The organism is Halosimplex rubrum (genome assembly GCF_013415885.1).
Lineage (GTDB): Archaea > Halobacteriota > Halobacteria > Halobacteriales > Haloarculaceae > Halosimplex > Halosimplex rubrum.
Genome location: NZ_CP058910.1, coordinates 2790113 through 2905455 on the forward strand (window position 1 = coordinate 2790113; position 115343 = coordinate 2905455).

Annotated in this window: 106 protein-coding genes and 8 pseudogenes (2 of these 114 running past the window's edge); 65 read left to right on the forward strand and 49 right to left on the reverse strand. The window is 58.2% G+C overall.

The window, feature by feature from the left end; all coding sequences use genetic code 11:
* The 3 genes in view from HZS55_RS13970 to HZS55_RS13980 are tightly spaced (at most 2 nt apart) and all read right to left on the reverse strand, a layout consistent with a single transcriptional unit that may run on beyond the window.
* A protein-coding gene (locus HZS55_RS13970) for a type B DNA-directed DNA polymerase (protein WP_179908243.1) crosses the window boundary here: on the reverse strand, positions 1-1570 show its 5' portion. It extends 581 nt beyond the left edge of the window; only the first 1570 of its 2151 coding nucleotides appear in the window; its start codon is at positions 1568-1570; its stop codon lies off the left edge, out of view.
* A 2-nt stretch (positions 1571-1572) separates the two neighbouring features.
* Positions 1573-1878: a hypothetical protein gene (locus tag HZS55_RS13975; protein ID WP_074878720.1), complete on the reverse strand. Its 306-nt coding sequence runs from the start codon at positions 1876-1878 to the stop codon at positions 1573-1575.
* Positions 1879-1880: 2 nt separating this feature from the next.
* Positions 1881-2720, reverse strand: coding sequence for a hypothetical protein (locus HZS55_RS13980; RefSeq protein ID WP_218927222.1), 840 nt, complete (start codon positions 2718-2720; stop codon positions 1881-1883).
* A 376-nt stretch (positions 2721-3096) separates the two neighbouring features.
* On the opposite strand from HZS55_RS13980, the gene HZS55_RS13985 reads away from it, so the two are divergent.
* Positions 3097-3687 carry a hypothetical protein gene (locus HZS55_RS13985; protein WP_179908245.1) on the forward strand — a complete coding sequence of 197 codons (591 nt, stop codon included), beginning with the start codon at positions 3097-3099 and terminating at the stop codon, positions 3685-3687.
* Between the two features lie 147 nt (positions 3688-3834).
* Here HZS55_RS13985 and HZS55_RS13990 read toward each other — a convergent pair whose 3' ends face one another.
* Positions 3835-4443 (reverse strand): hypothetical protein, encoded by a 609-nt coding sequence (locus tag HZS55_RS13990; RefSeq protein ID WP_179908246.1) that lies wholly within the window; start codon positions 4441-4443, stop codon positions 3835-3837.
* 151 nt (positions 4444-4594) lie between these two features.
* Between HZS55_RS13990 and HZS55_RS13995 the strand changes: the two are divergent.
* Positions 4595-5065: pseudogene (locus HZS55_RS13995) on the forward strand (SOS response-associated peptidase); the annotation flags it as partial.
* Positions 5066-5102: 37 nt separating this feature from the next.
* On the opposite strand, the gene HZS55_RS14000 reads toward HZS55_RS13995, so the two are convergent.
* Positions 5103-6332, reverse strand: a complete 1230-nt coding sequence (locus HZS55_RS14000) for an RNA-guided endonuclease InsQ/TnpB family protein (protein ID WP_135806809.1) — start codon at positions 6330-6332, stop codon at positions 5103-5105.
* A 141-nt stretch (positions 6333-6473) separates the two neighbouring features.
* Here HZS55_RS14000 and HZS55_RS14005 point away from each other — a divergent pair.
* Positions 6474-6701, forward strand: a pseudogene (locus tag HZS55_RS14005) (SOS response-associated peptidase family protein); the annotation flags it as partial.
* A gap of 188 nt (positions 6702-6889) precedes the next feature.
* On the opposite strand, the gene HZS55_RS14010 reads toward HZS55_RS14005, so the two are convergent.
* The 9 genes from HZS55_RS14010 to HZS55_RS14045 all read right to left on the reverse strand — a co-directional run bounded on the left by HZS55_RS14010 (position 6890) and on the right by HZS55_RS14045 (position 16417).
* Positions 6890-8290 carry a hypothetical protein gene (locus HZS55_RS14010; RefSeq protein WP_179908248.1) on the reverse strand — a complete coding sequence of 467 codons (1401 nt, stop codon included), beginning with the start codon at positions 8288-8290 and terminating at the stop codon, positions 6890-6892.
* Positions 8291-8312: 22 nt separating this feature from the next.
* Positions 8313-8435, reverse strand: coding sequence for a hypothetical protein (locus HZS55_RS22825; RefSeq protein ID WP_008528531.1), 123 nt, complete (start codon positions 8433-8435; stop codon positions 8313-8315).
* A gap of 153 nt (positions 8436-8588) precedes the next feature.
* A complete protein-coding gene (locus HZS55_RS14015) occupies positions 8589-9836 on the reverse strand; it encodes an SAVED domain-containing protein (RefSeq protein WP_179908249.1) in 1248 nt (415 codons plus the stop codon).
* Complete coding sequence (locus HZS55_RS14020) at positions 9833-11767, reverse strand: ThiF family adenylyltransferase (RefSeq protein ID WP_179908250.1); 1935 nt, start codon at positions 11765-11767, stop codon at positions 9833-9835. Before HZS55_RS14020 ends, HZS55_RS14015 begins: the two co-directional genes overlap by 4 nt.
* A 410-nt stretch (positions 11768-12177) precedes the next feature.
* Complete coding sequence (locus HZS55_RS14025; RefSeq protein ID WP_179908251.1) at positions 12178-13302, reverse strand: SMODS domain-containing nucleotidyltransferase; 1125 nt, start codon at positions 13300-13302, stop codon at positions 12178-12180.
* 24 nt (positions 13303-13326) lie between these two features.
* Positions 13327-14355, reverse strand: coding sequence for a Cdc6/Cdc18 family protein (locus HZS55_RS14030; RefSeq protein ID WP_179908252.1), 1029 nt, complete (start codon positions 14353-14355; stop codon positions 13327-13329).
* A 159-nt stretch (positions 14356-14514) separates the two neighbouring features.
* Positions 14515-14874, reverse strand: a complete 360-nt coding sequence (locus tag HZS55_RS14035; protein WP_103992933.1) for a hypothetical protein — start codon at positions 14872-14874, stop codon at positions 14515-14517.
* 46 nt (positions 14875-14920) lie between these two features.
* Positions 14921-15376 carry a hypothetical protein gene (locus HZS55_RS14040; protein ID WP_246308262.1) on the reverse strand — a complete coding sequence of 152 codons (456 nt, stop codon included), beginning with the start codon at positions 15374-15376 and terminating at the stop codon, positions 14921-14923.
* 132 nt (positions 15377-15508) lie between these two features.
* Positions 15509-16417, reverse strand: a complete 909-nt coding sequence (locus HZS55_RS14045) for a hypothetical protein (protein WP_246308263.1) — start codon at positions 16415-16417, stop codon at positions 15509-15511.
* A gap of 209 nt (positions 16418-16626) precedes the next feature.
* Between HZS55_RS14045 and HZS55_RS14050 the strand changes: the two genes are divergently transcribed.
* The 7 genes from HZS55_RS14050 to HZS55_RS14080 all read left to right on the forward strand — a co-directional run bounded on the left by HZS55_RS14050 (position 16627) and on the right by HZS55_RS14080 (position 28986).
* On the forward strand, positions 16627-16854 hold the full coding sequence (locus tag HZS55_RS14050; protein ID WP_004594467.1) for a hypothetical protein: 228 nt from the start codon (positions 16627-16629) through the stop codon (positions 16852-16854).
* Complete coding sequence (locus tag HZS55_RS14055; RefSeq protein ID WP_179908254.1) at positions 16847-20146, forward strand: ATP-binding protein; 3300 nt, start codon at positions 16847-16849, stop codon at positions 20144-20146. The genes HZS55_RS14050 and HZS55_RS14055 overlap by 8 nt, the downstream gene beginning before the upstream one ends.
* Entirely contained in the window at positions 20146-20784 is a 639-nt protein-coding gene (locus HZS55_RS14060) for a DUF7680 family protein (RefSeq protein WP_179908255.1), read from the forward strand. Before HZS55_RS14055 ends, HZS55_RS14060 begins: the two co-directional genes overlap by 1 nt.
* 6 nt (positions 20785-20790) lie before the next feature.
* Entirely contained in the window at positions 20791-23688 is a 2898-nt protein-coding gene (locus tag HZS55_RS14065) for a DUF1156 domain-containing protein (RefSeq protein ID WP_179908256.1), read from the forward strand.
* 12 nt (positions 23689-23700) lie between these two features.
* Positions 23701-27651 carry a helicase-related protein gene (locus HZS55_RS14070; RefSeq protein WP_179908257.1) on the forward strand — a complete coding sequence of 1317 codons (3951 nt, stop codon included), beginning with the start codon at positions 23701-23703 and terminating at the stop codon, positions 27649-27651.
* A gap of 260 nt (positions 27652-27911) precedes the next feature.
* The gene (locus tag HZS55_RS14075) at positions 27912-28487 is read left to right on the forward strand and encodes a hypothetical protein (protein ID WP_179908258.1); all 576 of its coding nucleotides are present in this window, start codon (positions 27912-27914) and stop codon (positions 28485-28487) included.
* 22 nt (positions 28488-28509) lie between these two features.
* Complete coding sequence (locus HZS55_RS14080; protein WP_179908259.1) at positions 28510-28986, forward strand: hypothetical protein; 477 nt, start codon at positions 28510-28512, stop codon at positions 28984-28986.
* Between the two features lie 42 nt (positions 28987-29028).
* Here HZS55_RS14080 and HZS55_RS14085 read toward each other — a convergent pair whose 3' ends face one another.
* Complete coding sequence (locus HZS55_RS14085; protein WP_179908260.1) at positions 29029-29934, reverse strand: hypothetical protein; 906 nt, start codon at positions 29932-29934, stop codon at positions 29029-29031.
* 108 nt (positions 29935-30042) lie between these two features.
* On the opposite strand from HZS55_RS14085, the gene HZS55_RS14090 reads away from it, so the two are divergent.
* The 14 genes from HZS55_RS14090 (at position 30043) to HZS55_RS14155 (ending at position 46340) form a co-directional block, all read left to right on the forward strand.
* Complete coding sequence (locus HZS55_RS14090) at positions 30043-31149, forward strand: competence protein CoiA family protein (protein WP_218927223.1); 1107 nt, start codon at positions 30043-30045, stop codon at positions 31147-31149.
* Positions 31150-31212: 63 nt separating this feature from the next.
* Positions 31213-33654 (forward strand): DUF262 domain-containing protein, encoded by a 2442-nt coding sequence (locus HZS55_RS14095; RefSeq protein ID WP_179908261.1) that lies wholly within the window; start codon positions 31213-31215, stop codon positions 33652-33654.
* Between the two features lie 384 nt (positions 33655-34038).
* The gene (locus HZS55_RS14100; RefSeq protein WP_179908262.1) at positions 34039-34857 is read left to right on the forward strand and encodes a ParA family protein; all 819 of its coding nucleotides are present in this window, start codon (positions 34039-34041) and stop codon (positions 34855-34857) included.
* The gene (locus HZS55_RS14105; protein WP_179908263.1) at positions 34854-35261 is read left to right on the forward strand and encodes a hypothetical protein; all 408 of its coding nucleotides are present in this window, start codon (positions 34854-34856) and stop codon (positions 35259-35261) included. Before HZS55_RS14100 ends, HZS55_RS14105 begins: the two co-directional genes overlap by 4 nt.
* Positions 35262-35478: 217 nt before the next feature.
* Complete coding sequence (locus tag HZS55_RS14110) at positions 35479-36156, forward strand: helix-turn-helix domain-containing protein (RefSeq protein ID WP_179908264.1); 678 nt, start codon at positions 35479-35481, stop codon at positions 36154-36156.
* Between the two features lie 127 nt (positions 36157-36283).
* The gene (locus HZS55_RS14115; protein ID WP_179908265.1) at positions 36284-37330 is read left to right on the forward strand and encodes a zinc-dependent alcohol dehydrogenase family protein; all 1047 of its coding nucleotides are present in this window, start codon (positions 36284-36286) and stop codon (positions 37328-37330) included.
* A gap of 129 nt (positions 37331-37459) precedes the next feature.
* Positions 37460-38323 carry an SDR family NAD(P)-dependent oxidoreductase gene (locus HZS55_RS14120; RefSeq protein WP_179908266.1) on the forward strand — a complete coding sequence of 288 codons (864 nt, stop codon included), beginning with the start codon at positions 37460-37462 and terminating at the stop codon, positions 38321-38323.
* Positions 38324-38407: 84 nt separating this feature from the next.
* Positions 38408-39613, forward strand: coding sequence for an MFS transporter (locus tag HZS55_RS14125; RefSeq protein ID WP_179908267.1), 1206 nt, complete (start codon positions 38408-38410; stop codon positions 39611-39613).
* An 85-nt stretch (positions 39614-39698) separates the two neighbouring features.
* On the forward strand, positions 39699-40079 hold the full coding sequence (locus tag HZS55_RS14130; RefSeq protein WP_179908268.1) for a cupin domain-containing protein: 381 nt from the start codon (positions 39699-39701) through the stop codon (positions 40077-40079).
* Complete coding sequence (locus HZS55_RS14135) at positions 40080-41051, forward strand: aldo/keto reductase (protein ID WP_179908269.1); 972 nt, start codon at positions 40080-40082, stop codon at positions 41049-41051. It begins immediately after the preceding gene.
* Between the two features lie 43 nt (positions 41052-41094).
* On the forward strand, positions 41095-41769 hold the full coding sequence (locus HZS55_RS14140) for a helix-turn-helix domain-containing protein (RefSeq protein WP_179908270.1): 675 nt from the start codon (positions 41095-41097) through the stop codon (positions 41767-41769).
* 108 nt (positions 41770-41877) lie between these two features.
* The gene (locus HZS55_RS14145; protein WP_179908271.1) at positions 41878-42870 is read left to right on the forward strand and encodes an aldo/keto reductase; all 993 of its coding nucleotides are present in this window, start codon (positions 41878-41880) and stop codon (positions 42868-42870) included.
* Positions 42871-42976: 106 nt separating this feature from the next.
* Positions 42977-44653, forward strand: a complete 1677-nt coding sequence (locus HZS55_RS14150) for a transposase (protein ID WP_179908272.1) — start codon at positions 42977-42979, stop codon at positions 44651-44653.
* A gap of 451 nt (positions 44654-45104) precedes the next feature.
* Positions 45105-46340 carry a phage integrase SAM-like domain-containing protein gene (locus tag HZS55_RS14155; protein ID WP_179908273.1) on the forward strand — a complete coding sequence of 412 codons (1236 nt, stop codon included), beginning with the start codon at positions 45105-45107 and terminating at the stop codon, positions 46338-46340.
* Between the two features lie 32 nt (positions 46341-46372).
* Here HZS55_RS14155 and HZS55_RS14160 read toward each other — a convergent pair whose 3' ends face one another.
* The 3 genes from HZS55_RS14160 to HZS55_RS14170 are packed head-to-tail and all read right to left on the reverse strand — an operon-like array spanning position 46373 to position 49194.
* The gene (locus HZS55_RS14160) at positions 46373-47026 is read right to left on the reverse strand and encodes a hypothetical protein (RefSeq protein WP_006183494.1); all 654 of its coding nucleotides are present in this window, start codon (positions 47024-47026) and stop codon (positions 46373-46375) included.
* 28 nt (positions 47027-47054) lie between these two features.
* Positions 47055-48974, reverse strand: a complete 1920-nt coding sequence (locus HZS55_RS14165) for a heavy metal translocating P-type ATPase (RefSeq protein WP_179908274.1) — start codon at positions 48972-48974, stop codon at positions 47055-47057.
* 4 nt (positions 48975-48978) lie between these two features.
* Positions 48979-49194, reverse strand: coding sequence for a heavy-metal-associated domain-containing protein (locus HZS55_RS14170; RefSeq protein ID WP_006183492.1), 216 nt, complete (start codon positions 49192-49194; stop codon positions 48979-48981).
* A 182-nt stretch (positions 49195-49376) separates the two neighbouring features.
* On the opposite strand from HZS55_RS14170, the gene HZS55_RS14175 reads away from it, so the two are divergent.
* Complete coding sequence (locus HZS55_RS14175) at positions 49377-49901, forward strand: ArsR/SmtB family transcription factor (protein WP_006183491.1); 525 nt, start codon at positions 49377-49379, stop codon at positions 49899-49901.
* A gap of 20 nt (positions 49902-49921) precedes the next feature.
* On the opposite strand, the gene HZS55_RS14180 is transcribed toward HZS55_RS14175, so the two are convergent.
* Together HZS55_RS14180 and HZS55_RS14185 are read right to left on the reverse strand one after the other, a co-directional pair.
* On the reverse strand, positions 49922-50578 hold the full coding sequence (locus HZS55_RS14180) for a hypothetical protein (RefSeq protein ID WP_015299307.1): 657 nt from the start codon (positions 50576-50578) through the stop codon (positions 49922-49924).
* Positions 50579-50604: 26 nt separating this feature from the next.
* Positions 50605-50976, reverse strand: a complete 372-nt coding sequence (locus HZS55_RS14185; RefSeq protein WP_179908275.1) for an SHOCT domain-containing protein — start codon at positions 50974-50976, stop codon at positions 50605-50607.
* Positions 50977-51158: 182 nt separating this feature from the next.
* On the opposite strand from HZS55_RS14185, the gene HZS55_RS14190 reads away from it, so the two are divergent.
* Positions 51159-52544: a permease gene (locus HZS55_RS14190; protein ID WP_179908276.1), complete on the forward strand. Its 1386-nt coding sequence runs from the start codon at positions 51159-51161 to the stop codon at positions 52542-52544.
* Between the two features lie 155 nt (positions 52545-52699).
* The gene (locus HZS55_RS14195) at positions 52700-53149 is read left to right on the forward strand and encodes a universal stress protein (protein WP_008364394.1); all 450 of its coding nucleotides are present in this window, start codon (positions 52700-52702) and stop codon (positions 53147-53149) included.
* A gap of 14 nt (positions 53150-53163) precedes the next feature.
* Here HZS55_RS14195 and HZS55_RS14200 read toward each other — a convergent pair whose 3' ends face one another.
* Positions 53164-53475 (reverse strand): SHOCT domain-containing protein, encoded by a 312-nt coding sequence (locus HZS55_RS14200; RefSeq protein WP_246308264.1) that lies wholly within the window; start codon positions 53473-53475, stop codon positions 53164-53166.
* Positions 53476-53587: 112 nt separating this feature from the next.
* A complete protein-coding gene (locus tag HZS55_RS14205) occupies positions 53588-54148 on the reverse strand; it encodes a DoxX family protein (protein ID WP_058365957.1) in 561 nt (186 codons plus the stop codon).
* A 114-nt stretch (positions 54149-54262) separates the two neighbouring features.
* Between HZS55_RS14205 and HZS55_RS14210 the strand changes: the two genes are divergently transcribed.
* The 3 genes from HZS55_RS14210 (at position 54263) to HZS55_RS14220 (ending at position 55425) form a co-directional block, all read left to right on the forward strand.
* The gene (locus HZS55_RS14210) at positions 54263-54613 is read left to right on the forward strand and encodes an ArsR/SmtB family transcription factor (protein ID WP_179908278.1); all 351 of its coding nucleotides are present in this window, start codon (positions 54263-54265) and stop codon (positions 54611-54613) included.
* A 3-nt stretch (positions 54614-54616) separates the two neighbouring features.
* Complete coding sequence (locus tag HZS55_RS14215) at positions 54617-54892, forward strand: DUF7521 family protein (protein WP_179908279.1); 276 nt, start codon at positions 54617-54619, stop codon at positions 54890-54892.
* 137 nt (positions 54893-55029) lie between these two features.
* Positions 55030-55425: a hypothetical protein gene (locus HZS55_RS14220; RefSeq protein ID WP_179908280.1), complete on the forward strand. Its 396-nt coding sequence runs from the start codon at positions 55030-55032 to the stop codon at positions 55423-55425.
* Positions 55426-55455: 30 nt separating this feature from the next.
* On the opposite strand, the gene HZS55_RS14225 is transcribed toward HZS55_RS14220, so the two are convergent.
* Positions 55456-56790 carry a permease gene (locus tag HZS55_RS14225; RefSeq protein ID WP_179908281.1) on the reverse strand — a complete coding sequence of 445 codons (1335 nt, stop codon included), beginning with the start codon at positions 56788-56790 and terminating at the stop codon, positions 55456-55458.
* Between the two features lie 372 nt (positions 56791-57162).
* On the opposite strand from HZS55_RS14225, the gene HZS55_RS14230 reads away from it, so the two are divergent.
* The 3 genes from HZS55_RS14230 to HZS55_RS14240 are packed head-to-tail and all read left to right on the forward strand — an operon-like array spanning position 57163 to position 59458.
* Positions 57163-57981, forward strand: coding sequence for an ABC transporter ATP-binding protein (locus HZS55_RS14230; protein ID WP_179908282.1), 819 nt, complete (start codon positions 57163-57165; stop codon positions 57979-57981).
* On the forward strand, positions 57978-58724 hold the full coding sequence (locus HZS55_RS14235) for a hypothetical protein (protein ID WP_157687659.1): 747 nt from the start codon (positions 57978-57980) through the stop codon (positions 58722-58724). The genes HZS55_RS14230 and HZS55_RS14235 overlap by 4 nt, the downstream gene beginning before the upstream one ends.
* Positions 58725-58753: 29 nt before the next feature.
* A complete protein-coding gene (locus tag HZS55_RS14240) occupies positions 58754-59458 on the forward strand; it encodes a hypothetical protein (protein ID WP_179908283.1) in 705 nt (234 codons plus the stop codon).
* Between the two features lie 57 nt (positions 59459-59515).
* On the opposite strand, the gene HZS55_RS14245 is transcribed toward HZS55_RS14240, so the two are convergent.
* Positions 59516-60115 (reverse strand): AsnC family transcriptional regulator, encoded by a 600-nt coding sequence (locus HZS55_RS14245; protein WP_179908284.1) that lies wholly within the window; start codon positions 60113-60115, stop codon positions 59516-59518.
* Between the two features lie 131 nt (positions 60116-60246).
* Here HZS55_RS14245 and HZS55_RS14250 point away from each other — a divergent pair, with 131 nt between their 5' ends.
* Complete coding sequence (locus HZS55_RS14250) at positions 60247-60444, forward strand: heavy-metal-associated domain-containing protein (protein WP_179908285.1); 198 nt, start codon at positions 60247-60249, stop codon at positions 60442-60444.
* A 149-nt stretch (positions 60445-60593) separates the two neighbouring features.
* Positions 60594-62876, forward strand: coding sequence for a copper-translocating P-type ATPase (locus HZS55_RS14255; protein WP_179908286.1), 2283 nt, complete (start codon positions 60594-60596; stop codon positions 62874-62876).
* A 405-nt stretch (positions 62877-63281) separates the two neighbouring features.
* On the opposite strand, the gene HZS55_RS14260 is transcribed toward HZS55_RS14255, so the two are convergent.
* The 3 genes from HZS55_RS14260 to HZS55_RS14270 all read right to left on the reverse strand — a co-directional run bounded on the left by HZS55_RS14260 (position 63282) and on the right by HZS55_RS14270 (position 65824).
* Positions 63282-64511, reverse strand: a complete 1230-nt coding sequence (locus HZS55_RS14260) for an RNA-guided endonuclease InsQ/TnpB family protein (RefSeq protein WP_058984784.1) — start codon at positions 64509-64511, stop codon at positions 63282-63284.
* A gap of 120 nt (positions 64512-64631) precedes the next feature.
* Positions 64632-65474 (reverse strand): hypothetical protein, encoded by an 843-nt coding sequence (locus HZS55_RS14265; RefSeq protein ID WP_179908287.1) that lies wholly within the window; start codon positions 65472-65474, stop codon positions 64632-64634.
* 53 nt (positions 65475-65527) lie between these two features.
* Entirely contained in the window at positions 65528-65824 is a 297-nt protein-coding gene (locus HZS55_RS14270) for a PadR family transcriptional regulator (RefSeq protein ID WP_179908288.1), read from the reverse strand.
* Positions 65825-65958: 134 nt separating this feature from the next.
* Here HZS55_RS14270 and HZS55_RS14275 point away from each other — a divergent pair, with 134 nt between their 5' ends.
* Positions 65959-66126, forward strand: a complete 168-nt coding sequence (locus tag HZS55_RS14275; RefSeq protein WP_004048632.1) for a DNA-binding protein — start codon at positions 65959-65961, stop codon at positions 66124-66126.
* A gap of 341 nt (positions 66127-66467) precedes the next feature.
* Here HZS55_RS14275 and HZS55_RS14280 read toward each other — a convergent pair whose 3' ends face one another.
* The 7 genes from HZS55_RS14280 to HZS55_RS22830 all read right to left on the reverse strand — a co-directional run bounded on the left by HZS55_RS14280 (position 66468) and on the right by HZS55_RS22830 (position 73524).
* Positions 66468-66923 carry a MarR family transcriptional regulator gene (locus tag HZS55_RS14280; protein ID WP_179908289.1) on the reverse strand — a complete coding sequence of 152 codons (456 nt, stop codon included), beginning with the start codon at positions 66921-66923 and terminating at the stop codon, positions 66468-66470.
* Between the two features lie 143 nt (positions 66924-67066).
* A complete protein-coding gene (locus HZS55_RS14285) occupies positions 67067-68113 on the reverse strand; it encodes a hypothetical protein (protein WP_179908290.1) in 1047 nt (348 codons plus the stop codon).
* On the reverse strand, positions 68100-68801 hold the full coding sequence (locus HZS55_RS14290; protein WP_179908291.1) for a hypothetical protein: 702 nt from the start codon (positions 68799-68801) through the stop codon (positions 68100-68102). Before HZS55_RS14290 ends, HZS55_RS14285 begins: the two co-directional genes overlap by 14 nt.
* Positions 68798-69184, reverse strand: a complete 387-nt coding sequence (locus HZS55_RS14295; protein WP_245851447.1) for a DUF7344 domain-containing protein — start codon at positions 69182-69184, stop codon at positions 68798-68800. Before HZS55_RS14295 ends, HZS55_RS14290 begins: the two co-directional genes overlap by 4 nt.
* 646 nt (positions 69185-69830) lie before the next feature.
* Positions 69831-70346 (reverse strand): winged helix-turn-helix domain-containing protein, encoded by a 516-nt coding sequence (locus HZS55_RS23030; protein ID WP_080505586.1) that lies wholly within the window; start codon positions 70344-70346, stop codon positions 69831-69833.
* Between the two features lie 2839 nt (positions 70347-73185).
* The gene (locus HZS55_RS22650) at positions 73186-73374 is read right to left on the reverse strand and encodes a hypothetical protein (protein WP_246308265.1); all 189 of its coding nucleotides are present in this window, start codon (positions 73372-73374) and stop codon (positions 73186-73188) included.
* Between the two features lie 27 nt (positions 73375-73401).
* Complete coding sequence (locus HZS55_RS22830) at positions 73402-73524, reverse strand: hypothetical protein (protein WP_281372712.1); 123 nt, start codon at positions 73522-73524, stop codon at positions 73402-73404.
* 1547 nt (positions 73525-75071) lie between these two features.
* Here HZS55_RS22830 and HZS55_RS23110 point away from each other — a divergent pair.
* The 8 genes and pseudogenes from HZS55_RS23110 (at position 75072) to HZS55_RS14335 (ending at position 78846) form a co-directional block, all read left to right on the forward strand.
* Complete coding sequence (locus HZS55_RS23110) at positions 75072-75224, forward strand: DUF7837 family putative zinc-binding protein (RefSeq protein ID WP_449405174.1); 153 nt, start codon at positions 75072-75074, stop codon at positions 75222-75224.
* Between the two features lie 465 nt (positions 75225-75689).
* A pseudogene (locus HZS55_RS23035) lies at positions 75690-75917 on the forward strand (hypothetical protein); the annotation flags it as partial.
* A gap of 273 nt (positions 75918-76190) precedes the next feature.
* A complete protein-coding gene (locus HZS55_RS14310; protein ID WP_179908292.1) occupies positions 76191-76481 on the forward strand; it encodes a hypothetical protein in 291 nt (96 codons plus the stop codon).
* The gene (locus tag HZS55_RS14315; RefSeq protein WP_179908293.1) at positions 76481-76816 is read left to right on the forward strand and encodes a DUF7558 family protein; all 336 of its coding nucleotides are present in this window, start codon (positions 76481-76483) and stop codon (positions 76814-76816) included. The genes HZS55_RS14310 and HZS55_RS14315 overlap by 1 nt, the downstream gene beginning before the upstream one ends.
* A 90-nt stretch (positions 76817-76906) precedes the next feature.
* Positions 76907-77266 carry a MarR family transcriptional regulator gene (locus HZS55_RS14320; protein WP_179908294.1) on the forward strand — a complete coding sequence of 120 codons (360 nt, stop codon included), beginning with the start codon at positions 76907-76909 and terminating at the stop codon, positions 77264-77266.
* Positions 77263-77604, forward strand: a complete 342-nt coding sequence (locus HZS55_RS14325; RefSeq protein ID WP_179908295.1) for a type II toxin-antitoxin system PemK/MazF family toxin — start codon at positions 77263-77265, stop codon at positions 77602-77604. The genes HZS55_RS14320 and HZS55_RS14325 overlap by 4 nt, the downstream gene beginning before the upstream one ends.
* A 139-nt stretch (positions 77605-77743) precedes the next feature.
* Positions 77744-78340 (forward strand): DUF7437 domain-containing protein, encoded by a 597-nt coding sequence (locus HZS55_RS14330; RefSeq protein WP_179908296.1) that lies wholly within the window; start codon positions 77744-77746, stop codon positions 78338-78340.
* A complete protein-coding gene (locus HZS55_RS14335; RefSeq protein ID WP_179908297.1) occupies positions 78337-78846 on the forward strand; it encodes a hypothetical protein in 510 nt (169 codons plus the stop codon). The genes HZS55_RS14330 and HZS55_RS14335 overlap by 4 nt, the downstream gene beginning before the upstream one ends.
* Here HZS55_RS14335 and HZS55_RS23040 read toward each other — a convergent pair.
* Positions 78843-79109 (reverse strand): MarR family transcriptional regulator, encoded by a 267-nt coding sequence (locus HZS55_RS23040; RefSeq protein WP_394353534.1) that lies wholly within the window; start codon positions 79107-79109, stop codon positions 78843-78845. The genes HZS55_RS14335 and HZS55_RS23040 overlap by 4 nt on opposite strands.
* 121 nt (positions 79110-79230) lie before the next feature.
* On the opposite strand from HZS55_RS23040, the gene HZS55_RS14345 reads away from it, so the two are divergent.
* The 5 genes and pseudogenes from HZS55_RS14345 (at position 79231) to HZS55_RS14365 (ending at position 82375) form a co-directional block, all read left to right on the forward strand.
* Complete coding sequence (locus HZS55_RS14345; protein ID WP_179908299.1) at positions 79231-79491, forward strand: HalOD1 output domain-containing protein; 261 nt, start codon at positions 79231-79233, stop codon at positions 79489-79491.
* 4 nt (positions 79492-79495) lie between these two features.
* Positions 79496-80599: pseudogene (locus HZS55_RS14350) on the forward strand (phage NrS-1 polymerase family protein); the annotation flags it as partial.
* A gap of 348 nt (positions 80600-80947) precedes the next feature.
* Complete coding sequence (locus tag HZS55_RS14355; RefSeq protein WP_218927225.1) at positions 80948-81241, forward strand: hypothetical protein; 294 nt, start codon at positions 80948-80950, stop codon at positions 81239-81241.
* Positions 81242-81398: 157 nt separating this feature from the next.
* Positions 81399-81932, forward strand: a complete 534-nt coding sequence (locus tag HZS55_RS14360; protein ID WP_179908301.1) for a DUF7342 family protein — start codon at positions 81399-81401, stop codon at positions 81930-81932.
* A gap of 8 nt (positions 81933-81940) precedes the next feature.
* Complete coding sequence (locus HZS55_RS14365) at positions 81941-82375, forward strand: hypothetical protein (RefSeq protein ID WP_179908302.1); 435 nt, start codon at positions 81941-81943, stop codon at positions 82373-82375.
* Positions 82376-82495: 120 nt separating this feature from the next.
* Here HZS55_RS14365 and HZS55_RS14370 read toward each other — a convergent pair whose 3' ends face one another.
* Positions 82496-84166 carry an MBL fold metallo-hydrolase gene (locus tag HZS55_RS14370; RefSeq protein WP_246308267.1) on the reverse strand — a complete coding sequence of 557 codons (1671 nt, stop codon included), beginning with the start codon at positions 84164-84166 and terminating at the stop codon, positions 82496-82498.
* A gap of 20 nt (positions 84167-84186) precedes the next feature.
* On the opposite strand from HZS55_RS14370, the pseudogene HZS55_RS14375 reads away from it, so the two are divergent.
* Positions 84187-84423, forward strand: a pseudogene (locus tag HZS55_RS14375) (DJ-1/PfpI family protein); the annotation flags it as partial.
* A 97-nt stretch (positions 84424-84520) separates the two neighbouring features.
* Here HZS55_RS14375 and HZS55_RS14380 read toward each other — a convergent pair.
* Both HZS55_RS14380 and HZS55_RS14385 read right to left on the reverse strand, forming a co-directional pair.
* Entirely contained in the window at positions 84521-84826 is a 306-nt protein-coding gene (locus HZS55_RS14380; RefSeq protein WP_004054295.1) for a putative quinol monooxygenase, read from the reverse strand.
* 115 nt (positions 84827-84941) lie between these two features.
* Entirely contained in the window at positions 84942-86267 is a 1326-nt protein-coding gene (locus HZS55_RS14385) for a hypothetical protein (protein WP_049987710.1), read from the reverse strand.
* Between the two features lie 212 nt (positions 86268-86479).
* Between HZS55_RS14385 and HZS55_RS14390 the strand changes: the two genes are divergently transcribed.
* The 3 genes from HZS55_RS14390 (at position 86480) to HZS55_RS14400 (ending at position 88774) form a co-directional block, all read left to right on the forward strand.
* Positions 86480-86827, forward strand: a complete 348-nt coding sequence (locus tag HZS55_RS14390) for a hypothetical protein (RefSeq protein WP_049987709.1) — start codon at positions 86480-86482, stop codon at positions 86825-86827.
* Positions 86828-86915: 88 nt separating this feature from the next.
* On the forward strand, positions 86916-87845 hold the full coding sequence (locus tag HZS55_RS14395) for a M78 family metallopeptidase domain-containing protein (protein ID WP_049987708.1): 930 nt from the start codon (positions 86916-86918) through the stop codon (positions 87843-87845).
* Positions 87846-87955: 110 nt separating this feature from the next.
* Positions 87956-88774, forward strand: a complete 819-nt coding sequence (locus HZS55_RS14400) for a hypothetical protein (protein WP_115864276.1) — start codon at positions 87956-87958, stop codon at positions 88772-88774.
* 15 nt (positions 88775-88789) lie between these two features.
* On the opposite strand, the gene HZS55_RS14405 is transcribed toward HZS55_RS14400, so the two are convergent.
* Both HZS55_RS14405 and HZS55_RS14410 read right to left on the reverse strand, forming a co-directional pair.
* Positions 88790-89593, reverse strand: a complete 804-nt coding sequence (locus HZS55_RS14405; protein ID WP_179908303.1) for a DUF6036 family nucleotidyltransferase — start codon at positions 89591-89593, stop codon at positions 88790-88792.
* Complete coding sequence (locus tag HZS55_RS14410) at positions 89590-90516, reverse strand: helix-turn-helix transcriptional regulator (RefSeq protein WP_179908304.1); 927 nt, start codon at positions 90514-90516, stop codon at positions 89590-89592. Before HZS55_RS14410 ends, HZS55_RS14405 begins: the two co-directional genes overlap by 4 nt.
* 138 nt (positions 90517-90654) lie before the next feature.
* Between HZS55_RS14410 and HZS55_RS14415 the strand changes: the two genes are divergently transcribed.
* Positions 90655-90978 (forward strand): hypothetical protein, encoded by a 324-nt coding sequence (locus HZS55_RS14415; RefSeq protein WP_092893735.1) that lies wholly within the window; start codon positions 90655-90657, stop codon positions 90976-90978.
* Positions 90979-91157: 179 nt separating this feature from the next.
* On the opposite strand, the gene HZS55_RS14420 is transcribed toward HZS55_RS14415, so the two are convergent.
* Positions 91158-92158, reverse strand: a protein-coding gene (locus HZS55_RS14420; RefSeq protein ID WP_179908206.1) for an IS630 family transposase whose coding sequence is annotated in 2 segments (ribosomal slippage) — positions 91158-91666 and positions 91666-92158 — 1002 coding nt in all. Because the reading frame shifts where the segments join, the coding sequence is not laid out codon by codon here.
* A 507-nt stretch (positions 92159-92665) separates the two neighbouring features.
* On the opposite strand from HZS55_RS14420, the gene orc4 reads away from it, so the two are divergent.
* The gene (gene orc4 / locus HZS55_RS14425) at positions 92666-93898 is read left to right on the forward strand and encodes a DNA replication protein Orc4 (protein WP_179908305.1); all 1233 of its coding nucleotides are present in this window, start codon (positions 92666-92668) and stop codon (positions 93896-93898) included.
* 139 nt (positions 93899-94037) lie between these two features.
* Here orc4 and HZS55_RS14430 read toward each other — a convergent pair whose 3' ends face one another.
* Positions 94038-96206: a type B DNA-directed DNA polymerase gene (locus HZS55_RS14430; RefSeq protein ID WP_179908306.1), complete on the reverse strand. Its 2169-nt coding sequence runs from the start codon at positions 96204-96206 to the stop codon at positions 94038-94040.
* Positions 96207-96542: 336 nt separating this feature from the next.
* Between HZS55_RS14430 and HZS55_RS14435 the strand changes: the two genes are divergently transcribed.
* Complete coding sequence (locus HZS55_RS14435) at positions 96543-97049, forward strand: hypothetical protein (RefSeq protein WP_179908307.1); 507 nt, start codon at positions 96543-96545, stop codon at positions 97047-97049.
* Between the two features lie 20 nt (positions 97050-97069).
* Here HZS55_RS14435 and HZS55_RS14440 read toward each other — a convergent pair whose 3' ends face one another.
* On the reverse strand, positions 97070-97903 hold the full coding sequence (locus HZS55_RS14440; protein WP_179908308.1) for an IS5 family transposase: 834 nt from the start codon (positions 97901-97903) through the stop codon (positions 97070-97072).
* Positions 97904-98058: 155 nt separating this feature from the next.
* On the opposite strand from HZS55_RS14440, the gene HZS55_RS14445 reads away from it, so the two are divergent.
* Positions 98059-98484 (forward strand): hypothetical protein, encoded by a 426-nt coding sequence (locus tag HZS55_RS14445; protein WP_179908309.1) that lies wholly within the window; start codon positions 98059-98061, stop codon positions 98482-98484.
* A gap of 2 nt (positions 98485-98486) precedes the next feature.
* On the opposite strand, the gene HZS55_RS14450 is transcribed toward HZS55_RS14445, so the two are convergent.
* Positions 98487-99347 (reverse strand): IS5 family transposase, encoded by an 861-nt coding sequence (locus HZS55_RS14450; RefSeq protein WP_179908310.1) that lies wholly within the window; start codon positions 99345-99347, stop codon positions 98487-98489.
* A gap of 273 nt (positions 99348-99620) precedes the next feature.
* On the opposite strand from HZS55_RS14450, the gene HZS55_RS14455 reads away from it, so the two are divergent.
* Positions 99621-100070, forward strand: a complete 450-nt coding sequence (locus HZS55_RS14455) for a universal stress protein (RefSeq protein WP_006825256.1) — start codon at positions 99621-99623, stop codon at positions 100068-100070.
* A gap of 127 nt (positions 100071-100197) precedes the next feature.
* On the opposite strand, the gene HZS55_RS14460 is transcribed toward HZS55_RS14455, so the two are convergent.
* Entirely contained in the window at positions 100198-100671 is a 474-nt protein-coding gene (locus tag HZS55_RS14460; protein WP_049915093.1) for a redoxin domain-containing protein, read from the reverse strand.
* Positions 100672-100843: 172 nt separating this feature from the next.
* Between HZS55_RS14460 and HZS55_RS14465 the strand changes: the two genes are divergently transcribed.
* Positions 100844-101665 carry an IS5 family transposase gene (locus tag HZS55_RS14465; protein ID WP_006825258.1) on the forward strand — a complete coding sequence of 274 codons (822 nt, stop codon included), beginning with the start codon at positions 100844-100846 and terminating at the stop codon, positions 101663-101665.
* A 50-nt stretch (positions 101666-101715) separates the two neighbouring features.
* On the opposite strand, the gene HZS55_RS14470 is transcribed toward HZS55_RS14465, so the two are convergent.
* Both HZS55_RS14470 and HZS55_RS14475 read right to left on the reverse strand, forming a co-directional pair.
* Positions 101716-102279, reverse strand: coding sequence for a maltose acetyltransferase domain-containing protein (locus tag HZS55_RS14470; protein WP_006825259.1), 564 nt, complete (start codon positions 102277-102279; stop codon positions 101716-101718).
* A gap of 133 nt (positions 102280-102412) precedes the next feature.
* Positions 102413-103207, reverse strand: a pseudogene (locus tag HZS55_RS14475) (tryptophan--tRNA ligase); the annotation flags it as partial.
* Positions 103208-103275: 68 nt separating this feature from the next.
* On the opposite strand from HZS55_RS14475, the pseudogene HZS55_RS14480 reads away from it, so the two are divergent.
* Positions 103276-103842: pseudogene (locus tag HZS55_RS14480) on the forward strand (IS5/IS1182 family transposase); the annotation flags it as partial.
* 26 nt (positions 103843-103868) lie between these two features.
* Positions 103869-106046: a hypothetical protein gene (locus HZS55_RS14485; protein ID WP_179908311.1), complete on the forward strand. Its 2178-nt coding sequence runs from the start codon at positions 103869-103871 to the stop codon at positions 106044-106046.
* A gap of 434 nt (positions 106047-106480) precedes the next feature.
* On the opposite strand, the gene HZS55_RS14490 is transcribed toward HZS55_RS14485, so the two are convergent.
* Positions 106481-108418, reverse strand: coding sequence for an archaea-specific SMC-related protein (locus tag HZS55_RS14490; RefSeq protein WP_179908312.1), 1938 nt, complete (start codon positions 108416-108418; stop codon positions 106481-106483).
* Positions 108419-108688: 270 nt separating this feature from the next.
* On the opposite strand from HZS55_RS14490, the pseudogene HZS55_RS22655 reads away from it, so the two are divergent.
* The 4 genes and pseudogenes from HZS55_RS22655 to HZS55_RS14505 all read left to right on the forward strand — a co-directional run.
* A pseudogene (locus HZS55_RS22655) lies at positions 108689-108816 on the forward strand (site-specific integrase); the annotation flags it as partial.
* A gap of 1252 nt (positions 108817-110068) precedes the next feature.
* Complete coding sequence (locus tag HZS55_RS14495) at positions 110069-110845, forward strand: IclR family transcriptional regulator (protein WP_179908313.1); 777 nt, start codon at positions 110069-110071, stop codon at positions 110843-110845.
* Positions 110846-110946: 101 nt separating this feature from the next.
* Positions 110947-111993, forward strand: coding sequence for a D-xylose 1-dehydrogenase Gfo6 (gene gfo6 / locus HZS55_RS14500; protein WP_246308268.1), 1047 nt, complete (start codon positions 110947-110949; stop codon positions 111991-111993).
* Positions 111994-112098: 105 nt separating this feature from the next.
* Complete coding sequence (locus tag HZS55_RS14505; protein ID WP_179908315.1) at positions 112099-113853, forward strand: glycoside hydrolase family 2 protein; 1755 nt, start codon at positions 112099-112101, stop codon at positions 113851-113853.
* A 107-nt stretch (positions 113854-113960) separates the two neighbouring features.
* Here the strand turns inward: HZS55_RS14505 and HZS55_RS14510 are convergent, their stop codons facing one another.
* Positions 113961-115343 carry the 3' portion of an alpha-L-arabinofuranosidase C-terminal domain-containing protein gene (locus tag HZS55_RS14510; protein WP_179908316.1) on the reverse strand. The gene runs 756 nt beyond the window's last position, so only the last 1383 of its 2139 coding nucleotides appear in the window; its start codon lies beyond the right edge, outside the window; it ends in the stop codon at positions 113961-113963.

Sequence of the window (115343 nt, forward strand, 5' to 3'; positions counted from 1 at the left end):
CGTAGTGGGCTTCGTGTTCAAGCCGAATCTCGACGCGCTCCGTGATCTCCGTCGCGAGCGTCTCGAGGTCCTCGCGGTCATCGTCGTCGACGTCGGGATCCGGGGTCACCCAAATGGAGTCGACGATGCCGTGGACGACGCGCCAGCCGCCAGCTTCCAGCCGCTGTTTCGCCGTCAGCAGAATCTCGCGAGCGAATGCGTTGATCGCCTCGTGGCACTCGATACGGCCGAATTTCGCGTTGCTGAACCCTTGATAGCCGAAGCAGGCGACGAGAATCCACTTCAGCGCACCCGACCGTCCCTCGAGCTCCGTCAGCCGGTCCTCGTCGGGGTCGTCTCGTTCCTTTTCGCGACGGATGGCCGCCTTGATCTCGTCGCGGGCGTCGATGATTGGCTGCAGCACGTCGACGAGGTAGCCCCGGTCGTCGCAGATCGAGTATCCGAGGCCGGGGACGTCGTCGCGGTCGCTGTGGCAGTCACACCGGATAACGTCCGGTGAGACGTTCCGGGTACAGATGATGTTCGGGTACAACGAGGAGAAGTCGAGTTCGTGGACGTTCTCGTGGAGGCCGACCTCGGGCGCGAAGATGAAGCCGCCGCGGTCGGCATCGTGGAGCGTCCCCATCGGCTTGTAGAACTCGTGGCGCCAGGAGTTCCACGGGACGAGGACACCGCGGTCGTGGGCCTCGCAGATCTGGATCGTCGTGAGCACGTTCCCGATCGACGCCCACGCAAGTTCCTGGACGGGCTTTTTCGAGCGCGACACGAGGTCGAAGACGCCGTCGAGGTTCGTCTCCCCGTAGAAGAACGTGTTCGACTCGTCGATGATCGCCCGCCCGGGGACGTTGTACCGCGCCGGGGAGTGACCGACGCGGCCGTAGCTCGAGTACGTCGACCGGCTCGCAAGCTGCTGGTAGTCGACGTCCGGCCACCGGCTCAGCGAGAAGTCGTCGATGCCGGCATCCGTCGCCATCTCGTACAGGGTCGGGACGATCTCGCTCGTCGAGCAGACCAGGACGTCCGGATCGTGTGCGTCGAGCGCCCCTTGGACGGCGGTCAGGATATCCGTCGGCGAGCCGGTGACGGTGTCGCCGGCGACGGACAGCTCCCCATAGACGTCGTTACTCATTTCGGTCACCGGGACGCTGAGCCGGAGCGTCGACAGCTCGCTCACCGGCGTCGGATCGACACCGGTCTCCAGACAGTATCGGAACTCTCGCGAGAAGTCCACGTTGAAACAGGCGAGATCCCCGACTGGATAGTCCGACAGCTGGCGTGCCTGCCGGGCGAGTGGAGTGACGCGATCGATGTGGGCGACGTCGACCGCGATAACTGCCTCCTCGTCTCGTCGAAAGCCGGGGCGTCGCGCAACCAGTTCGGTCGCGACGACGTCCGGGTGCTGGTCGTACACCGACTGGAGTGTCGTGAGGTCGAGGTCGGACGCTGGGTCGCGAGCGGCGACGTAGAAGCGTGGGGTGTAGTCATTGCGCTCGGTCGCGACGGCGCCGTCGGCGGTTGCCTCCCACTCCAGGACGCGGCCGTCGTCCAGAAAGTCGATACTGAACGGCATCGTCACGGGTTCGCGTCCGGTGGAGCGGCCTCCTGGTCATCGCTCGTTGCGACCGCGGCTTCGAGCTCTTCGAGGCGTTCCTCGTGGTCGTCGAGGCGGGCCTCCTGTTCGAGATCGATGCTGAGCAGCGCCGGCAGCAGCGGGTTCTGGTGGTTCAACAGCCCGCTCGCGTCGGCGTGCTCGCGGGCGTACTCGAACAGCCGGTCGAAGCGCGGCTGGTCGCGACGCCGCAGTGCCCGGCGGAACTCCGCCCACCGCTCTTCGATGGCCCGGAGCGCATCCCGGTAGGTTGGGTTCGTACGCCCCATCGCTATCGGCCTCCTGTCCCGGTCGCGGTCCACGCATCGAGCAAGGGGTCCGCAGTGGCCGCCACCGTCTCACCGTCAGCTGTGACGCCTGTCCCGACACCCTCCGGAGTCGGCGTCGACGGCGCCGGCGTCGTCGGTTCCACGCCGACCTGCGTGGCGCGTGCCGCGAGCAGCTGCCGCCAGTACGCGAACGTCGTCTGGTAGTACGCGCCGTCGTCGACGGGATAGACGAGCGTCTCGAAGTCCTCGCCGACGACCCGTGGCCCCATCCGCGTCTGCTCGCACTCGAGGTGATGGTCGGCGACCGTCGCGACTGGCTCGGTGAATTCGTTTCGTTCGTTTCGCGTAACGAGCACCGGGATGTCGTACCCATCGGCGTAGGTCGCCAACCGGGCGAGCGTTCGAGCCTGGAGGGTTTTCGCGTGGGACTCGCCGAGGGTATCGTCGGCGCGATACTGGGCGTCGACGGCCGGCGCGACGATGAGGGCGGGCGTGTGGGGCGACGTGTCCTCGTCACGACTTGGTACCCCTCGACCGGCCGCCCCGGCATCGACAGTGGACATCTGGATCGACTTGTTCACCGCTGACGGGAGACCACAGACGGCGCCGTAGTGCTGGTAGGCGGTAAATCCGCGTGCCACGTGGATTCGGTTGAGCAACCGTCGACTGGGCGCGATCTGAGCGAGTGTCGTCGTCGTTGCGTGTCCGTTTGCGTCGACCCAGAAGGCGGGCCCGTCGTGCAGGAGGAGATGGTCGAGTACGAGCGACTGCAGGATCGGGACGCCACGGCCTCCCTCGACATCGAGCAGCGTGATGCCGTCGTCGAGTTGCGGCAACAGCATCTCGTCCGCAGCCGGATCGGCCTGGTCAGCGAGAGACCGATTGCGGTCAGCTCCCCGTGTCGGCTGGTCCACCGCCAATCGATTCGACATTGAGTGTTCTCCCATACTCGATTAGTTGTCTACGTTCCCGATAAGCCGCGGCGTGTCGCTTCCGCGTTTCAGGGAACTCGACTTGGTCTCCTCCAATCCCGGTACAGTCCCCCGTAGTCTCTGTTTTGATCCTGTTTCCGAGATAAGTTCCTGAATCCAGTGTTCTCCGTGTTAACCAACATCCGCCGTATTGACGCCGGCGTGTTGGTTAAACCTTCACAGCTGCAGTCTCGGGCCTGACTGCTCGGAATGTTAATGCTCAACGCCACGTTGGAAGAGGTGCTCTATGAGCTACCCACGAACCCACGTCGACCACCGAAACCCCGATCACCACGAGTCAATGCACCCAACTCGAAATATCGTGAACGCCCACGTTGTTGCCGGGGAATTTCTCACTTCGCGGTACCACGAGGCGCTTCAAACTGCTCTCCATCCCCTCGGCGAGTCTTTGGACACCAAAGACCAACATGCGCTCAACGACCTTGGCATCGTCCATGCTAATGGTTCCTTGAACGAGCTTTCTCCTATCGTTCGCACATACGTCAAACTCGATGAGTATTGGACACGCACCCATCGTACTGCGCTCAACGAACTATTCGCTGATCGACGTGCTCACGTCCTGAGTTGCTGTACGCGGTTCCTTTCTGAGTTCCCTCGACACACTTTTGAAGCCGAATCTGGCCGTTCCGGAACTGCGCTGGATACCACCCTTGCTCCGCTTCTCGAGTGCGGATTTCTCTCGCACACAGATGATGAGAAAACCCCATACTCTGTTGATGAACACCACGCGCTATATCGACCGACTGAACGGCTCTTCGACGCACTTCTTGAACAAGCAGCTGTTCTCTGTGAGCTTCTGCCGCCGACCGAGCTCTAATCGAACGATTCAGACCCTTTTCCGCTCTGTAGAATTCCTCTTGGTCACATACTATCTACGCTGAAACAACCGGTAAATGGGCTTGCCTACCTAACCGCTGTTTCAGTGGGAAAATGTCGAACTAATGGTCTCCGCCGCGAAAGCGTATCACGCACTATTCCGGTCAGTGCGGGCGCTGGCGCGGATGCCGCCAAGGATGGCGATTCGACTGCCGACGTACGTAACTCCGAAGACGACGCCGGATAGCGGGTCGGAACCGAACAGGAGTACGGCATACGCAGTGACGAAGAGCCCGCCGTCCAGTTCGCTCGCCCACCGTCCGACGCTCAGCAGCGGAACGAGGTCCTGCCGTTGCATCAACGGTGGGTAGCCGGCTCCGAGCGCAAGCCCCAGAACAGCGCCGCCGAGGACCACCAGACTGTCCGTCGCGGGAACCCATTCCGAGACGGGTGCGACCAGGTCGAAGGTCAGAGCGACGTAGAGTGCGCAGCAGAATGCCACCGTGAACGCGACCGTCTGAGAGAGTGTGTAGGCGAACGCCGGTGGGCTCGCGTAATCGATTTGTGTCGCGTAGAACTGTTCGAGTTCCGTTTCGTACCGGCCGATACCGACGTAGAGCGTGACTCCCAGGAGCCCGGCCACCCCACCAAGAACAACTGCTATCCAGAGCCCTTCAAGTGCGCCAACAACTACCATGAAGACCGACGGTAGGACCAGGAATACTGAACCTATCCTCTGCTGTCTCGTCCGATTCACATTTAAGCCAACTATCGCAGACAAACATATGTTTTGTTGGCCGCCTGTACTTACCGATCATCCCCAAATCTACCATCAAACGAGGGAGCAACAGAACCAGCCGTTCACATTTCCGGATACGTTGAAGACTCTCCCGGTCGAATCCGGATGTATGTGTGGCCGGAACTCGCTCTTCATCGACCAAGCAGACCTCGAGGCCCGCTTCGATGCCGAGGTCGTCGCGGACGGCGGGTACACACCCCGATACAACATCGCGCCTGGCGACGACCTCCACATCATCACGAACGAGGCTCCAGACGAGATCGACGCCTACCACTGGGGGCTGATTCCGTTCTGGGCGGACGAACCCGAAGAGGGCATCATCAACGCCCGCTCCGAGACTGCCGACGAGAAACGCGTCTTCGAGCGGGCGTGGGAATCACGTCCCTGCCTTGTCCCCTCGTCAGGGTTCTACGAATGGAAATCGCCGAACGGCGGGTCGAAACAGCCCTACCGGATCTACCGCGAAGACGACCCCGCATTCGCGATGGCCGGGCTCTGGGACGTCTGGGAGGGCGACGACGAGAGGATCTCGTGCGTCACGATTATCACAACGGAGCCGAACGACCTGGTCAACTGCCTCGGGGTCAAGCCCCGAGGCTTGTCAGTGGGCTCCCGCTCTATCCGCGCAGGGCGGAAGGCGTGAAAGTGCCATTCGCGTTCAGCGTCCCTGACTTGAGGGCCAGTTGACTGGTGGCCCGTCCAGCACCAGACTTGAGCCAGTGCTGGACAAGCCGCCACCCGATATTCCGAGCGGCGTTATAATCGGCGTGGAGTTTCTTTCCACACTTCAGACACTCGAACTCATCACCATCACGGTTGTCCTCGTGGGTAAATCCGCACTCGTCGTGACTACACCGCTGTGACGTGTAGGCAGGGGCAACATCGTCTACGTCGATGCCGTACTCTTCGGCTTTGTATTCGACGTGGCGTTCGAGTTCGCGGAACGCCCACTGCTGGAACTTGCTGGCGTTCGAGATACGCTTCCGTATGTGGTTCAAATTCTCGAACGCAATCGCCGTGCAGTCATTCTCCACGGCCTCCTGCACAATCGCTTTCGAGACGCGGTGGAGGTAGTCCGCACTCCACCGAGAAAACCGTGAGCCGATGCTCTTGATGGTGAGGTGCGCGGAGCGAGTGCCTGTCTGTTGGAGGTTGCCGCGCCGACGTTCATACTCGTCGCGTTTGTGGTTGAGGTAGTCTGCATTACCGAGGAACGCTCCCGTGCTGGTGACGGCGAGGTATCCGTCCACGTTCAAATCGACGCCGAGAACCACTCCGTTCTCGGGTTGCTGGTCACCAGAATCAGCGGGTTCGACTTCTTTCTCGACTGCGACGTGGAGGTAGTACGTGCCGTCACGTTTGTGGAGCGTGGCTTCCTTGCGTTCCCAGTCGTCCGTCCAATACTCCGCAAACGGCGTCCCTTCCTCATCTTCGGGTGTGACAAACTCGGCGGTCACGCGGTCGTCCACGGTGGCGAGGGTAACGTGGTCGTCGTTGTACGTGATGGTGCGTCCGTTGTACACGACCACGCTTCCTCGGAACTCGGGCTTGCTGGCTTTCTTGCCGTCGTCAAGGATACGGTCTTTGCAGTTGCCGAGGGCGTCGGCGGCGAGGTTGCGGGCGGATTGGACGAGGCTGGCTTGCAGACCAGTCTGCTCCCGAACAGTAGTGTAGGTCTGTTCGTGGAGCGTGTTCTTCGTGTCCTTGATCTGTGTGGGGTCGTCACTCCATCCAGCGTCAGCGACGTGTTGGGCCGCTTGACGGAATTGCTCGAACGTCTCGTCGAGGACACTGTGAGCGTCCTCGGGAACGTCGAGCTTGAGCTGGATGTTGCGGACGACCTCCATACTTCATTAGTACGCTTAGAGATACTTGAAGGTATTTATAGATGCCGAGGGAGTCGGCCTTGGCACCGTGTTTAGTTTGTGTCATCGGGTGTCGGCTTCCTCCCTGCCCTCAAGGATCAGGGTATCCGCCTCACAATCACTATGAACTCAATCCACGACCGGATGCCGGTCGTCCTCCCGCAGGACGCTGAGTCCGACTGGCTCGCCGCAGATCCGGACACTCGCAAGGAACTGTGCCAGCCGTACCCGAAGAACGATCTGGACGCCTACGAAATATCGACGCGGGTCAACAACCCCGGCAACGACGATCCCCAGGTCATCGAGCCGCTGGACCACGAGCAATCGGACCTCGGCGAGTTCAGTTCCTGATCGGTGGCGGCGTCACGGTCACCCCATTGGCGACGCCGCTGCCAAATCGACGAGCGAGTACTCTCAATCTCGGATGGCATCTTCTGCCGTGAGGTGGTCTTCGAGATGCTTTCGCTCGGTCTTATCCAAGTGTGCTTTCCGCTGAGAGAGCATACGTACTATGCGACGATGACCCGTCTGTTATCAGGCTAGCACCCATCCTGATCATCTGATGCCGTGTCCGATGGCCATGTTGGGCCCTCTGGGCGGGGGATCTCCTCAACCAGATCCTTCTCGAACTGTGAAGCTCTCCAGGCTATCACGTTCTCCTTCCGCTGGACGTACTTTTCGTCGGTATCCAGCCAACGGGCAATCTCGTCGTACCTGTGACCAGCACAGAGCAACACCATCAACGCGAAATCGAAGCGATCGAGATTGCTCTCGTTTGCATCGCCATCAATCCGGTCGAGGAACGCCTGTGAGGCATCACCGACGAACTCCATCAGTATCTCATACAGCTCTTCGTCATCAAATCCATCAAACGTGAATCCCTCCGTGATGTTGTTCCCAGGGTCACTCTCTTCAGTATCCCAGCGAATCTCTTCGAGGGTTGCTCTTTCACAGTCGTGAAGTCTCGATAGGCGCTCTGGATTCTCCTGTTCCCAGGTCGTGATTGTGTCGGCTACTGCCTCAGATTGAGCGTGTTCGATATAGGGATCACACCCTCGCTGCGCGATGACTGACTCGATGTTCTTTCCCGAAATCGTCAGTAGGACGGACGCACATCGATCAGTCTGTTCGAGGATCTGTGCGACTTCACGACGCGATTCGAGTTCGTCAAGGCCTGCACGCTTCTGCGCGTCGTGGACGAGGTTGTTTCTGCGTTCTTTGACCTCGACAAGCGATCCATGGTCACCTCCGGTCAGTATTTGGATATCACAGAGTTTCTCTAATCGCTTCGCGTGCCCCATACTCCGAACGTGCTCTGTGATGCTGTCGAGACGAGCTTCCTCGCGAAAGAGTTCGTTGAGAACCGTTTCTGTCGTCAACTCTTCGATGAGTGCCGAGGCGAGGAGGAGATACGAAAAGAATGACCGCTCAACGTCGCTATCGATCTCGTCGGTGGACCGGAGTTTTTCAGCGATTTCAGCACGCTGTTCGAGATAATACTCGAGGACGTTGTCTGAGTGCCCGACGAGAGAGTTTTGGCGTTCTACGTAGGCAACTTGGAGGAGTAATTCCTTCTCGAAAGGGGTGCTCTCACTCAGCTTCTGGCACTTCTGGAGCGAACTTGTAGGGAGATGGCGGGTCAAATAATCGATGTCGTCGTAGACGAGCGGCGTATTCGTCGGGCAGTTGTCTACGATTGACTGAAAGTCGTCGTTGTCAGCGAGCTCGCTGAGTGCAGCACGTATCTCGTCGACGCTAAGTTCCCGGACATCTTCTGACGGGTCTGAGTCTTCACCGACCGGAACGACGCGGTACGACGCATCTCCAACGATGACGACCGGCCCTTCCAGATCGAGAACCTGATATTCCCCGATAGGGCTCAGAGAGACTGTCTCTGCATCTATTGCGAACGATACGTCGAGATCAGTGTCGTCGCCCACGCATCAAAAACAGCAAAGAGCTCTATTCGACTTGGGCTTCGTACTCGTCCCAAAGCGTGTCGATGTCCGTGCCGGTCTCCTCAGAGATATGGCGCAGCAACTGCGCCCTGTTCTCGAACCGACGGAGCTGGCCCTTTGCGCTCATAGTAGGACCTAATCGCTCCTGCAGTAATAAATCACGGGGGTGCATGCTCTCGGTCAACAAAACACGACCTACCAGTGCTATAATCACCTCGTAGACGACGCGCTGGTGCGACATGATCGAGTCGATGCTCTCCTGGCAATGGGCACTGATTTTCTATTGCTCTTCTGAGGCGGTGTCTGAGCCGTCTGAAAGTGACTGATTCTGTAATCGACCAGCAGGATAGTACCGACCCTCGTCTTTGCTGTAGAGATAGGTCTGGATCGGTCTAAGAGTGTTTGAGTTTCGCCCGAAGAGAAAGGCGAGCCCCATCGGGCCAGCTATGAAGAGATGAATAGTCGATGTTTTTGACAGTTCTTTGATTGCGTCTCGTACCTTGGTACGGAAAACACCTGCAGCATGGGCTGCCTGTGCCGGGGACAATTCCACACCAGGCCCATCTTCCGGTGTCAATCTGAGAACACCGTTGAAATCCGGAAGGTCGTTATGCATCTGGTCGATCTCCGGTTGCACATCGGCTGCGATGTTGACGAGCACCGCAAGCTCGGTTCCGTGATTCGGTTGTCGCTGGAGATCTCCTTCTAACCCGCTTTCCTCTTGGTCGATATCGAGTGTCCATTCTGTCATCCCAGCAGGGCCGGTGGGTTGCATCCACGTTGCTTGGATACGACGTGTGGTTGGGAGACAGTAGCCGGCCGCGAACGCAGCGGGAAGATGCGTTCGGCCACGGAATCGGAGGGGGCGGCCCGATGCGTTTTGAATGAGACTGTCCGTTACCGTGGTTAACGCCGGGAGTAGACGCTGGTTCCATTCTTCTTGGGATGGTGGACCATGTTCGAACGATCTTGACCAGTCGATAGCAATCGCTGGATCGATATCGTGAGCCGGCGATTCGTAGGTATCAAGTGAACATTCGAGAGGCTCACCGTCCGGTAAATAACCATCTATCCGCTCGATCCGCTCTGATAAGACGGTCTGGACGATCTCTGTAGCTTTGTCAGACGTGGTCTCCTCCAGAGGGAGCATTTTCCAGGCGGAGAAGTCGTGGAGGATCGGTGCCTCGTTGAGTATCGATTTGGCTTCTCCAACGCTGACATCGGGACATGGCACAACGACCACGAAAAACTCGTCATCCCCGTCCCAGCGCTTGTTGAATCCCGGCAACTCGTCGTTAAGAATGATGTCGGAGTCGGCTACGCCCTCACTGACGAGCGCAATACCACTGGCCGTTTCCGGGTTCTCCAACTGGTCGATGATTTCGTCTCTGAGTGGCTCCGGCTTCAAATCGAAGATATCCCGCCAAATCGGCACCCCGTGTCGCTCCAGTTCCGTTTGCAGGAAGTTGGCGACGTCCGTCTGTTCGTGCTTATAGCTGAGAAATACACGGCCAGTTGGATCAGTCATATATCGTCACCGACGTTGAGAGTTGAAGCAGCATCTGGGTTGTCAATCCGTTCTAACTGCTCGTATTCCTTACTATCGTGGAATAGATAGGCGTTAATCGAGAACTGACCCTCTTCGTCCTGACCGACGATGAAGAGGAGCGGATGCGGACAGTCGTAGCCGTCGTCGTTGGCGATTTCATTCATCGCAGTTCGATCGTCCCGGCTGAGATCGGGTGAAGCGCCGGGATGGTAGTGCCATTCACCGAGATAGTCGATGCCGATGCTCTCCCTGGCGTCTTTGAGCCACTCCTCGACTTTGTCGGTTCCGCGGAGGAATCGAGTTGGTTCTTGAATGGAGTCTCGCGGTGGGTCGCGGGCATTAACTACCAGTGCTGGTCCATTGAGACGGTCGGTTCCAGCCAGAATACCGCCCGTTTCACAGGGGTGTTCTTTCCGACAGCGATCATACATCGCTTCAAGACACGTGGCCGGAATCTGTACGTTGATTGGCGATTCCGGTGCTCGCCATATAGTTCCGTCCTGGAAGGGAGGTGTGGCCTGTGAAATGGTCGGCAGCTCGTCGCCACTACCGGTCTCGAGTACGGTGAAGTGATTCTCGCGCAGGCTCAATGACGTCGCCTGATCGAGAAGTCGTGTCACTGTCCCTGCCCACGTCATCACCCGGTCCGTTCGGATAACTGAAGCTGGGTGCCAGCAGCCGACTCGCTCGGGGATGGCATCCTCGTCTTCGTCCCATTCGATCTGTTCTTGCAACCGCCATGGATCGAACGCTTCGTTGTAATCGCTGTACGGAAAGGTATGTGAGTAAGCTGTGAAGCAGAACAACCGGCTCGCTCGCCGACCCATAGCCGCAGAGCAAAACACGACCGGGTGATTCCATCTAATCGCATCAAGAGCGCGACGAACTCCTCGTGACGCGGTACAGTCAATTACTACCTCCGCTTCTCTAATTGGCTCCGGCAGCTCACCGCTCGGTGGAAAGGCGCTATCCACATCAAGCACCTGAGCGTACGGTGCAATTGATTCAAGCCGGTCCGCGACTGCTGTCGCCTTGTTTCGTCCCACCTCATCGATTGTTAGTGTGTGGCGAGCCACGTTGCCGATCTCATACGTATCATTGTCGACGATGGTAAGCTGCTGACAGCCGGCTCGAACGAGATTCTCGGCAACCATACTGCCGAGCGCTCCCGCTCCGATGAGCACGATGTTGCGATCCAGAAACCACTCCGTCATATGTCCGCGTCTGGTGAGTTGCTCATGCGACCAGTTGTCCGAGTCCAGCCACCGAATCTGTTCCTCTCCAGCTTCCCGCCGTTCGGCTATCTCTGGCCCCCTTCCAGTATCTCGAAATCCGCCGGAAAGGTCATTCGGGTCCTTGAACTCCTGGATCTCGATTGGTTGCCAATAAATGATCTCGGGGTCGCCGTCGACCGAAGCTGGGATGGGGAACCCGATTAGAAGAATCTTGACCGGTTCATCGTCCAACACGGGCTTGATATTTGCCCGTAGTTCGTACGGGTCGGTCTCGGTGCCCTCGAAAAACCCTTCCAAATCTTCCCACGTCTCCGGGGCCTCCCACGGGGGTTCAATCGGCACCTCTTCTAACAATGCCCACGCTCCGGAAACAGAGTCATCCGGATTCGAATCGATGTATCCGCCCCATTGTGGCTGATAGACGACTTCATCGTCGCTATCTTTGAACGCACCAGTCGCGTATGTCTCTTCAGCAGTTGGCAACGAGCGGAGATTGACCGTCCCCCACTGTCCATACGTCGTCCTCCAGTCTGGGAACGACTCCTGCGTCTCATTGAATGCGATGGTCGTGGCCGAAGCCGAGTTCGTATCGAAGGCCGGGATTTCAAACGGTTCGTCTGGTTCCCGGAGTTCCCCTTTCGCAGCATTACTTAACCACCGCAGTGCTCGGTCCATATGCCAACAGAGTCGATCACGGCTTGTGCTGGGTTCGCCGGTGGCTCCCGTTTGACTGAGGGTGTGCCCATACCGAGCAACACAGATATCGCCTCTTCGCCATGGAGTATCGTTGCTCCCAGCCACGTTCAGCTTCTGGTGGGGGAATGTGGCGGTAATGGTGTTCTCTTCTTGATCCGCAGGGTAGATCCCAATTGAACCGGCGGGGTACGTATCCCGTAGATGGAGATACCAGTCCGTCTCGCGTGGCACGTCCGGATGGGGTTCTAAGTCGTCTGGAGAAAGCCTGATCTTGACGATCCACCGTCCGTTGCTATCGTGTCGATATGGCTCTTTGAGGACGGTGACTCCGTCCCGTTCGGCAATGGCTGCAACGGCTTCTGTAATTTCGTGGGGAGGCATTTGTTACGTCAGCTGTCCGACTCGGCGAACTGGTGGTCAGATGGATCCTCTACCTGTGAGGACGACCCTACTGACATGGCTTTCTTCCCTCCATCGTCAGAATCGTCGTCGCTTCCGAAGGGAGGGAATTTCTCACCGAAGAGCTGGTACCAGTAATCCCTCGATGTTTCTTTGTCCTCCTCATCCAGTGCTGTCCGCGCGAGCGCTGCGGCATCCTCTGCCTCATCGTAGAACGCCGCGAAATCTTTCCCGTCGATCTGTTTGAGGACGTCATTCTCGGGGGTTCTCGGGAGCCCGTGAGCCGGCAAGACGGGGGTTTCCTCAGCCAATGCGTCGGTCTTGAACTGCCGTGTGAGTTCTTCGAGCGTCCTTGTCACGCCTTCAGCGACGCTGTCGATATCATCAGGACAGCACTGGCCAACGATGTGCTCGAGGGGATAGCTTGTCGGTCCTTCGACGTCCGGTGTCTTCGTTCGCCGCCACCATTTGATGGCCTTGACGACGTTCACGTAGTGGCCATCCGTGATATCGTTCTTATTTACGGTGAAGGCGATAGTCGCGAGGGGATGGGTATTCTCCCACTCGTTCTCATCTCGATGCGGGATCTTGAGCGGTTCGTCCTTCCACTCGTCGTCACCATCTGCCGACATATTGAGGGCCTCCGCCACGGTCGAAAGGTCGTCTGGACTCAGGGCCGTGCCTACGTCCAGTGAACCCAGTGATTTGACGGCTTCTCGTGTTGCCTCGCTGGGTGCCGCTGTCAAGACGAGATCGATCTCCACCTCCTCTTCCTCGATTTTGTAGGAGTGCGCATTCGGTTCCCACTGCCCCTCATAGTGTTCATCCAGGAACGGCTCGCATTTTCTTAGCGCAACATCGGTATCGAGATCACTGCTGAGATCAGAGACAAAGACGACGTCAACGTCGGATTTTTCGTCTTCTTGCGGTCTGAGTGCTGTCCACCGACGGTAGCTCCCCTGTAGAAAGTCTGCAACGTAGAACTCGTCGATGTCATCGTCATTCTGCAAGTGGTCGCGGAGGGTTTCGTGGCCCTCCTTGTAGGCATCATTGTGCTCGTCCTGCGGGCGGATGTCTGACAGGAAGGTCTCGAATAGTGTGGGGAGTGTGGTCATAGTGTATCGATGTTCTGGAATGTTTTAAGTGGTTGTTGCAGCAGGTGGTGACTCAATGATTGCGTATTCTCGATCCCGGCTCGTGCCCTCGGCCTCAAGGAGGTTGTACTGGGCCATCTTCGAGAGATAGGACCGGACTGTCCGTTTCGTCCGGGGATCGTCTACCTCGTCCGTATAGTGGTCGTGAATCTCGCTCGGGCCGAGCGGGCCGTGCTCACGAACGACGTCGTAGACGACGCGCTGGTGTGGCGTGAGTGAATCGATGCTCTTCTGCTTGATCTGGGCCCGAGCGTCTTCGGCTGAGTCGAGAAGGATGCCGTCAGTAATTCGCTCGCGATTTTCGCGGTCGGCCTTGCTGGCGGCCGTCCGAAGAATACCGATTGCGAGGCGGGCGTCGCCGGCGGCCGCGTCGGCGATCCGGTAGAGCTGGTCGTCGGTGATGACGTCCTCGTCGAGGCCCCACTTCGCCCGCGCACTCAGGATGTCGTACAGCTGCTCGTCGTGGTACTTGTCCATCCGGACGTGTTCGCTGGAGCGCAGGCGGCTCACGAGGCGGTCGTCGACGCGGCTGAACAGCTCCTCTTCCTTGTTCGCGATACAGATGATTGCGAACTGCGGGAGGCTGTGGAGGTCGTAGATGACGCTGGGGTCTTCGAGCTGGTCGACCTCATCGAGGATGACGACGGTTCGAGGACCGTCGTGCTGCTGGAGGCGGTCGACGAGTTCGTCGTGCGGCGTCGACTGTCGGTGGATGTCGATGGTCGCGCCGAGGTCGTCGAGGATCTGGTAGAGCGTGCGGAACCGCGTGTAGTTGCGCCAGCAGTTGACGTAGGTGGTCTCGACGTCGAGGACCTCTTCCCGGAGTCGTTCGGTGACGAATTGTGAGATGCAGGTCTTGCCGGCGCCGCTGGGTCCAGTGACGATGGCCGTGTCGGCGGGTTCTCCGTTCGTGATGGGCTCAAGAACGCTGGAGAGGTGGTTGACTTCGGCGTCGCGATGCTCAACTTCCCGAGGGACGAACCCGGCGCGGAGAACGCGAGCATCGCGAATCATCGTTGCTTGATAGACTGGTTTTCTGGCTAGTACTAAAAACGTGACCGGGTTGCTTCCGGAAACACCCCATTTAGCCCCCTCGAACCTAACTAAATCCTCGCGCAGTAACGCGATTCCTGTTCGTGGAAACTCAAGATTTCCGGGATTTCCGGAATCAGGTCACGGGCGGGAACTCGTGACACCGGGATTTTGCCAGTCGTCGGCTTCGTGTTCACTCCAGGGGATGAGGTATACTCCGTTGTCAGCGCGACTTTGACAGTCCAGCTCATCCATCAAGTTATTCCACCGTTCTTCGATCGTATTGCCGGACTGCTCGAGGAGTGACTTATCGAGTTCGTCGATCAGCTGCTCTTGGAGTTTCTGGTGTCGTTCGCTTCCGTACTCGCCAAAGACACCCTCATATCCTTCCCCTCGGAGTAGTCGAACGAGTGTCGTGATACGGAGGGCTCGGTCCTCGCTTATGTCAAATTCCTCTTCTAGTCGCATACACATCCTGCCAGCCCAATCAGATGCGCCCATACTCCCCCCTCTTGTCGTCAGTATAATAGATGTTCGTGGGCCCAGACTAGAAGCAGTCAGGACATTCCCATACGTACCCCCGACTCTTGCGCCGGTCGCTTTTTGGCATTTGAAGAGACTCACAGAGGCCGCAGATCTTGAATTCGGATTCGGGAATTAGTTCTATGAGCTTCTCCTTCCAGATCCGAATTTCAGCCTTCTTGATGTTGTTTCGTTCGTTCTCTACCTTGGAACTGTTCCTGTTGAATTCCCACTCTCGATTTTCGTTTCGGCGCCATTCAGCCAATATTCGGAGAACCTCGTCTTGTTCGTCCACGCCATCAAGATCCTCTTGGCAGTCCTCAACGACATCTCGCCGAATTTTCGGTTCCACCTTGTCCCAGACCGCGTGGTTGCTTCCATCTCCTTCGTGCCGCTCTTCCTGGCGTTTTTGCTCGTCTTCCAGCTCCTCGATTCTGGCATCAAGAGACTCTCGTATCGGGGCGAGATCGGGTATACTCATACGAAGATACCACGACTGGAACGTCATAATATTCTGGTGCTGTACCGCTTCTGTCTGGTTTAAACAGGTATTGCGAATCGCCTGATTCTATCGTGTTCAGCTCTCACGATCAGCGATCAGCCCGAATCGACACTATTCTCTGGGAATCAGGTGTCGTTTGACTTCTCTAGAACAATGATTGCAGAGTGCCGCTGGCATCGGGAGCGTATCTGGGGAGAATTCCCGGGTGTCGCCTGAACGGGCTTCATGACCACAGACGGTCGTCCCAGTTTCATTCTGTACGAGGTGGTACTTCGCCTTCCCCGATTGGCGGAGCGAGAATGCAGATTCGTCTTCTGTGGGATAATCGTCGTCTACAATATCTTCGACCGTTGCCGAGGAGATCCAGTATCTGCTGAGATCCGTCCACCAGGTGTTCGAGCATCGAATTTGCTGGCGGAAGAGCTGCCGGTAATCAACCGTGAACCGTTGCGAATCCTGCTGAATGAGGTCATCGGTGTGGAACTCAAGTGTCCGTGGGGATCGCTCTTCTCTGTTTGATTCAGGCTCTAACTCGATGGTCCACTCCGTTTTGACGTACGCTCCACCGGTGTATTCGACAGTGTCTGCGCTTACAGACTTGGTACGGTCACGAAGCCAACGAACGGTCGGTGGACGGAGCTTCTCAGTAAGTTGCTCTGAGAAGATGTCGTGTAGCAGTTCATCCGTGACGAGTGCGTCTTGGAGGGCGGTTCCGAGCTCTCGAGGTGCCGTCTGGTTCGTATAGTTCTCTGCCTGTGCGATGAGTGTCTCTCGAGCTTCGGCAATCCCATCGACGGTCAACCAGAATCCGTACGGTTCGTGACCATCGGTGAGCACTTCGCCATCGGTGAGCCGAACCAGCATCGGCCGGATATGGTCAGGTGCCGGAAACAGATGTAACTGGTATTGGTCGGTGACCGGGACTACTGGATAGGGGAACTCCTCTCTAGAGGGTACTCCCCCCTCGTTACGGGGTATGGAGAAGCCTCCCAGGTCTGCTACCGGGACGTGCCTTGGCATACACTCCGGGATACGATTCCAGTACGTCCCATATCGGTGATCGCGAGGACCGCGATTAATTTGCATTGTGAGTAGACCGATTACCCCCAGTCACTTAGTATTCAGGGGGTGGTGGGGGGAGGGTCTATAGAAGAACTACCATACTACAAATCGGGAACTTAGACTAAGTAAAGGTTATAACATTCCCGCTAGGTGATGTGACTATCCAGATGACTCAGAAGACAATTGGACAGAACACCGGCCAATCGGGCCGGGTGAATCTGTCGGGACCCGAACTCGACCAATTCGATGCGGAGGTTGGGGACGCTATCAAGGTCGATGTCGCGGAGTCGAAGGGGATCGCCAAGGCGATCATCGAGAACAGCACGGAGTGTGAATTCGTAATCGTATCCAAACCAGAAGCTGATTCCTCACCCACGGAGGAAATCGATGAGTAGTGAGTACCCTTCTCTCTTCGAAAGCTGTCAGCCACGAGACGACGTCTTAGACGGCTCGCTCCAGGAGGAACAGTTCGCTGCGAAACTCTCGACTGTCGTCCACAACCCTGAGAAGGCAGCACCAGTCTATCGAGACCCCGACTCGTTCTACGATATGACCTATCCCACGGAGGGTCTCCGCACGCTGCTCTCCAATCTCACGGGGCGTTTCTTGGCGACCACAAAGTACGACCCCGGCTCGTATACTTCGAGCATTCTCTGTCTCGACACACGGTTCGGTGGTGGGAAAACGCACGACCTCATCGCCTCTTACCATCTTGCTGAGAACCCCGTAGATATTGACGACCTCTCACACTACCTGCTGGACGGCGACGAGGAGCTTGCGGCCGACTATCAAGATGCGGTGGCAGAGGGCCTCGATATTGCGACGGGGGTCTTCATCGGAACGAAGGCTGATAGCAAGGATGCCCGCCATGCCGACGACGATCCGGATGCTCCGAATACCCGGACAATGTGGGGTGAACTCGCGTACCAGCTCTATGGGCTCGATGGCTACGAGTACCTCAAGGACTACGACCAAGACCGGGACGCCCCCGGTGAGGGGACGCTCTCGAAACTCTTCGCTCAGCACGACCAGCCGGCCCTCATTCTGATCGACGAAATCGCCGACTACATGAACAAAGCCGCGGGCACGCCTGTCGGCGACAAGACGCTCGCCGATCAGACGCTTTCGTTCGTGATGGCGCTCCTCGAAGCGGCTGCCGAATCGGAGCACGTCACGGTCGTCTACTCTATCGCGGATACGGCCTTTGGTGAGCAGGCTGACCGGGTTCGTGATGGCGTCCGTGACCATATCGAGGAGGTCAATGAGATTGGCCGGCGGCAGCACAAGACGGTCACGCCGACCGACGAAAACGAGATCGGACAAGTCCTTCAGCACCGACTCTTCTCGGAAGTTCCAGAAAACGCCGCGCACGAAGCCGCCGACTCATACTTCCAATTCTATGACCAGGAAGACCGGCAGTATCCACAGGAAGCCACCGACGCTGGCTACGTGGATGTCCTCGCTCGCGAATACCCCTTCCATCCCTCCTTAATCGACGCTCTCACGGACAAGATCGATACGATACCTCGATTCCAGCGCACGCGTGATGCCCTCCGCTTACTTGCTCGAGCCGTCTACTACCTCTGGAATCACCAGCCCGACAGTTACGACCGCCACTGGATTCGGATCTACGACCTCACAGTCGCTGATGACGATCCTGGCGGCGGGATTCAGACGATCCTTCGTGAGCGTCTATTCGACTTCGTCGATCTCGGTCCCGCAGTGACCGCCGACATCTACGACGACGATGGTACCGCGCACGCCCAGCTTGAGGATCGGAAATGGACCGAAAACGGTCTCCCGCCCCTCGGAACCCATCTGACAACGACAGTTCTCTGGCACAGCCTCGCATACGGTGAACAGGCCGCCGGCCTAACTCACGCCGATCTGAACCTCGCCATCGGTCATCCCAATCTGAACTTCGACGACTACGATGCCGCCCTATCCGCACTCCGTGGCGACGATATGGACGTCGCGTGTTACTTCCTCTACGAGGAAGAGCGCCTCCGATTCAAGCAAGAACCAAACCTGATCCGAATTATCGACCAGCGGATCGAGTCTACCCCCGAAGCGAGCGCTCATTCGCGTTTCGAGAACCGTCTCACCTCGAAGGAAATCGGGGATGGTGGCTTCCAGCCGGTGGAGTTCCCTGAGTCGCCGGCGGACTTACCGGATACCCCGGATACCCCGAAGCTCGCGGTGATGCATCCGGATACCGCAGCTGTCGAAGACGGCGGCGATACGCCGCCGAACCGGGTGACTCAGCTCTACGAGCAGCAAGCCGCAAAACACGAGGGAGAGACTGAGACGCGAATCTACAAGAACTACGCTCTGTTCCTCGCCCCTGACGCAGATCGAATGGATGCGGCAATCGACGAGGCTCGGCGTCTCGAGGCTATAGAGGCCCTGCTTGATAGCCCTGAGCAGAAAGCCGACCTCTCCTCGGAACAAATCGAGGAGCTCCGAGAACGGAGCGACGAGGCACAGCTGATGCTCGGAGAGCTCGTTCGGAACGTCTACCGGCACCTCTACTACCCGGACCGGGACGGGCTCACCCACATCACCATCGGTGCGACCGAATCCAACGGCGGGACGACACTGGTCGATGCTGTCCAGACAACGCTCGAGGATAAGATCGTGAAACGCGACGCCGGCGCTCGTGGGTCCGCTCACGTCCAACAGAAACTCTGGCAGCAGACACAGGATGCTATGTCCACCGAAGCGCTGGTCAACCAATACGCGAAGAAGCCGGGACTGGACTACCTCTTCAGCACGAAACCGATTCGAGAGACTGTTTCCTCTCTCGTTAGCGACCACGGGTACGCATACTGGGATGGCGAGTCTGGGACAGCGTACTGGGTCGGAACAACGGAGCCTGAAACGTGGCCGCATCCGGAACCGTTCGCGAAATCTCCCGATGTCGAGACCTCGATTCGGGACAGCGATGTCCAAATCGGGAGTGCCTTCGTCGTTTATCGAGATATCGACGCGCTCGTCGACGACCACCTCGACGAAATCGACCGGCCAGAACAGACGGTTGCTACCTGTGTCGAGTGTGGGGCGGAGATTGAAAACCCAGAAGGCAGCGAACCCTACTACTGTGAGGAACACCAGTCCGATACGACCTGTAGTTCCTGCGGCAAAGAGGTCGCTAGCGAGCAGCTGCTGGACGCACGCGGACGCTGCGAGGAATGCCAGCCAGACGAATCCTGGGAGGCGAGCAAGAAGATGATGTCCGCTTCGCGGGCGTTCTCAGAGGTTCGTCGCGATGCGGAATCGAAGGCCGGAACTGACCGGACGCCGCTGCTTGAAGAGGTGACCATCCAGGTCGGTGGGGACGAACCTTTCCAAGCGGCCAAGTTCATCAGTCAGCGCCCCGGATTCAAAGCTCGCGAAGACTCGGTGACGGTTCGAATGCAGTACGAAACCCGGACTGACGACGGGACGTACAGCGCGGAGTTCACGGGGTCACCGAGCCGATTCCGGGACGTGATCGACCAGCCAGGCTCGTTCGGCGATGATCGAGAGACCATCCAGTTCCGCTTCCAGTTTGACGAGCCCGAACCGATTACTGACGAGGGTGACGACCTCCTCGCTGCCCTCGATAATGACCTCGATGCGGGCAACATCGACGTCCGGGTCGAAGGGCGTGGCCCGATTCAGGCGAGCTCGGAGGTGACGGTCTGATGGCGAGTCGCGGTTCGGAATTTGAGACCTCACCCGCTGAAGGAACAGAGGAGGATCGGCTGGTTCGCTACGGGACGAGTATGTTCGGTGGCCGCCCGACGTTCACGCTCGTCCGACGAGAGACAGACGGTGGCGGCGAGTGGACGCTCCACGAACTACTCCCTCGTGAACAGGCTGAAGCCCGCCGTGATCGCCTAGAGCGAGATGGTCGTTCGCTGAGTATCACACCAGTCGAGGATCTCGTCTCGGACATAGCTGGCGACGACCTCCTTTCCAAGCTCGATGGTTGGACGTGGGATGAATGGGCCGGCGCAAAGGTCGCACGGCTTGACCCGACCCGCGTCCGTGCGCTCCAGGACGTCGTCAGGGAAGCGATCGAGGGCACGCCAGGAGATTCCTCAGAAGTTCTTACTGGTGGGGCTGGATTCGTGTTTCTACCCGAGACGGCAGGCGTCCGGCTTGCTGTTGCCTTCCGTGGCGTGAAACCGATCCAGCGTATCGATCGGATGCGGTCGCTGGCTCGAGGCGTTGCACGGATGAGCGATGAGGAGTGTTACTACTGGTACGCAAAGTGTCGGTCTCCGTCGAGTCCGAACGGCGAAAAGGCCCTTCGAGTGCTGCTGACGGACCATATTTAAAACAAAATGACAGAAGAAGATAATTCGGAACGAAGTGAAGAGCGTAAGAGTGTCGCGATAGAGGGTAAACTTCCCCTAAAGGCGGTGGGAATTGAGAATCTAAAGGAGGCGAACCCACAACATATGCCTCCGCATCGTTATCTCCACCCTTGGTTTGCGAGACGTCCCACCCCGGGAGCAAGGCTTGCGGTTCTTGCTTCAGTCCTTCCAGCGGATGTTGAACCGGATCAGCTACTTAATTGGATGCAAATCGGCCCCTCCGAAGGAACAGGTGGAGAGAGCATAGTCGATTACGTTGCGAGAAAGAAAAGTCAAGAAGACGAACGAACTGGGACCCTACAGGATCATTATGGTTATCCACGCCCCTTCACACGCTCTCCAAGCAAAAACCAGCGCGAAGAGATTCATGACCTTCTCTTAGATCAGTGGGAAGGAGAACTCCCGACAATTCTTGACCCAACGGCTGGAGGTGGAGTTATTCCGTTTGAATCTCTCCGATATGATCTCCCAACTATTGCGAACGAATTGAATGCGGTTCCCTCTCTCATTCTCAAGACGATGAATGAGTACGCTCCAAAAGTTGGCTCATTAAAAAGTGACCTGAATAGGTGGAGCGACGAAATTGATAAAATCGCATCGGAACAGTTGAAGGAGTATTTCCCCAGTAAGAATGATCGGCAAACACCCTCTCACTATGCCTGTACTTATACGGTTACTTGTCCAGATTGTGGATTCGAGATACCGTTGGTGAAGAAGTGGTGGCTCCAGAAGCAGTCCGCAACGAAAGGTATCGCTGCTCGCCCGCAACTCAATCATGAAAATAAGAGTATTGAATATGATTGTGTTCGTCTCCCAGATGATATCGAAAAAAGCGAATTTGACCCTCAGAAGGGGCCATATTCACGAAGTGGGGCAGATTGTCTTAATTGTCCCGTAGTGTTGGAGTCTGATAATATACAAGAGGCATTCAAAGAGGGAGAATATCGGTCGACAATCTATGGCGTAAAATATGTCAGTGACTCTTCCAGCTCCGGATGGAGGGCACCAACGAAGATGGATCACGATGCCTGTAAAAAGGCTTCAAATCGGGTAGACACCGACTTTGCGCTTCAATCTCTCCTTTCTACTAAGAGATATGATGGAGACATTCATGAGCGTGCATTGATATATGGTGTTTCCGAATGGCGAGATGCCTTCACTGACCGCCAGCTGATCTCCCATTATCAGTATCTACAGGCATTTCGTGACGTGGAGGAACAAATCCGGCAGGAACACGACGAGATTGAAGCTAACGCTATCCTAACAATATTGTCATTAATATCAAGCAAGGCAATTGACCGGAATACACGTTTTGCACCTCTGGATACCGGAAAGGGCTACCCAGCGAATGCAGTTGGCGGAAAACAGTTTGGGTTGCAGTGGAGCTTTGTTGATAATAACCTGTGCGCTGGGAACCAGTCTTGGAAGGATAACTTCGAACGGGTACGTGACTCATATGAAGAAATGGTCACGTATCTTGAAGATATCGATAACCCAGACTCTACAGTATTGGTTGGGGACGCGGCAGAACTGGAGATTGAATCCGAGTCAATCCAAGCAGTGGTAATCGATCCGCCATATTATGATAGTATTATATATTCCGAAATGTCTGATATATTTTATGTGTGGTTGAAAGAATATCTCGGAGAATCCTTCCCGGAGATGTTCCCTGATGACCTCTCAAATAAAGAGGACGAGGCCGTTGCTAACGTTGCCGAGTATGATCATATTGCAGATGGTTCCAAATCCAAGAAGGATTTTGCAGCAGGCGATTATGAGGATAAAATGGCAGAAATATTTCAAGAACTGCATAGAGTATTGGAACCTGGCGGAGTTATGACTGTAATGTTTACTCACAAAGAGTCCAGTGCGTGGGATACTTTGACTAAGTCACTAATTCGATCTGGATTTACTGTCACCTCTACACACCCAATTACCAGTGAGATGCCACAAAGAACCGACACTCGTGGTGGAGGCTCTGCAGATAGTACGCTTTTGCTCACAGGGAGAAAGCCGATTGACTCATCTACTTCCACGGGCCAGAGGGCTCCTACCCTTTGGAGTGACGTTAGAGCTGATACAAGAACTGTTGCGAAGGAAGCAGCACGTGATCTACTCGATTCTGGCCTTTCACTCACTAAAACGGACGTAATTATCTCCGCTTTCGGACCGACTCTCAAAGTCTACGCCGATGCATACCCTGTTGTTGATGATCGAGATGAAGAAGTCCCTCCTCGTCGGGCTCTTGAAGAGGCGCGAGAGGCAGTAACTCGCGTCCTTGTTGAAGAGTATCTTGAGGGAGAAGGGCTCGGAGACTTGGACGACATTACAGAGTGGTATATCCTCTCTTGGCTGGTTCATGAATCCGACACCTTCCACTACGACGACGGCCACCAACTGGGTCTTGGCGTTGGTGTCGACATTGACGATATCAAGCGCTCTACGAAAATCTGGGGGAAGAAACGTGGCGACATACAGCTGAAAACCCACGAAGAGCGCGTCCAAGATATTACACTCCCACCCGAAGAGAGATCTAACAGGACGCCCGTTGATCCTGAAGCGCTGTCCTACACAATTGCCCTTGATGCAGTTCACGCCGCAATGCACGTTTACGAGAAACAGGGTGAGGACGTCGCAATTGATTGGCTCAAAGAACGCAACTTCGACACAGACGCGGGCTTCAAAGCAACGCTCAAAGCCCTCCTACAAGTTCTTCCGAAGAACAGTTCGGAATGGGAGGCTGCTCGCGACCTCGCATTAGGGAGAACCCATGACGCTCTTGGCCTCGAATTCACACCTACCGATTTCACTGCGGCCGCAGAAGATCGGCTTGAACAGAGCGAGCTTGGTGACCACGAATCTTGAAACTCCTCCAGCATGACTAATCTACGTGACCGCGAGTGGCAGTCCATCTACGAGAGCAAACCCGAGCAGGGACGCGCCCATCTCGTCAAGGACTTCTACGAGCCCGCATTGGAACGCAGCCAGCAATACGACCGGATCGCGGGCTACTTCTCCAGTACGGCACTCGCGGCTGCTGCCAACGGCATTCACGCCCTCGTCGAGAACGATGGTGAAATGCGCCTCATCGTCGGCACCGAACTCTACGAGTCTGACCGTCCGGTTCTAGAGACGCTCACCGACCGCCTCGAGGAAAACCTCGAGGACCTCGATGACGAACGCCTGGATGCGAACCTCCGTATTCTCGCGCGTCTCCTCCGCGAGGGCCGGATCCACATCAAGGTCGCCTATCCACGCTCTCCCTCTCACGACTGGGAGATCTTCCATCCGAAAGTTGGACTCTTCCACGATAGCGACGGAAACACGATTTCGTTCGAGGGCAGCGTCAATGAGACGGTCGGCGGCTGGGCTCGCAACTACGAGCGGTTCAAAGTCCACCGTTCGTGGGTTCCTGAACAGGCGGACTACGTCGCCGGCGACGAGGATACCTTCCAGCGACTGTGGAGTGATGAACACCCCTTCGTCGAAGTGTATGACCTCCCCGAGGCGATCGAAGAGGACATCATCGACTGGAAAGCCCCAGACACCGAGAGCGATCTCCAGGAAGCGATTCAGATCGCGAACGGTACAGCTCCGCCGACGGAGCGCGACAAAGCGAACATCATTCAGGATGGACCGCTCTCGCCCGGTGGGCTCGCACTGGCCGAGGAGGCGAGCACGATCACGCCGTGGCCGCATCAACGAGTCGTCTCGGACACACTCGTCAATACGTATCCACAGAGCTTCTTGCTGTGTGACGAGGTGGGACTCGGGAAGACGATCGAGGCCGGTCTTACACTCTCCCGGCTCGGACTCACCGGGGAGCTTGAAACCGGGTTGTTGCTGGTTCCGGCGAGTCTGCAGCGGCAGTGGCAGGAAGAGCTCTGGGAGAAGTTCAACATCAACGCCGTCCGATTCGACCGGGACACAGCGGGCGATCACGTATTCCGGGACGTCCGCGGTCGCGACCACTATCCACCATCGGCAACGGACCTCGACCTCACTGGGGAGCGCGAATGGGCGGACAGCCCCATCTGGCGGTTCCTCTACGAACAGCAGTCGACTGATGCCGATGCATCGTCGCCGCTGGATGGGCCGACGGTCGTCATTATGTCCTGGCACACGGCTCGTCTCGACGACCGGTGGGATCAGGTCGCTCCCTTAGACCGGGTATCCGACCGGTCTCGGAACGGCATCCCGGCAAGCTGTCGCGGACGCGACCACGATACGGAAGACCGGATGGGCGTGTGGGACGCCGTCATCGTCGACGAGGCGCACAACGCCCGGCGTGGCAGTAATTTCTACGCTCTTCTCGAACAGCTTCGCGATTATACGCACGCCTACTACCTCTTGACGGCTACCCCGATGCAATTGCACTCTGGCGAACTCTACGACCTGATGCAGTTGCTGGATCTTCCGGGTGGTTGGGATAACCGGGATACCTTCATGGAGTTCTTCGAAACCCGAGACGGGCTGTCGCGGGCCCTCAACGAGGTTCTCGACAACCCGAGTTCAGAGTCCGACAAAGCGGAGGCTTCCTGGGACACGCAAGCCACGCTCGATGGACTGGAACACCAAGATCGGCTCCCGACGGACCGACCATTCTCCTCAAAAGTCTTCCAGCACCTTGCAGACGAACTCGAGATCAATGAGGACGGACAGGACCGTGCCATCGCCAAAGAGCGTGTGCTGACCGCGTGCCGGCTCGCACGAGCCTATGGAGACGCCTACGACGGCTATCTCGACCATGTAGACGACGCGATGGCAGATTATGACATCGACCGCTTCGAGGCGAGCGAGGATACGAAACTCAAACGGCTCCTCTATCCTGAAGACGCCGACGAGTGGTTGATGGCGTCCCGCAGCGACCGACAGGACGCACTTGACGAACTTTCCCCAGGCGGTTGGCGAGTCATTCGCGATGTTCTCGCGGAGTCCACACCGGTCGACGCGCTCATCCACCGGAATACACGGGATACACTCCGGAAGTACGAGGCGGTCGGTCTCCTCGATACGACCGTTCCGAACCGGAATCCCGAACAACGGAAAATCGAACTCACCGAGGAGACACGGGCGGTCTACGACCAGATCGACGAGTACACACGTGAGTTCTACAAGCGAGCCCAGCAGACTGACGAAGCCCAAACACGCGCCATCGGGTTCGTGATGACCACGTATCGACAGCGACTCACGTCGAGTGTCTATGCGATCAGTCAGAGCCTGAAACACCGGCTTGAGACACTCCGGGCACAACGAACCGTGCTCGCCGGTCGGGAGCGCGCTCGTGACCGGGACTATGGTGATGCGGAGCAGGTTGTCCTCGAAACGCTACAAGACGCAGACCTCGACGACGGGGACGTTCTGGATGAACTCGACGCTAGTAGCGACGACCTGGACCTCTCTGAACTCATCCCGAGCGTGACTGAAGAGGGGAAACAGCTTATCGAGGAAGAAATCGAGGCCCTGGAAGCGTTCGTCAACGACTTAGACTTGGTTGATACAGACCCGAAAATTCAGCAGCTGTACAACGACCTCGACGAGCTGGACCGGGCTGGTCACAACCGGGTGATTGTCTTCACGCAGTACGCGGACACAATGGACTTCATCCGGGACAGTCTCGCGGACCTTCTTGGAGCAACAATCGCGACGTACTCCGGTCGTGGCGGCGAGCTGTACGACCCCGATTCTGAAACGTGGGAGCATGTCGGGAAAGAGCGCGTGAAGCGTGAATTCTCACGTGATGATGGGCAGGTCGATATCCTCGTCTGTACCGACTCCGCGAGTGAGGGGCTAAACCTCCAGGAGTGTGGGGCGCTCATCAACTACGACTTGCCGTGGAACCCGATGCGAGTTGAACAGCGTATCGGTCGGATCGACCGTATCGGCCAACGATTCGACGAGATTCGCATTCTCAACTACAGCTACGAGGATACGGTTGAGACGGACATCTACGATCGCCTTGACGACCGGATTGGCCTCTTCGAAAACGTCGTCGGTGAGATGCAACCCATACTCTCCGGCGTCAGCCAACAGATTCGGGATGCGACCTTGAACGCGGACAGCGCTGACGACCAGTCTGCGGTCGAATCAGCTGACCGCGAGTTCTCTGAAGAACTCGAAGAACGCGATCAGGGCGACCGCGTCGATGTCGGAGAGTCACTCGAGGACGTCGACGACCTCGTCGCTCAGGACGTCGTCGACGAAGCAAAACTTGATGCGTGGCAGTCCTACAGTCACCCAGATCTCGTCGATGTCGGCGAGGAGGAATACGAGTATCACCCCCCGTTCGAGACACCGAGTCTCCAGTCAGTGTTGGTCGATAACGATGCTCTTGCCGAGGCCGGTGTCGAATTCATCCCGGTTCACGAGATTGACTTCGAGTACGATGACGGGGACTTCGACTTTGCGGACAGTACATATCGCCTCTCAGTAGGTGACGCACCGATTGAGGTCCCAGCCGGGGATGGGGAACAGACGATTGCACAGGCTATTGCGACTGCTGATGATGAAGTCGCGGTGACGTTCTCGGCTGTGTGTGCTGACGAGTTCCCATCCGTTCAGCATCTTGCGCCAGGTCATCCACTTCTCGTGCAGCTCCTCACAGTACTGCAGGATGCGAGTGAGGATCCGTCGCGACTCCAACAGCGAATCGTAACTCGACCCGATCAAGACCAAGAGCCTGTCGTGTGTGCGTGGGGGCGGGACGGCGTGTTTACCCGGATTGCGGGCGATGGGACTGTGACTGAAAATGGATCGATGGATTCCCTCCCGACATGGTGTGATCAATTCCTCGATAACCGAGAGAAGTCAACAAAGCAGCCACAGTAGCTGGGTAGTTTTGTAAGCATGGACTTCCCAGATGAACCAATAGATGCCAAATACTGCTCTTGAAGCAAATCTCCGCGCTATCGGGGACGGTGCGAGACTGGAACAGTTAGCTGTTGACTTGCTTGATCGAGAAGGATACGACGTCGTTCAACCGCCGTGAGGGGTCCGGATGGTGGGAGAGATGCACTTTTTGAGAGTTCGGGGAAATCTGGCGTGCTCCATTAGCTATCTCTTTGTGGCTCCGATTAGATTCGGACAATATGCCGAAGCCGGATATTGAAGTCCTCGACGACGGCGACGCCTATCCATATTCGTCGCATATCAGCGTAGACGGTACAGAACTCCAGCTGGGCGATCTTCTTCTCGTGTTTGATTCTCCCGATGACAATAGTGTCAGTTTCTTCGAGCGTGTCTTTGGGTTCACTTGGCCGGGAATCATTACTCACGTCGTCGATGGGCCGGTTCCTGCTGAGTACCACAATTTCGAGGACTTTGCTGCGGATCTCGACAGCGGGAAGATCGCGGTCGCCAGCAAACGCGAACAAACGAGCTTCTTTGTCGACGAAGACACCGTCCGCACTATCACCCTCTACCGATACCAGTACCAGGGTGGGTGGCAGCCGATCCTGATTAATGAGCGACGAAATCCACTTGAGGACACTCCTCTCGCCCAATCTGTAGCTCTTTGCGATGACGGTGAGCAGGTGATCGAAGAACTACTCCTGACAAACTCTCCAGAGGGAGAGCAGGAGTTTGAGCACATTCAGGAGTTCCTTGTGTCTGCTGGCTATCGGTCTGAATTGATCCCAGCTGTTAATGAAGTCCTCGAAAACTGATGAATTCTTTTGGAATCAACAAATGGTCGGGATAGAAACGCTTGCTACCGTAGGCTTAGGCCTAGATGCTGCTGGTGCCCTAATGGTCGTCCTTCCTGAGTTCGAACAATTTCGGGCATACAAAACACCTGAGGATGAAATCCAACAAATCGAACAGGGCCGAGTAACTCTCCTGAGCGAAGGGAAACTGACCTCGGATGATTCTGGATTTGAGGCCGTATGTGAGGCACTCGACGGGCGAGTCGAGGTACATGGCCCAATAAAGGAGATCGTCGTCGTAAGCCTGGAGGACGAGCCCGACGCTGTCGAAGTTCGATATCACACCGATGGGGACGCGATTCACGCTCGCGACGGACGAATCTCTCGAACACTCGTCGATCGATATATCGAACGCCACGTTCACCAGCTTGAACAACGGGCCCGCGAGTGGTATCTTCGGGCTGGCAGTTCTCTCCTCTTATTCGGCTTCTTGCTCCAGATTGCTGCGTCTCTCTTGTGACATCTGCTCTCGATAGCGTCGGAAGTGTGCGCGGTGGTCGGGTTACCGTTCTAGTGCTTCTCTGAGGTCACTTCCAAGAGAGCCAAAGATTTCGTCGAACTCCTCAGGTTGGTCCTCTGCAAATGTTCGGAGTTCCTCTCGCGATGTGATCCCGTATTCGAGCGCGAGGTAATCCTTGGTCGCCGCCCCGATTCGAGGGAGTTCGGCGAGATCATCCTTGTATTCCAGCTGATGCGCTTTCAACCATTCGTGAGACTGTTCTAGGGCTTCCTCGGGGGTTAACGACTGATCAGGTCCCGCTTCGATTGAACGGCCTTTCCGATACCAGGCGTTCCGCTCTGCTTCTGGTGCGTTGCACGCGATCGTAGTACTCCCGTCCGGCGCCGGACTGATGGTAAGGTTGAATCGCCCGGCCGAAACCCACCGAATCCGGTTTGAGGACGCCTCTACGAGGTCCCATCCAGTGAACGAGTCCTTTGGATTCAGTTGCTGTAGCGGGCCTGTATCACCGAATGCACTCCCCGACGAGAAGCCATCGAGATGGTTCGTCGCGATACTGGAGACGACATCGCGGTCCACACCGGTATCTTTGGAGATATCGATCGGATCCGCTGTCCCCAGGAGGTCGTCGACCGTTGTGTATCCTGCGTCAGCAAACGCCACGAGCCGGTCACGATTCATTAGATCCTCGTGATGCAGCTGGTCATCAATCCCTGTTTCCTTGAGGTGGTGAAGATACTCTTGGGCGACCGAGTCCTCGAAGCGGACGTTCCCTGCTTCTATTCTGTTCGCTTTGAGCGCTTCAATGAGTGCTGAAAGGGAGTATGAGGATTTGAACAGCGGATTCCACTCTTCCTCGTCATCGTCAAATACCTCTATCTCGGTTTCTGGTTTGAAGTAGATGGGTCGATTGGCGTTGGCAAATTCAAGAAGTGAGACTGACACCATTCTTACTGATGGTTGACTGACTCTCGGATTAAATAGATGTACCTCTCAAGCGAGGGGCACAACAGGGGTATTATTCTATAGGTGGGCTGCTAAACTGCGACAACTAGTATGCCGTTCTTGGCCCTCCACGACGGTACCGAGGTCATCCCGAATCAGGTACAGAAAGGGGATCTCCTCGAGTGCCCGAAGTGCGGCGATCAATTGAAAATTCGCGACTCCCATCGCCGGAAGGGGTCGTTCGTCGCGCGGCATTTCTACCACGCTGCTGAAGAGGAGACGGACTGTGGCGGTGAATCTCCACCTCATTTGCGGATGAAGTCGATCGCGTATTCGAAGCTCACGACCGAGTATCCCGACGCTACAATAGGACTAGAACAGCAGCTGGGTGACCGGCGTGCCGATATTCTCGTTGAGTTTCCACAGCCTCGGTTCCCTGAGGGCCGTGGCATCGGCGTCGAAGTACAGCACAAACACGAGGACAAGGATGTCGACGCAGTAACCGCTGAGTATTTTGCTACAGAGTACAGCGTCCTCTGGTTGGGAGAAGAGGACTTCTCCGGATTCAACGTCGATCTCTCTGGCATTCTCCCGACCTGGCCTCACGCGGTCCAACACGACTTCAGCGACGGGTATCATGGCGTCATCCACTGGCTCCGACAATCAAAGCCAGCCAATCCCTCGATGGACATCGTCCTGCCGCGAGAATATCTAGCTGAACACAGCGAGGGACTTCGTCGAGCATGGGAGTACGGGAAGTTCGATCAGGGAGGGCAATCGGACTGGAACGATCTCGGATTCTGGTGGTTGAGTGCCTCGTATGACCCGTACCAGAAGTGGTTCAAACTCACCGAAACGCCTGACGGGCGGACGATGCTTCAGCTCGGGAAGCAGGTCCGCGGTACTGAACACGTGCTCGCTCCAGTTCAGACTGAACACTCTCGGAATCGGGGGAAGGTTCACAGCTTGGCTTACGAGGTTGATTCAGCAGATACCTCCGCTGGCGAATGGGCAGATATCGAAAAGGCATGGCTGGAAACCGGATTGCAGAGCACTTCGGTTATCTTCAAGCTCGTTGTAACTCCGAGCGGGGAGCTCGCTCTTTCGCTGGGAAAGTACAAGGAACACAGCGACGATGGCGAGTTCATTACCGTCTCTACCGAGTTCCAGCGTAATCTCAAAGAGAGCCTCCACGAACTGGCTAACCTTCTGGGGTGACCTGACTCGGCCCGGAAACCCGCCCACAACGGTAAATGGACGGACTACAAACAGCAGTCAATAATGTCGGACGAGGCTGACGATTTGTATGATAAGTACATCGACTACGATGGCAGAGATCTCGATACCCGGAATGTCGGTGATGGGAAGGTAGTTCGGCCGATTACGGCCGAGAATTTCGAGATGGAGAAACGGACTCTGGGAGAGGTCCTCACCGATCAGAAGTTCAACGTACCAGAGTACCAGCGACTGTACTCGTGGAAGAACATCCACCACGAACAGTATTGGTCGGACATCGAGCAGTTCGTGAATGCCGACCTGGTCGCTGACCGACGCGAAGTGTCGGACGTGTTCTTCAGCTCGATGTACTTCGCGGTCAACGACGACAAACAGGTGTACGAGGTCATCGACGGCCAACAGCGCCTGACGACGACACACCTGCTGTTGCGCGTCCTTATGGAGCATCTTGAGGACGTCGACCCAGCTTCTATCGAGGACGATACCCTGGCGGAGTTTCGGGACTACGGGATCGGACGAATCACCGATATCCTCTATGTGGAGGAGATGTTCGGCAAACGTGAGCCTCGGCTCACGCTGAACAAACACGACGCTGAATTTTTCAAAGCCCTCATGATGGGACCCTCCGCCCAGGTGGACTACCTCAAGAACGAGGCCGACTTCAGCATTCACGGGAACAACAGCGATGCAGTACAAGTCTCGGAATGTCTGGACCGGTTCGGTACCACGGACGATGAACTCGCGGACTTGGATACTGACTCGCTGTCCTCAGGGGCGTTCTTCAAACTGTACCGCTCACACCGGCGGTTGTTGAACGCTTACGAGTTCTACGACGAGAAGATTAGCGGCGTCGTCGCCGACGCCGAGACGCCGGACGAGACTGTGCGAGCGCTCGTGAATATCCTTAACTACGTCTACAACTCCTACCACGTCGGGGAGTACCTGATTCGAGAGGCGGAGTCGGACTTCCGGATGCAGATCTTCGAGATTTTGAACGACCGCGGCGTCGATCTGACGAAGATCGACCGTATCAGGGCAGCGGTCGTGAACGCGTTCTTCGATACCGACGTGAAAGACGAGTACGTCGACAAGTGGGAGGACATCGTGGTGGCGTTCGCAACCGATGGTGATGCCATCGACGACTACCTCTCGATCTATCTGAGTATCGTCGACGATGGCATCGACAGGATTGGTGACGCGAGCGCCGAACTGACCAACGCCTTCGACACGCGGAACATCGACTCGGATGTCGTCCCGCGGCTTCGGAATCTCGATGAAGCGAAGGCGTTCCTCGACTACGCGCACGACCTCGTCGACTACTATCAAGATATCACGACCACGGAGCTCGCCGCTGACGACCTTGAGTTAGCCAGTCACCGAGAGCAGTGTCGGGAAATCCTTGTTCGCCTCAATAACCAACAGATGGACCAGTGGCGGCCATTCGTCCTGGCGCTCTACTATCACACCAATCCTGAATCGGAACGGGATGCAGCACAGTTCCACCGCGTACTAGAGACCATCGAGAAACTCAACCTGCGACGCCTCCTCATCTCTGAACGACCGAGTATTTTCCGCGAGGTCTTCATCGAGGCCGTCGAGGAGTTCAATCTCGCACCAACTGCCGAAGCCACTCCAGATAGTGTATACGAGGCTTCTCGAGAGTACCTCATCACCGAGATGCGTTCCTCTACGCCGACGCTGTTCGGCGACCGGTTCGTCGATACGGTCGTCCAGACGCAGTCCTGGAGTACCGGAACGGCGCGACTGCTCTTCGGGAAGATCGCCCAGGATCACTTCGACGACAGTAGTCGTGCCGTCGAGCGAGATCTGAACATGGGGAACATCCATCTCGAACACGTCCTCCCGCAGACACCCGTCAGCGACCCGGAAGACCCGACGTGGCTTCGGGAGTTTTTCAAACTCGACTCGGAGCCGGACATCGAGATCGCGTCAGAGATCGAACGCTATATCGAGCTGGTGCAGCGCTCTGATCTCGACGAAGAGGAGGAGCGACTGAAAGACAATATCTCGGAGTTCATCACGCAGGGGTTCATCGACGATATCGGGAACTTCCTCCTGCTCCGTGACACCGATAATATCGGGGCGAGTAATCGGCCACTCGCCGAGAAGATGACGCAGTACTACTCCGAGATCGACGGTTTCGCCAGTATCTACCCCAATCGGTATTTCACGGCCGAATACGGCAACGTCGATCGCGACTCCCTCGACAAACTCCGTGAGCAGCACGATGGCGGTGACGTTTCGAATGTGGACGCCGATGTAGTGGCGTATTTCAACTCCTTCTGGACCTACGAGACTCTGCAGGATCGACGAATCGAGCTCCTCTTGGATATTCTGTCGACGCTTGGGTTCGATTCGTTTGAGGACGAGTTCGGGATTGAATCCGACCAAGATGAGGTACGCCACGAAATTCGAGAGAAGACGGACCAAGAGTTTGAGAAACGTCTGTCCGTCCGATCGCTTTAACCCCTCTGAGAAGTCGGTTTTGCGAGTTCCTGTCGAAGCCTTCTCAGCTGACTATCCTATCCAGCTTTGCCATCCGCACAGAAGGTACGACCTCCTTTGACGAAACGAAAGGAACGAATGAAACGAATGGAATGAAGTAAACGAGGTTGATGAATTGAATTATCCAAACGAACTGGTTTGTCTCTGGTTGGCCTTTAGCAGAAACGAACAAAACGAACAGAACGAATTGAGTGATAGAAATGAACGAAATTAGTTCAACGAGCGAAACGAACAGTTGGTTTTAACATCGTAGTAATCCTCTCACCGAGTGAAACACCCTCACCGAACGCACCGAACTAAACGACTAAAACGAACGAAACGAACACAACGAGAGAAACGAAGATAATGACCGACACCAATACCGCACGAATCACGGTGGCGAATCAGAAGGGAGGCGCGGGGAAGACAACCGACGTCATTCATACTGGCGGCGCACTCGCCGCCCGAGGTCACGACGTCCTCCTGGTCGACATCGACTACCACGGAGGACTCACGTGCTCGCTTGGCTACAACGATCTGTACTACGATACCGACCGTACGACGCTGTTCGACGTCCTCGACTTCGACCAGATGGAGTCGGTGAACGACATCATCGTCGAGCACGAGGAATTCGACATCCTTCCCGCCAGCGAGAAACTCGCGAACAACAAGAACATCCAGACGCTGCTTGAGGCGCCGAAGAGTCGCGAGCGGTTGGAGATGACTCTCGACGAACTCGAGAAGGACTACGACTACATCATCGTCGACACGCCGCCATCCCTGAACGTCCTCACCGACAACGCCCTCGTCGCAACCGGCAACGTCGTCATCCCCGTCATTCCCGAGAAGCTCAACGCCAACAGCCTCCAGATTTTCGCAAAGCAGCTGAGTTCCCTTGAACAGGCGTACGGAGACATCAATCGGCTCGCGATTGTCTGTAACCGCGTCGAGCAGAACGCTGAACACCGCGACACCATCGAGGAGATCAAGTCGGCGTACTCCCTCCCGGTGTTCGAGATCCCGAAGCGGACCGACCTCTCCCAGTCGATCGGCGAGGGGGTGTCCGTCTTCGGCTTCGGCAAGGAGAACCAGCGCGTCGAGGATGCACGCGACCTGTTCAACGAGATTGCCGACCTGTTCGACGAGACGTTCGAGAAGACTGCGCCTGAGGAGGTGAAAGCATGAGCGACGGCTGGGGTGATGCTTCCGGCATCGAGGGCAACTACGAAGAGGAGGACGATGAGGTCGATTCCAGCGAAACGAGCGAGGTGAGTGAAACGGTGGAAACCAGTTCATCGACCGAAACGACCGAATCGACTTCAACGAGTGAAACGAACGAAACGAGCAAAACGAAGACGAACATCAAGGACGAGTGGAATGGGCGGACGATCTACATTCCCGACGATGTCCTCGACGAGATGGAGGATACCTACCTCGAGTCCCAGCTAAAGCTCCGCAAGGCGGGCCAGGACGAGTTCAAGAAGAACCGCCACTTCTACCCACTACTCGTCCAGTTCGGTGTTGAGGCGCTCTCTGAGGCGGATGCCGAGGACATCAAGGCTCGGCTTTCGGAACTCGGCGACGAATGACCTCGCGCAGAGCGAGGCGCGACTGAAGTTGAGACTGGGATTCTCAATGCATGGAGCATGCTGCACAGTTTGATCTATTAATTTGATGTACTCTCGGTTTCAACCACGGGACTGAGAAACGACTGCTACTGGGGCCATGACTCTGTCTACAGCATTCAGGGACTATTGCCTGGAGACCTCCGCAACCTTAACCGTGAGCGGCGCATGTTCTCAAGTCATGGCGATCACTACCGAATTCGTCCTCAGTTCGCCCGCCCTCCCACTCGTCAGTATCACCGAGCGATTACAACCGAACGAAATCGAGTGTGTGCACGCGCTCTGCCTCCAATCAGACGTTCGGATGTTCATCGTTCAGATCGATCCCGACGACGACGTCGCTGAAGCAGAACTCGCGGCGCTCGACGAAATCGACGAGACCACCGTACTCGGAGAAACGAGTGAAAAAGCCGTTTACAAGCTCGTTGTCGATGTCGATGAGTCTATCTCTGCGGCGTTCGATCCCGAACGCTTCGACGGAGCGCCCATCAAACCAACAACTATCACGCCAGAGGGGTGGCATGAACGGAAGGTGTTCACGGACTTCGAGGCCTTCACCGAGTTCCGGACCAGTTGTGAGAACCACGGAATCTCGTTCGACCTGCTCTCTATGACTCCCGACCCATCACAATCCGAGAACCTGTCACAGGATGAGCTAACTGATCGGCAACGAGAGGCGCTCACGATCGCGGTTTCCCGGGGATACTACGAGGACCCCCGCCAGGTCACAGCTGAAGAACTCGCTGAGGAACTTGGAATCTCTCAACCGTCGCTGTCGAGTCTCCTCCGCCGAGGGGAGCGACAACTCATTTCCTCTTCCCTTGGTTCTCAGGTTCAACTGAACACGATAACCAGATAATCACAACGCTTCTAGGCGAACTCTGGCGGCTTTCCTGTCTGGGTGACGGCGGGCTTCTGGTACTATTTAAATACGCTATCTCGATAGCATCAGCCATATTCCGTCTGTGGGCGGACTATAATCTGTAATGAGAGCAGCAGTCTATGGCGGCCCAGGCGACATCCGTCTCGAAGATCGCCCCGAACCTGAGATCGACAACTCAACGGATGCAGTCATTCGTATCACTCACACTGCGGTTTGCGGATCGGACCTCTGGTTCTACCGCGGCGACGACGAACCCGAGACTGGATCACGAGTCGGACACGAACCGATGGGGATCGTCGAGGAGGTCGGCGACGACGTCCGGAACGTTGAACCCGGTGACCGCGTCTTCGCTCCATTCGCGATCAGCTGTGGCGAGTGTGAATTTTGCCGAAAGGGGACCCAGACCGCCTGTACTAACGGTGGCTTCTGGGGTCCAGAAGGAGAGGTTGGTGGTGCGCAAGCCGAGAAACTCCACGTCCCACAGGCGAATGGCACGCTGGTCCGCGTCCCCGACCGGTACGCCGATAATGAAGAGGTTCTCGAAGCGTTACTCCCACTGACGGACGTGATGGGGACGGGCCATCACGCCGCCGTCTGTGCGGATGTCGGGGCTGGTGACACGGCCGTTGTTATCGGCGACGGCGCTGTCGGTCTCTGTGGCGTCATCGCCTCCAAACGGCTCGGTACCGAGCGCATTATCGCAGTTGGCCACCACGAGGACCGCCTCGAACTCGCCGAAGAACTCGGCGCGACAGATACTGTCGCCAGTACCGGTCAGGCGGCTATCGAGGAGATTCAGGAACTCACACACGGCGGCGCGAATCACGTCCTCGAATGCGTTGGCGCTGAATCCTCGCTGGAGACTGCCGCTGCCGTCGTCCGCCCGGGCGGCAACATCGGGTACGTCGGCGTTCCTCACATCGACGATCCGTCGTTCCTCGAACCGTTGTTCTTCAGCAACGCTTCCTTCACTGGTGGCCCTGCGCCGACCCGGGCGTATGCCGAGGAACTTATGGAGGACGTCCTTCAGGGTACCCTCGACCCGTCGCCCATTTTCACGAGGACCGTTGACCTCAACGGCGTTTCCGAGGGCTACGAGGCGATGGACGAGAGAGAGGCGATCAAGGTCCTGGTGAAAGTTAACGAGTGAAAATTCAGAAGCAGAATTATCACCCTCTTCATTTTCTGGTTGGTACCGTATTTTAGACTAACCGGGACTTAAACAGCCTTTCTGGATAGCATTGAACCCAAGGCCTTCTCGATCCTGGTTTCAGTAGCTATGTCGGAAGACTCAGAATCCGCGTTTGATGGAGAGGTCTGGTTCATTACGGGCGCGAGCCGTGGCATGGGTGCTGAATTCGCTACGGCCGCCCTCGATGCGGGACGTGCAGTCGTCGCTACCGGCCGAGATACCGACGACGTGGCCGAGGCCGTCGGTGAGTGGGACGACCTGCTGGTCGCGGAGCTGGACGTCACAAAGCCTGCTGACGCCGAGTCGGCAACACAGGCTGCGATGGACCGGTTTGGCAGAATCGACGTGCTGGTCAACAACGCAGGCATCTCCTACAAGGGCTTCTTCGAGGAGATGACGATAGACGAGATCAAACATCAGCTGGAAGTGAATCTCTTTGGGCAGATGTACGTCACTCGCGCTGTCCTCCCGGTCATGCGCGACCAGCGTTCGGGACACATCATCTCGATTTCGTCGGGCGCGGGACTGTCCGGGTTCGCGTTCAGTTCGGCCTATGCTACCTCGAAGTTCGGGGTCGAAGGGTGGATGGACGCACTGCACGACGAGATCGAACACTTTGGTATCGATACGACCGTCGTCAATCCAGGGTTTTTCCGCACGACCCTCACGTCCGAGGAATCGATGCCCTTCACCGACCCCGCAATCGACGACTACGACGAGCGCCGGGCGGAGCAAATCGAGTGGTGGAAGGATCAGGGCGGTCAGCAACCGAACGATCCGGCCAAGCTCGCCAACGCGCTCGTCGAGATCGCCAGCGAGGAAGAGCCCCCACGACGATTCGTCGCCGGTGCTGACGCCGTCGAACTCGCGAAGGAGAAGGCCGCTCGACTGCGCGAAGAGGCCGAAGCATACCCCGACCTCTCGACGTCGATGGGGTACGACGATGCGTAGGCGGGACTTTGGACCGGGTCCACTCATGGGACCAGTCGTCGAAGCACGGTCGAACGATAGAGCGAATGAGTGAGGATATTCACAGTGACGACGACTGAGCACCCTGTGGCGCACGAAGCGGCGCTGGACTCCCTTCGAGGATGGCTCATCGTTGCACTCGGCGTCTGTATGCTCACATTGATCTGGGGGACTGTCTTCACGTTCACTGTCTACGCCGACAGACTCGCGGCTACGTTCGCCCTCACTGCCGTTCAGGTCTCTTCGGTCTTCTCGATCACCAGTGCAGCCCTCCTCGCTGTCGGCGGCCTCTTCGGCGTGTTCGCTGCTCGGTTCACACTTCGGCCAGTGTTCGCGCTCGTCGCTGTCGGACTCGCCGGGAGTATCGCGCTCCTGCAGATTGCTGACTCATTTGCCAGCGTCGTCCTCGCGTTCGCGGTGCTCGGGACCGCCGGAGGAACAGCCTTCACGATTATCATCTCGCTCGCGCCGCAGTGGTTCGACGACTACCAGGGCCTTGCGATGAGCATCACGATGACGGGCGTCGGCCTCGGGCCTCTCGTCATGCCACAGGCATGGCTCTGGCTGTTCGAGCGGACGAGCTTTCAGACTGGCTTCGCGGCCGTGGTCGGTCTCACCGCAGTGTTCGTGGGTGCGTCGAGTCTCGTGTACCGGCGACCGCCGGGGACTGCACAGGATTCGGACCCTGTCAATCCCGAGTGGGTCCGTCGACGACTCAGCGACCGGCGCTTTCTGAGCACGGCAGTCGGATTCCCACTCGTCTTCACGTGGTTCTACGTCCTCTCTGCACACCTCGTCGACATCCTCACCGCGAACAGTATCGGGATGGGCGTTGCCGCCGCCGGTATTAGTATCATCGGCGGTGTCAGCGTCGTCACCCGAATCGCGGGTGGGTACGTCGGCGATCGCGTCGGTCTGCAACCGACGTTTCTCGCGAGTGCCGGACTCGCTGGCGTGTGCGCGCTTGTACTTCCATTCGTTCACTCGACCGTGTTCGCCTATGCTGCGCTCCTCGGTTTCGGGATCGCGCTCGGTCCGCTCGCCACACTTTGGTCGCCAATCATTCTCACTGCGTTTGGACAGGAGAACGCGACCGCCACGGTCGGCCTGCTCAACGTTTCCACGGCGGTCTTCGCGCTCGTCGCACCGACCGGGGCCAGTGTGCTCCATCGCGTAACCGGCGGGTGGGTCGTTCCCCTCGTTGCTCTCGGCATCGTGACGATCCTCGGGTTAGGCTTCTTCTACACCGGGACTAGCCAGGCCCGAGTATAACGGTCAGCCGATTGTCCGTATTTAAATGGGCTGTGAGAATAGCATCGGACACAAGGTGCCGAGTGCCCTCGTCTGAACACGAAGCATGAACGTTACCAACGTTCCGTCGTCGGACACCGAAGAATCGGACCACTCGGTACAGGTCGGGTCACCCCTCCTCTCGGAAGGAGTCGAGAGCGCCTTCGACGGTGTCACCGTCCGCTCTGCGGAGGTCACCTTCCGTCCGGGCGAGCGAACCAAGTTCCACGCCCACGCCGGCGTCCAGATCCTCTACGTCACCGACGGCGTCGGAATGGTCGGCACCCGCGACGAGGAGCGCGAGGTCTCGGCGTGCGATCTGGTCGTCTTCGAACCCGGCGAAGAACACTGGCACGGGACCGCCGAGGACGCCGACTCGGCGTTCAGCCACGTGTTCTTTCTCGCCGAACCGGACAACGGCGAACTGGATATCCAGGAGGCACCCTAAATGGAGTACACTACGCTCGGGTCCACTGGGATGGAAGTCAGCGAGATCTGTATCGGTTGCCTGAACTTCGGGTCGGGTCTCCGAGACGGCTGGGACAGTACCGTCGGCGAGGAGAAGAGCATCGAGATCATCGAGCGGGCGATCGACCTCGGGATCAACTACTTCGACACGGCCAACGTGTACTCGCAGGGCGAGAGCGAAGAGATCCTCGGGACGGCCCTCGAAGGATACGACCGGGACGAACTCGTCGTTGCGACGAAAGTCCACGGCGAGATGGGAGACGGACCGAACCGAGGCGGTCTCTCCCGGAAATCCATCGAACAGGAACTCCAGCACTCGCTGGATCGACTGGGGGTGGACACGATCGACCTGTACCAGATCCACCGCTGGGATCACGACACCCCGATCGAACAGACGCTGCGGTCCCTCGACGACCTCGTCCGACAAAATCGAGTCCGCTACATCGGCGCGTCGTCGATGTGGGCCCACCAGTTTCAGGAGGCGCTTCACGTGAGCGACCGCCTCGGCCTGGAACGCTTCGCGACGATGCAGAACCACTACAACCCCGCCTATCGCGAAGAGGAGCGGGAGATGCTACCGTTGTGTGAGAACGAGGGCATCGGCGTCGTCCCCTGGAGTCCGCTCGCCCGGGGTTTCCTCGCGTATCCTCATGACGAGGACGAACTGGCCCGCGACGACGAGGCTGTCAGTCCGCGTCCGTACCGAGAGGGCGGCGGCATCGAGATCAACGAGCGGGTGCAGGAACTCGCCGAGCAGAAGACCGTGACGATGGCACAGATTGCGCTCGCCTGGCACCTTCACAAGGACTGGGTCACCGCGCCCATCGTGGGCGTCGAAACCGTCGAGCACGTCGAGGAAGCCGTCGAAGCCACCGAGATCGAACTCTCGGAGTCGGACGTGGAGTACCTCGAAGAACCGTACGAGACGGTCTGGATCTCTGGTCACGAATGAATGACCCAGAACGTCTATCGCCACTGAACTCTGAGACCAAGCCATGACGATCAGAATCGATCTCTTCTTGCGTTCGCTCTCGCTTCCGTTAGTCAGCGTCGTCCGGTCCTTACAACTCGACGAACTAGAGTACGTCCACCGCGGACGGATCGAGGAAGGCCGTCAACTGTTCATTGTCCAGATCGATGAGACCGCCGATGTCCCTCAGTGTGCCCTCGCGGAGGTCGACGAAGTTGCGGAGGCAACGGCACTCGGACAGGCAGGCGGCAAGGAGATCTACAAGTGTATCGTCGATCTCGATGACTTGTTCCAGCGAATGTACGACGCCAACCTCGATGGAGCGCCGCTCGAACCTCCCGTCGTCAGGCCCGACGGCTGGTACGAGACGAAGATATTCAAGAACTACAGCACGCTGAGCGAGTTCCAGTCAGTCTGCCGGGAGAACAATATCGAGGTCGAACTCCACTCGATCACGTCTGGTCACGCCGGGTCCGAGGACTCTCCGGCGTACGGTCTGACCGAACGCCAACACGAGGCCCTGACCCTTGCACTGTCACGCGGCTACTACGAGAGCCCCCGTCGCACGTCTACCGAAGCACTCGCCGACGAACTCGACATCTCCCAGCCGTCGATGTCTGACCTCCTCCGGCGGGCCGAGCACCAAATCTTGTCCTCGACGCTCGGTTCGCAAACGCGAGTCGAGATGCCCTCTTCGTAGCGGGCTTCAATCAATGAATACCACACACGTGGCGGTGCTAGTACATAAATACACTATCTACACAGCACCAACACCAAGCCGTGGAACACCCGATATGAACTCGTTCCCATGGAATACACGACTCTCGGATCGACCGGCATGGAGGTCAGTCGTATCTGTCTCGGTGGCATGAGCTTCGGAAAGAACGGAGAAGAATGGACACTCGACGAGGAGGGGAGTCGCGAGATCATCGAGCGAGCGATCGATCTTGGGATCAATTTCTTCGACACTGCCAACGTCTACTCGCAAGGCGAAAGCGAGGAGATCATAGGGAATGTCCTCGCCGACTACGACCGTGATGAGCAGGTTGTCGCCACGAAGGTCTTCTTTCCGCCGTACAGCGATTCGCTTGAAGAAGGTGCACACCCGAACACGTCCGGTCTTTCTCGAAAGACCATCGAACAGGAACTCCAGCACTCGCTGGACCGGCTGGGAATGGATACGGTCGATTTGTATCAGATTCACCGGTGGGATTACGACACACCAATCGAGCAGACACTGCGAGCGCTTGACGACGTGGTCCGTCGCCACCAGGTCCGATACATTGGTGCCTCGTCGATGTGGGCACACCAGTTCCAGAAGGCGTTGCATACCAGCGATCGTCTCGGACTCGAACGGTTCCAGACGATGCAGAACCACTATGCGCTGGCATATCGCGAGGAAGAACGCGAGATGCTACCGCTCTGTGACAAGGAAGATATCGGTGTCATCCCGTGGTCGCCACTCGCACACGGCTACCTCACACGTCCCCACGAGGAGATGGAGGCGACCACGCGCGGTGAGACACACGACCCGCTCTACGCCCATCCCTATCGGGAAGGCGGCGGTATCGAAATAAACGAACGCGTACAGGAACTTGCCGACGAGAAAGACGTAACGATGGCACAGATTGCGCTGGCGTGGCACTTCCACAAGGACATCGTGGACGCACCTATCGTCGGAACCACCAGTGTTGAGCACCTCGAACAGGCCGTCGAAGCACTGGACATCAGTCTCTCGGACTCGGATATCGAGTATCTTGAAGAACCCTACGAACCCGTGCCAGTCACTACCCACGAGTAGCAGGTAAAAGCAGCTGGCCCCCGATACTGAAAGGTCTTTGACGTTCCAGCGGATTCCGACCTGTTGTTGAAACAAACACCCGTAACAGTCCAATCTCACTAACCAGATGGTAGCAACACTGTCGTCCTGCCGTGAAATTTTCCGACGTATTGCACAGACATCGTATTACCAGTGGCCCACCTACTCCCACACCCCACTATACAACCGAAGCTCAACCGCTGGTCTCGCTGAAGATGTCCGGATCCTCGCCAGCGTTTGGTTCGAACATGAAGAGCATAATTCCGTGGAAGAGTTCGTCTATTACTGGCCATTAGATTATGCTGAATTTGACGAGCACGACCGCTATACGGGAGAGACGGACTACAACATGGAACGACTATTTCGAGTGTTTATCCTCAAGGAACTTTACGGCTGGGAGCACGAAACCATGCTCCTCACCTACCTCAAACAATGTCCCTCCCGCTATGACCGGTTTGGTTTTGAGACATTGCCCGACCAGTCGACGCTGTGGCGCAGCTGGCACGAGCGCTTCACGGGTGAGCTACGTAAAACGGTCGAGACAGCTGCTCAAACGATCCTAATCAATGCACGGAACGCAGGTGTGAGCGTTTCGCGTGAGCCGAAGCGGACGCTCCCCCAGCGAGGCGACAGTGCCGGAGACTCCACTCTGAACGAACAGACCGTACTGGACCAGGCAGAGAAGATCACTGCCCACCTCGGCCGCGTCGTCTTCCCGGCGTTCTCGTTGGATCGTGGTGAGGGCTGTGAGATCCACGAAAATGCCTACTGGGACCTACAGACGTATCTCGGACTCCGCGAAAACCTGGCCGCCAACGAAGGCGCTCGCAGCTTCATATACGAGTCGACCCGCGACCGGACGCCGTTGGGTCATGCACACCGCGAGCATCTTCGTGACCTGTCGATCGCGCAGATTCGCGAGATGTACCGACAGGCGGTGAATCGACTGCTGGACGAGGTCGCGGAGACGGAGGAGTTCTTCCGAGCCGGAATCGTCGCAATCGACATCACCGAAGCTGATCCCTTCACGGGCGATAGGACGGACCACGAGGACGAGATTATCGGGACGAAGGAGAAGAACGACGAGTACGCCTACCAGTGGGCGACAGTCCAGCTGGTCGGCAACGCTGTCCCACTCGTGCTCGATGCGCGACCAGTTCGACGAGGCGAGTCACGTAAGGAGATTGTTGAAGATCTGCTTGACTCTGCAGAGGAACTCGTTCACGTCGATAACGTCCTGATGGACAGGGAGTTCGACAGTCAGCACGTCCTGGAGATGATCAGCCAGCGCGGGCTCTCCTACGTCGTCCCAAAGCGGATGCAGACCAGCGAGAAAGCCCAAGCCAAGCGCCTTCTCAAGCGAGGGAAAGATCGCTACGAGACTGATCGAAAACTGCACTTGGGCGACAACGAGTGGCACTCGACGACGCTGATCTACCGTCGGAAAGAGAACTCCGAACACGACGACCACCGGCAATATTCGGTGTTCATGACGAACCGAGGAAGTGGCCTTCTCACTGAGTATGGCTATCGGTGGGAGATCGAGAGCGGCTACAAGTCGATTAAACGATTCATGGCGGCGACGACCTCGAAGAATTTTGGACTGCGATTCTTCTACTTCGCGTTCGCCTGTTTGCTGTACTCGATCTGGCGAGCGGTCGATCTACTCGTGCAGGTTGAGTTGAACGGTGAGTATGAACACTCGCCGATCGTGACGGCTGATAACACGCTGACGCTGGTGAAGAAGGAAACCGGAATCGGATAGTAATGGGGCTCTCCCCGTGGTAGCGCAGCGTCTGAGTGGCAACGCTGTCGGACGTCTCCGAAATTCGCGTATATGGTTGTAAGTTCAACAAGACAGGCCGTTTGGTGAGCAATCTGAGTTAGTCTCCACTAATTGAATCGGCCGAAACCACGCATCACAGGCCCGCTAAACCCGCCATAGTCTCAACTTCCCATGGACACAAAATGATATAGCGACATATGATTTATAAAGTCGCCATTTGCTAAATTTCGCGGAATAGGGGCGTTTAGACGGTGCGATAAGGAAATTCGAACGGAAATTCAATTGGTCCTGATTACGCCGGTAATCACGAATACTTTGAAGTACCCCGCCGCCGTCGGTGAAGCACGGATGCTGCAACCCCCTCACGACGGCGCTTCCCCCAGGGTAGAGGACCCGAGACTGGGCCCGCAGGACGGTGGAGGGCCGGTGAATGCCTGACCGAGCGCTTTCGACGCCGCTCGACGACAGCTTCGAGCGCTACCTCCAAGACAAGGGGAAAGGCCGCGGCGGCGACGGTGGGAACTATCGACGTAACGCTGCACGCGAGCTCGAACGATTCGCCGAGTGGGCCGCCGGCGACCGCGGCGCCGACGACTGGACCGGGATCGTCCCCGACGACGTCGACCGGGAGCCGACCTTTGACGATCTCGACGAACGCGTGTTCCGGGAGTACGCCCGACATCTCGGTGGTGACCGTGGCCTCAAGCAGAACACCGTCCAAACCTATTACCGCTATATCTCTGCGTGGTGTGGCTGGTGCGTCAACGAGGGATATCTCGAGGCGCATTACGCACAGCGGGCCAGTGCGATGGCGCCGCTGCCGGAGGACGACGGCCGCAAGCCCGGCGACCAGCAGGCCTGGACGTCCGAACAGCGCCACGCCCTCACCCGCCACGTCGACGAACGGGCCCGCGACGCCGTCGAGGCGTATACGACACTTCCAGAGGATACTGACCTCCTCGACAAGCAGCGAGGACGCTACGCGGCGCTGAAGGCGGCTCGTGACCGGGCGCTGGTGTTCGTTCTCGCGTACACCGCCGTCCGCGTCGGCGAACTCCTCCGGGACCCGAATGACCCCCGCCGGCGCGGCGTCCGCTGGGAGGATCTCTCCCTCGACGACGGGAGTATGGACGTCTACCGGAAGAAACAGCAGTGGGACGCCGCCAGTCTCCCCGATCCGGTGATTTCTCCGTTGCGGAGCTACCGTCAGCTGGTGGACCCGCCGACGGACCGCTGGCCGGTGTTTCCGACGTTCGACCAACGGACGCTCGCAGAGCTCGTCCGGGAAGAGCTAGCCGAACGAGGGGAACACCCAGAAGTAATCGACGAGCGACGTGAGGCACACGCCCGGGACCTCTTGCTGGCGCTCGATGAGAATATTCGGCCGCCGTCGATCACGACGGACGGCGCACGGTCGATTCTCCAACGACTCTCGGAGGCCGCGGAGATCGACATCGACCATCCGAAACACGATTATCTTGCTCCGCACGGTGGCCGTCGTGGCATGGGCGAGGTTCTGGTCCGGGCATTCGGATATACTGTGGCGGCCCGATATCTCGATAATTCTGAGGAGATGGTTCGTGAGCGGTACTCGCATATCGAGGCTGGTGAGTTAGGTGATGTCGCTACTGAGGCCCTCGAGGAGATCGATAGTGTACCGCAGTAACTTATTTCGAGTGAGAGGGGTAGACCGTCGCGTCAAACCGCTTTGACAGTGAACAGCGAGTCGTCACTGAGGACGACCTGTATCCGGCGGTGCCAGGCGTCAGCGAAAGCCTCTCGTTGCTGTTCAGTTGCCGATTCGTCGAGAATCCCTTGGAGGTTCCCGATTGCGGGTCCACCGTCAGGAACGTCGCTGACGTGGTAGGTCACTTCGACGGTCTCGTCCGTGTCGGTTCGCCGGAACCGGAACGTCGGCTCTGCCGTGTCCGGGTCGAACGCGTCGAAGACGAGGAGGTCGCGGCGGCCGCCGTAGCCGCCGGCGAGCCCGCTGAATCCGTCGTCTTCGGTCGCGCCAGTAACGTACGAGATGATGCGGCTCATCACGCCATACGCAGCATCGTCCTGCGGGCCGGCCGCCTGCACCTCGATTTCGCTCCGAACTGGATAGTCGTCGGGATACAGGGCGTCGAGCCCCAACTGGACGATCCGGTAGGCGCCCGAGGCAGTCGGACAGGAATGTCCCGCCTCTTTCACCGCGTCTCTATAGGTGATGACGAACGGGTCACCCGGTTCGAGAACGCCGAGGGCCTCCGCGACAGGGTCGCGAATTTCGATCGGATCGACGTCGTAGTCTACCTTCCAATTGGTTCTAGTCTGGGTCTCGGCGGTCGCAGTCGAGTTTGATGTCATGAGTGGTGGTGATGATCGTATCTAGTGGTCAGTGGCGAAGCAGTCGCATCCCGTTGAGGATGACCGCGAGGACGCTGGCCTCGTGGACCAACATTCCCGCGGCGAGGGTGACGTAGCTGGTGAGCACGCCCGCGAGCAGGACGGTCACGGTCAGCACTGCGAGCCCGACGTTCTCGAGGACGTTCCAGCGCGTCGCCTTGCTGAGTTTGACCGCGTAGGGGATGCGGTCGAGGTCGTCGGCCATCAACGCCATGTCTGCCGTTTCGATGGCGGTGTCCGTCCCGGCGGCACCCATCGCGATGCCAACGTCGGCGGTCGCCAGCGACGGCGCGTCGTTGATGCCGTCGCCGACCATCGCGACCACGTGGCCGTCGGCTTGGTAGGCCTCGATGACTGTCTGCTTGTCCTCGGGGAGGAGTTCGGCGCGGTACTCGTCGATGCCGACCTCCTCGGCGACGGCGGCGGCCGTCCGCTCGTTGTCGCCGGTGAGCATCACCGTCTCGATGCCGACGTCCTGAAGCGCCGTGACGACCCCAGGAGCTGCCTTCCGGAGCTCGTCCCGCAGCGCGATTGCGCCGATGATGTCCCCGTCCCGGACGACGTGGACGACAGTTTCGCCGCGCTCCTCACGCTCGCGGACGTAGTCGGCGATCCGACTGGGGACGTTAATGTCGCGGTCCTCCAGCAGTGCGCGATTGCCGACAACAACTTCGGTGCCCTCGGTATGGGCGATAACGCCCTTACCAGCGACCACGTCGAAATCGTCCGGACCGGGAATCGACTGAAGGCTGGCGTCCGTCTCGTCCGCCTGGGCGACCGCCGCCCCACCGTCCGTCGCAGCAGTCGGGCGCTCGCGGGCTGCGTCAACGATGGCGTCAGCGAGGTGGTGTTCGCTCTTCTTCTCGGCGGTTGCCGCGAGCGAGAGGACTTCGTCATCGGCGACGCCGAATCCCTCGACGTCGGCGACGGTGGTTTCGCCCTTCGTGAGGGTGCCGGTCTTGTCGAAGGCGACGAGGTCGATCTTGCCGGCGCGTTCGAGGTGTTCGCCGCCCTTCATCAGCACGCCCGATCGGGCGGCGTTGCCGATGGCCGAGACGATGCTGACTGGCGGCCCGATCACCAGCGCGCCCGGACAGCCGATGACCAACAGCGTCAACGACAGGATCGCGTTCTGCGTGACTGCATATGCGCCGATGGCCAGCACGATGACGGCCGGCGTGTAGTACTTCGCGAACCGGTCGATGAGACTCTCCGTGGGCGACTGGGCCTCTTGGGCCTCCTCGACGCGACGGATGATACGTTCGAGCGTCGTGTCCGAGCCCGCACCCGTCGTCCGGATTTCTAGCGCGCCCTCCTGGTTGACCGTCCCGGCGTAGACTTCGTCGCCGTCGGCCTTGTGGACGGGGGCGCTCTCGCCGGTGACCGGCGCCTGGTTGACGGCGCTCTCGCCGTCGACGACCTCGCCATCGACCGGAATCTTCCCGCCCGGCCTCACGACGACGACCTCGCCCTCTTCGACTTCCCGGGCGGGAACCTCTTGGAGTTCCCCGTCGCGACGGACGGTCGCCGTGTCGGGCGTCATCTCCAGGAGCTCCTGGAGGGCCGTCCGGGTCTTCCGCATGGTCCGGCCCTCGAGGTAGCTGCCGAGGCTGAACAGGAAGACGACGGCGGCAGCCTCCCAGTACTCCCCGATGACGATGGCCCCGATAGCGGCCAGCGTCACCAGCGTCTTGATGCCGAGTGTCCGGTTCGTGACCTCGTGGTAGGCGGTCTTGGCGATGTCGTAGCCACCCACGATCGTCGCGAGGACGAGGATGGCGGCGCTTGCCATCTCGAAACTCGTGAGGTAGCCCAGACTCCAGCCACCGCCGTACAGCAGGCCGCTCGTCGCCGTGACGATGGCCTTCCGGTGTTTCCGGTAGTACTGCGTGATCGATTGAATGTTCATGGTGTTAGGCTGGTTGGGGCGTGTACCCCTGGTTTTCGATGGTCTGTGCGAAGGCGTCGGGATCAGCGACGCTGTCGTCATATTCGATCTCGACGCGGCCGGTCGCGTAGTGAACCTCGACGTGCTGGACACCGTCGACGTTCGATAGGGCGCGTTCGACGGTGCTCGCACAGGTCGGGCAGTCGAAGTCGAGGACGCGGAACTGGGTTGTGTCGCTCATTACAGTTTGAGGTAGTGCCCGTACCCCAATAAGTATTTTTTAGATGATATGTTTGAATACAGATATAGGTGATTGGAACAGTCAAACGGGTTGTCTAGGGCTTTCGGTATCGCGGACCCAGCGACCTGAGTTCTAAGCAGCGTCCCGCTAGCTTTTCCCGCCTGCTCATACTCAGTTCTCGTATGAGTAGTTCCGGTACCGACCACCGGCTTGAGGACATCGCGGTGCGAGACACCCGGGTTTCGGACGCCATCGACGAACCGATGCGGGCGATGATCCTCGATATCCTCTCCGAGGAGGCGCTGACCGCAACTGAGGTCCACGGCCGTTTGGAGGACCGCGGCGTCGACCGCACGGAGAACACGGTTCGTCATCACATCAACGAGTTACGGGATGCCGGTCTCGTCGACGTCGTCCGCTTCGAGGAAGGGCGCGGTGGGACGACGAAGTACTACCACGCGAATACGATCGTCCTCTCGTACTCGCTGCCAGAGTCAGCTGATGACGCTGTTGAGGAGATGATCGAGGCCGTTCAACCCCAGATCAGGGACTCACTCGATACTCTCACAGAAGACCACGACGACGCGATAGCGGAGATCGTCGCAGATATGCAGCCGTGTGAGCACTGTCAGACCCAGAAGTACGAAACCTACGTACTCCTGACTGTCCTCCGCCGGGCGTTCGTTCGTGCGCACCGAGATTCTTGAGCTTGCGCCCTGTACCGCTGTCAAGGCCTCACTTCACCGTGTGTTTTAGTTATCCGGCGATATCCCTCATACACAGCTGGCAATCCGAGGGGAAGTGCGAAGACTCCGAACCCGAGTAGGATGTATCCGGCTACGTGCCGGCGTCGCACAGCTAGAACTGTCGCGGCGACGCCGACGAACGCAATCAGATAGGCAAGATTACTCCAGAGCACGTTGTACGAGGAGCAGTATAGCCAGCAGACGACCGTGTAGGAGGGAGCGTTCCAGGTCGGCGGATGAAGCTTCGGCCAGAAAAACCGGCAGTATGTCGTCCAGCTGAGCATCGCGAGCGCCGGAAGTCCAGCAAGCCACATCGGTGTTCCGAACGGCATCCAGTCTCCGAATCGTCTATAGCCAGCGAGGAACAGCGCGGGAAAGCCGATAATCCACAGCCAGATACCGATAGTGTAGGTCACCGGCCAGTGTTCGATCCGGGGCTGTGCAATCGGTAATCGTAGAGACTCGGGCAGCGTCGCCCACGGGAACGAGGGATCGGGAACGGGATTCGTGAGGAACGCGACCAGACAGAGTCCAGTCCCGATGAGGAGCCCGTATAACCCCACCGTCGTGTATCGGTCAAGCCACGCTGGAAGTTGCGGACGGGGAGACTGTTGACGGTGGTCGGGGTAGCCGGTCATCCTTCAGCTTTGATGTCTCGTCGTAATCAGGTATCTCGTTCGAGTGCTTCGCGTCGCTGTTCGTATTCCTCGTCAGTCAGCTCCCCGCGAGCGTAGGCAAGCCGAAGCTCTTCGAGTGCCTGGTCCGAATCACTCGCAGCTCCCGTAACTGCGCGATAGATGAGGTACCCACCACCGACGAGGGCAGCGAGGAACAGCAGCTGCATCACGATGTCGACGATGAACATCCAGCCAGGCATCGTCCCGTCGCCCCACATGTGACCGCCCCACATCCCGCTCATCATCGGACCAAACCCCATCATCCCGAAGCCCATGAAGAACAACGGGACGATGAAGACGGCACCGATGATAACGAGGAGGAGCGTAACAAGTCGCGTATCGTCTGAATTTGTCGGCATATTGTGATCCCTCCCTGAGTTGGGGTTCTCAGATTATACTACGCACTAACTATTCAATGCGGTTGTGCCTTTGACCTACGTGTTCCACCCGCCACAATTCTTTTGAATACCTACTCACCACGGCTCTGACCCAAACTATCTGAAGGAAAACTGCAATAGATGATCCCTTCGAACTGATACCTATGGTAGCGACGATGATTGATGCCATCTCCGAAGCTCTACGTATCGGAGTGGGCTTCCTCTGGACGGCAGCGTGGGCGATCATCATGGGCCTCACGATCACGAGCCTCGTCCAAGTCTACGTCTCCAAGGAGCGGATGGCGCAGGTCCTCGGCGATGGCGATCTGAGCGGGCTCACCAAGGCGACTGCGTTCGGCGCGGCCAGTAGTGGCTGTAGTTTCGGCGCCGTCGCCATCGGGAAGGGGTTGTTCAAGAAGGGGGCGCACGCGGTGAACTTCCTCGCGTTCATGTTCGCGTCGACGAACCTCATCGTCGAACTCGGGTTGATGATCCTGATTCTGCTGGGGTGGGAGTTCCTCGTCGCAGAGTTACTTGGCGGCCTCATCCTCATCGCCGTGATGGCGGTCATCGTTCATCTCACGCTTCCGGAGAACCTCTTCGATGAGGTGCGAGAGACGCTCAACGAGCGCGATCACGAGGCGGGCGTCACCGAGGATCCAACTTGCGGGATGGAAGGCAAAGACGAGTACACGCTTACGACTGACGGCGGTGAGACGCTCAAGTTCTGCTCGGAGGGGTGTATGGAGACTTACCGCCAGGAGATGTCGAGTCGCGGTGGGTGGCGTGACGAGTTGCTGTCGTGGGGTGGCTGGTACAAAGTCGGGAATCAGTACCGCAAGGAGTGGTCGATGATCTGGAAGGACATCGTCGCTGGCTTCCTCATCTCGGGGTTCGTCATCGTCTTCGTCCCGCAGTGGGTGTGGAACACGCTGTTCATTCAGGGCGACGGCCTGCTCGTGACCGCCGAGAACGCAATTATGGGTGTCACCATAGCCGTCCTCAGTTTCGTTGGCAGTATGGGCAACGTCCCGTTCGCCGTCGCGCTGTGGGGCGGTGGCGTCAGCTTCGCCGGGATCATCGCGTTCGTCTACGCTGACCTCATCACGATTCCCGTGCTGAACGTCTACCGGAAGTACTACGGCTGGAAGATCATGCTGTACATCCTCGGCGTCTTTTTCGTGACGATGGCGTTCACTGGCTTCCTCATGGAGCTGCTGTTCGACGCGCTGGGAATCGTTCCGGATCTGGCGGGCGGCGAGACGGCGACGGAGCAGACGTACTTCAAACTCAACTACACGTTCTATCTCAACCTCATCGCGTTCGCGCTCTCCGGGTTCCTGCTGTATGTTTATCGTCGCGGTCTCGGTGCGCCCGGCCAGTACCGCGACCCCGTCTGTGGGATGCGGACTGACGACAGCGAGCCATCGGCGACGCACGACGGCGAGACGTACTACTTCTGCTCGCAGACCTGCAAGGAGACCTTCGGGGAAAACCCGGACGAATACGCCACCGGGCATCCGATGGTGATGGAGGGGCACGACCACTGACGGACAGCTCGTTGATGGTTCACAGTCTCGATTGAGTACGTCAGTCGTGCTTGGACACATCCGCTGACGCGGCAATACTGAACACGCTACCGTGACTCTTGAGCAGAGAGAATTGGAAGCCGAATTTATGATACCCGCCTTTGAATTCTGACTGAATGTACGACCGAATTCTCCTGTCGACCGATGGAACTGTTGCGTCTGAAGATGCTGAAACGCATGCACTCGAGCTCGCAGCCGCTCACAACGCAGTCCTCCATGTGCTCTACGTCGTTGACGAGGATGTCGTAACTGCGTACAGCGGGGACGAGTACGTCGACGAAGCCGAAGGTCCCGAACACGGTCTCGAAGAACACGGCGAGGAGACGCTTTCCGAACTCCGACGTCGAGCCGCAGAAACCGATGTCGATGTCGAGACGGCAATGCAACATGGCCGCCCCGCTGAGACCATCGTGGACCACGCAGACGACTGTGACGCCGATCTCCTCGTGCTCGGTACCAAACGCCGGCCGGACGAATATCGTGCGTTGCTCGGAAGTGTCACCGACCGCGTCCTTCGGCTGACGACGCGTCCGGCAACCGTCGTGAAAACCGAAGTCAGCGAGTAGGGAACGACCGTCCGTTACCGTCCATCATCTGGTGTGAGACGGGCGCGACGGCGGTCAAACTCCTCGTCGTCGATCTCGCCACGGGCGTACCGCTCTTGGAGGACGGCGAGTGCGCTATCCTCAGCGGGGCCGTTCGATTGCGACCGCGTTCCCAGCCAGTAGATGAAACCGAGGGGGACGGCGACGAGGAGTGCCATCCACAGGAGCCCGAACAGCATCATCCCCCAGCCCCAGCTACCCCATTCGGCCATGTGGCCGTCGTTCCACATCCCGTCGTGCCAGCCCCACATCATTGCATCTGGGACAGTCGCGTGTGTTAGCGCCATTCCGGCGACGACGGCCAGAGCCAGCGCTCCGACGACGATGAGTCCCAGAGAACGAATCCCGCGTGCTTGAATTGGATTTTGCATTGTTGTACTCCCAAAGGTCTCGGCGTGGTTAGCCGAGGATGTATTCGAGGGCGGGGTAGCGCTCGACGAGCGTCTCGCCGCCGACGTCGTAGTTCTCGATGTACTGGTCGAGGCCCAGGATGCGGCCCGCGGCGAACGCGGCGACCGCGAGGAACACGAGCATGTACGCGAAGTCCCCGTTGATGAACCCGTGGCCCATGTCCCAGTTCCCGAAGTAGAACATGAGCATCATGAGCGCGCCGAAGAACGCCGCGAGGCGGACGAACGCGCCGACGAGCAGGCCGAGGCCGATGAACAGCTCGCCCCACGGCACGGCGACGTTCGCGAACTCGACGAACCACGGCGTGCTACCCATCCACGCGAACATGCCCGCGAGCGGGTTGCCGTTGGTCGCCGCGACGTTCGACAGGTAGCCGCCGGCGGCGAACTCGCCGGTGATCTTCGTGAACCCGGAGTACGCGAACGCGTACCCCATCATGAGCCGGAGCGCGAGCACGAACCACGCGCTGAGGCTGTGGACTTTCCCGCCGACGGTCAGGCCGCCGACTCTGCTCTCGAGCTGGTTCATGCCGGAGTCGAGTGTGGACATAATTATTGCACCTTCAACTATCAGTAGGCGGAGTAAGACGATATAATAGCGAGCCGGCGTTCTGAGTCAGAAAACCGGGGGACTATATTACCCTCCTGTCGCGAGTACGGACGTGTGACTGAGGAGGCCGACCCGTCGGACATCTTCGCGACGCTCGACGACGAGTACGCCCGCGACATCCTCGTGGCGACGAAGACTGACCGACTGTCTGCGAAGGAACTCAGCGAGGAATGCGACATGTCACGCCCGACCGTCTCGCGGCGTGTCACCAGCCTCGTCGAGCAGGGCCTCCTCGAGGAGTACACGCACGTCGATCCCGGTGGCCGGCACTACAGCGAGTACGAGGCACGCCTCGAACGCGTCGAAGTCCTCCTGCAGGCGGAGGGGTTCGATGTCCAGATCGATGTCCGGCCGGACCCCGCCGACCGGATCACGTCCATATTCGAGGAGATGCGGGGAGACTGACTCATGGAACACACGTTATTCGTCATTGGCAAGCTGTTCACGACCGTATTGGCGCTGGTCATCGCCTACCAGGCCTATCGCGGATACCAACGGCATCACACACAGTTGCTGCTGTACGTCGCCGCTGGCTTCGCGCTGGTCGGGCTGGGCGGCCTTCTCGAAGGCGTTCTCTTCGAACTCCTCCAAGTGTCTATCTTCGAAGCGGGATTCGTCGCAGCACTCGTCACCGCCGCCGGGATGCTGTCGATCCTCTACGCTCTGTATGCCCCGAACCCCTGAGGATTCGGGACGTTCATTCGAAAAGCGGCCTCTGGGCGTCGTTCCCGATTAGAAGCCACTATTCTTCGGACTCCCCTTATTCTCGCCAGTGTAGGACCGCAGCGGGAATTATGTCCGTACCGGTCCTACCATATCGTATGATTCGAACACTCGTGGGTGTCCTTGGCGCTCTCTCAGCGCTGTTCCCGGACGAAATCGTCGAGCTCTTCGAGAAACTCGCGATTGCGAATCCAAGCGAGGGAACGGTGAGAGGGTGGGTACGTCCAGCAGTCCGGTCGGAGGGCGTTCTGATAGCTGCGATTTCCCTCTTTAACGGGCGGGCATACACGTGGCTAATGAATCTTACCGGCCTGTTCGGCGCGATCGTCCTCCTGTTTCCCGATCTGTATCGGAGATTTGCCACCGCGTTCCTGTACGAGCGTCCGGAGTCGATCGAATGGAACGAGCGATTCAAATCGGCCGTTCGGGCTATCGGCGCACTATACGTCTTTTTAGCAGCGAAGACGTACAGAGAGCGCCACAACGATACCTGATCCTACCTGCCATCGACAGCTGGCCAAGGGTCAGTTCATCATCGTCGCGTGGTCTTCACTACTGCGTTCCCCGCCGCCGACTGAATCCTGATTGTGGAGCCAGTAGAGGAACAGGAAGAACACAGTCGCGAGGACGTTCAATACGAGCTTGTAGTTGAGTTCGATGGATACCTCGGCAGCCTCGGCGGCAGCCCGCGAGGGGATGAGGCCGACGCTCAGGAAGAGGAAGTGAATCACGAACCCGACGATGACTGCAGCGACGAAGATCATCAGAGACAGAACCGCCGCGAACGTCGTTCCGTAGTACTCGTCGTAGGCTTTCATGATCGGGGGGACGATGAGGTCAGCGAAGATGTACGAGAGCACCGATCCGAATGGCAGCCCCCGTGTCCAGAGAACGGTGCCGAACGGGACATTCCCGACCGAACAGACGAAGGTGACGACACCAATAATCGCCCCCAGCGCAGCCGTCCAGAGGACGTACACCGGCAAGCCGAACGTGGCTCCGGAAAAGACGCTCGTCCAGACTGATTCGGGGATGAACCCGGCAATGAGGCCGGCGAAGATGAACCCGATAGCGATTTCATCCCACAACATCGCCCATTCTTTCCACTGTTTGTCCGCGAGCGACTTCCACCCCGACCATGAGGTCGCCTTCTCCGGGATAGAGGTGTTCGCCGCTTCCGGGTCGAAGGAGTCCTTGCAGGACTGTGAACAGAAGTAGTACGTCTGGCCATCGTGTTCGATGGAGTAGTCCGTCTCCTCGGGATCGACGTCCATCCCACAGACGGGGTCCTGTACGGTGATCCCCTCGTCGTCGGTGACATTCTCGCGTGCTTCGTCGAGAATCTTGTCGGGAACGACGTAGACGAAGCCGACCGACATCAGGCCGATGAGGAGCAGCCCACCGATGATGTCGGCAAGCAGGAACTCCCAGCCGAGCAGCAGCCAGATGACGATCCCGATCTCGATGACGAGATTCGTTGAGGCGAACTGGAACGCTGCTAGCGCCGCCGCCGCGGACGCTCCCTTCTTGTAGAGGTTCTTTGCCGTAGCGATAGCTGAGTACGAACACGACGAGGAGACGAACCCGAAGAACGTAGCGACGCCGAGCGATCGCGGACCGTGGCCTTCGAGCAGCTCCGAGATCTGCTGGGTCGATACCCACGCCTCAACGCCGCCGGCGATAGCGAACCCGAGGACGAGCGCCCACCAGGTGATCCACGCCATCGCGGCGGTCGTTGTCGCGGCCTGCCGCGCGCTCTCCGCGAAGAACGTCCCGAGGGATTGGTTGGTCGTCACGAGGCCGATGGTGACAGTGATTACGGCGATGACCGTGAGGATCGCGTAATCTGATCTGTCCATTATCGAGGTGTTCTATGATACGGGTCCTCTTCCTAATGCGCTTGTGGCTTCTATCGCGGGCTGTCTCGTGTGTTGGTCTTTCGATTCCATGGTTGTATCCGGGGGAGAGATTTGGAATCTGAGCCGGGCCTTCAGCGAGGTATTACGGAGTTGTAGCTGATGGAGTGGATGCTCACAAGCTTGTCTCCCTCAGCGAGACGGTGATATGATTGGTGAATTAACGGTCCTGACGCCGGAACCACAGCTGTGGCATGATCTGGATTACGAAATTAGTAAACGGCCATTCGTTTTGGATATAATTTTTGTGCGGTCTGATACTGGGGTTTCCTAAGCGAAATCGCATTAGAACATGTGTCCGTACATACGAATGTGATGAACGGAGCTTCCAAGGGTGACGACGCCAGAGGTACCGCGGACAGTTCTGGTGACACCGTCGTTAGTGCGAACAGCGTCGAGAAGACCTACGACTCTATCCTCCCGTTCACCCGATCCGTCGAAGTACTCGACGGCGCGACCCTCCACGTCGAGCGTGGACAGGTTGTCGGGATAATGGGCGAGAACGGGAGCGGGAAGTCGACGCTCATGGGCATCCTCGCCGGTGTCCTTGACCATGACGCCGGCGAGGTTGAACGGGCGGGCTCTATCGGCTGGTGTCCGCAGGAGCCGCGGCTGTACGACCGGCTGACCGTCGACGAGACCTTCCAACTGTTCGGAACTGCCTACGGGATGAGCGACGACGAGATCGTCGACGCCAGAGCGTGGCTGACCGACGTGCTGGACTTCGAGCGCTTCCGTGACAGGCAGATCCGCCACCTCAGCGGCGGGAACCGGCAGAAAGTCAACCTCTCGGTCGCGTTGATGCACGAGCCCGACCTCCTCCTCCTCGACGAACCGTACACCGGGTTCGACTGGGAGACGTTCCTGGCCTTCTGGGACTTAACTGAAGAGCTTCGCACCCGCGGCGTCGGTGTCGCCATCATCTCTCACATCATCAACGAGCGCGACCGGTTCGACGTCGTCTACGAGCTCCACGAAGGCCACCTCCACAGACAGGAGATCGGCGACGACGATGGCCTCAGCTCGGAGCCAACAGACGACGACGTCGCCTGCGAGCGGACCGCCTCATTTATCGACGAGGCTGGTGCCGGGAGCGGTCAGCGAGCGACCGCCGGACAGGAGGAAAGCGAATGAGCACCGTTCACCGGACTCTGGCGGGCATCCAAGCGAGCACGCGTTCGTTCGTCCGGGAGCCGTTCACCGTCGTGTTGCTGGTCGTCCTGCCGGCGCTGTCGATCCAGATTTACGGGATCGGCATGGGGCAGTTTCCCGACGTAGGGGTCTTCGCGGTGAGCGGGTCGGTCGCGACAGTCGGACGAATCACCGGCGCCGTGTTCGCCACCGGCGCGCTCGCGGGCGTCCTCGGCCTCTTCCAGATGATTAGCGCCCGGCACGCCGACCGCAGACTCGCTATCTGTGGCTTTCGCGGCGTCGAACTCGTCACCGCACGGTTCGCGACCGTCGCCGTCGCGAGCGCCGTCGTCAGTGTGGTCGCCACGCTCTCTCTGATTGTCCTCGTTGACGACCCGATTAGAGCACCGCTCGCCGCGTTCGGAGGGCTCGCGATAGCCGGTGCCATATACGGCCTGCTCGGCATCGTCGTCGGCAGCGTGCTCCCGAGGGAACTCGAGGGCTCGCTGTTGCTAGTCATCCTGGCCGACGTGGACAATGTGTTCGCGAGCGGCCTGTTCGGCATCGAGGATAGCATCACGCAGTTCGCACCGCTCGCGCACCCGCACGCCATCGTGACGGAGGCCGTCGTCGAGGGCGCGCTAGCGACCGGACACCTCGTCCCGGCTCTCGGCCACCTTTCGCTATTTGCCCTCTTGAGCGTCGCCGCGTACACGTACCAGCTCGAGTCAGGAGGTGACGCCTGATGAACCGCCGTGTCACGACCGCCGTGCGGATGGGCGTTCGAGAGTTCCGCCGGACGCCGGTCCTCCTGGCGCTGCTTGTGTTCCTGCCGGCGTACATCATCGGCGCGTTCGTCCTGCTCGTCCCGGATGTCGACGTCCCCGCGACGATTGACGGAACGAGGGTCGCTGTCCCCATGACGGACTTCGCGGCGGCGTTCATGACGCCCGTTACTGTCGCCATCCTCTCGGGTATCGTCGGACTGTTCCTCGTCCAGACGTCGCAAGCGGCCGACGACAGGCTCCGGCTGGCCGGCTATACTGCGACTGACCTCGTCGTCTCACGGGTCGGTACGCTCGGACTCGGGATCGTCGTCGTCACGATGGCGTCGGTTGTCGTCGCCGTGTTCGCGTTTACGCCCGAATCGACCGTTCCGTTCGTCGCCGCGACGCTGCTGGTCGGGCTCACGTACGGTATCCTCGGCGTTGTTGTCGGCATCGTGTTGGGTCGACTGGGCGGGGTGTACGTGATGCTGTTTTCGCCGATGGTCGACGTCCTCCTGTTCCAGAATCCGCTCGCGACTGACGCGCCTGAGTGGACGAAACTACTGCCGAGCCACTACGCGACGAACGCGCTCTTCGACGCGGCATTCACGTCGAGCATCGACGTGTGGGATTTCGGCGGTGCCGTCGCATATACCGTCGGCCTCCTCGTAATCGGCGTGCTGGTCTTCTATCAGGCGACAGACGTCGAGTGACTTCTCCAACGACCAAAGTCGTGGTAGAAATTATGAAGCGCGGTGCGTAATCCCGAATCAGTCAGCCCCCTCTCGGAGTTGCTCGTACTTCTCCTCAAACCGAGCCTCACACGATGGACAACAGAACTGGTACAGCTCTCCATCGATGCGGGTGGCTGTTCCTTCACTGTCAACTGTATTTCCACACTGAGCGCAGGAGAGCGCGAACTCCGTTTCCCCCAATTCTGGTGCCCAGTTAGCGCCTGCGAGAAGCGTTACCTCAAAGTCGTCGACTGCTCCGGTGTCGATGGTATCCGCAAGCCAGCTTGCGATGTCTGTATCTGGAACTCTGGCGTACAGGACTAGGTCCGCTTCGGCAGTGGTAAATACGTGTTCGATGGCGCCTTCGTCGATGAGATCGTCTTTGATCGATGCAGCGCTATGGCTGGCTGATTCGACATCGAGCGTAATCAGGACCGGAATTCCGCCGCGGAGCTGTGAGCGATCGACGTCAAGCGTGAACCGATTAATAATTCCCATCTCTTGTAGCCGTTCGACTCGGTCCGACACAGCTGGCGCTGAGAGGTCTACAACATCTGCGATCTCACTGTACGGTCGACGAGCGTCCAACATCAGTAGCTGAATAATCTCGAGGTCAGTTTCGTCCAAGTCGCGCATAGTAGCACGCCGTTGGCGAGTAACTAAAGAATCACGACCATCTCTGTTTTGATTCTAAAGTCAAACCGAACCTCATACCAGCCTATCGAAGGAGAAATCCGCTAAAGGGAGGAGGGCATACATTCATACGTATGACGACGACCATCAGCGTTGAGGGGATGACCTGTGGCCACTGTGAACAGACAGTAGAAGAAACGCTTCAAGAGATACCTGGCGTGACCGACGCGACCGCAGACCGGGAAGCTGAACAGGCGAAGGTGGATGGTGACGCCGACGCCTCGGTCCTCGTTGAGGCTGTCGAAGACGCCGGTTACACTGCCCACGCCTAAGTAGTGTATCTCTGGGGATAGCACATCACGCTCCTGGGTGAACGGTCCACCGTTCTCTTCGGAGTTTGCCCACCTTGACCCTGTTGTACGGTTTCAGGGACCGAACTTTCAGGAAGCCGGCGGAACCACCTCAATAGAGAACATGATCTATGGACGACCACAAAGATACAGCTAAGAATTCCCAGGGCGGAGAGGACCAGCAGGACACCACCAGTCACCAGCACGAACACGGCGACCACGATGAAGCGGTCGCGGAATCTGACGAGGAAGGGGTAGAACAGGAGCTACTAGAGGAGGAGGCTCACCCTGCTGCGGCAGGTGAGATGGCGTCCCACGAACAGCACGAACACGCCGGCCACGAGGGCGACGGGCACGGCCACGGTTCCCACGAGGGACACGGCGAGGGCCATGGCGGGATGCACGAAGGCCACGAGCAGATGTTCCGGCGACGCTTCTTCGTCTCGACACTCCTGTCGGTTCCCGTCCTCCTGTACAGCGAAATGCTGCAGGAGTGGCTCGGCTTCTCCGTCCCCACGTTCCCGGGGAGCGAGTGGATCAACCCGGTGTTCGCCGTCATCGTCTTCGCGTACGGTGGGGTCCCGTTCCTCCAGATGGCGGTGCCGGAGCTGAAAGACCGGTCGCCGGGGATGATGACGTTGATCTCGATGGCGATCACCGTCGCGTTCGTCTACAGTCTCGCGAGCGTGGTCTTCCCGACGCAGTCTGCGTTTTTCTGGGAACTCGTCACGCTGATCGACATCATGCTGCTGGGCCACTGGATCGAGATGCGGTCGGTCCGGCGGGCCTCCAGCGCGGTCGACGAACTGGCGAAACTGATGCCAGACACCGCCGAGCGTATTACCGACGACGGAGAAACCGAGGAGGTTCCCGTCAGGGAGCTCTCGGAAGGCGATCTCGTGCTCGTCCGGCCGGGCGCAAGTGTCCCTGCTGACGGCACCGTCGAGGAAGGTGATTCGGACGTCAACGAGTCGATGATCACTGGCGAGTCCAAGCCCGTCTCGAAGGAGCCTGGCGACGAGGTCATCGGCGGCACCATCAACGGCGATGGTAGTCTCCGCGTCCGTGTTGGCGCGACGGGCGAGGAGACGACGCTGGCGGGCATCATGCGTCTCGTCGAGGAAGCCCAGCAGAGCAAGTCCAAGACGCAGGTACTGGCCGACCGGGCGGCAGGCTGGCTGTTCTACGTCGCGCTCGGGGCGGCAGTCGTGACGGCGATTGCGTGGACCGTCGCGGTCTCGTTCGACGCGACCGTCATCGAGCGAGTCGTGACGGTGCTCGTCATCGCCTGCCCGCACGCCCTCGGGCTCGCCATTCCGCTGGTCGTCGCGATCAACACGTCGCTCGCCGCTCGCAACGGGATGCTCGTTCGCGACCGCATCGCGATGGAAGACGCACGGAATCTGGACGCGATCATCTTCGACAAGACAGGGACGCTTACTGAGGGTGAACACGGCGTCGTGGATATGGCGACCGTCGACGGCGTTGACGAGGACGACGCGCTCGGGCTGGCGGCAGCCGTCGAGAGTGACTCCGAACACATGATCGCCCGAGCGATCCGTGAGGCCGCCGACGAGCGAGATGTAACTACTCCTGACGCGACAGCCTTCGAGGCGATCAAAGGACGAGGGGTCCGGGCGAATGTCGACGGAAACGAGGTGTACGTCGGTGGCCCGAACCTGTTGGCCCAACTCGATAGCGAAATTCCCGACCATCTCCAGCACTTCGCTGACGAGGCCGGTCAGAACGCCCAGACTGTGGTGTATCTCGTTCGTGACGGAGAGCTGATCGCCGCCTTCGCGATGGCCGACGTGATCCGCGAGGAGAGTTTCCGCGTCGTCGACGCCCTCCACGATCTGGGCATCGAGGTGGCGATGCTGACTGGGGACTCCCAGGACGTCGCCAACGCTGTCGCCGACGAACTGGGCATCGACACGGTGTTCGCGGAGGTCCTACCCCAAGACAAGGACGAGAAAGTCCAGGAACTCCAGGACCAGGGCAAACTCGTGGGGATGGTCGGCGACGGCGTCAACGACGCGCCGGCGCTGACGCGAGCCGACGTCGGCATTGCGATCGGGAGTGGCACCGACGTCGCGGTCCAGTCGGCCGACGTTATTCTCGTGCAGAACAACCCGATGGACGTCGTTCGGCTGGTGAAGCTCAGTAAGGCGAGCTACCGGAAGATGCAGGAGAACATCGTCTGGGCCGCCGGCTACAACGTCTTCGCGATTCCGCTCGCAGCAGGCGTGTTGGCACCGATTGGGATTCTGCTGTCCCCCGCTGTGGGTGCACTTCTGATGTCGTTGAGTACGGTCATCGTCGCGATCAACGCTCAGCTGCTCCGCCGCGTGGACCTGTCCATCCCCGAGCTTCCAAGCGGGACACCAGCGACTGACGCACAACCTGCAGACTGAACCGCTCCCGATCGCTTCGGAGCTTCTTTCAATTGAGTTCGGTTAATGGACAGCAAATGGCGACACTGCGTGATTTCGGTGGGTATCGCTATGCGGTCACCGATTCCACAGTTATCCCGAGGGGTGCGAAGTTTGGTATACACAGACGCTTCCTCTGATGGGCGACATTGTTGCGCCAGCACTAGGTTTATACCGTTAGACGGACTTCATTCCGATATGAGCCTCGAAGAGACGGTTGACTACCTCGCCGAGGAACTCGACCTCGAGCGAAGTGAACACGTCCGTGAGGTTGGTCAGTCGGTCGCCGAGCTTCGCGACTGATCAAAACATTTCTCTGAAGTCTCGTTCGACCAGTCCGTTCTCCAGATACGTGGTAAGCTAGCCCACGGCTAAAGCCGTGGGCGTTCAGCGTGGACTCCCGCTCTGGCCGACACTGTCGGCAGGAGAATCATACGCCCCGTTCGCGTTCAGCGTCCCGCTGTTCAAGCGCACGCCTACGGGTGCGCCTCCACCGGAGCCAGTTTGGGTCCGACGGAGATACCGCAGTCCAATATTCTTCGCGGCGTTGTAGTCAGCGTGGTTCTCGTAGCCACACTTCAGACACTCGAACAACTCACTCTCACGATTATCCGGGTGCGTAAACCCACACGTCGAACACCGCCGAGAGGTATTCTCCGGGTCAACCTGCTCTACGTCGATGCCGTACTCGGCGGCCTTGTACTGGACGTATTCGTAGAGGCGGTTGAACGCCCACTTGTGTCCCCACGACGCCCCAGTGCGGTCACGGATGTCCGTCAGGTCTTCGAACGCTATCACCGAACACTCGTACTCGCGGGCTTCAGCTACCAACTCGTTCGATATACGGTGGAGCGTGATCTTGAATCGGCCTTTCTCTTTCCGTCCAACGGATTGGATGTTCTCATGCGCCCATCGCGTCCCGCACTGCTGGAGATTGCCACGGCGGTTCTCGTATTCGCGCCGCCAGTGGTCGAACTCATCACCAGTCCAGAACGTGCCCGTCGAGGCGACGGCCAGATTGTTCACGCCGAGGTCTACCCCGAGAACCGTTCTGTTCTCGGTGGCATCCTGTTCCGGCGTGTCGGACTCCACCTCCATTTTGCAGTGGATGTGAAGCATCCAGCTGCCGTTCGAGTAGTGCAGTTCGGCTCCCGTGGTTTCGTACTCGTCCGAGAAGATGTATTCCGCGTGGGGCGTCTCTCGCTCGTTGTCGGGGAGCACGTAGTCGGCTTCGATGCGACCGTCAACAGTCGCCAGCGACACGGACTCGTCGTGGAAGGTGGCGGTGCGATGGTCGTAGACGACGTGTGGGCTGGTGAAATACGGCCTCGACGCTTTCTTGCCGTTTTTCCACTTCTCGACCACGCTCTTGCAGGCGTCAGCAGCCTTGTTTCGGGCGGCTTGGACGTGATTGCTGTGCAACGCCGTTTCGTCGCGCACGTCTTCGTAGGTGTCGTCGTGGAGCGTGGTTTTGCTCGTCGTGACGTATTCGCCCTCGAACGCGTGGCGTGTGACGTAGTTGGCGGCCCACAGAAACTCGTCGACGGTGTCTTCGAGGAGTGCGGCGTCGTCACTGTCCACGTCAAGCTTGACCGGGACAGTACGCCGCTTCTCCATACATCATATGTAGTTTTGGTGGTTCAAAAGTATTGGGGGTCGACCCCGTCGTCGTCGGTGGGTTGTCGCACGGAGTGTACGCGCTTCCTCCCACCCCTGAAGGGGTGGGTTTCCCCGCTGTTACGCTATGAACTCTTGTTTCGTTGGTCCTTGACGGTCGAGTAGATCGTCCCGTCCTGCTCGTTCGAGAACTGCCTGCGCGAAGTCCGTACAGTGGGATTCGTGCTGCCCAGCGTACTCTGAGAGGGCTTCTCGCCAGTGCATATCCAGCTCGAACTCGGCTAATCGGATTTGAATCCCGTCTTTCCGTTCGACGAGGTCGACGTCCAAGTCTTCGAGTTGCTTGAAACGGAGGTTGTTCCGGCGGACAGTAATGAGTCGCTTGGAATCGACGATGTAGGGATTGACCCACTCTCGCCAGGTATCGTCGTCGACGTGCGTTCGTGGCATCTCAAAATCCGGGTCCACACTCTCAATACAGAACTGCAGCATCGCGATGCCAGTTCGGTGATTCGCATTTGGGAGGGAATGTCGGAGGATCAAATTCGACATCACCTCTCCAGCGACGATCGGAAGTGGAGCTCCCCAGGAGACGTGATCGAGTGCCTGCTGGATCTTTTGCGGTTCGAACTCCTTGTAGAGCCGGAACTCATCCTCATCGCGAACATCGACCGCAGCTTCGAGCAACTCTACTAATCGGAATGCGACAACCTGCCCAGCACGGGGGAGGTCACGAATACGGTCGCTCAGCCATTCCTGATCGAAGTCGACCTCTCGGGCTGATTCGATCTCTGAATCGCCTTCGTAGAGCACATAGACCGGTGTGTCAAAGGGATACCCGATGAGCTTTGTCGACTCGTCGGATTGCTCTCGCTGAGACAGGGTCTCTGCCACCGATGCCGAGCTATATTTGAGTGAGAAATTCTCGGCCTGGGGGTGGTGATAGAAGACGAGCCGAGCCATCTTACTGTGGATTCGTGGGAAGTGGGTAAAGCAGTCCCGCTTTTATAATGATTCTACGACGGAATGGGTGCGTTCACGTCTTCTAAATACTGACTTTCCCACTCACGTCGCGCCTCGATTTCCCGCAATCCGCGTTGCGTGACTGTGTACACGTTCGTCCGCTTGTCGAGTTCGCCCTTCTCCAGCAGTCCTTTGTTGACGAGATCGTCGAGATTCGGATAGAGGCGGCCATGATTGATCTCCTGCTCGTAATAGTCGTCGAGTTCGTCCTTGATTGCGAGCCCATGTGGTTCCTCGAGCCCGGTGGTTACGTACAAGATATCCCGCTGGAACCCAGTTAGATCGTGCATCTGCCTGTTCCCTATTTTTGAGGGGTGGCATATGTTCTCTCTGGTACTCAGAGGCGAATTCGGCGGGACTGGTCAGGAAGACTACGTGAGAACTTCGAACCTTTATATGGTGGACAAGAGAAGTCCGCGATGGAATGTCTGACCTAATCGTCAAAGCAGCCGTGAAGGACGCACTTTCGGACCACAACGTCTCGGCAGATTTCTACGACGCCCTCAACGAAGAGGTCGCCGAACTGCTCGACGACGCCGCGGAGCGTGCTGAGGCCAACGATCGGAAGACGGTCCAGCCCCGCGACCTGTAGGCCTGCGTAACGCAGCCAACCCCGGCACTCGAACGTAGCTTTTTGAGGTTCCTGTTCAGAGGTTAGTAGACGAAGATGGCGGAGGCACCGGATACCGAACGGCAGGCGGTCGAACCCGATGCGAGAGAGGTCCTCAGTGTGTCACAGCTGAACGACCGGATTGCGTCAGTCGTATAGGACACGCCGCCCTGAACCGCGTCCTCGGATTAGCGAAATCAGTGGCCTCCACCAGGGCAGTACGGCACTCTATTTCACGCTCACCGGCGACGACGAACTCCCCGGTATGGTCTTGGAAAATCGGTACTGAGACATGGACGCGGAATTTAAACACGGAAGCGAGGTTATTCCGTTCTACGACAATCTTCGATATCTGCGATGAGGGCTTCTGCTCGTGCTTCTGCCGTTTCGGAGTTCCCCTCCGGGGCATCGGCTTTTCCATCTGGATCGAAGGTCGGGAGTTCCTGTTCCCAGCCCTTCTCAGCGTAGCTGTCGTCAGGTGCTGACTCGAAGAATTGAACAAGTGAATCGAGCGATTCGAGCCGTCGCTTTAGCTCACTGGCTCGGCTTGGGTCAACGTAATAGACGTTGTCTACTCGTTCGATAAGCCCGTGCTCGAAGAGACGATCCATCGTGTTCGACACGGCGGTCTTGTTGAGGGCTGTTCGATCTACGATTTCGCGTCGGGTGAAGCCGTATTCGCGGTGTGCGATAAGGAAGCTGAGAGCGCAGTACTCGTTCGTGTCCGGCTTGATCGGGAACCGATCGTCACTCGTGAGTTCGCCAACCGGAACGGGCATCCGTACCAATATCTGTCGGCGGACGATAATACGATTTTCGCAGATGGATATGCCTAAGCAGATCTCCGAAGAACATTTCAGAGAATTTCGCTCCTGGCCAGTAGAAGTATAATTCGACACTCGGTGTCCAATCCTGTAGAGAGTTAATGACCAGCAGCGGGATGCGCATCGTCATCCCGATCATTCTCGATCGGTTCGTAATCGGCGTCGTTGCCGACTGGCTTGAACCCGGGGACGTAGCTGAAGCGTTTCCCTGGCTCGCTGCGGAACATCAACGGGAACATGCCACGATGCTCGCGAGCGCGGTACTGTGGCTCCCATTCTCGGAATTCCATCGTTGGTTTGGCAATCTGTGGGGCAGGCAGCTCTGCACGCTCTAAGTCTGATAGCTCAAGCACGCGCACTTCGAGTTCACGCGCCAGTTTCTCGGTTCGAGGCGTCAACTCGGTCGTGTGACAGAGCACTGGCATCGCACGACAGGCAAACGCCACCGTACACAACCGGAAGAGAGCTGTCGGGGTGATTGGGTCGTCTGTCCAGTCTTTACACTGGGCGACAATCCAGTCGCTTGGCTGCTGCTGTTTCTCACTCCGTCTGGCGACGACATCAATCTCCATACTATAGAGGTGTTGGCGTGTCGCTGCACGGTATCCCCAGCGTCCGAGTGCACGCTCAAGTTGATACTCGAGCCACCGCCCATCACCATTCCCACGCCCCCCGACGTGCGGGTCAACGTTGTCAAGGTTGATATCCTCTCTGTCGGCGAGAACTGGACTATCTTCCGGGACCGATGACAGAATGTCTCGAAGGGCTGTCGCGTACTCGAGGGCTGTTGTGAACTTCTCGACAGGTGGTTCGTCATAGTGGTGGGCTGCCGGCTGTACAGCACGGAGTGAGCGAACTAGCCAGCACAACTGCCGTTCGATGTTGATGACTGCAGCCGCGTAGTCATCCCATGAAGCGGGAGTTAGATCTTCTGCTGAGTCAACATCTCGGTCTGGCTCGGGCAGAATCCGTTCGGCTTCAGTGATCGGCTGGCTCGCGAGGAAGAGGAGCCGGCAGGCGAACATCCGTTGGTCAGTGGGAAGCGAATGATCGCGCTCGAGTGTTTCACGGAGTGCCTCGATTGTCTTCGTCAGCAGGCTCAGGCGGTCATCGTATCCCTCTGGAGTGGGCTCATCCGTCGTCATCGGTGAGTGGACTCGGCGTAAAGTGCTGGCGCGTCAGCGAAGTCTCCGAGAGCGACTGGACGGTCGGCTGACCCTGCTTCTGGACGTGATGAGAGAGTTCCGCTTCGTCGGTGACGGTGTACCACTGGTGACTATCGGCTCCTCGATACCGGAGTTCGTCCTCGACAGCCACGAGGACGCCCTGTTCAGTCATCCCGGCCGTATCGAAGACGAGAACGGCCGGGTCCGGATTCGTCCAGGTGCCGCGAATCAAGGCGAGAAGCGTGTCGAGTGTTGGCGGATCGACGGGGTCTGGGTAGCGTGGTTCCGCGGGGGCGCTAATCGCAACATCACGGATGGTGTCGCGACGACAGCTGCGCCAGCCAGCGCCTGTCCACTCGAGTTCACGCCGCGTCCAGCTATCGCCGTCGCCGTCGGGCTCCAGAACGAGCCGCCGCGGTGGAGACGTAGTTGGAGTCCACTGGAGGACACACGAGCCGCCATCTGGGAGTGGGTTGTCGTCTGTTCGACGGTGCTGTTCAAAGAGCGCAGCGTCGATCTGCGAGCGTGCACGTCGGAGTGTGGTGATTGGGTCTGGGACTGGCGTGGCTGCTGTCTCATCCGTGTTATCGACCGCCTCAAAGAGCCGGTGGAAACGGCCATCGATGTCTCGAAGCGTCGCGAGGGCGTGCGCTTGGGTGTCTGTCATGTGGATTCCTCCGACTTGGGCTTGTAGCAGGCCGTCTGGAGTCGACGAATGTATTCGGCGAGCGGTTCCGTCGCGTCCGTCGAAGTCACAGTCTTCGAACGGTCATCATAGTCGACCGCGCCGACCCCATCGAGCGTCTCAAGATGCCGTTGGGTCAATGCGATGTAGACTGGGGTTCGGTCGTCGCTCCCGACTTTGCTGGGGTCGATTCCGTTTTCGATGGCCGCGATTTCGACCGCAAGCTCGTCAGCAGTGACTTCATCGGGAGCCCGTGACAAGGACAACAGGACGCGACGACGGCGACGGTTCCCGATTGCATCGAATACGCTATCAGGATCCATTGGGATGGCAAGTGACGCCGATTCGCTGGATGTCGCGGTCATGCAGCTCGCCCTCCTCGTCGGTGCGTCGTTCGATGGGCCTGTCGCGTTCTCTGGAATGCGCCTTCGTCAAGGCGGGCCTGCTGGCGTATCTGTGACTTCGTGGTCGCTTCACGGGGTTGATGTGCGAGTTGTACGACTCGGTGTGTCTGTGGGTCGGTGTCCGGAGTGGTGTTCTGAGAGACAGAGTTATCACTCCTGACACGGGTATTCTGGCTTGCTGTCATCCGTCTGGCAGCACGAACCCTCCGGCGTCCTGACGCCGGGGGATTCCGCTGGACTCGTGCTAGTCTGGCGTAGGAGCGATTGTAGCTTTTATATCAGCACCACAAACCTCGCACGCCGAATTCCGGTCTTTGAGTACTTTTACCGCTCGAATCAGTCCGTATGCTTAATCACTTAGTAAATCACACTCCACGCCTACCGGTAGCTAAAAACAAACCACTCACAACACGAGTGATCCGGGGAGGCGCTTGCGCTCCGGAAGTATGGAAACAGATTGTCGGCTAAGTCCACATCGACAACATCAGCACGTAAATCGCACTTGCTGACTTATCCGCAAGTGCCTAATAGTGGTTACGGGAGATTCGTTCTCGGACGTGACGAGTACGGCTCTCTAGCCCTCGGAACGTAGAATTTGATTTTAGAACTATGTGTTTGCCGATTCCAAATAATCTGGTTTGTTTTCCCCATTAGCTGCGAATTTGAAGAGCGTTGATTGATTTTCAGGATGGGTTTCTAACCTGTTATGCAAGGTTGTGTGTTCACTGTGCGATAGCAATTCGAGATTAGTCGGACGATTATCGAAGGCAATCTTCGTTTGATGATGGACATCACGGTTGTACACAGCTTTGGTGCCATGCTCAGCGACCATAACTAGTTGATGGATGTCGACTGATCTGTGTGATCCGGACGCTTCCTCGTTGCCATCAGTATTCGTCCGGAAGGTACTGCGTCTGGTCCATGGTCCGGGGCCTCGAGTTGGAACTTTGCGGTCTTTCATTCGCCGGTGGACCGTTGTTATCGAAACCCCCACCTTCGTTGCGATGTCTTTGAGGGTCATTCCGTTGCCCCAATACATTTCTCGTAGGTTTTCGGCTGTATCCCAAACCCAGATTTTACGATTCATCTGAAGGGTCTGTTGTCGTGGGTCATCTGGTTCCATGTTATCGTTCTAATTAGTAGTCAGAGCCGAATTATTATAATATTTTCTTCATTTTCCAATTGATTGAAGGATATCTTCAGTTATTTATTTAGATTGGACTGTAATCTGCCATAGATCTTTCCAGAGACCACTAATGGCCGGAATTTTAGCCCAAATTTCCAACCCTCTGCGAAATAGAATCACCCGCACTCAGGCATCTTATCTAGTAATACTGTATGCTTAATATAAATTCAATACACTCCGTGCGATTTGGAGAGGAGCATAATAACCACACTCACAAAATCAGTTTGACATTTCAATTCGTGATTTGGCGAGAAAATCATATCGTACGCCCAGTCGGAGTTGTGACAACTGGACCAGTAATTCGCCAGATAACCGAACAACACCCCCAATACGGTAGTCGGCTATCAGAGAAGTCACCACAAAGGAACTGTCCGAATCGTTCTGAACCACTAATAAAAATAGAATTTTTACTACTATCTCTTTCGGCTAAAAGTTCTAAGCGATTTTGTGAACATAGATCGCCCAAACGTGTGCACCCAGCAGGACGGGGAAATAAGTCGAAGCGACACATATTAGAATATTCTCCTACCCCTCGAACCTTACTTGGCTGTGAGACTCTAGTTGACAGCTCCTATAGCTATGTTTAAACCCTACTCTTGACTGCCAACTTCGGCCTTACTCCGCGTTCTCTGCCGGCCCCGGCTACTCCCCGCCGCCGCGCTCATCATCTGGCCCCGCCCTGTCCTGCTTCTCGGCTCCGCCCTGATCAGCCCGCCCACGGCAACGCGGGGAGACTATCCCCCCGCTCTCTACACCAACCCCCACCCACCATCCTTCTCGCTCCCCTTCTCCCGAGTCAGAGAAGGGGTCCGCCGCGCCCACCCTCGAGTGCCGTCGCCCGTCGAGAGCTGTCCCTCCTGCTGTCGCTGTCTGCTGTCGCCGTCTGTTGTCGCCCTCCGCTCCCCGCCCCACCCACCAACCGCTGCCGCCGTCGTTGTCGTCGTCGCTCTCGCTCCCGCCCAATCCCCCACCCTCGCTCCTGCTCCTCGCCATCGCCCTCGTCGTCGACGCCGACGTCGTCGCTGTCGCTATCGCCGCCCCCGGACCCCAGTGCTTCCGCTGTTCTCGCTCCACCCAAACCCCATCGTCTCTCGAGACGCCGCCTCCTCCCTCTCGCTACGCGACATCGCCTCCGGCATATGCTGTCGCCGTCGCCCCCTCTCTCGTCGCCCCGGACCCAGCTGTTCTCCGTCGCCGTTCGCCGCGAAGATGACTCCCCATCATGGCGAGTCCAGACCACTCCCCGAATCGCCGCCCCCCGGCGCGACCGCAGCAGTCCCCCGCCCATGCCGAGCCACGACGGACCCACCACCTCGCCACTCGTTCGCCAGCCACCCATCCTCGCTGTTCGGTCCTCGTCAGACGACTCCCGTAGCCCCACCCCTCACCAGACGATCTCCCCCGCCGCTGCGCTCACCAGACGTCGTCCACCGAAGCCGCCGGTCGCCTCCTCGCTCCTCGCTGTCTTCTCAACTCAGTCCCTCGCCAGTCGCCGCCGCCGAGATCGTCCACGCCACACCTCGCCGTTGACGCCTCCTGTCCTCCTCGCCTCGCCGCGCCTCTGCCCCGCCTCCACCCGTGCGCTCCCCCAGGGTTCCCTCCACTATCAACAATCTGGTAGTACCTCTATCGCCTACGCTCCCACTCCACCCCTCTCCCCCGCCGGCTCCTCGGCTCTGCCTGAATCAGCCGCCACGCGACTACCCACTGGAACTTCAACTCCCCTGAACCCTAATTGTGTAATTTCGGCTGGTCATGTTCGAGCAATAGAGATTGCTTTAGAGATGCTATCGAAGGCTCTCAGTTTGTGGCTGAACGTGTTCGCTCGATTTCGGCCCCTCCAGAGTAATGATTTACCCCCGTTAATCCTGCCGCCATACCGTAATTAGTGGAAATGTAGTCTAAAACGTATAAGATAATATGGGTGGGTCGGATTCGATTGCCGTCTGGTAATTAGGGGTGGTCTGAGCCGCTGGTTCATGGGTTATTACGACTACCTTGAATTCCATCGCCGTCCCGTAATTAGCCATCTAATGAGTGGGTGCGTCAATCCTGCTGCCGTCCCGTAATTACAGTTGTTATCGTCGGTAGTAGACGCCGAAAATCCCGGTAATCACGAACCCCCGGTAATCCGCGCCCCGTGGTGTAATTAGGGGTTTGATTAGGAGCAGGCGCAATTCGGACGCCGTCCTGTAATTACGGCTTGGCTTGGGGGAGCTGTTGATCCAGTTTCGGGTGTAATGAGAGAGCATCCAAACTGGGGGTGCGTCCGGTAATTACACGTCTAATGAGGTGTTCCGATGATTCGGCCGCCGTCTGGTAATTAGAGCGTGCTCTGACTGCCGTTAGTATAAGAATCGTGATATGGGGTGGTGCTATTCGGGAAGGTTCGGAGCTTGATCGACGGTTGGTATTGGTTCAGGCTCATGTTCACGCGAGGAGCGCGCCACCAGTTACGTGGTATCGACGCGACCCCCGAGGTTTGTCGTGTGTATGCCGACGCGGAGGCGTTCTCCACCCGTTGCGAACAAAATCTGCGAAGACTGCGAGTAGTTCGCGTACAGATTCTGCGAAGATTGCGAAAACGCCGAGGGTGGGAGGCACCAGCGGTCGCGTGCCGAGGCCGGGGTGACGGCTATGGCGGTGCGGTGGCTACCGGTACCCGAGATCCTGGCGTGTCCGAAAAGAATGCCTGTTGTGGAGTGTCGTTGAGCTTCGCGTCCACGGAGTTCGAGCAGATGCTGGCCGAACTGTAGAGCCAGCCCAACGACTCTGGTTACGCTTCTGCTCCGTCAGCTTCCTCGTCCGCCCCGTCGTTCGCTGCCGGGGAGACCTCGCCCTCTTGGCCGAGGTCAATGACGAGCGCACCGGGGACTTTCACGCTACCGATGTCTTCGTCCCACTCCGGCGGGTACCGAATCGTTTGGTCTGGCTTGATGTTGTGCTGCTTGAGGAACCCGCTCACCGACATGGAGACACGATCATCGTTCCACTAGAGCGAGTAGACGTTCGTCCGGTCGTAGTCTTCCTCCAGCGGGATGATTGCGATCTCGTTGTCGTCCTCGTTGTACGCCCGGATAACTGCTTTCTTCCCTTTGAGGTACTGCTTGGACACCGTGGAGTTCGGCGCGAGCTGGCCGTTCTCCCGAAGCGAGACGAACTCCAGCCTGTGGAAAACTCCGTAGCCTTCGTCACTGAGCGCGTCCGAGATTTCGTCGAGGAGTGTCTACTGTTGTCGTTATTAATCGCGAGCCATCCCCGGGCAGTCGTGTGCTTGGATTCGCTCTGGTAATCCGACTCGTCCACAGACCGGGCACTCGACGAGCGGCGTCGGCGGGAGGTCACGACACTGCCGCAACGCGGCCTCCAGATGGGCACGGACGACGGCTGACTCACAGCGAGTGAGTGCTTGTGCGAGGTGCATCTCGAGTGCTTCGCGCGTGGTCTGTCCCTGTTCGGGACGCGTCCGCCGCGTCATCGTGGGCCTCGAAACAGTACGGGCTGGGTCAGGAGTTGATACAACTTGGTGGCGGTGTGTTGCCACTGGGGAAGATATTGCATGTGATTCAGAGGCAGGAGGTGATGGGGCGACCACGCCAGAACAACACCGTGCTGGGTCGTGGCCGTCACATTCCTTTTCAATCCCACCTCACCCCACTCGGGAGTTACAAACTTCCCGTCTCGAACCGATCCTTCTCAATCTCTCTAAACGCCCTCATTACGGACATCAGCTCTTATCCTAGCTCTTCGCTGCTGACTGTGATTACTATAGCACACCAAATATCCATGCTAAATTTCTCCCGTAGCCAGAAAAGGGGGGGAGGGGGGGAGAGGGGATCGGCAGCCTTGCGGCTGGGTGGTAGCTACAGTGTTGCTCACTATCGACGGAATTTCTCCGCCGGCATCCGCCTCGGAGCCTCGCAGTTGGTGCTTCCGAGTGAACCATGTACTCCAGATTCCGTTGGCAGCCGATCGGAATTCGGGCGTCCGCTCCCAGCTAGAGCGGACAGTCCGAACCACGATGACGGCCTGATCGCGTGTTAGGCGACCTACATGGGTTGCAACCTTTGATATCTTCCACCTGCCGCACGCGACAGACGGCTTCTCCATGCTACCGGGGCTTACTTATTCAATATTGAATTCCACCATCAAATAAAGCTTCGTAAAATCCCCCTAAAACCCGGTTTAATCAGGATATATGCGCTCTACGAACGGATTACTACATCAAACCGGTTGCTTGCGCATGTTCTCATCGTCCGATAACCCCTCCCGATTGGTCCTTCCCCGCCTCGGTGGGACCGTCTGCAGAGGATGCGTTTCACCGAATCTACTCCATACACAGCGTACATCCTACGAGACATCATATTGAGCAAACGCACGCCTGCCGCACGCTGGACACTCATCGGCCTCGGGCGTGACAGTCGTCCCACAGTGCCGGCACTCAACGATGCTGTCAGCCTTGTTGATTGCACGGAGGCGAGCGAGGAGTGTCCGAACCCCCATCATCCATAGGCCCACTGCAGGACGGTATGTAGACGTATTGGCCGCACGTAATCGCCCACAATTCGGTCTGCTAGCCGCTGGAACAGTCGAAACCATTAGAGATACGCAATCAAACATAGAGATGGACGGACGAGTCATACGCTCCGTCCACCCCGTTCCATGACCACAAACACGTCGCTGCTTGGTTACTGTCCGGACTGTGGCGACCAAATTACCCAAGCGTGGCTGCTTGTCGAATATGAGACAAGCGACGGCGAGAACGGTCTTTGGGCGGAGTGCCCCAGCTGCGAGGACGTCGTTGCGCCTGAGTGAAACTCACGTCAGTTACGTGGTCTACGGGCGGCGGGGGCTGAGGGCCTAGGGACTTGTCTCCGGGGGCGATTCACGGGGGTCGGTTAGGATGGTTCGGGTGCTGTAGGTGCCGAAAATTGCCGCGAGTAGCCCCATCGGGAGATAGCGAAGGCGAGTGGGGGTGGCTGTGGAAAATATTAGAGTGTTCAGAAAATACACATAACGAGAGTAACCACTACCGTGTGTATCGCCAAGTTGGCGCCAGAATTGAGACCGCTGCCGCCAGATTACCTGTCACCACCCTTCGCCCTCCATCCCCATGGAGGAGCACCGGCGATACACCGCTTCACCGTTTTCGACTACACTGCAGAACCCGCTCGTTCTGAGAAGTTACTCCCCGTATTACCGCAAGTCGGCGTGGATCAGTCCGACTGAAATAAGGAGCATAGAGGATACGGGCAGCAGTCGTAGCCGGTTCGACGATGGACGCAGTACGTCGCCAGCGGCGACGACGGCGAGCAGTTCCAGAAACGGCACTTCGACGACCGGCAGGGCTGGCACGAGACCACCATCCCTCGCCGAGCCGTTCGCGACGAGCTCATCACTCAGCTCACGCAGTCGCCCGCGACACCGGCGAAGCGGTCAGGTGAGGGAGTAGCCAGCGAGCCAGACACCTTCGTCGTGAAGCCAGTTCGAGAGCTCCGAACGCCGTAGGGACTAGACTTAACCAATATTCCCGATCAATACCGGCACAGTGTTGGTTAACGGTGGGGCTGGGTCCACTCCCTCGCCCCACCCACCGCCCGACTCCTCGAGTGAGTGTACCCTGGCGGCCGGGCGATCCGAGGAGGGACCGAATCTGTACGCTATGAGTTGTTTGTCGGCGTCCCCAGAACGCGGAGCGTTCTGGTGTGCGCACGAGAAACGCGTTTCTCGTGCACGCCGGGAGGCGTGCAGCGCACGACAGCGTGCGCTGCGTGACCCATTATGCCTGGTCCCGATCCGCACGACGACACGAGTCGCGACTACGAACAGTTCGAGAAAGAACAGCTCGCCCAGGACCCCGACGCCGCCGGGGCCGATACGGCCGACGTCGACGACAGGACGGCCCAGAACCTGGTCAGCGACCTCGTCGACGCGGACGTCGTCACTCCGGTTGCCGAGGACCAAGTTCTGGTTCACGAGCCCAGCAGCGCCGCGTTCGACTTGACGACGCAACTAGCCGTCTTCCACCGTGGCTGGACGGCCGGCCGTGACGCCGACGCGGAGGGCGAGTGATGCAGCAAACCCTCGTCGGCTGTGCGTTCTGCGACGCGCCGCCCGGAACCAAGACTGGAGAGGCCCATACCTGGGGACAGGACGAGCGGGTCACCCACCCGATCTGTGACGACTGCGCGATTCAGACGGAGCCGGATCCCGACGAGCGCGATCACGTCGCCTGTGACGGCTGTGGGCTGGTCGTCAACACGCTCGCAGCACTGACCCGGTTCCGGGTCGAACTCGGGCATCTCGAAGGCCCGTTGCAGTTGTGCGCCCGCTGTAGTCCAGGTGGGCTCGCGACGTACTGGACGTGCGACCTCGAGGAGCATCTTGTTGCGACGCCAGCGGAGTGACTCCATCCCGCGTCCCAAACAGGGAACTCCCCACAGAGATTACAACAAACAGTCCAAACAGCTATGTTCCAACAGTCCCAACACTTGTCTATGTCGAGCGGCGCTATCGATATCGAGGAGTTCGAGGACGCGGATGCCGACGACTTCGAGGAACGAACTGATACCGAGCGGATCGTGTTGTTCCTCGACGAGCACGACGACCGTGCGTGGAAGGCGACGACGATCGCCGACCAACTCGGGCTGGAGACGGACGCGGTCAGTGCGATTCTGTCCCGCCTGAAGGAGCGCGGGCTCGTGCGACACAAGCGTCCGTACTGGGCAATCACGGACGACGAGGAACGGCTGCAGTCCGCCTATCGGCTCCACCGCCACCACGAGACGGCTGACGAACAGTACGGCGAGGAGCGGCTTGAAGACCTCAAGACCGACGAGCTGGAGGACGTACAGTGACGGCATTCGAAGACCTGGAACGTGGCGACATCGTTTGGGCGAGCGACCCGCTCTCGGGGAAAGGCCGCCCGATGCTCGTGCTCGGAACTCCCCAATTCCCGACCCACGGCGTGCAACTCATCACGGTCCTCATCTCCACGAAGACCTACCACGAGGAGTCACTCACACTCCGAGATGACGACTACGCGGGTGACTCACTCGGGAAACGAAGTCACGTCCTCCCGTGGTCGGTTGCGACGCTCACCAGTACTGCAGACGTCGACCACTATCTGACTTCGCTCGTCGACGACCGCATCGAGGACGTGGTGAACCAGCTGACTGACTACATTTCCGCGTAAGAACCACCGCTTGTCGTGGTAGCCATCAGCCCGTCAGTACGTCCTGTGTCAGTTGATTCTCGAGTGGTCGCGGCACGTGACGCCAGCAGCGGCACCCCAAACACCTTTTACTGATTCACTGTAAACTGTAATTGAAACCGTGGAACACGACGCAAACCGCGCCGACGGCGACATCGTCCAGGACTTCCTCTCGGTCGCGGACCTCCTCGAGGAGCCACAGCTCGCCCAGCTGTACGCGTACCTCGCCCGGGAGGGCGAGGCGACCGTCCAGAACGTGATGGACGACCTCGAACTCGCCCAGGGAACGGCTTACAGCTACGTCAACCGGCTCGTCGACGCCGGCGTCCTCACTGTCACCGACGACGAGCAACCCCGACGATACGCCCCCCGTGAGATCGACCTGACCGTGACGACGGCTGCTGGTGACCGCGAGTACACGATCACGCCGGCGCTCATCGACGCCGTCGGCCGCCGCGAGACGGACGCCGACATCGACACCTACATCGACCGCCACGGTGTCGCCGGCCTCGCGACCGCGCTCACCTACGCGATTGCTCGGGAGCGTGGGGAAGTGACCCACCGGCTGATGGCGGAGGACCTCGACATCTCGCCGCTGGCTGCAGAGATGATCCTCCAGGCGCTCCGGCCCGTCGTCCACGAGCACTACGACACCGAGGAGTCTGGGGCGGGACTCGACGAGTTGGACATCGACGGCGACGCGGCTGACGACGCGTGAGCGCACTCCACATCGCCGACACCGGCCTGTTCGTCGCGATGGGGCAGCCCTCGAACAGCCGCTACCAGGCCGTTCGCCGGTGCGCTCGACGGAACGACGTCACCTTCGTCCTGCCCGAACGAGTGTACGAGGAGCTGACCGTCGACGAGCCCGACGTTGAAGCGCCACCTGTCGACGCCGCGATCGACGAGGGCTGGGCGACGGTTGCGGCGCCGCTGGAGTTCTCCAAGCCGATCGTCTCGCGGGTGATGGACGGCGTCCAGCGGTACATCGCGAACGCGGACGACCGCCCTGCCGACGAGGTCGAACGTGCCGACGCCGCCCTCGCCGCCCTCGCTGCCCAGCATCTCAGTGCGGGGTCGGCGGCCGAGGTCTACATCTACACAACAGATATCGCGGCCGGCGATGGGGCCGAAACCGTACTCGCGAGTGAAGGGTACGGGGACTCGGTGACGTACGTGAACGGCTTCCGGTTCATCGAAGACCTGGTCGCCGGCGACAGCTAACGCTGTTCGTGGTCGAGGTCACGAGCGTCGAGGTCGCCGGCGAGATACTGCTCGCCCTCTCGTGTGATGTCGTAGACACCGTTGCCGAGGTGGACGAGGAGTCCATATTCGACGAGTGTCTTGCAGCGGGCGTTGATGTGTTGCCGGGAGAACCGGACGCGGTCGCTATCAGCCATTTCCTTGGGGGTATCAGGGCCGTCCTCAGAGAGATGCTCCAGAATGCGGTCATCGGCGCGAGACATCCAGTCGGCGTCAAATCGCATAATCGCTTCTGGTTGCGCCGACACTATCCCGAACGCGCTAAGTCAAATAGAGGAGCGTATCGCTTCTGTGGTTGACTCCTAACGTTTTAAACGTCTGTCACCCAAAGCCCCGAGTGTTCAGATGCATTCCCCTCCAGCGGACAGTTCGGGCGGACCGAATGACCTCGTCGTCGAGATCATCGAGACACTGGAGACATGCGGGCTCGAAGACGACGGCTATCAACTCCACGATTACGTGGACATCGATGCGCTCGAACAGTTGCTTGCCTCATCCGATGGGGACATCGCCGTCCAGTTTACTGTCGAAGGGATTCCACTCGAGGTCTCACCGGACGGTGTCGACGTCATCGTCGAGGATGAGTCCGAGTGCGTCAACGAATAACGACAGCTTCGAGACGGCACTCGAGTACGTCGAAACAGGGAATGCTGATGGCGTTGGCTTCGTCTTTACTGACGATGATCCGATTGTTGGCGTGGATCTCGATGACTGCCGCGATCCTGAGACCGGGGACGTCGACGACGCGGCGCTGGACATCATTGAGCGACTCGACTCCTATACGGAGATTTCGCCATCCGGCACCGGCTACCACGTGCTCATCACCGGAGAGCTACCGGAGGGCCGAAACCGCCGCGGAAGTATCGAACTGTACGACACCGCGCGCTTTTTCACCGTTACTGGCAACCACGTTGAGGAGACTCCCACTCACGTTGCACGCCGACAGGACGCGCTCGTAGCGATTCACCGCGAGTACGTCCATGACACTGATAGCGATGTGAAGTCCGAATCCGGGTATCGTGGCACTACTGACGAGCAGTCAGCAACGAACGGTGGAGGCGGGGTTGACGTTGACCTCGAGGACGAGGAGATTCTCGAGAAGGCAACGAACGCGTCGAATGGGACGAAGTTCGAGCGACTCTGGAACGGGAACACGGTCGGATACGACAGCCAGTCGGAAGCCGACATGGCACTCTGCTATCTGCTGGCGTTCTGGACCGGCGGCGACCAAACACAGGTAGATCAGCTCTTTCGCCAGTCAGGGCTGCTCCGGGAGAAGTGGGATGAAGTCCACTACGCGGATGGGTCGACGTACGGGGAGAAGACCATCGAGCGGGCGATTGCGAACACCTCGGAGTTCTATGATCCCGACTCGGGCGACGAGTCCACGCAATCCCACGCCAGTTCGAGTACGTCGACTACCGATGCCGGACGTGACGAATCAGATCGTAGTCACGCGTATCTGGCCGAGAAAAATCGGCTGTTAACCGACCGTGTCGACGAACTCGAGGCCACGCTCGAACAGAAAAACGAGCGTATCGAGACACTCGAAGCAGAGATCGAGCGGCTCACGGAAGAACTCGCAGATCGTGACCGAGAGACAGACCGGACCCACGAAGAGCAAGCGGTCACTGCGAGCGAGAGCGATGATGAGTCCGAGACAGCGTCTGTTTGGGGGCGGACGAAACGGTTGTTCGGGAGTGGCTCCGAGTAACGGCGAGACCGCGACGTAGCGTTTATCCTCCCCGTGAGGGGTGACGGGATTTCGAACTGCCTGGAGCAACGTACGCATTCTGAGCGACAGCACCAGCGAGACCGTGGTATCGACCCTAGTACTCAATCACGAGGCGATTCGCGGTGGAGTTTGTCACCCCCAGAGGGGTGAGGGGGCGCAGTGAGCGCCCACTGAACTACCATGTCCTCAGAACACAAGCGACAGCAACCACAACTACGTAACGAGCAGACAGAGCAAGCAAGTGAAGCACCGTGGGGGGATCTCGAACTGACGGTTCCCAACGAGAGAAGTCAGCTCTCCATCGTCTCACTCGTCGAGTGCGCTCTTGTGGAACTCACCCACGAAGAGGTCGGTGCGGAGTACGTCTCCGCGAACGTGTGGGGAGCGAAGCGAACGCAATTTATCGCCGTCGACGACGTCGGGGAAACGTTCCAGAAACGCCACTACGACGAGCGACTCGGGTGGCACGAGTCGACGGTCAGCCGGCAGGCTGTTCGCGAGGAACTCATCACCCGACTCACGCGGTCATCATCGCTGGCATCGGATCGCAGTCACGACACCCCAGTCGACGGTGCGGATACGTTTAGCGTCAAACCAGCTCGAGCGCTCCGACGAAATTGAGCCCGTCAGGTTAACCAACAATCGCGCCAGCCTTCTGGAGTTGTTGGTTAATACGGTGTCCCGCTCAACTTTACCCAGCTGGTAGCCCATTCGCCGCGTTGATCGGGAAACTATTCCCTGAAGCAAGAACTATATCCATCGAGGCACAAGAACACGTATGGCCGATTCAGAATCCACGAATGGACCGCCGCCGTTTGAAGACGCCTTCAGCGGCGAGGATGTCGAACAGCGCATCTACGGAACCATCCTCCAGACCCGCGAGCCCGCCACCGCGAGCGCGATCACGGAGCGCGTCGACTGTGACCCGAAGACCGCCCGGAAGTACCTCGACTGGTTCGCAGACCTCGGCATCGTCACGCGCCACGACGGGCATCCGGCCACCTACGAACGCAACGACGCGTACTTCGAGTGGCGCCGCATCAACCAGCTCGCCGCAGACCACTCTGTCGAGGAACTACAGGTACGCGTTCGCGAGCTGACGACGCGAATCACCGACTACGAAGCGGTGTACGACGCCGGGACGCCGGCCGCGGTCGACGCCGTCGCCGTCGCGGAGGGGAGCGACGAGCGGACGATCGACGACGTGTACAGTGACCTCGGCGACTGGGAAACCGCTCGGGAAGAGCGCGAGCGCTATGAACGCGCCCGCCAGCAACGCACCGGTGCCGAGGGCGAACAGGCGTCCGGGTAGGACCAGCGATGGCACCGCCAGCTGGCGATGGGGGCAGCCCTGCCCCCATCGACCGTCCGATCCTCGAGTTTCTACAGACGCGTCTCCGAGCGACACAGCAAGTCGAACAGGCGACCATCACGGACGCGAGCGGCCATCTCGAACTGTACGTCCGGTTCGCGTCGCCGTACTATCCAGCGACCGTCGACGAGGCTACTCTTACCGTTCGCTGGTACACGAACGACGATTTCAAAATTCACTATCGGGAGATACATCCGGAGAGTACCTGGGAGTGCCGGTGGGACCAGCATCCGAACCCCCACAATACACGAGACCACTTTCATCCCCCACCGACCGCCCCGACGCCCGGCGACGATGCCTCATGGCCGACCGATCATCGTGATGTGCTGAGGCTCGTCCTTGACGAGGTCGAAGACCGAATCACCCAGTTATGGCACGAGTAGGCGGTCCGGCAATCGCGACCATTCGGTTTCGTCGAACAGCGTACGCCGCACGACGGTGCTCACCCATCTCGGTGACGGTGCGGCCATCCTCCCCGTGCATGAACCGACCTGTGGATTCGACTAGCTTTCACGGTCAGCGTGTCCGTCGGCATTCTCCGAGACCACCCCGTCTTGAAGCAGCACGCGCAGCCGCTGGCCATGTTCGAGGTGTTCTGGCGGGTTGTCGAGTCGAAGCAGGAGGGTGTCATCGCCAGCGTCGACAACACGAGCACCAATTCCTCGATCGGTCACTGCCGTTTCGATTCGCTCGAGCCGAGCGTCGATACTCGTGAGTGCCGTCTCGACATCCGGCTCATCGGTCGTCCCCGCCCACTCACCGGCCATCCCGTCGGCCCGCACACTTTCTGTCGCCGCCGTACTACCGTCGTCACCCTGCTGGTCGTCACTGGCGCCGTCCGGCGGCTGTCCCACGCGTCCGGTGGGGAGCCGATCACGAAGCCGCTCCAGGTCGAGGCCTTCCGCACCGAGATCGACGTCATCGACGCGCGTGACGTTCGGGAGTGGCATCTCTAGGTCCTCGACCGCGTCGCCGAGCTGCCGTCCACTTGTGTTCGTCCCGGCCTGCACGCGGCGGGTTGTTGATTCCGTCACCCACGGGGGCGGTGTCCAGCCCGACTCGTCCAGTAACGTATAGCAGGTCGTGTCGTCGGTCGCCCAGACGAAACTATCGTACTTGTCCTTGTACTGGTCCGCGGCCGCCCCCTGTTGATGGGTGATGACCACGTGAACTGGCGAGAGGCCCTCGACCACACCGTCGAGGGTTTCCGGAGTGGGGTGATTACTGAGCGAAAACTGGTAGGTCGTACACGCCGCACTCGTCACCGGGAAACTCCCGCCGTTGATGAGCTGGACGAGTGTTGCCCCGGGGTCGTCCGAAATTATTCCGAAGAGCCGTTCGGCGCTCCCGTCGACCGGCACCTCCGGTCCGGCAATCGTCACGCCGTCCGCCGCCAGTACATCCGTTGGGTCAGCAAATTCGGGTGTCGCTTCGACGTTCGGCACGGTATAGTCGAGGCGGTCGTAGAGTTTTGCGACGTGGCCCACAAGCGTGATCGGCAGCGTCTCGTCGCGGTGGTCGGCGAGATGCCCGAGGAGGTACGCTATCTGGAGCCCGGTCAGGCCACTGGCCGTCGCGAGAACCGTCGAGCCAGCCCGGACGCGTTCACAGATCGTGGCGACTGCGTCGGTGAGCGTCGGTTCATACGCCTCACTGGTTGCGGCCGTGAGCACGAGGACGTCGACGTCCACGGGCAGGTCGGGATCGAAGCCGGGATAGCCGGCAGCGCGACGGTTCGTGAAATCACCGGTGACGAGAATCGTTCGTCGTTCGTCGCCGTCAGTGACGTCGAAGAGGAAGCCCGCTGCGCCCGGCGTGTGTCCCGCCGGAACGGGATGCACACGGAGCCCTGGAACGACCTGCGTCCATTCTGCAATCGGTTCCAGTTGTTCGAGAACGCGGTCAGTGTTCGATAGCTCGTAGTGGTCCGCGCCAGCTGCGAAGACATCCTCGAGCATCTGAGCGGTATCAGTGGCGGCGTACACTGGTGCGGCGTGGTCGAGGGTCGTGCCGAGGGACTGGTAGTGATCGAGATGGGCGTGCGTCAAGCAGACCGCGGAGAGATACTCATTGGCGTCCTCGTCGAGGAGATCAGTAGTCGACACGTTCGCTCCAGCATCGACGAGCACGCAGACTGTTTGGTCGGCGAGCAATCCATCAACCCGGAGGAGCACGGATTCGCGCCCGGAATACGGGTTTGCGTGCAGGAGTCATCTGCCACGGCCCGTGGACGCTGGTCGAGGCCGACGTGGTCGAGGGTCGGACGCTGACTTCCTTCCCCAGTTTACAGACCGACATCCGCAACGCGGGCGGCGAGTGGGTCAACGAGGAAGTCGTCGTCGACGAGGGACTGGTGACCAGCCGCAAGCCCGACGACATCCCCGCCTTCTGTGATAAAATCATCGAGGAGTTCGAGGAAGGTCGCCACTAACGGCGCGGTAGCGCGAAAGGGTCCATCGCCACGTCCGGCGTTCGTGAACGAGATGTGAGATTCGTCTTTGCTGCTTCTGTCTGTCCAATTTCAGATGTTAGGGGAGTTTGGCCTCCAGTACGTCGACTTCTTCTATCTCCGGCGGTTCTGCGAACAGCTCGTCCGCGTTTTCCTCCAAGGCAGCAGCGATTTCGCCCGAGAGATGCGCTTCCCGACCGGATTCATCCGGAAAGGTGTCGAAGATGCCGAACGTCGAATCGTCCATGCGGAGCGCGAACCACGTGGTGGTGTCCGGTTCTTCCTCGGCCATCGGCAGTGCCGAACGGAGGAATTCCTCGACATCGGATTCTTTGCCGGACTGTGCTTGGAGTCGAACGAGGAGGGCGACGTTTGCGTCGGTCATACCCAGTCCGTAGGTAGGTGCGCAACTCACATAACTATTTATGCTAGACGCTCAGGTGCTGAGGAGTACTCGGGTGAAACGCAGAGCCTTACCCGCTGCTTCCTCCTTCCGATTCTTACGCCGCCTGAGTTACGTGATCTTCTTTCCGGGGCGGTAGCGGCTGTGTCGAGGACTCACCCAACACCTGCTCAAAGCTAAATGAGCCGTGGCGGTGAGCGAAGCTCTCCGCCGGCTCGCCGTTTGTGAACGTCGACATCGATTCACGCAGCGCCAACAACGATGTACGCGCGCGTGCCGCATGGCACCGCGCGTACGGGACTCCAAGGCCGTATTTCAGCCGCCAGTTCCCCCCTTCGATTGCATTCGTACTCACTGGCCCATTGAACTCTTCTTCGTCCTCGTCCCAGAACGATGGGTGCTCCTCACGGAGTGTCGCCACTATCTCCTCGTACGCAGTCTCGTACTCGTCTTCGAGATACTCCCGCAACTCCTCTAACTCGCCCGCCTCGTGCAGTTCGGACACGCGCTCGTCGCTGCGAGCGCGTGTCCGGAGCTTGTGGACGAGACACTTCACCCGATCCGGCAAGATGTCGTTGTAGCAGTCGTTGTCGTCGGTGAGCCAATAATCCACACCCAAGAGCGGGAAGACGAGCGCGAGCGCCAGCGCTCGCGCGAAGGCGGTGTTCCGACACTGGAGTCCGGCGAAACAACCCAGCTGAGTCAGATAGGAACATCCGACAGTGAACCCTTCCGGCCACTTCTTCGGGTTTTCTCCCTCCTGTTTCCGGCGCATATTTTCCTCGTAGAGGTCTTTCTTTGCGCCCTTCTTCGCCGGATAGGTCTCGTCGGCGACCCCGACGAGACCGTCGATGTCCTCGGCAGCGAGTTCGTCGGCGAACTCGGTTTTGAGTTCGTCAACGGTGCTGACACCGAACAACAGCGAGAGGAAGTTCATCGAGAGGATGCAGCCGGCAATCGTGACGCTGTGCTGCTCGGCGACTTCGTCGCCGAACAGCTCGGCATAGCGTTGGATCGTATCGCGGTCAACCTGGAGACCGTACTGATTCTGAAGAATCCGTTCGCACGCGTGGAACGGATTCTTCGCCGCATGGAACAGGCAGAGATCAACGACTGGTTTGGCGTATTCACAGTCCTCGTAGAACAGCTCCCCGATATCGCCATCGTAGGAATGTCTGCACTCGGAGCACTGATACCGCTGAATCTCGACAGTGATCTCGTCGAAGCCATCCTCGGTGATGAGGATGGCGAAGAGCCGATCCGTTCGGTAGCCGTTCTTCCAGACCGTGGTTTCACCGCACTTCGGACAGGGCCGCGGGTCTCCGACCCGCTGGCCCTGAAACCCGCGAAACCAACTCTGAAACGCATGAATTAGACCGAGTGGTACGAGGCTGTTCAGCGTCTTTTCTTCGGTTTCGTGCATGAGTAGTGGCCAGTAAGAGAGGGTGGTATTTCACTCCCGTTGCAGACACCACCCCAAGAGGGGCACGAGCGTATTCTATGACAGGGTGCGACGGAGTCACTCCGTAACCCTGAGCGGATTCTTCCTGCCGGTGTGACGCCGTCGTCCAGTTTTTCGAGCCCCCGAAGAGGGCGAAGGCTCGATAACGAGTCTTCAGACTGAGGTGAATTCCCGTGAGTCAACAACAACGTGTGAACGACGTCTCGATCGATGCGATTCCAGTCGATATCACGAACACACAATCCGGCGAGGTCGAGCCCGCCGAAGTTCCCGAGGAGATCCGGTCAATCACTCGTGGACTCGCAAGTGAGCAGCCGCCGACGAACCCGCTCGTCGTCTTGAAAGCGGCTCGCTGGTGGTACATCCACGGGAAGGGCGGGACTGATCCCGCGTTCCAGTGGGCCACCGAGTGGGCGCGACACCTCGCGACCGACACGCCCAGCGACGTGGAGCAGTTCGATGAGTTCCTCGAGTACCTCGTCGCGGTCGGCTTCGCTGACGAGAAAGCAGTCCTGCGGTGACCGCCGCCGCGAGTTTTTTGTGCGCCCCCAAGGGGTGCGGCGCGTCCTGAACTGACGCAATCGCCGTGAACTCGATTCGGTGAATATTATGGCTACGGCCAGTGACTCGTCGGTCTCGTTCGAGGAGACCGACGCCCGACACGACGAGATGCACAGTACCATCGAAGACTGGATCGACGACCTCGTTGCAGACGTCGAGGACGCGCAGTCCAGCTCAGAGTTCCAGGAGTGGCTTGATGTTCAATCCCGGTTCCACGACTATTCGCACCGGAATACACTCCTCATCAATCTCCAGTGCCCTGACGCGACGAAGGTCGCGGGGTACAACACCTGGCGGAATGAGTTCGACCGGCACGTCCAGGAGGGCGAGCAGGCGATCTGGATCTGGGCCCCGATCATCACCACGCAATGTCCTGAGTGCGAAAATTCGCCCAGCTACCACGAGCAAAGCGGCTGTGAGTACGACGAGACGGCGCCGGACGAGTGGTCGAAAGGGCTTGTCGGGTTCAAACCAACGGCTGTCTTCGACGTGTCCCAGACCGAGGGTGAGCCGCTTCCCGAGTTGGAGACAGAGGCGACTGGCGATGCCGACGACCTAGTACCCGCACTCGAGGATGCAGCCGCTGAGATCGACGTGACGGTCCGTATCGTCGACGCTGTCGACTGGGAGCATGGCGACGCCAAGGGCGTCTGCAAATACCGGAGTAAGCGTGATCTCCAACCAGTCGTTGAGGCGAAAGCCCGCACGAATCAGGCCGATCTCGCCGTGACGCTCATCCACGAGTTCGCTCACGCGCTCCTCCACGCAGACGTCACCGACGAGACCGAGCGGGCGAAACGCGAGGTCGAAGCCGAAGCCGTCGCGTACATCGTCGGTCGGTATTTCGATCTCGACACGAGCGGATCCGCATTCTACTTAGCCGCGTGGCAAGGTGATGAGCCGGACGTGATTCAGGATCGTCTCAGTCGGATCAGTTCGACGGCTCAGGAAATCATCGGAACGGTTACAGAGAGCTGAACGCGCGGTTCTCGCCTGTTAACCAACATCTGGACGCTAATACCGTTCTGCGTTGGTTAAGTTTTTAGCGCCCGCCGAGGGGCGGAGGCGCATTCCGGTCTCCACGAATCATGACTGACCAGTATGTAACCGCCGTCCTCGACGAGGCGGAACGAGTTGCAGACCAGCACGACCAGGTCGCCCGGTCGACGGACAATCCAGCGCACGAGTATCTCAGATACGCAATCCTTCGGTTGCTCGAAGGCGAGTCTGACGATGCACCAGCAGACGTGCCGCAGATCGACGGCGTGACCGTCGGGTACGGGGAGGACGAGGCAATGTTTGATAGTTGGAGCGCCGACGTCGAGTGGTGGGAGACGGTACCGGCGCAAGAAGCGTGTACTCGCTTCCGCGTGTTCTACCCCGACGAGCACGAGACCGTCCCGCGGGTGATCGTCGACGTGATGGGCGCCCTCGGCGCGTGGCGCGTCTGGACCGGCAGCGCTGCCGCCTGCGGCTCCTACGACCATCGCGAACGGCGCGAAATCCACTTCCTCTGGCCGGAAGGGCATCCGGTCGAAGAACTTCTTCCAGATCGCCTCCAGGGACCTGACGCCGCCGTTGCGCCGGATGGCGGACAAACAGGTGACGTGCGTGACCGGATGGTCGTCACGGAGCACTCAAGCCAGCAGGACGACCTCGAACCGCGAACCAGACGCGCCGTCGACGAAGAGATGGCCGTCTCGCTGCTCGAAAAGGGCGGCCGCTACGAGATTCACTCAGCGTCCGGGAATCGATACGAAGTGGATGTGATCAGCGAATCCTGTACCTGTCCAGACTGGACGCAACGAACGCCCGATGGTGGATGTAAACATATGCGCCGGGCGGATCACGAAATCAAGCAGGGACGTGTCCCGCGACCGGACGGTCGACTTCCCTCGGATTCCTGAGTGAATCCCGGCGATCTACTCCGCTGGACGGACTGTCTCACCATCTCGGGAGACCCGGTCGAACTCCTCGAGATACGTGACTCGCTCCACGACCTCCGCCGTATCGAGTTCGAGGTCGGCCGCCAATTCGTCAACCGTCTTTGGTTCATCGAGTATCTGGAGTACCTCGAGCCCGCGGTAGTACCGGGTCGTCAGCTCCTGGACGCGGTCCTCGATCGGCGTGGTCACCCCGTACCGCTCGTCGAGGTCGACCAGGGCCTCGTTCGCGAAGGTGGCGAACTGGTCGTCGCCGAGCCGGTCGATCTGCGCCTCGAGTTCGGCCCGGACGACGTCGTAGTTGAGTCCAGCCTGCACGAGCATATTCATATCCTCGATGTCGTCGTCGCGGCCTGCGATCAGTTTGAACAGGAAGATATCCTCGTTGTTGACTAGGCGGACCGTCAGTCGATCCGTGTCGAGGAACTGCTCGCTGCGCTCTTGCATCCCGTCGGTGAGCACGAGTTTGTTCGCGACCTGCTGGTTGAAGATATCGAGGCGACACCCATCGTCGTTCTCGACGCAACTCGTCGCCCCCAGCGCCCGATAATCTGGATCCAGCGACTGGACCTCCGCATACCCGAGGTCCATCAGGACGGCCCACAGCTGGCCGTACGCGTCGCCATCTGGGACGACCAGGTCGATATCTTTCGTCGCCCCCTTGAGGTCTCGTAACGACATCGCGCCACCACCGATCAGGTAGACCGTGAGCGGTTCAGATAGCCCGTCCCCGATGCGCTGGAATTCGTTCTCGATGTACTCGCGTCCGAATGTGGGTCTCATTGTGGTAGTGGCACCGCGTAGTCAGCCGCCAGCTCCTGGAACTCATCCCACTCCGGGAGCTGCTCGTCATCAACCTCCCCGTACGTCTCGAGGTAGCGCAGCAAGGCGTCGATTTCGTCTTCGAGACCATATTTCGCCGCCTGCTCTCGGAGGTCCTCCTCGTCGACGTCGACGTGGCTGAGCAGGAGGAGACAGTACGAGCGGTGGCGGCTGCCGTCGTCGATCAGTAGCGTGTGACAGCAAAGTTCCGCCGGCGAGACTGCGTCGAGATCCTCGGAGTGGAAGTAGTAGCGATGGCCGGTGAGCAGGAATTGGAGGTCGAAGGCCGCGAACCGAGCGAGGCCGGTTTCGTGGAACGCCTCTGCGTCGATTTCCGTCTCGGTCTGGGCGAGGAATTCGTCGTAGTCCTCCCAGAGAATCGTGCCCTTCGGGGCGACGGCTTCGAGGCGCTGGCGATGTAGATGGTGTGCGAGTTCACGGGTGAACTCGTGGAGGCGGTCGAAATCGGCGTTGAACTCGTAGCGGCCGTCGGCCGTCCCGACGAGCCCACGGTCGCGAAACCGCTTGAGGACCCGGTTGACCGTGTTGCGGTAGTTGTCGCTCCGGTCGGCGATCTCGGAGACGGTTCGCGGCTGGTCGAGGTAGTACAGCACTTCGAGTGCCTTGCCCGTCAGCAGTTCGGGGAAGTCGATGTGGGAGTGCTGACGAACGAGGTCCTGATAGAGCTCGACGGCACGAGCGTCTGACGGGATGACTCGTTTTCGCCGGCCGTCGCGTTCCGTGTAGACGAGTCCCTTCTCGACGAGGTCGGCGACGGCACGAGAGAGGTAACTCTCGCTGTGGTCGAGCTTCGTCGCGAGTTCGGAGATCGTGTCGCCACGGTCGACCGTGGCGAGGACCTCGAGTTCGATGCGCCGGAGCACGGTGTAACAGAATACGAAACTTGTATATAAAGAAGTTTCGAGTAGTGTTACAGTCAGCAGGCACGAGAGCCGTCTCCATCGTCTTAACCAACAAAACTATGAATTCGTGGGCCGTGTTGGTTAACACGAGAGTAGCCGATGTCCTACGAACCCCCGACCCCACCAGCCAACCTCCCGACGGAGATCGTCAACACGCTCAACGAGTCGGACCCGGAGCAGCTCCGAGACGTTGCGACGTACGCTGAAGCGCTCGCCGAGCACAAGGAACGAGAGGCCCGTCTCGAGGAGTCGGCAGATCAAGAAGAGGTCGAAGAGCGACCGGACGATCTCCCGGACGACGTCCCTGCCAAAGCGACGATCACGATCAAGGAAATCAACGACAATCGCTACTACTACTGGCAGTGGCGAGAGGGAGAGAAGATTCGTTCTCAGTACAAGGGTCCGGTCAACCCGGACGAGTAAAACTCGATGATGGAGGACACCCACCCCACGTTTCCGTCGTAACTGGATGTTGGTGGAGGGGGTGACGCTGATTTCGAAGGGACCACACCCCCCGCGTTTCCGTCGTTTCTCCACGACGGCGTAGGGAGAGACTACGATAGTGCTATGCAGCCACTAATTCTGTTGACCTATAGTAGTTGTTAGAAGTAATTGCTCACATTTGGGAGCGACAGTTGGTCGAGAGCGGTATCGATCGCGGTGGTCAGTTGCTCAAGCGAGTCGAAGAATCGGTTGCTCAGAGCGTCTTGGAGTTGTCGCCAGCACTCTTCGACAGGATTGAGTTCCGGCGAATACGCCGGCAACGTCACGAAGGCGAGGTCGTCACGGGCCGCTAGGTCCGTGACGGCCGACGCCTGGAAATACGGCGCTCCGTCCAGCACGACGATCAAATCCTCTTCGAATTCTTCGCATAACGCGAGAATGAAATGTTTCGCGTGATCGGCGGTGACGTATTCGGTAAATCGGGAGAAAAAGCAGTCACCATCTTCGGTGATCGCGCCGAGCAGACACGTCCAGTCGCGTTGACCGGAAAGTTCGACGCTCGGCCGCGTGCCGCGCGGAAACCACGCGGCACGCGGCTCGACCTGGACCGATTTCTTCGTCTGATCGATGCAGACTATTTGGGCGTCCATCTCCGCTCGCTTTTTTTGATCTCGTCGTGGAACTCCTCTTGGTCGGATTCCTCGGCTTCGGCGGCGGTACGACGAGGTTTTTGATAACTCAATCCAGCTTCTTTCAGCAACCGCCGACAACTCGGATAGGAGTACTCGACGCCGTAGGTGTCTTCAAGAAACTCCTGGACGAGCGCCGGCGTCCACGCCGGCGCGTCGATCCCGACTTCTTCGGGCGGTTGGTGAACGGCTTGTTCGAATTCATTTTGCTGTGATTCTGAGAGCTTTCGTTTTCTCCCGGATCGATGAGCATCAGAGACGGCTTGCTCAAGCGGTTCGTCCGTATCAAGTCGCATCAGCCAGCTGTAGATCGTTCTTCGACCGGTGTCGTGCCACTCTGCAAGTTCGGTCTGCGTCACGCCGTTCTTGTACGCGATCGCCGCTAACAACCGTTGTGTCGGCTTATTTCCCTCAACGTTGTCGAGGGCGTCTTGGAGCTCTTCGACGGAGATCTCGTCGAGATGGTCCATTGATCACAGTAACCATCTCTGAGCAGAAAGTTCTAACGGTTACTATAGAACCAATCTAGAGATGAACTAACTTCTGCAACACATAGATTAAAGTGGTATAGCTGAGAAAAGCTCATTAAGTTTACTTCGACCAAAGAGGGGGCGAAGTACTTCGCCCCCTCAGATGAAACGATCCTTTCCAGCTGCTTCTGTAGACGGCCAGTATTGGACGGCTAGGCCGCTCTCGTCTTTGGTATCTCGTCGTGGATGTTTTCTTCGAGTCCCCACCCCACCTATTCGGTGATTACGACGGAAACGTGGGGTGTGTGGGTTCGGGATTCGACATCGAGGCGACGCTTCCGTCTACGGGTTTCCTATCTCACGTCGGAAACGCGGCTATATTGTCAACAATCCAATTCCACCGAATTACGGCATTTTCCCGCTGATATCGGACAAGGAACGTCGGAAACGTGGGGTGGCGTTCTCCACTAGATTTATACTCCCCCCGCTCACACCGTGTGATATTCAATGACGCCCGACTCTTCACCCAGTTCTGTCGACGATCCACTCTTTGAATCCGGGCATCGCATCTTCGCGAACAAGGATCTCCTGAAAATCGGCCACGTTCCGGAGGCTGACCGGATCGTCGGTCGCGACGAGGAAATCTCGAAGCTCGCGAAACGTCTCAACGGTGCTGTCCACGGGTACTCCCCGGAGAACGTGATGATCTACGGGAAAACGGGGACCGGGAAATCTCTCGTTTCAAAACACGTCTGTCAACGAGCTCAAAATGCCGCTCAGGATGGCGTCAAGATTGGAACAGCGTATATCGACTGTGCTGAAGACAACACGGAGACTCAGGCGATCTCCTCACTTGCCGCGAAGCTGAACGATGAATCTTCGACTGGAATCTCCGTCCCACATACCGGCCTCAGTACGTCGAAATACTACAAACTCCTCTGGAAGACGCTCGACGCTCAATTCGATTCTGTGATCATCATCCTCGACGAGATCGATCTGATGAACGACGACAGCGTGCTGATGAAGCTCTCGCGCGCTGAGGAGGCGGGGAAAATCGACTGTAGCGTCGGCGTCATCGCGATCAGCAACAAGATCCAGTACGTCGACAACGTGAACGAGCGCGTGAAAAGCAGCTTCCAGCACAAGGAGCTGTTCTTCAAGCCATACGACGCCAACCAGCTCCGGGAGATCATGTTCAACCGTGAGGACGCCTTCCAGGACGGCGTCCTTTCCGAGGACGTGATTCCGCTCTCGGCGGCCTTCGCCGCGCAGGAACACGGCGACGCTCGGAAGGCGATCGACATTCTTCGCCACGCCGGCGAGGTCGCCTACGAGGCCGGAGCAGAGCAAGTGACGGAGGAACACGTCCGCCAGGCACAGCAACACGCCGAAAAGGACCGGTTCAGAGAACTCGTGAACGGCGCACCCACGCAGGCGAAAGCGGCGTTGCTGGCGCTCACGGAACTGAGTGTCAACAGCAATGACGATGCGTTCCTCACGAGCCGGGTGTACGACCAGTACGAACGCATCTGCAACCATCTCGATATGGATATCCTCTCAGTCCGTCGGTTCCGCGACATCCTGAAAGAGCAAGCCTTCCTCGGGGTTGTCGAAATCGAGAAGATCAACAAGGGGAGTGCGGGCGGCATCCACCTCCAGAACCGACTCATCGAAGATCCCCAGGTCGTCCGCGAAACGATCCTCGAGGACAGCCGGATGCAGGACTGGACTCGCGAGTAGTAACCCCCTACTACTGAATGGGTGCGGACGACGGAAATCCGGGGTGGGGCGTGAGGAAACGACGGAAACGAGGGGGGTCGAAAATTACGTCGGAAACGTGGGGTTGGATCGAAACGACGGAAACGAGGGGTGGGGTCCACTACGACAGTTCGTTGGTGGCTCCGAACGAACTCAAAACGGCGTCCCTCTCACCGGAGAGCTCCCGGCGAATGTCGGAGCGGTCCCATCCGAGCGGTGAAAGCACGCTCTCAATCGCTCGAACCAGCTGCGTCTCGTAGTACGAGGCGTCGTAGGTCTTGATCTCCTCGTGGACGAGGGCGACCCGGTCTCGCGAGGATTTCTCGTCGTCGACGACCACGTACTCGATATCCTGACCCGGGTGGACTGCCAGGTCCTGCTCGCGGGCTCGCTTCAAGGCGGCCACGTTCTGGGTATTCTGTGAGTAGCCCTCCAGGGGCTTCGAGACACGGTTCCGTTCGACGAGCCGCTCCACCGCCACGTTGCCTGCCTGCAGTTCGTCGATTGCTCGTTCGAGCCGGCCGAGCACCGCGTCCGGTGACCGCGTGGCATCGAGCTGGTCGAGACAGTCCCGCTGGACGTCCTCGATGAACGGCGGGGTTGAACGCTGCCGGGCTTCGATGCCTCTGACCTTGAAGTCGTCGTCGCCGGCGACCTTCCCAAAGTACTTCGTTAGCGCGCCGGCGTCGCTCTCGCGCTGCGGGACGAACGCCACCCAGTCGTAGTGGGCTTCGTGTTCGAGCCGGATTTCGACCTCTTCCGTGATTGCCGTCGCGAGCGTCTCGAGGTCCTCACGGTCATCGTCGTCGACGTCGGGGTCCGGCGTCACCCAGATGGAGTCGACGATGCCGTGGACGACGCGCCAGCCGCCCGCTTCCAGCCGCTGTTTCGCCGTCAGCAGAATCTCACGAGCGAATGCATTAATCGCCTCGTGGCACTCGATGCGGCCGAACTTCGCGTTGCTGAACCCTTGATAGCCGAAGCAGGCGACGAGGATCCACTTTAGCGCTCCCGACCGCCCTTCGAGTTCAGCCAGGCGGTCCTCGTCGGGATCGTCCCGTTCCTTCTCACGACGGATGGCCGCCTTGATCTCGTCGCGTGCGTTGATGATTGGCTGTAGCACATCGACGAGGTAGCCCCGGTCGTCGCAGATCGAGTATTCGAGCCCGGGGACGTCGTCGCGGTCGCCGTGGCAGTCACACCGGATGACGTCCGGTGAGACGTTCCGGGTACAGATGATGTTCGGGTACAACGAGGAGAAGTCGAGTTCGTGGACGTTCTCGTGAAGGCCGACCTCGGGGGCAAAGATGAACCCGCCGCGGTCGGCGTCGTGGAGCGTCCCCATCGGCTTGTAGAACTCGTGGCGCCAGGAGTTCCACGGGACGAGGACGCCGCGGTCGTGGGCCTCACAGATTTGAATCGCGGTGAGGACGTTCCCGATCGACGCCCACGCGAGCTCCTGGACGGGCTTTTTCGAGCGCGACACGAGGTCGATGACGCCCTCGAGGTTCGTCTCCCCGTAGAAGAACGTGTTCGACTCGTCGATGATCGCCCGTCCGGGCACGTTGTACCGCGCCGGTGAGTGACCGACGCGACCGTAGCTCGAGTACGTCGACCGGCTCGCGAGCTGCTGGTAGTCGACGTCCGGCCACCGACTCAGCGAGAAGTCGTCGATGCCGGCGTCCGTCGCCATCTCGTGGAGGGTCGGGACGATTTCGCTCGTCGAGCAGACCAGGACATCTGGATCGTGTGCGTCGAGCGCCCCCTGGACGGCGGGCAGGAGATCCGTCGGCGAGCCGATGACGGTGTCGCCGGCGACGGACAGCTCCCCATAGACGTCGTTGCTCGTTTCGGTCACCGGAACGCTGAGCCGGAGCGTCGACAGCTCGCTCGCCGGCGTCGGATCGGCGCCGGTCTCCAGACAGTACCGAAACTCTCGCGAGAAGTCGACATTGAAACAGGTGAGATCCCCGACTGGATAGGCCGACAGCTGGCGTGCCTGCCGGGCGAGTGGGGTGACACGGTCGATGTGGGCAACGTCGACCGCAAGAACGGCCTCCTCGTCTCGTCGAAAGCCCGGCCGTCGCGCAACCATCTCGGTCGCGACGACATCCGGGTGCTGGTCGTACACCGACTGGAGGGTCGTGAGGTCGAGGTCGGACGCTGGGTCGCGAGCGGCGACGTAGAAGCGCGGCGAGTAGTCTTCGTGCTCGGTCGCGACGGCGCCGTCGGCGGTTGTCTCCCACTCCAGGACACGGCCGTCGTCCAGGAAGCCAATACTGAATGACATTTTGGATCATTCTCTACCAAACTTCATGAGTCGCCGGTCAATAGGCGGTGGCGTGTCATTTCCAGAATTCAGAAAATTTGCTCATGAACGCGCAACAGACCCTATGCCGTCTGTTTCTCCGTTTTGTACCTTTCCGGAATGCGTTCCCAAATCCGTGTCTGCTTTCTAATATGAGATACCGCTAACCCAGTCTGCTAATTTATTCAAAACCTGACAAAGGATGTTGAATACAGAGGAGGACTATCTGTGTCCACCATCTTCCGATGAATCAGACGTTAGAGTGGGTTCCAGTACTTTCCGAAAACTTACTGGGCACTCATCAGAAAACCATATTTAATGCGGAAACGCCGATGGATCGTTCTCAAACTGACAGGCCTGCTCAAACCTGTCTATCGCCGGCTAGGATTCTTCCCATATCGAGGTTCCATATTACTGCAGAGAAACACCGAGACGAAACCGTGGGCCAGCAGAGAGGAACTAAAACAGACCATCTACGGCCTCTATGAGCGACGATATACATCAGCCACAGCGCTTCTACTGTTGATTGGTACATTTCTTCTCACTGCCGCAGTGAATATCTCCCCGTTCGCCACCCCCAGCTGGTTTGCTGTCAGCACTGTGTGGCAAACCCATGCAACGATAATCGGGCTCAGCTTCGTCGTTCTAGTCTTTCTCCTTGAGATAGTTTCACGAAGCCGCCTTGTTGAGGGTGCGTTAGAACAGTTCCTGCGGAAATCGATGGTGCTACCGATCCTCGTTTACTCACTTCTTGGGAGCCTGATTATCGGTATTTTGGTCCTGTATCCGGGTCTCCGAACAGATTGGATTAATCTGCTCTATTGAATCCACGGAGGGCGTAGGGATCACTTCTTGATGGCTTGTTCGAGGTTATAGACAGCGGCGGTGAGCACTAGTTCACGGAACTGGCGGTACCAGGCGCTCGGCCCGACAGCGGACCCGTATCGGCGTTTGATGGCCGAGAATGCGCTCTCGGCCATCCAGCGCTGCCCGTAGAGTTCGCTGTCCAACCGCGCGTTGTGGGCATGGTCGTAGTGCGCGAACAGCCGGTGTTTGATCAGCGGTCGGACACCCTCTGAACGAAGGGTGTCCCGCAGTGATTGGTCGTCGTAGCCTTTGTCCCCGGCGAGACTCTCAATTTCGTCGGTGTTGCGCAGCGCTACCCGACGGCCCACCTGTGTATCGTGAGGCCAGTGTGCCGAGCAGTGGAGGTCGAGGACGGCACACGACTCCGTATCGACCAGGGCCGTCGTTTTCAGCGTTCGTATGTGGCGATCCGAGCGATCGACGTAGTGACTGGATGCCGCTTCGCGGTCGAAAAACGTGGCATCCAGGGCACCGTGCTCGCCCGGATCGCATCTGGCCGCCGACCGGGCGAGCAGTTGGCGCCAGACACGAGTTGGCACCCGCTGGAACGACCGCCATAGCGTCGAGGGTGCCGGGAATTCGGTTCTGGCCAACTGCAAGACGGCGCGAACGCGATCCATCTCGCTGGCCCAATCGACGATTTCTTCGAAGGCTGCGTCCATGTGAATTCGCAAAAAATGCAGCGTGAGATGCTTCCAGCCGGCAAATCCATTGCCAGCCGGGTCACTCACCACCGCCGTGGGGCTGGCAGCACAGCGCTTTTGAGCGAGCGACGCCGCTTGCTTAACGAAGCGGAAGAGGATCTTAGGCACATTTCCTCTCTCCGCTTCGCTTCCACCTTCAGAGCGACGCTATCCGCTCGCCGTCTGCGGGTTCAATAGAGCAGATTAATCCGAATCTACCTGCTATATTTTTCACCGTCACTATTCTTGGCGTAATGTTTGTCTATTGGAAAGTTGTTACACTGGTGCTGACCGACGAGACCGACCAGGAAGCATACAGCATATTGAAAAACAACATCACCCAGAAAATCCATCAAGATGTCACGATATATGAATACGACCAGATCCTAGAAAATGAACTACCTGAGGGCGTTGAAATACAGAAAACACTGTATCCATACTATGGTGGTGGAAAGGATTCTCTGACAGCTGAGGACCTTGATCTGGATGGAGTAGTCGCAGACATACACACCCCGACTTTGGCCTATGGCGTCTCTGAACTCATACGCATCGGTGAAATCCATCAAGAAGACAGTGACGAACCAGATGAAGAGACGGATCACCCCGTCGAGATCCGCGTCAAAATCGGGGATCAGCTACAGGAGTTCTCATCAATCCTTCACATTGATTCAGACTTCTTCCAGAAGGAGAGGCCTTGTTTAGACGCTTGATTTCACGGTTGTGAGTGGCTGACGCTCAGTTCGATGTTTCTGACAGCACATTTCAGAACGAGTTCTCGGAACTGTCCGAACCACGTTCGAGCGCGAACGACCTCGCCGTATTTGCGGCGAAGCGCGAAAAACGTGGATTCGGCGTTCGAGCGTTGATGGTACGTTGTATCATCGAGCAAGACATTGTTGGCGATGCCGTGCCAGCCGAATTCGCGGTGCTTAATCACCGGTTTAACGCCTTCAGCCCGTAATCTTTGGCGAAGCAGCCACCAGTCGTAGCCTTTGTCGGCAGTAAGAATGTTCAGTTTGTCGAGATTCCGTTTGACCATCTGCCAGCCGATCTTGGAATCATGCGGTTGTTTCATCGAGCAATGTATATCTAGGATCGCACCAGTTTTGCAATCACTGAGAAGCGTCGTTTTCACCGCCTCGAACGTGTAATTCGTCCGTTTTGCGTAGTGCTGGCTGGCAGCTATCCGATCCATGCCAGTTGCGTCAATGGCCTGAATATCGCCGAGATCGTGCAACTCCGCCGACAACCGCAACAAGACGCGCCAGATCCGCATTTCGAGATCCTGCTTTCGCGTACACACGGTCGTAAAATCAGGCAGATCAGACACCGCTAGGTCGAGTTTTTCGACAATCCCGTGCATCTCATGCAGCACGTCCAGCAGCCGCCGATACGTGTGATCTAAGTACTCGCGGAGGCCGTGAATCGCCACGATCACCCAGTCTGCGTAGCCGCCGTCGCCGTCTTCGTATGCTGGGTCGGGCTCGCCGACGACGGCTTTTTGCGCAAGCGAAACAACCCGATCAGTGAAGCGGGCGAGTTTGCTGGACACAAACCCGTCTTCCCGCTTCACTTCCTAGTAAGTTAGACATTTAGCCGCTCTTACTAGCGCCTAAACACGGCCATCTCAGGTGAGATCGATCTGCAACTCGATGGGGAGTCTCATATTGTACAGTCGGGAGATGTCGTCCAGTTCGACGGGACGCGTGAAGTAGCGCCAGCAGCACAGGCCGATAGTACTGCATTGATCGTTCTCGCCAAAAAGAGTGATTAACAGCGTTTCGGTCCAATTCGTCGACTCGTTGCGATGACCATCCTTATCGGCTAGCTGAACGAACGTTGCTCTATGTACGACCAGATTCTACTCGCCACGGATGGCACGATTGCATCGAAGAACGCGGAATCCCATGCGATCGAACTCGCCGAGATGCACGATGCTACCCTTCATGCGCTTTTCGTCGTCGACGAGAGCATCTACACGGCATACAGTGGAGATGAGTACGTCGACGAGGCAGAGGGACCCGAACATGGGCTCGAAGAACGCGGACAGGAGGCAATCGAGGAGGTCCGAAGGAGTGCGGAAGACAGTGAGGTCGAGATGATCGCGGCAGTAAAACACGGACATCCCGTCGAAACGATACTCGAGTATGGGGATCGACAGGATATCGATATGGTCGTCCTCGGGACGAAACACCGGCCAGCGGAATACCGCGCGCTACTCGGAAGTGTAACCGAACGCGTGCTTCGGCTAACCACCCGACCGACAGTCGTCGTGAAAACGGAAGTCGATGAATAAACGAATTCTGTATGTACTTTGATAAAACTACAATTCCTGAGTCTTGGGAGGATATCATAGAAACATTCTACTCACAGTGATTACTCAACTCAAATTATGTGGTTCAAACTGACGGAGCCGCTGTTTGTCAGACTGCCTCGACGGCCTTGATGAGTTCATCGTAGTCTGGTTCGTTCGTCGGATCTTCAGCTACCCACCTGTAGGCCACAGTCCGATCTTCGTCAAGGACGATCACAGCCCGGTTGGCGACACCGTACAGGCCTAAGTCTGGGATGTCGATTGAAAGGTCGTATTCCGGAATCGCTTCGCCCCCCATATCACTGACGAGGTCGAACTCGAGATCGTACTCGTCTGCGAACGCTCCAAGAGAGAATGATGAATCGGCGCTGATGCCGAAGAGTGTCGCTCCCGCATCTTGAAGTTCATCGAGACGTTCTTGGAGGGCTACCATCTCGTTCGAACACGGAGGTGTAAACGCCCCGGGGAAGAACGCTAATACGGTAGGACCCTCTCCAAGATGCTCGACAAGTTCGAATGTCTCATGTTCGCTTCCTCGGTACGTCGCTGTGAAATTCGGCGCAGTATCTCCTGTTGAAACCATAGCAGATCTATTTAAATGCGGAAGCGCCCTAAACCCTTGGCCGAACGGTTTCAAGAACTCAAACCGAACCCATATCCAAACCCCAGATTGTGCACCATAAGAGCAATGATACAGCCTTTCGGCTCTGTTGAAATCCTCAAAGAGTTACATGTTCGCTGTGTAATTTGACGAGATGAAGGCCCTCCCGAAGTCGCAGATTCTCCGTTTTACTGAGAAGGCGATTCATCTGGCGCGTCGAGCGGTCTCTCGATACTCCTCTAAATTCTCTAAACACCGTTATACACTTCCCCAACACGTTGTTCTGCTGTGTCTCAAAGTTCGGAAGAACACGACCTATCGTGGCCTGCTTGACGAATTAATCGAGATGCCACGTATCCGTCGTGTTCTTGGGCTAGCTGAGCTTCCTACGCCATCAACGCTCTGTAAGGCGTTCAACCGACTTGATATGGCCGTATGGCGTATCATATTGATTCTCTCAACGACGCTACTTCCGACGAGCGGAGTTGTTGGCGTTGATGCGTCAGGGTTTGACCGCAGTCACGCTTCGAAACACTACACAAAACGCGCTGAACTTACGATTCAGCAGCTCAAAGTGACGTTGCTGGTCGATGCGAAGGTAAACGCGATTCTCGATTTACACGTGACGACGACTCGGAAACACGATAGCCAGATCGCTCCGTCGTTGATCAAGCGCAACCCCGAGGATATTGACATTCTGCTCGGTGACAAGGGCTACGACGACCAGAAAATCAGGCGACTTACCCGGCAACACGAGGTTCGGCCACTGATTAAGTACCGTGAGTTCACGTCACTCCATAAGGCATGGAACGCACGCTTAGACACTGATCTCTACGGCCAGCGGAGTCAATCAGAGACAGTTAACTCAACTCTCAAGCGGAAGTACGGTGCGTTTGTCCGGTCACGACGCTGGTGGAAGCAGTTCCGTGAACTCACCATCGCCTGTCTCAGTCACAACATCGACCGATCACTCTGAACGGTCAATACAGGAACTGCACGTATCACAGGGGTCGGATTCTCGTGGCCTTAGTCGGCGTTCAGTTCTTTGACTACGCTCGCGGGGTTGCCCTGTACGACCACCTCGTCGGGAACGTCCTCAGTCACGACTGCACCGGACGCGATGACACTGTCATCTCCAACAGTTACGCCAGGATTGACGACCGCCTGTCCACCGATCCAGACGTTGTCACCGATCGTGACCGGTTTCGCGTACTCCGGCCCTTTGATTCGTTCGGCGGCATCGAGCGGATGAGTCGCGGTGTAGATGTGGACACCGGGTGCGATCATACAGTTACCGCCGATTTCCACTCGTGCCGCGTCCAAAACGACGCAGTCGAAGTTCGCATAGAAGTTCTCCCCTAGCTGGATATTGTAGCCGTAGTCACAGCGAAATGGCGGTTCTATCTGACACTCGGCACCGACTGAGCCGAGGAGGTCTTCGAGTACTTCTCGTCGGGCAGTCTGTTCGTCAGGTCTGGTGTCATTGTATCGCCGCGTGAGCTCCCGTGCACGGTTCCGGTCGGCCACAAGCTCGGGGTCGGTCGGGTCGTATAGCTCTCCGTCCACCATCTTCTCCTTCTCTCTACACATGCCTGCTACTGCGAAGCCGTCTCAATAGAACCCTTCGAGTCTGCTAAAGGTCGTTCAGTTCACATCTCTCATCGATCTGCTGTTTCAAATGGGAACCTATCTGAAGAAAAGTATTTCAACAGAGCCAGCCTTTCTAAAACAGCTCCTCATCTAGAAATCCGACTCGTTGGCGAGCCCGCTTTCGCTCAGCATCGGTCAATCTGTACGCTGGTAACTCATCCACGAGTGACCCCAACTGCCTTCGTCGTTCTTGGTGACGTTCGAGAAAATCAGCTATGTTCTCTGCCGCGATATCCTTGAGTTCACCACTCAACAGCGATCCATCACGATATTCCTGGGCGAGTCGTTCCAGCCGTTCGTCGTCCGCTTCGAAGAAATACGAAAGAAACTGGAACGACGTGTCTCTCTCGGGATCTCCACCCAGGTCTCTGTGCTCGTCGATGGTCGATTGACCACCGGAATACGCGTGGGCCCGAATCTTCTCGAACACGGCCTCTCTGTCGTCGGAGAGGAGAATACTGGGCGCGTCGTCCGAAGAGCTCATCTTGCCTGGCCCTGCGAGGCTCGGAAGGAATTTCGAGAGCAACGCGCTCGGTTTATCGACGTCGTATCGCTGTTTGTCCGCAATGTCCCGACAGATGCGGATATGGGGGTCTTGATCGATTGCGATCGGGACGAGCGTCGGATGACGGCCCTCGATGAGTTGCGGCAGGAGGAGGTGTGTCGCCTGCACTGCGGGATAGAATGACAGACCAATATTCGCAGGTTCTCCGTACGTTGCCTCGATAGTCGATTGGGTCACCGCCTTTGCAAATGCGGTTGCGAGGGGATACACCACGTCTCCATCCGCTGTATCCACGATGATACGCGTCCGATCTGGATCAAATCCTACTGCGAGCAGATCGAGTAAGTTCTCACGAGTGTGAGCGCCGATTACTTCGAGAGGGCCGTGTTTAGACGCAAGTAAGAGCGGCTAAATGTCTAACTTACTAGGGAGTGAAGCGGGAAGACGGGTTTGTGACCAGCAAACTCGCCCGCTTCACTGATCGGGTTGTTTCGCTAGCTCAAAAAGCCGTCGTCGGCGAGCCAGATCCAGCGTTCGAAGAAGGCGAAAATGGGTACGCAGACTGGGTGATCGTGGCAGTTCACGGTCTCCGCGAGTATCTTGATCACACGTATCGACGGTTGGTAGACGTGCTCCACGAGATGCATGGAATTGTCGGTCAACTCGACCTAGCGGTGGCTGATCTGCCTGATTTTACGACCGTGTGTACGCGCAAACAGGACCTCGAAATGCGGATCTGGCGCGTCCTGCTGTGGCTGTCTGCGGAGTTGCACGATCTTGGCGATGTTCAGGCGATCGACGCAACCGGCATGGATCGGATAGCTGCCAGCCAACACTACGCAAAACTGACGAATTATACGTTCGAAGTGGTGAAAACGACGCTCCTCAGTGATTACAAGACCAGTTCGATCCTTGATATACATTGTTCGATGAAACAACCGTATGATTCCAAGATCGGCTGGCAGATGGTCAAACGGAATCTCTCGCCGGTAGAATTAAGCAACGAGCCGGCAACCGTTAGAGTATGAGTCGAGAAGCACCAGCAGTCTCGATAGCTGTCGATACCGACGACACGGGAGAGTGGAGCGTTTCGCCGCTGCTCTTCGGTAAGTTCCAGGAACATCTCGACAGCGCCATCTACCCGGGCGTCTACGAGGATTATCTCCGGAACGGCTCCTTCGAGGTGTGGAACCGCTCCGGTGACGGGCCGATGGCGGGCATCGTTTTCGAGAATGTCGCAGAACATGAGGGAGTCGCCTACCCGTGGCAGCCCGTCGATAGCGATGCGACGTACGAGCAGGTGAGAGGAGGGGTCCACGGTCGCCACCGCGACGACGCACTTGACGGAGGGCCGGAGGTTCCGGAGGAGTTCGCTCCGGTCCCCGGGGGCGTCACGGAGTCGCGATTCCAGCGGGTCCTACTCCACGGCAGGAACGATGGGAGTGTAGACGGCGACGTCGCTGCCGGCGTTTTCCAGCGCGTGGCGTTGCCTGACCAGCGCGTCCAGACGTTCGACGTGACGGTGACCGTTCGCGGCGAGGGCGTGGACGAGTGCACAGTCGCGCTGACCGCCCTCGACGGCGAGACGCTGGCGTCGGAGACAGTTCCGGTGACGGATTCGTGGAACCGTGAGGAAGCCACGCTCGAACTTGCCACCTCAACCACCGATCGCTACAGCGAGCCCCGATACGGCACGTACGACCTGACGATCACGGCCGAGGGGTCGGGACACCTCGATCTCGACTGGTCGACGCTGATCCCGGCCGACGCGGTCGAGGGGATCTACAACCCAACGACGATCGAACTCCTGCAGGAGTTCGACGTGACGACGATCCGCTGGCCGGGCGGCAACTACGCGAGTCAAGTCCGCTGGCGCGACACGGTCGGTCCGGTCGAGGATCGACCGGTCATTCCCATCGTCAACTGGGGTGGACTGGAGCCTAACTACCTCGGTACCAACGAGTGGCTGCGCTTCTGCGAACTGGCAGACGTCGAGCCGTACATCACGGTACCGTTCTGGTCTGCGACAGGCCCCGAAGAAGCGGCCAACTGGGTCGAGTACGTGAACGGCGACCCCGACGAGACGGAACTGGGAGCGCTACGCGCAGAACACGGCTACGAGGAGCCCTGGGACGTGACCTACTGGGGGATCGGAAACGAGGTTTGGGGGTACTGGCAGGTCGGCAACACCGACGCCGCGACCTACGCAGAGGGATACGTCGAGTACTGTGACGCGATGCGGACGGTCGACCCCGACATCGAAATCGACGCGACCGCGATCGACCCCTGGTTCACCAGCGTCCACGACGGCGACACTGAGGACAGTCGCGAGGGCGAACCACCGATCTGGAACGAGGTACTCTTCGAGACGGCGGGCGACGCCATCGAGGGGATCGACCTACACCGATACACCGCCGGGATCAAGGGCGATGCGGCGGAGTCACGCGAGGCGTGGCTCGAAGACCACGACGAGGACCCCGTCGGCTACAACGAAGTGCTCGTCAACTTTCCGCAGGTCTACGATCGCCTGCTCTCCGACGTCGAAGCACTGGCTACAGAACACGGCGTGCCCGACTGTCGGCTCACGATCGGCGAGTGGAACCTCGGCCCCGCGGTCAATGACGACTGGCCGTCCGCGCAGATGGGGACGATGGCTCACGCCGCTTACGCCGCAAAGACCTTCCAGACGTTCATCCGCCACGGGGACCACGTCGAGATGGGCCACTGGACGGACTACACCCTGTATCCGCATCCCGACCCCCGCGGGCCGGCACCGCCCCACCCCGGTGCGTACATCCAGCGCGAGATGGCCGATCCGCTGCTAGAGAGTGACAGCGAGTGGACCGTCACCGACACGAGCGTTGACAGTCCCGAGCGCCCCTTCCTGCAAACGGGTAACTGGAGCATGGCGGCCGATGACGTTGCTCTCGTTGACGCCGTGACTATCGTCAGCGAGAACGGGACGAGCCACACCTTCGCGACCAACGGTTCGCTTCGAGAGAGCTACGATACGGAAATCGAATTTGCCGGCGACGCCGGGAGCGTCGCGGTGACGCTGTATCGTCCAGTCGACGACGACCCGTTCTTGGCCCAGGAGTCTTGGGAAGAACCCGACGCCTTCGTGGTCGAGACGTTCCCCCTCGACGACAGGCGACTTGAACTCCCGCCGGCGTCGTTCGCGAAGTTCACGCGCCGGCCGTGAAAGCGATACGGACAGCCGCAGATGTAGCAGAAACCTGACGGATTTTTTCGTCCGGTAGCTTGATACTCTAACACATGCCACATCCGTTCTGGTCGCTGGCGTGCTAGGCGATGCCGGTGATCCGGATCTTGCTCGTCGTCGAACTCGTCTTCGTGATTCTGCTCGCGCTCGTGTTCCCCACTTTCTCCCCGTCCCCCCGGTGTACTACGTCAGCGGCTTTTCCTTCGCCGTTATCGCCGTGACCGTCGCCGGGATGTCGTTCGTCTACTGGAAGTGTCTGAACTACCAGCCCACAGATTAATCGAGACTTCCTGAATCCTTCAGTGGTCACCTAGGTGGGTGATCTGGCCGGTAGCTCTGGTGGATATTTTACTTCGTTTACAGCGAAAAACTATAAAATCATCCGATTGAAATTTTTTAGTTGGGCATGCAGTTCATATCTCGGTCACCCTCTCATATTCCTCATCGAGGGCTTGGGCATCCTCAGGGAGGAGAGCGACGACGACGTACTCGGCATAGTCGGCAACGTACTCAACGAGGCGGGCGATGCGGTCGGAATCGATCGCCTCGATCGAGTCCATCAGGAGGAACGGACAGGTCTCGTAAACGTCGTGGGTAAGATAGCCCGCGAGCGCGAAGACTAACCCCGTGACTTCCCGTTCAGACTCCGAGAGGTGGTCGACAGTATCTTCGTAGGTAGTTCCGTCTGCCGTACTGCGGACCACATGCAATTCGAAGACGGATTGTTCGACACTCCGTCCCCCCTGTGAAACCGTCTCTTGGCGGCGCTCGATCCAGATCCGCTCCAAATTTTCGTAGCTCAAGATCTCCAGCACGGTCTCCATGTGCTCGTTGAACTGATCGACGGCTTCGCTCTCGACCTGGTCGATGCGCGTCCGCAGGTCGGCGATTTCGTCGCTGATCTCCTCCCGACGGGCTTTGAAGTTGTCTCGACGCTCGAGTTCTTCGTCGATACGGTCGATCTCGGAAGTGACCTGGCCGAAGTCATCTTGGAGTTGGTTGAGTTCGAACTCGAACTGGTTGGCCTCGCGGTGGAGGTCGAGCAGGTCGCTCTGAGTTTCGTCTTCCAGGGTTTCGACCTCCGCTTCGAGTTCGTCGATCTCGGCTTCGAGACGGTCGCGCTCGGTCTCGAGTTCTTCGACTCGACCGCGCCGCGTTCGAAGTTCCGATTGGATCTGTTCGATCCGGTCTTCCAACTGCGTACGCTGGCGTTGTTGCTCTTCGAAGGTCGCCTTCTCTGTTTTCAGGTCGTCCATCTTGGACTGGATCTCACGGCGTTCCTGAAGTTTCTCGCTACGGAGGTCACGGAGTCGGTCAAGCGTTTCTTCGATGATGTCGCTTTCGACAGTGCTCCCACACGTCCAGCAGACAACCTGCTCGTCGACTAGTCTGTCAGTGGGGTCGTCCATGTCTCGAAGTGCGGCTACGACATCTGAATCCGCCCCCTCAAGCATTTCCTCGTTGAACTGGATAACCTTCTGGAGGGAGTTAGTCACATCGTCAATATCCGCGCGCTGTGAACGCAATTCGTCAAGTCGGTCGGCTACCTCATCGACGCCGGCCATTGGGGTTTCCGAGAGCTCGTCTAATTCGCTTTCCAGGTCGTCGAGTTCCGATTCGAGGGCGGTGATGCTCTCGCGCTCCATCTCAAGATTATATCGTGTGTCTTCGAGCTCACCCCGCGTTTCGCGGAATGATTCAAGCGCGTCGTCAAGCTCGTCTTTCTGATCGCGCGTGGCACTGAGGTCCTGATCAGCATCCTCGATGGCTTCTTTGGTCGCTTCGAGTTCAGCCTCTTTCTCTTCGATTTCCTGCTTGAGGTCCTGTCGGCGCTGTTCCAACGTAGGTAGTTCCCGCTGCATCGAATCGAGATTCTCAAGCTGTCGTTCGACGTCATTCCGTTGGTCTTGGAGCTCCTCGATCCCGGCTTCGATAGCCGCTGTGTCGACAGGGCGCATAATGAGTTCGCGAAGACCCTCTTCAAGTTCGACAGCTCGGCGCGCTTCGTTGGACTCCAATAGGAATACGAATAGGTCAGCCAACTCCGGGTTGTCGAGAAACGCATCGCCGTCAGCGTAGACACCGCCGCCGTTAGTTCGGGTGAGCGTTCGTTTATACGTCTCATCTCCGATGGTCAACTCGACATGGGCTTCGTCTGCGTCACCCTTGATCGAGACGTTCTCGCTGCCCAATCCAGCCATCAATGCCTGTAGGAACGAGGTTCGATTCGTCGCATTCCGGCCAGCCAGGATTGTAACACCGGATGAAAAGGAAACTGAGGATTCATCGATGCCACCGATATTCTCAATGGAAAGTTGAACGGGATCCGTTGCTGAAAGTGGTGTACTCATTATTTGATTGTGGTTAATAGTTCCAGATAAACATTACTTCCGGATTAGGTCTTAAAAAGTTTGAGACTTGCGTATATAGCCACCCATCAGCCATTACCTTTATGAAAATTAAACAAATTATATGATTCGGGTAGTTCTGCAATCTCATCCTGAAATGCGTTGCCCGAAACATTGAAATCAGTATCAGCCGCTCATGACCGTGAATTCACGCGACTAAACAATACCCCGATTTACGGGTCGCCTGTCGAAAGCACAGTGTAGACCGGCGTTCGGGACCTTCTGCTGGCGTTCGATGAGGATATTCTGTCGCCGTCGATCACGACGGCGTACGATCGATTCTTCAGCGACTCTCCGAGACTGCAGAGATCGACATCGACCATCCGAAACACGACTCTCTATGACCGGTGAGGCGGGCGATTTCTGCCATAGACCAGCAAGAAATCTTGACTCTCACATTTTATGTTTAAATGACACGGCCAGCATGAGAGAGAAAGGAAGTTCTACTTCCGTCTGGATTTCGAAGACTAGACAGTCGGCATCAGGGGATCCAACTGGTATCGTGAACAGAGTTGGGTGGGCCGTACCGTGCCAATAGTACGAGATCAAGCGGAATAGCTGCGAAGTGATTGAGGCATCGAGATCGATGACAGCCTACGTGTCATATGTGAGAGAACATCAACCGCGCTGGGTCTCAGTACTTAATGTCCAACACGTGGGGCCGCAGCACAGATGGAAACTGCGGCTTATTGAAAAGGAGGATGATACCCGGATCAATTTATTCTGACACTCTTAAGCAGTTTCAGTCGAAGACGATATCCTATGATTCGAAAATATCGAACCACCTGTTGACCCAATTCGGCTTCTCAACAGGGAACTCTTTTTCCCTACTGATCGCTTCGAGCGTTGGATCGTTCACCCAAAATTGGGATCGATAGTAGCGAAAGAGGATTTGTTAGGCGCAACTGAGTGAATGGGGGCTGAGTATCCATCTACCAACCGGTATGACCACCGAAAAGGGCGGATCTTGCGTCAGACTCTGTTGGGGTATTAGCTGTGGGTGCGGACAAAATTACAATCATGAATATGTAATTTTAGATGGCCACGGAGGATTCCAGTGCTCTGTGATCCGGGGTTAGCCTTCGACCGGTATCGTAGTGCCTTCGGCCAATAGAGCGACGACCGGATGATCTGAATACTATTCGAAGTGTTCTACTAAACAAGCGGATCTCTCCCATCCGTACCTCCCGAAGCGAACTGAGCCCCTCATCATTGCGTTCCTCAGCGAGCGTGCCTATACTGTTTTCTCGGGAACCAATGTGTTAATCGAGTCGATGATAGTGATATTGTTTTTAGAAGTTCATCGGTCGCCCGCCCATCAAACTTCAACAATTAGCATTACAAGTATAACAATGTAATGGTGGTAGATTTGGTCGAATCACGGATGGTGGAGTGATATCGATCAATTGCCGGTTCCAACCAGATTCCTCCGGGACGACGCTTTCATGAGACGGTTTGCAGAGGGCATGTTACGGTGAAACATTCTAGTTCGATATTATCGAAGCAACCAATTGATTTGGTCATCACATTCTAAATGAACCAAACTCAGCGAGCGAAATCATTATAAATGGAAAAGCATGATATTTACGCAAGATGACTCCACAATCCAACCGACAGATCAAAACCGCCCAGAGAGTGTTCGATATTATCGACTGTCTTCACGAGAACGGCCATTCTCGGCTGGGAGAGGTCGCCGATAACGTGGATCTCGCAAAAAGTACCACACACGATTACCTTCAAACACTAATCGCACTCGGGTTCGTCAAACGGAACGAGGCTGGTTATTATTTGAGCCTGAAAATCCTCCGATATGGCGGGCTTGCCCGACGACGACGTGCTGCCTATGAGGAGTCGATGCCGGAGATCAGTCAACTGACCAATGAACTCCGCGAGGAGATCAGTGAACGAGGGCTTACGTCCCACCTCGCGATTCTGGAGGACAAAGACGTATTTCTCGCTGACTTCTCTAAGACTGATTGGGATATCAGCACGGGCAATTACTCTGGCGGTGACGTTGACGTTCACAGCTCGGAACTTGGAAAAGCTGTCTTGGCATTTGTTACCGAGGACCGGCTATCTTCGATGTTATCGAATACAGAATTCGAAGCGTTCACTGACCAGACAATCACCGACGAGGAAACCCTCCGCAAGGAGCTCGAAACCGTCCGAGAACGGGGATATGCGGTAAACGACGAGGAGGAGTTCGGGCACATCAAAGGGATTGGTCTCCCCATCCTGTTCGAAAACGACGTGTTGGGTTCGATCAGCGTGTCGGGCCCGAAAGCCGGAATCGAGCAGGATGAGGAAACTATTCTGGAACTGCTGCAGACGACAGTCGAGAACATCGAACTACGGCTCGAACACCACTGAACTATGTTCGCCAATTCTTGAGTTGTTGACCGTACTGGGTGAGTCGAAAGTGGATCGCTGGCTTGCCTATCTTTATGTTCTCTGATCCGGATTATCTGGCTGTGTTGCAGGATATCGCACGTAACGAAGTGGCGCACCGCGACTGGGACTCAGGAACCGACACGACCGTTAGGTTCGCCTTCGTCGGTCTCGGTGGTTTCACCGAGAATGTTGTCCTCCCAGCGATTTCAGAAACCGACTACTGTACAGCGACCGTCGGCGTCACTGGGACGCCTGAGACTGGGGAACGCCTCGTCACGGAGTACGATCTTGAGCGGATCCTCTCGTACGATGAGTTCCACGACGGTGAGGCGCTCACGGAGTACGATGCCGTGTACATTTGCACGCCAAATGCGTTGCACTTAGAGTACGCCGAGTCAGCGGCAGACTTCGGAAAACCCGTGCTATGTGAGAAACCTCTCGAAGCCACGTCAGAACGTGCACGACAACTGCGAGACGTGTGCGACGAAGCCGGCGTCCCGCTGATGACTGCCTACCGTATGCAACTCGAACCGGTTACCCGACGGCTTCGTGAGTGGATTCGCGACGGAAAACTGGGAGATATCGTCGCGGTACGCGGGAGTTTAGACATCGACATTCCGAATGATCAGTGGCGGTTTGACGAGGACCTCGCCGGAGGTGGGGCGACGATGGATATCGGGATATATCCGCTCAATACGGCCCGGTTTGTCCTTGACGCGGAACCGAAGGCAGTCACTGCTTGCACGGCCAGTCCGCGAGACATGGAGGTCGACGAGCACGTTACTTTCCAACTCACATTCCCTGGTGACATCACCGTTCACGGGCAGGCAAGCTTCGAGGCCCAACCGAAGACAGAATTTCAAGTCGTCGGGACCGACGCCACGGTGTGCGTCTCCCCAGCGTTCAATGTGGCTCGAGACCGGACAGTTGAGATCCTGAAAGACGACCAGACGACCGAGTTGGTGGCCAAATGGGGTGATGAGATCGTCGAAGAATTCGACTACTTCGCCCAGTGTCTCGAAACAGGAATGGCTCCTACTCCTGATGGGAACGAAGGCGTTCGTGACCTCGAGATCATCGATGCGATCTACGAATCCGCCGAAAGGGACGATACTATTGAACTCTGACTTGTCCGCTCGTGGCGATTCGAGTTGATGAATCCATCCTAAACTGTAAACAATAACTCACGTCCGAAGGAAACAGTTAAGGACGATACCACCTCTGCACAGAGTGTGAATCTTGAGTCCCAGCCACGCCCCGAGTATCCTCGGCCGCAACTACGTCGAGAAGAGTGGCAGAACTTGAACGGCCAGTGGGAGTTCGAGATCGATCACGGTGCAAGCGGACGTGAGCGGGGTCTCCCCGAGAAAGAAAGGCTTGCCCGAGAGATCACAGTCCCGTTCGCCCCGGAAAGCGAACTGTCGGGCATCGGCTACACCGACTTCATGGACGCAGTGTGGTATCGTCGCGAGGTCGATATCCCAGTAGAATGGTTCGATGGGCGCATCAAACTCCACTTCGGGGCGGTCGATTACGAAGCGGAGGTCTGGGTAAACGGCGAATCCGTCGGGAGCCATCGTGGCGGGTACACCCCATTTAGCGTCGACATCACCGAAGCTGCCGAACCTGGAGTCAACGCCGTTACGATCTGTGCTGAAGATGATACCTGCTCGCCCATTCAACCTTCGGGCAAACAAAGCCAAGAGTACGAACCTGAGGGCGCTCGTTACACCCGCGTCACGGGGATATGGCAGACGGTCTGGCTCGAACCAGTTCCAGAAACCCACGTCGACGACCTACAGATCGAACCAGATCCTGAGAACGATGCTGTCCATGTCGATGTCTCACTCAGCGGAGAGCTTGTTGATGGGAGAATCCATGCCACGGCGACGTTCAACGGCGAATCAGTCGGCGAGGTCACGGTTGTAACCAACGGTCGTTACGCTGGTTTCACGCTGAGCGTGGATGAGACTCACCGCTGGTCGCCCGAGGAACCGAATCTTTACGATCTGCATCTCCAACTCGTTGCCGACGGCGAGACAATCGACTCGGTCGAGAGCTACTTCGGTCTCCGGTCGGTGACACTAGGTGATGACTGCGTCTATCTCAACGGTGAACCCCGTTTCCAGCGTCTCGTACTCGATCAAGGCTACTATCCGGACGGTCTCTACACAGCACCCTCCGACGACGACTTGATCGAGGACATCGAGATTGCCAAACAAATGGGATTCGACGGGGCCCGTCTCCATCAAAAAGTGTTCGAGCCGCGCTTCCTCTATCACGCCGACCGGCTTGGTTATCTCGTCTGGGACGAACACGCCAACTGGGGCATCGACCACGAGAGTGTTGACGCGCTCGGACCGTTCCTGCAGGAATGGATCGAAGTCGTCAAACGTGACTACAACCACCCGTCGGTGGTCGGCTGGACGCCGTTCAACGAGACAGAACCCGATCAGGACGACGACCTCATCAGAACGATCTACCGGACGACCAAGGCTCTCGATCCGACGCGGCCCGTCATCGATACAAGCGGCTGGGTCCACGTTGAAACGGACCTCGAGGACGCGCATGACTACATACAGGATCCCGAGGCATTCGCTGAGTCCTACAGCGAGATCGACGGCCCTGTCAAGAAGGGATCACACAGCCCCGTCGCGTGGAGCGAGGATCTGAGTTACGTCAGCGAGTTCGGAGGCATCTGGTGGAATCCCGACGCCGACGACGGGTGGGGTTACGGTGATCGGCCCGACGGTGAGGCGGATTTCTTCGAGCGCTACCGGAATATGGTCGAGACCCTGCTCGGCAACGAGGACATGTGGGCATTTTGCTACACGCAGCTGTACGACATCGAACAGGAGGCCAACGGGCTCTACACTTACGACCGTGAACCGAAGTTCGATCCAGCACGGATCCGTGAGATTAACGAGCAGATCGCCGCCTTCGAGCAGTCGGCCTGTCGCCAGCGACAGGAGCACCCGGCAGAGTAACTGCAATTGACTCCATCTCTGGATATCCCGATCCAATTGTCGAAACTAGTTTCCCCTGCGACGGTACGTATCCCGTCGCAGGGAGAGGACGAACGCAGAGTCGGGGATTACGCTCGTTCGAAGTCGATGCGAGCCATCGAATAGGAGGGGAGATCGAAGGCAGCACCGTCGGCGACGGAGAGCGTATCCTCGTCGGGCGTCACTAGCTCCGGTTCCTCGCGAGTGTTTTCGTCGTATAGTGCGTCGCTTCCAAGGGTCGTGAGCGTCGCCTCGTTCGCAGGTTCGAACCCGTCGAAGTCGAGCGCGATGGACACTGGCTCGCCTCTGCTGGCACGATTGACGACGACGACACTGAGCGTCCCGTCGTCGACGGTCGCCATCGCGTCGATCGAAGGTACGTCTACGGGGTCAATCTCGCGGAAGGAAGTCTCGGTGATGATCGAGTCACATTCGAGTTCAACAGTGACGGGCGTTGCGCCCGCCTGGACAGTCCCGATCGAGCGCCCGTAGTGACATGGGTCGGCCCAGACGCGTTCGCCTTCCTTCTGAAGACCGCCGCCATGGTTGACCGTGGCCGAATGGGTGAGTAACTCCGCGAACTCGCCGAGACGGATCAGGTCGTGGCGCATGCAGGCATTGTAGATCGCTTCGCTGATCGTCGTCGGTGTTGGCATCGTCTCGGGGGTAAGTGATTCGCCCGCGTAATCGGTGTCATCGGCATCCATGCGCCCGGCCCCCTCGGCACCGGGATTGAAGCTGGCGAACAGCTGGAGTTCAGTCACGTCGAGCTTGGGATTTTCCACACCCGCCTCACGCATCTGTTTCTCCAATTCCGCGTACTGGTCGGTGAGCTGATCGGAGTAGCCCATGAACGCGTGGTACAGTTCGTCGGGATCCGTCTCGCCGTCGACTTGGCCGCCGGCGAGAGGGTGTGAAGAGATAGCGCGGACATCTTCACCACACTCGTCAAGGAGGACCTGATTCCACGGACGATCCTCGTTGGCGACGACGCCACACGCAGTGACGAGGATGTCGGGGTCGGCTTCAAGCATGGCCTCGCGGAACTCGTGGTAACGGTCCGCGTTGCCCTGCGGCGTCGTCCAGTGGACCTGCCACTTCCCCCAGAGCTCGTTACCGATTTCCCAGTACGTGATATCAAACGGTTCGGGATAGCCGTGCTCCGCCCGGAGTGCCCCCATTTCGGTTTCTTCGGGGTCGCCATTGCAGTATTCAACCCACTTCGCAGCCTCTTCGGGAGTGCCGTCACCGGCGTTGACGCAGATCGATGGCTCACAGCCAACATGCCGGCAGAACTGTACGAATTCGGCTGTACCGAAGAGATTCGGTTCGAGCCCATCCCATGCCGGGTTGATACGCTCGGGACGTTCGTCGACCGGGCCGACCCCGTCGCGCCAGTCGTAGCCTGACACGAAGTTACCACCGGGCCAGCGCAGCAACGGTAGGTCTGACTCGCGGAGGTACTCGACGAC

Bases quoted from the DNA above. Each gene is read 5' to 3' on its own strand.
- HZS55_RS14180 (WP_015299307.1), bottom strand. From the start codon at position 50,578: ATGACCGGCTACCCCGACCACCGTCAACAGTCTCCCCGTCCGCAACTT.
- HZS55_RS14200 (WP_246308264.1), bottom strand. From the start codon at position 53,475: ATGGCGCTAACACACGCGACTGTCCCAGATGCAATGATGTGGGGCTGG.
- HZS55_RS13980 (WP_218927222.1), bottom strand. From the start codon at position 2,720: ATGCTGTTGCCGCAACTCGACGACGGCATCACGCTGCTCGATGTCGAG.
- HZS55_RS14495 (WP_179908313.1), top strand. From the start codon at position 110,069: ATGACTCCACAATCCAACCGACAGATCAAAACCGCCCAGAGAGTGTTC.
- HZS55_RS14215 (WP_179908279.1), top strand. From the start codon at position 54,617: ATGGAACACACGTTATTCGTCATTGGCAAGCTGTTCACGACCGTATTG.
- HZS55_RS14100 (WP_179908262.1), top strand. From the start codon at position 34,039: ATGACCGACACCAATACCGCACGAATCACGGTGGCGAATCAGAAGGGA.
- HZS55_RS14140 (WP_179908270.1), top strand. From the start codon at position 41,095: ATGACGATCAGAATCGATCTCTTCTTGCGTTCGCTCTCGCTTCCGTTA.
- HZS55_RS14065 (WP_179908256.1), top strand. From the start codon at position 20,791: ATGACAGAAGAAGATAATTCGGAACGAAGTGAAGAGCGTAAGAGTGTC.
- HZS55_RS14275 (WP_004048632.1), top strand. From the start codon at position 65,959: ATGTCTGACCTAATCGTCAAAGCAGCCGTGAAGGACGCACTTTCGGAC.
- HZS55_RS14415 (WP_092893735.1), top strand. From the start codon at position 90,655: ATGTCCTACGAACCCCCGACCCCACCAGCCAACCTCCCGACGGAGATC.
- HZS55_RS14145 (WP_179908271.1), top strand. From the start codon at position 41,878: ATGGAATACACGACTCTCGGATCGACCGGCATGGAGGTCAGTCGTATC.
- HZS55_RS14310 (WP_179908292.1), top strand. From the start codon at position 76,191: ATGCCTGGTCCCGATCCGCACGACGACACGAGTCGCGACTACGAACAG.
- HZS55_RS14020 (WP_179908250.1), bottom strand. From the start codon at position 11,767: ATGGACCGAGCACTGCGGTGGTTAAGTAATGCTGCGAAAGGGGAACTC.
- HZS55_RS14090 (WP_218927223.1), top strand. From the start codon at position 30,043: ATGCCGTTCTTGGCCCTCCACGACGGTACCGAGGTCATCCCGAATCAG.
- HZS55_RS14175 (WP_006183491.1), top strand. From the start codon at position 49,377: ATGAGTAGTTCCGGTACCGACCACCGGCTTGAGGACATCGCGGTGCGA.
- HZS55_RS14040 (WP_246308262.1), bottom strand. From the start codon at position 15,376: ATGAGTATACCCGATCTCGCCCCGATACGAGAGTCTCTTGATGCCAGA.
- HZS55_RS14150 (WP_179908272.1), top strand. From the start codon at position 42,977: ATGGTAGCAACACTGTCGTCCTGCCGTGAAATTTTCCGACGTATTGCA.
- HZS55_RS14035 (WP_103992933.1), bottom strand. From the start codon at position 14,874: ATGGGCGCATCTGATTGGGCTGGCAGGATGTGTATGCGACTAGAAGAG.
- HZS55_RS14160 (WP_006183494.1), bottom strand. From the start codon at position 47,026: ATGACATCAAACTCGACTGCGACCGCCGAGACCCAGACTAGAACCAAT.
- HZS55_RS14270 (WP_179908288.1), bottom strand. From the start codon at position 65,824: ATGCACGATCTAACTGGGTTCCAGCGGGATATCTTGTACGTAACCACC.
- HZS55_RS14190 (WP_179908276.1), top strand. From the start codon at position 51,159: ATGGTAGCGACGATGATTGATGCCATCTCCGAAGCTCTACGTATCGGA.
- HZS55_RS14030 (WP_179908252.1), bottom strand. From the start codon at position 14,355: ATGATTCGCGATGCTCGCGTTCTCCGCGCCGGGTTCGTCCCTCGGGAA.
- HZS55_RS23110 (WP_449405174.1), top strand. From the start codon at position 75,072: ATGACCACAAACACGTCGCTGCTTGGTTACTGTCCGGACTGTGGCGAC.
- HZS55_RS14430 (WP_179908306.1), bottom strand. From the start codon at position 96,206: ATGTCATTCAGTATTGGCTTCCTGGACGACGGCCGTGTCCTGGAGTGG.
- HZS55_RS14085 (WP_179908260.1), bottom strand. From the start codon at position 29,934: ATGGTGTCAGTCTCACTTCTTGAATTTGCCAACGCCAATCGACCCATC.
- HZS55_RS14220 (WP_179908280.1), top strand. From the start codon at position 55,030: ATGATTCGAACACTCGTGGGTGTCCTTGGCGCTCTCTCAGCGCTGTTC.
- HZS55_RS14250 (WP_179908285.1), top strand. From the start codon at position 60,247: ATGACGACGACCATCAGCGTTGAGGGGATGACCTGTGGCCACTGTGAA.
- HZS55_RS14070 (WP_179908257.1), top strand. From the start codon at position 23,701: ATGACTAATCTACGTGACCGCGAGTGGCAGTCCATCTACGAGAGCAAA.
- HZS55_RS14400 (WP_115864276.1), top strand. From the start codon at position 87,956: ATGACTGACCAGTATGTAACCGCCGTCCTCGACGAGGCGGAACGAGTT.
- HZS55_RS14235 (WP_157687659.1), top strand. From the start codon at position 57,978: ATGAGCACCGTTCACCGGACTCTGGCGGGCATCCAAGCGAGCACGCGT.
- HZS55_RS14000 (WP_135806809.1), bottom strand. From the start codon at position 6,332: ATGGAGGTCGTCCGCAACATCCAGCTCAAGCTCGACGTTCCCGAGGAC.
- HZS55_RS14465 (WP_006825258.1), top strand. From the start codon at position 100,844: ATGAAGGCCCTCCCGAAGTCGCAGATTCTCCGTTTTACTGAGAAGGCG.
- HZS55_RS14195 (WP_008364394.1), top strand. From the start codon at position 52,700: ATGTACGACCGAATTCTCCTGTCGACCGATGGAACTGTTGCGTCTGAA.
- HZS55_RS14050 (WP_004594467.1), top strand. From the start codon at position 16,627: ATGACTCAGAAGACAATTGGACAGAACACCGGCCAATCGGGCCGGGTG.
- HZS55_RS14260 (WP_058984784.1), bottom strand. From the start codon at position 64,511: ATGGAGAAGCGGCGTACTGTCCCGGTCAAGCTTGACGTGGACAGTGAC.
- HZS55_RS14460 (WP_049915093.1), bottom strand. From the start codon at position 100,671: ATGGTTTCAACAGGAGATACTGCGCCGAATTTCACAGCGACGTACCGA.
- HZS55_RS14110 (WP_179908264.1), top strand. From the start codon at position 35,479: ATGGCGATCACTACCGAATTCGTCCTCAGTTCGCCCGCCCTCCCACTC.
- HZS55_RS14265 (WP_179908287.1), bottom strand. From the start codon at position 65,474: ATGGCTCGGCTCGTCTTCTATCACCACCCCCAGGCCGAGAATTTCTCA.
- orc4 (WP_179908305.1), top strand. From the start codon at position 92,666: ATGACGCCCGACTCTTCACCCAGTTCTGTCGACGATCCACTCTTTGAA.
- HZS55_RS13975 (WP_074878720.1), bottom strand. From the start codon at position 1,878: ATGGGGCGTACGAACCCAACCTACCGGGATGCGCTCCGGGCCATCGAA.
- HZS55_RS14080 (WP_179908259.1), top strand. From the start codon at position 28,510: ATGGTCGGGATAGAAACGCTTGCTACCGTAGGCTTAGGCCTAGATGCT.
- HZS55_RS14380 (WP_004054295.1), bottom strand. From the start codon at position 84,826: ATGACCGACGCAAACGTCGCCCTCCTCGTTCGACTCCAAGCACAGTCC.
- HZS55_RS14240 (WP_179908283.1), top strand. From the start codon at position 58,754: ATGGGCGTTCGAGAGTTCCGCCGGACGCCGGTCCTCCTGGCGCTGCTT.
- HZS55_RS14385 (WP_049987710.1), bottom strand. From the start codon at position 86,267: ATGCACGAAACCGAAGAAAAGACGCTGAACAGCCTCGTACCACTCGGT.
- HZS55_RS14185 (WP_179908275.1), bottom strand. From the start codon at position 50,976: ATGCCGACAAATTCAGACGATACGCGACTTGTTACGCTCCTCCTCGTT.
- HZS55_RS14105 (WP_179908263.1), top strand. From the start codon at position 34,854: ATGAGCGACGGCTGGGGTGATGCTTCCGGCATCGAGGGCAACTACGAA.
- HZS55_RS14165 (WP_179908274.1), bottom strand. From the start codon at position 48,974: ATGAACATTCAATCGATCACGCAGTACTACCGGAAACACCGGAAGGCC.
- HZS55_RS13985 (WP_179908245.1), top strand. From the start codon at position 3,097: ATGAGCTACCCACGAACCCACGTCGACCACCGAAACCCCGATCACCAC.
- HZS55_RS14365 (WP_179908302.1), top strand. From the start codon at position 81,941: ATGGCACCGCCAGCTGGCGATGGGGGCAGCCCTGCCCCCATCGACCGT.
- HZS55_RS14360 (WP_179908301.1), top strand. From the start codon at position 81,399: ATGGCCGATTCAGAATCCACGAATGGACCGCCGCCGTTTGAAGACGCC.
- HZS55_RS14255 (WP_179908286.1), top strand. From the start codon at position 60,594: ATGGACGACCACAAAGATACAGCTAAGAATTCCCAGGGCGGAGAGGAC.
- HZS55_RS14045 (WP_246308263.1), bottom strand. From the start codon at position 16,417: ATGCCAAGGCACGTCCCGGTAGCAGACCTGGGAGGCTTCTCCATACCC.
- HZS55_RS14060 (WP_179908255.1), top strand. From the start codon at position 20,146: ATGGCGAGTCGCGGTTCGGAATTTGAGACCTCACCCGCTGAAGGAACA.
- HZS55_RS23040 (WP_394353534.1), bottom strand. From the start codon at position 79,109: ATGCGATTTGACGCCGACTGGATGTCTCGCGCCGATGACCGCATTCTG.
- HZS55_RS14470 (WP_006825259.1), bottom strand. From the start codon at position 102,279: ATGTGTAGAGAGAAGGAGAAGATGGTGGACGGAGAGCTATACGACCCG.
- HZS55_RS14130 (WP_179908268.1), top strand. From the start codon at position 39,699: ATGAACGTTACCAACGTTCCGTCGTCGGACACCGAAGAATCGGACCAC.
- HZS55_RS14225 (WP_179908281.1), bottom strand. From the start codon at position 56,790: ATGGACAGATCAGATTACGCGATCCTCACGGTCATCGCCGTAATCACT.
- HZS55_RS14395 (WP_049987708.1), top strand. From the start codon at position 86,916: ATGGCTACGGCCAGTGACTCGTCGGTCTCGTTCGAGGAGACCGACGCC.
- HZS55_RS14405 (WP_179908303.1), bottom strand. From the start codon at position 89,593: ATGAGACCCACATTCGGACGCGAGTACATCGAGAACGAATTCCAGCGC.
- HZS55_RS14435 (WP_179908307.1), top strand. From the start codon at position 96,543: ATGCGGAAACGCCGATGGATCGTTCTCAAACTGACAGGCCTGCTCAAA.
- HZS55_RS14485 (WP_179908311.1), top strand. From the start codon at position 103,869: ATGAGTCGAGAAGCACCAGCAGTCTCGATAGCTGTCGATACCGACGAC.
- HZS55_RS14155 (WP_179908273.1), top strand. From the start codon at position 45,105: ATGCCTGACCGAGCGCTTTCGACGCCGCTCGACGACAGCTTCGAGCGC.
- HZS55_RS14015 (WP_179908249.1), bottom strand. From the start codon at position 9,836: ATGACTGATCCAACTGGCCGTGTATTTCTCAGCTATAAGCACGAACAG.
- HZS55_RS14490 (WP_179908312.1), bottom strand. From the start codon at position 108,418: ATGAGTACACCACTTTCAGCAACGGATCCCGTTCAACTTTCCATTGAG.
- HZS55_RS23030 (WP_080505586.1), bottom strand. From the start codon at position 70,346: ATGGAACCAGATGACCCACGACAACAGACCCTTCAGATGAATCGTAAA.
- HZS55_RS14315 (WP_179908293.1), top strand. From the start codon at position 76,481: ATGCAGCAAACCCTCGTCGGCTGTGCGTTCTGCGACGCGCCGCCCGGA.
- HZS55_RS14290 (WP_179908291.1), bottom strand. From the start codon at position 68,801: ATGACAGACACCCAAGCGCACGCCCTCGCGACGCTTCGAGACATCGAT.
- HZS55_RS14170 (WP_006183492.1), bottom strand. From the start codon at position 49,194: ATGAGCGACACAACCCAGTTCCGCGTCCTCGACTTCGACTGCCCGACC.
- HZS55_RS22825 (WP_008528531.1), bottom strand. From the start codon at position 8,435: ATGAGCGCAAAGGGCCAGCTCCGTCGGTTCGAGAACAGGGCGCAGTTG.
- HZS55_RS14075 (WP_179908258.1), top strand. From the start codon at position 27,912: ATGCCGAAGCCGGATATTGAAGTCCTCGACGACGGCGACGCCTATCCA.
- HZS55_RS14245 (WP_179908284.1), bottom strand. From the start codon at position 60,115: ATGCGCGACTTGGACGAAACTGACCTCGAGATTATTCAGCTACTGATG.
- HZS55_RS14205 (WP_058365957.1), bottom strand. From the start codon at position 54,148: ATGTCCACACTCGACTCCGGCATGAACCAGCTCGAGAGCAGAGTCGGC.
- HZS55_RS14115 (WP_179908265.1), top strand. From the start codon at position 36,284: ATGAGAGCAGCAGTCTATGGCGGCCCAGGCGACATCCGTCTCGAAGAT.
- HZS55_RS14135 (WP_179908269.1), top strand. From the start codon at position 40,080: ATGGAGTACACTACGCTCGGGTCCACTGGGATGGAAGTCAGCGAGATC.
- HZS55_RS14120 (WP_179908266.1), top strand. From the start codon at position 37,460: ATGTCGGAAGACTCAGAATCCGCGTTTGATGGAGAGGTCTGGTTCATT.
- HZS55_RS14280 (WP_179908289.1), bottom strand. From the start codon at position 66,923: ATGCCCGTTCCGGTTGGCGAACTCACGAGTGACGATCGGTTCCCGATC.
- HZS55_RS14095 (WP_179908261.1), top strand. From the start codon at position 31,213: ATGTCGGACGAGGCTGACGATTTGTATGATAAGTACATCGACTACGAT.
- HZS55_RS14455 (WP_006825256.1), top strand. From the start codon at position 99,621: ATGTACGACCAGATTCTACTCGCCACGGATGGCACGATTGCATCGAAG.
- HZS55_RS14230 (WP_179908282.1), top strand. From the start codon at position 57,163: ATGAACGGAGCTTCCAAGGGTGACGACGCCAGAGGTACCGCGGACAGT.
- HZS55_RS14345 (WP_179908299.1), top strand. From the start codon at position 79,231: ATGCATTCCCCTCCAGCGGACAGTTCGGGCGGACCGAATGACCTCGTC.
- HZS55_RS14055 (WP_179908254.1), top strand. From the start codon at position 16,847: ATGAGTAGTGAGTACCCTTCTCTCTTCGAAAGCTGTCAGCCACGAGAC.
- HZS55_RS14285 (WP_179908290.1), bottom strand. From the start codon at position 68,113: ATGACGACGGATGAGCCCACTCCAGAGGGATACGATGACCGCCTGAGC.
- HZS55_RS14320 (WP_179908294.1), top strand. From the start codon at position 76,907: ATGTCGAGCGGCGCTATCGATATCGAGGAGTTCGAGGACGCGGATGCC.
- HZS55_RS14025 (WP_179908251.1), bottom strand. From the start codon at position 13,302: ATGACCACACTCCCCACACTATTCGAGACCTTCCTGTCAGACATCCGC.
- HZS55_RS14295 (WP_245851447.1), bottom strand. From the start codon at position 69,184: ATGACCGCGACATCCAGCGAATCGGCGTCACTTGCCATCCCAATGGAT.